General features: G+C 68.5%; 93 protein-coding genes and 6 tRNA genes. 42 read left to right on the forward strand and 57 right to left on the reverse strand.

All coding sequences use genetic code 11. From position 1 onward, the window contains the following. From GXW78_RS19445 to GXW78_RS19460, 4 genes are all read right to left on the reverse strand, one after another. On the reverse strand, positions 1-1022 hold a 1022-nt coding region (locus tag GXW78_RS19445), incomplete at its 3' end, for a molybdopterin-binding protein (protein WP_211870563.1). Next, complete coding sequence (locus GXW78_RS19450; RefSeq protein ID WP_211870564.1) at positions 1019-1759, reverse strand: XdhC family protein; 741 nt, start codon at positions 1757-1759, stop codon at positions 1019-1021. The genes GXW78_RS19445 and GXW78_RS19450, both read right to left, overlap by 4 nt. Beyond that, the gene (locus GXW78_RS19455; protein WP_211870565.1) at positions 1756-2088 is read right to left on the reverse strand and encodes an XdhC family protein; all 333 of its coding nucleotides are present in this window, start codon (positions 2086-2088) and stop codon (positions 1756-1758) included. The genes GXW78_RS19450 and GXW78_RS19455 overlap by 4 nt, the downstream gene beginning before the upstream one ends. Continuing rightward, positions 2085-3326 (reverse strand): vWA domain-containing protein, encoded by a 1242-nt coding sequence (locus GXW78_RS19460; protein ID WP_211870566.1) that lies wholly within the window; start codon positions 3324-3326, stop codon positions 2085-2087. The genes GXW78_RS19455 and GXW78_RS19460 overlap by 4 nt, the downstream gene beginning before the upstream one ends. 205 nt (positions 3327-3531) lie before the next feature. Here GXW78_RS19460 and GXW78_RS19465 point away from each other — a divergent pair, with 205 nt between their 5' ends. Continuing rightward, the gene (locus GXW78_RS19465) at positions 3532-5055 is read left to right on the forward strand and encodes a glucan biosynthesis protein (protein ID WP_211870567.1); all 1524 of its coding nucleotides are present in this window, start codon (positions 3532-3534) and stop codon (positions 5053-5055) included. Then, complete coding sequence (gene mdoH / locus GXW78_RS19470; RefSeq protein WP_211870568.1) at positions 5043-6812, forward strand: glucans biosynthesis glucosyltransferase MdoH; 1770 nt, start codon at positions 5043-5045, stop codon at positions 6810-6812. Before GXW78_RS19465 ends, mdoH begins: the two co-directional genes overlap by 13 nt. Here mdoH and GXW78_RS19475 read toward each other — a convergent pair. Both GXW78_RS19475 and GXW78_RS19480 read right to left on the reverse strand, forming a co-directional pair. Then, positions 6793-7674 carry an AAA family ATPase gene (locus GXW78_RS19475; protein ID WP_211870569.1) on the reverse strand — a complete coding sequence of 294 codons (882 nt, stop codon included), beginning with the start codon at positions 7672-7674 and terminating at the stop codon, positions 6793-6795. The two genes, mdoH and GXW78_RS19475, sit on opposite strands and share 20 nt — an antisense overlap. A 110-nt stretch (positions 7675-7784) precedes the next feature. Continuing rightward, positions 7785-8477, reverse strand: a complete 693-nt coding sequence (locus GXW78_RS19480) for an SRPBCC family protein (protein WP_211870570.1) — start codon at positions 8475-8477, stop codon at positions 7785-7787. Positions 8478-8604: 127 nt separating this feature from the next. Between GXW78_RS19480 and GXW78_RS19485 the strand changes: the two genes are divergently transcribed. From GXW78_RS19485 to GXW78_RS19495, 3 genes are all read left to right on the forward strand, one after another. After that, positions 8605-10005 (forward strand): sodium:proton antiporter, encoded by a 1401-nt coding sequence (locus tag GXW78_RS19485; RefSeq protein WP_211870571.1) that lies wholly within the window; start codon positions 8605-8607, stop codon positions 10003-10005. Positions 10006-10015: 10 nt separating this feature from the next. Then, positions 10016-10936: a methylisocitrate lyase gene (prpB, locus tag GXW78_RS19490; protein ID WP_211870572.1), complete on the forward strand. Its 921-nt coding sequence runs from the start codon at positions 10016-10018 to the stop codon at positions 10934-10936. 157 nt (positions 10937-11093) lie between these two features. Beyond that, the gene (locus GXW78_RS19495) at positions 11094-12185 is read left to right on the forward strand and encodes an OmpA family protein (protein ID WP_211870573.1); all 1092 of its coding nucleotides are present in this window, start codon (positions 11094-11096) and stop codon (positions 12183-12185) included. 316 nt (positions 12186-12501) lie between these two features. Here GXW78_RS19495 and GXW78_RS19500 read toward each other — a convergent pair whose 3' ends face one another. After that, positions 12502-13917, reverse strand: coding sequence for an ATP-binding protein (locus GXW78_RS19500; protein WP_211870574.1), 1416 nt, complete (start codon positions 13915-13917; stop codon positions 12502-12504). Between the two features lie 132 nt (positions 13918-14049). Between GXW78_RS19500 and GXW78_RS19505 the strand changes: the two genes are divergently transcribed. The 12 genes from GXW78_RS19505 (at position 14050) to GXW78_RS19560 (ending at position 27505) form a co-directional block, all read left to right on the forward strand. Beyond that, entirely contained in the window at positions 14050-15165 is a 1116-nt protein-coding gene (locus GXW78_RS19505; protein ID WP_211870575.1) for an acetoin utilization protein AcuC, read from the forward strand. Continuing rightward, a complete protein-coding gene (locus GXW78_RS19510; protein ID WP_211870576.1) occupies positions 15162-15653 on the forward strand; it encodes a DUF192 domain-containing protein in 492 nt (163 codons plus the stop codon). The genes GXW78_RS19505 and GXW78_RS19510 overlap by 4 nt, the downstream gene beginning before the upstream one ends. Positions 15654-15994: 341 nt before the next feature. Next, positions 15995-17941: a Hint domain-containing protein gene (locus tag GXW78_RS19515; protein ID WP_211870577.1), complete on the forward strand. Its 1947-nt coding sequence runs from the start codon at positions 15995-15997 to the stop codon at positions 17939-17941. Between the two features lie 1082 nt (positions 17942-19023). Further along, positions 19024-21036: a Hint domain-containing protein gene (locus tag GXW78_RS19520; RefSeq protein WP_211870578.1), complete on the forward strand. Its 2013-nt coding sequence runs from the start codon at positions 19024-19026 to the stop codon at positions 21034-21036. 75 nt (positions 21037-21111) lie between these two features. Next, a tRNA-Pro gene (locus GXW78_RS19525) sits at positions 21112-21185 on the forward strand. Between the two features lie 21 nt (positions 21186-21206). Further along, positions 21207-21530: an ETC complex I subunit gene (locus GXW78_RS19530; RefSeq protein ID WP_211870579.1), complete on the forward strand. Its 324-nt coding sequence runs from the start codon at positions 21207-21209 to the stop codon at positions 21528-21530. 61 nt (positions 21531-21591) lie between these two features. Beyond that, a tRNA-Arg gene (locus tag GXW78_RS19535) sits at positions 21592-21668 on the forward strand. Positions 21669-22018: 350 nt separating this feature from the next. Then, the gene (locus GXW78_RS19540; RefSeq protein ID WP_211870580.1) at positions 22019-22549 is read left to right on the forward strand and encodes a dihydrofolate reductase family protein; all 531 of its coding nucleotides are present in this window, start codon (positions 22019-22021) and stop codon (positions 22547-22549) included. Between the two features lie 77 nt (positions 22550-22626). Continuing rightward, the gene (locus GXW78_RS19545; RefSeq protein WP_211870581.1) at positions 22627-23244 is read left to right on the forward strand and encodes a Hint domain-containing protein; all 618 of its coding nucleotides are present in this window, start codon (positions 22627-22629) and stop codon (positions 23242-23244) included. A gap of 50 nt (positions 23245-23294) precedes the next feature. Next, complete coding sequence (locus GXW78_RS19550) at positions 23295-24467, forward strand: acetyl-CoA acetyltransferase (protein ID WP_211870582.1); 1173 nt, start codon at positions 23295-23297, stop codon at positions 24465-24467. 116 nt (positions 24468-24583) lie between these two features. Then, a complete protein-coding gene (locus GXW78_RS19555) occupies positions 24584-25723 on the forward strand; it encodes a Hint domain-containing protein (RefSeq protein ID WP_211870583.1) in 1140 nt (379 codons plus the stop codon). 108 nt (positions 25724-25831) lie between these two features. Next, positions 25832-27505 (forward strand): putative bifunctional diguanylate cyclase/phosphodiesterase, encoded by a 1674-nt coding sequence (locus GXW78_RS19560; RefSeq protein WP_211870584.1) that lies wholly within the window; start codon positions 25832-25834, stop codon positions 27503-27505. A gap of 4 nt (positions 27506-27509) precedes the next feature. Here GXW78_RS19560 and GXW78_RS19565 read toward each other — a convergent pair whose 3' ends face one another. From GXW78_RS19565 to GXW78_RS19575, 3 genes are all read right to left on the reverse strand, one after another. Beyond that, positions 27510-28220 carry an HD-GYP domain-containing protein gene (locus GXW78_RS19565; RefSeq protein WP_211870585.1) on the reverse strand — a complete coding sequence of 237 codons (711 nt, stop codon included), beginning with the start codon at positions 28218-28220 and terminating at the stop codon, positions 27510-27512. Between the two features lie 64 nt (positions 28221-28284). Next, the gene (locus GXW78_RS19570) at positions 28285-29442 is read right to left on the reverse strand and encodes a bifunctional 2-C-methyl-D-erythritol 4-phosphate cytidylyltransferase/2-C-methyl-D-erythritol 2,4-cyclodiphosphate synthase (protein WP_211870586.1); all 1158 of its coding nucleotides are present in this window, start codon (positions 29440-29442) and stop codon (positions 28285-28287) included. A 38-nt stretch (positions 29443-29480) separates the two neighbouring features. Next, positions 29481-29870, reverse strand: a complete 390-nt coding sequence (locus GXW78_RS19575; RefSeq protein WP_211870587.1) for a DoxX family protein — start codon at positions 29868-29870, stop codon at positions 29481-29483. A 150-nt stretch (positions 29871-30020) separates the two neighbouring features. Here GXW78_RS19575 and dusB point away from each other — a divergent pair, with 150 nt between their 5' ends. The 14 genes from dusB to GXW78_RS19645 all read left to right on the forward strand — a co-directional run bounded on the left by dusB (position 30021) and on the right by GXW78_RS19645 (position 44173). Beyond that, complete coding sequence (gene dusB / locus GXW78_RS19580; RefSeq protein WP_211870588.1) at positions 30021-31082, forward strand: tRNA dihydrouridine synthase DusB; 1062 nt, start codon at positions 30021-30023, stop codon at positions 31080-31082. After that, on the forward strand, positions 31079-32215 hold the full coding sequence (locus tag GXW78_RS19585) for a two-component system sensor histidine kinase NtrB (protein WP_211870589.1): 1137 nt from the start codon (positions 31079-31081) through the stop codon (positions 32213-32215). The genes dusB and GXW78_RS19585 overlap by 4 nt, the downstream gene beginning before the upstream one ends. Continuing rightward, on the forward strand, positions 32212-33657 hold the full coding sequence (ntrC, locus tag GXW78_RS19590) for a nitrogen regulation protein NR(I) (protein ID WP_211870590.1): 1446 nt from the start codon (positions 32212-32214) through the stop codon (positions 33655-33657). The genes GXW78_RS19585 and ntrC overlap by 4 nt, the downstream gene beginning before the upstream one ends. An 18-nt stretch (positions 33658-33675) precedes the next feature. Then, positions 33676-36021 carry a sensor histidine kinase NtrY-like gene (locus GXW78_RS19595; RefSeq protein WP_211870591.1) on the forward strand — a complete coding sequence of 782 codons (2346 nt, stop codon included), beginning with the start codon at positions 33676-33678 and terminating at the stop codon, positions 36019-36021. Further along, positions 36011-37429: a nitrogen assimilation response regulator NtrX gene (ntrX, locus tag GXW78_RS19600; protein WP_211870592.1), complete on the forward strand. Its 1419-nt coding sequence runs from the start codon at positions 36011-36013 to the stop codon at positions 37427-37429. The genes GXW78_RS19595 and ntrX overlap by 11 nt, the downstream gene beginning before the upstream one ends. 11 nt (positions 37430-37440) lie before the next feature. Beyond that, positions 37441-38313, forward strand: a complete 873-nt coding sequence (locus GXW78_RS19605) for a D-amino-acid transaminase (protein WP_211870593.1) — start codon at positions 37441-37443, stop codon at positions 38311-38313. Then, a complete protein-coding gene (locus GXW78_RS19610; RefSeq protein ID WP_211870594.1) occupies positions 38310-38726 on the forward strand; it encodes an ester cyclase in 417 nt (138 codons plus the stop codon). Before GXW78_RS19605 ends, GXW78_RS19610 begins: the two co-directional genes overlap by 4 nt. Continuing rightward, positions 38723-39373 carry an HAD family hydrolase gene (locus tag GXW78_RS19615; protein ID WP_211870595.1) on the forward strand — a complete coding sequence of 217 codons (651 nt, stop codon included), beginning with the start codon at positions 38723-38725 and terminating at the stop codon, positions 39371-39373. The genes GXW78_RS19610 and GXW78_RS19615 overlap by 4 nt, the downstream gene beginning before the upstream one ends. Positions 39374-39464: 91 nt before the next feature. After that, on the forward strand, positions 39465-39803 hold the full coding sequence (gene hfq / locus GXW78_RS19620) for an RNA chaperone Hfq (RefSeq protein WP_211870596.1): 339 nt from the start codon (positions 39465-39467) through the stop codon (positions 39801-39803). Then, positions 39775-41106, forward strand: a complete 1332-nt coding sequence (gene hflX / locus GXW78_RS19625) for a GTPase HflX (protein ID WP_338147794.1) — start codon at positions 39775-39777, stop codon at positions 41104-41106. The genes hfq and hflX overlap by 29 nt, the downstream gene beginning before the upstream one ends. Further along, complete coding sequence (locus GXW78_RS19630; protein WP_211870597.1) at positions 41103-41930, forward strand: inositol monophosphatase family protein; 828 nt, start codon at positions 41103-41105, stop codon at positions 41928-41930. Before hflX ends, GXW78_RS19630 begins: the two co-directional genes overlap by 4 nt. Beyond that, positions 41927-42463, forward strand: a complete 537-nt coding sequence (gene greB, locus GXW78_RS19635) for a transcription elongation factor GreB (protein WP_338147795.1) — start codon at positions 41927-41929, stop codon at positions 42461-42463. Before GXW78_RS19630 ends, greB begins: the two co-directional genes overlap by 4 nt. Positions 42464-42533: 70 nt before the next feature. Then, positions 42534-43100: a ribosome-inactivating family protein gene (locus tag GXW78_RS19640; RefSeq protein WP_211870598.1), complete on the forward strand. Its 567-nt coding sequence runs from the start codon at positions 42534-42536 to the stop codon at positions 43098-43100. A 122-nt stretch (positions 43101-43222) separates the two neighbouring features. Continuing rightward, on the forward strand, positions 43223-44173 hold the full coding sequence (locus GXW78_RS19645; protein ID WP_211870599.1) for a pirin family protein: 951 nt from the start codon (positions 43223-43225) through the stop codon (positions 44171-44173). A 3-nt stretch (positions 44174-44176) separates the two neighbouring features. Here the strand turns inward: GXW78_RS19645 and GXW78_RS19650 are convergent, their stop codons facing one another. Both GXW78_RS19650 and mazG read right to left on the reverse strand, forming a co-directional pair. Further along, complete coding sequence (locus GXW78_RS19650; RefSeq protein WP_211870600.1) at positions 44177-44992, reverse strand: hypothetical protein; 816 nt, start codon at positions 44990-44992, stop codon at positions 44177-44179. Positions 44993-45124: 132 nt separating this feature from the next. Continuing rightward, a complete protein-coding gene (gene mazG / locus GXW78_RS19655) occupies positions 45125-45937 on the reverse strand; it encodes a nucleoside triphosphate pyrophosphohydrolase (RefSeq protein ID WP_211870601.1) in 813 nt (270 codons plus the stop codon). Between the two features lie 192 nt (positions 45938-46129). Here mazG and GXW78_RS19660 point away from each other — a divergent pair, with 192 nt between their 5' ends. Together GXW78_RS19660 and GXW78_RS19665 are read left to right on the forward strand one after the other, a co-directional pair. Further along, the gene (locus GXW78_RS19660) at positions 46130-47530 is read left to right on the forward strand and encodes an amidase (RefSeq protein WP_211870602.1); all 1401 of its coding nucleotides are present in this window, start codon (positions 46130-46132) and stop codon (positions 47528-47530) included. A gap of 81 nt (positions 47531-47611) precedes the next feature. Further along, positions 47612-49168, forward strand: a complete 1557-nt coding sequence (locus tag GXW78_RS19665; RefSeq protein ID WP_211870603.1) for an ABC transporter substrate-binding protein — start codon at positions 47612-47614, stop codon at positions 49166-49168. A gap of 252 nt (positions 49169-49420) precedes the next feature. Here the strand turns inward: GXW78_RS19665 and dnaE are convergent, their stop codons facing one another. The 39 genes from dnaE to GXW78_RS19860 all read right to left on the reverse strand — a co-directional run bounded on the left by dnaE (position 49421) and on the right by GXW78_RS19860 (position 91804). Further along, on the reverse strand, positions 49421-52879 hold the full coding sequence (dnaE, locus tag GXW78_RS19670) for a DNA polymerase III subunit alpha (protein ID WP_211870604.1): 3459 nt from the start codon (positions 52877-52879) through the stop codon (positions 49421-49423). Between the two features lie 64 nt (positions 52880-52943). Next, positions 52944-53729 (reverse strand): class I SAM-dependent methyltransferase, encoded by a 786-nt coding sequence (locus GXW78_RS19675; protein WP_211870605.1) that lies wholly within the window; start codon positions 53727-53729, stop codon positions 52944-52946. A 67-nt stretch (positions 53730-53796) separates the two neighbouring features. Continuing rightward, positions 53797-54480: an ABC transporter ATP-binding protein gene (locus GXW78_RS19680; RefSeq protein WP_211870606.1), complete on the reverse strand. Its 684-nt coding sequence runs from the start codon at positions 54478-54480 to the stop codon at positions 53797-53799. Further along, positions 54473-55723 carry a lipoprotein-releasing ABC transporter permease subunit gene (locus GXW78_RS19685; RefSeq protein ID WP_211870650.1) on the reverse strand — a complete coding sequence of 417 codons (1251 nt, stop codon included), beginning with the start codon at positions 55721-55723 and terminating at the stop codon, positions 54473-54475. The genes GXW78_RS19680 and GXW78_RS19685 overlap by 8 nt, the downstream gene beginning before the upstream one ends. A gap of 7 nt (positions 55724-55730) precedes the next feature. After that, complete coding sequence (locus tag GXW78_RS19690; protein WP_211870607.1) at positions 55731-56987, reverse strand: lipoprotein-releasing ABC transporter permease subunit; 1257 nt, start codon at positions 56985-56987, stop codon at positions 55731-55733. Between the two features lie 8 nt (positions 56988-56995). Next, on the reverse strand, positions 56996-58312 hold the full coding sequence (proS, locus tag GXW78_RS19695; RefSeq protein ID WP_211870608.1) for a proline--tRNA ligase: 1317 nt from the start codon (positions 58310-58312) through the stop codon (positions 56996-56998). Positions 58313-58739: 427 nt separating this feature from the next. After that, positions 58740-59003 (reverse strand): DUF1467 family protein, encoded by a 264-nt coding sequence (locus tag GXW78_RS19700; RefSeq protein ID WP_211870609.1) that lies wholly within the window; start codon positions 59001-59003, stop codon positions 58740-58742. A gap of 168 nt (positions 59004-59171) precedes the next feature. Continuing rightward, on the reverse strand, positions 59172-60818 hold the full coding sequence (locus GXW78_RS19705) for a ribonuclease J (protein ID WP_211870610.1): 1647 nt from the start codon (positions 60816-60818) through the stop codon (positions 59172-59174). A gap of 5 nt (positions 60819-60823) precedes the next feature. Further along, positions 60824-61642 (reverse strand): type III pantothenate kinase, encoded by an 819-nt coding sequence (locus tag GXW78_RS19710; protein ID WP_211870611.1) that lies wholly within the window; start codon positions 61640-61642, stop codon positions 60824-60826. 3 nt (positions 61643-61645) lie between these two features. Continuing rightward, entirely contained in the window at positions 61646-62377 is a 732-nt protein-coding gene (locus tag GXW78_RS19715; RefSeq protein ID WP_211870612.1) for a biotin--[acetyl-CoA-carboxylase] ligase, read from the reverse strand. Continuing rightward, positions 62374-63795 (reverse strand): NADH-quinone oxidoreductase subunit NuoN, encoded by a 1422-nt coding sequence (gene nuoN / locus GXW78_RS19720; protein ID WP_211870613.1) that lies wholly within the window; start codon positions 63793-63795, stop codon positions 62374-62376. The genes GXW78_RS19715 and nuoN overlap by 4 nt, the downstream gene beginning before the upstream one ends. 4 nt (positions 63796-63799) lie before the next feature. After that, positions 63800-65311, reverse strand: coding sequence for an NADH-quinone oxidoreductase subunit M (locus GXW78_RS19725; protein ID WP_211870614.1), 1512 nt, complete (start codon positions 65309-65311; stop codon positions 63800-63802). Next, a complete protein-coding gene (nuoL, locus tag GXW78_RS19730) occupies positions 65308-67224 on the reverse strand; it encodes an NADH-quinone oxidoreductase subunit L (RefSeq protein WP_211870615.1) in 1917 nt (638 codons plus the stop codon). The genes GXW78_RS19725 and nuoL overlap by 4 nt, the downstream gene beginning before the upstream one ends. A gap of 4 nt (positions 67225-67228) precedes the next feature. Next, on the reverse strand, positions 67229-67537 hold the full coding sequence (gene nuoK / locus GXW78_RS19735; RefSeq protein ID WP_211870616.1) for an NADH-quinone oxidoreductase subunit NuoK: 309 nt from the start codon (positions 67535-67537) through the stop codon (positions 67229-67231). Then, entirely contained in the window at positions 67537-68220 is a 684-nt protein-coding gene (locus GXW78_RS19740) for an NADH-quinone oxidoreductase subunit J (RefSeq protein ID WP_211870617.1), read from the reverse strand. Before GXW78_RS19740 ends, nuoK begins: the two co-directional genes overlap by 1 nt. A 7-nt stretch (positions 68221-68227) precedes the next feature. Next, a complete protein-coding gene (nuoI, locus tag GXW78_RS19745; protein ID WP_211870618.1) occupies positions 68228-68716 on the reverse strand; it encodes an NADH-quinone oxidoreductase subunit NuoI in 489 nt (162 codons plus the stop codon). 13 nt (positions 68717-68729) lie between these two features. Then, complete coding sequence (nuoH, locus tag GXW78_RS19750; protein WP_211870619.1) at positions 68730-69743, reverse strand: NADH-quinone oxidoreductase subunit NuoH; 1014 nt, start codon at positions 69741-69743, stop codon at positions 68730-68732. 4 nt (positions 69744-69747) lie between these two features. Then, positions 69748-71781 carry an NADH-quinone oxidoreductase subunit NuoG gene (nuoG, locus tag GXW78_RS19755; protein WP_211870620.1) on the reverse strand — a complete coding sequence of 678 codons (2034 nt, stop codon included), beginning with the start codon at positions 71779-71781 and terminating at the stop codon, positions 69748-69750. Between the two features lie 5 nt (positions 71782-71786). Continuing rightward, positions 71787-73082: an NADH-quinone oxidoreductase subunit NuoF gene (nuoF, locus tag GXW78_RS19760; protein WP_211870621.1), complete on the reverse strand. Its 1296-nt coding sequence runs from the start codon at positions 73080-73082 to the stop codon at positions 71787-71789. 2 nt (positions 73083-73084) lie between these two features. Next, entirely contained in the window at positions 73085-73717 is a 633-nt protein-coding gene (gene nuoE / locus GXW78_RS19765) for a complex I 24 kDa subunit family protein (RefSeq protein WP_211870622.1), read from the reverse strand. Then, the gene (locus GXW78_RS19770; RefSeq protein WP_211870623.1) at positions 73714-74946 is read right to left on the reverse strand and encodes an NADH-quinone oxidoreductase subunit D; all 1233 of its coding nucleotides are present in this window, start codon (positions 74944-74946) and stop codon (positions 73714-73716) included. The genes nuoE and GXW78_RS19770 overlap by 4 nt, the downstream gene beginning before the upstream one ends. Continuing rightward, positions 74943-75611: an NADH-quinone oxidoreductase subunit C gene (locus GXW78_RS19775; RefSeq protein WP_408904201.1), complete on the reverse strand. Its 669-nt coding sequence runs from the start codon at positions 75609-75611 to the stop codon at positions 74943-74945. The genes GXW78_RS19770 and GXW78_RS19775 overlap by 4 nt, the downstream gene beginning before the upstream one ends. Then, positions 75604-76167 (reverse strand): NuoB/complex I 20 kDa subunit family protein, encoded by a 564-nt coding sequence (locus GXW78_RS19780; RefSeq protein ID WP_211870625.1) that lies wholly within the window; start codon positions 76165-76167, stop codon positions 75604-75606. Before GXW78_RS19780 ends, GXW78_RS19775 begins: the two co-directional genes overlap by 8 nt. Before the next feature lie 7 nt (positions 76168-76174). Next, complete coding sequence (locus GXW78_RS19785) at positions 76175-76543, reverse strand: NADH-quinone oxidoreductase subunit A (RefSeq protein WP_211870626.1); 369 nt, start codon at positions 76541-76543, stop codon at positions 76175-76177. 220 nt (positions 76544-76763) lie between these two features. After that, a tRNA-Asp gene (locus tag GXW78_RS19790) sits at positions 76764-76840 on the reverse strand. 163 nt (positions 76841-77003) lie between these two features. Then, a tRNA-Val gene (locus tag GXW78_RS19795) sits at positions 77004-77076 on the reverse strand. A gap of 76 nt (positions 77077-77152) precedes the next feature. Beyond that, on the reverse strand, positions 77153-77428 hold the full coding sequence (locus tag GXW78_RS19800) for an HU family DNA-binding protein (RefSeq protein WP_211870651.1): 276 nt from the start codon (positions 77426-77428) through the stop codon (positions 77153-77155). A 240-nt stretch (positions 77429-77668) separates the two neighbouring features. Further along, positions 77669-80074, reverse strand: a complete 2406-nt coding sequence (gene lon / locus GXW78_RS19805) for an endopeptidase La (RefSeq protein ID WP_211870627.1) — start codon at positions 80072-80074, stop codon at positions 77669-77671. A gap of 143 nt (positions 80075-80217) precedes the next feature. Further along, the gene (gene clpX, locus GXW78_RS19810; RefSeq protein ID WP_211870628.1) at positions 80218-81474 is read right to left on the reverse strand and encodes an ATP-dependent Clp protease ATP-binding subunit ClpX; all 1257 of its coding nucleotides are present in this window, start codon (positions 81472-81474) and stop codon (positions 80218-80220) included. A gap of 100 nt (positions 81475-81574) precedes the next feature. After that, positions 81575-82222: an ATP-dependent Clp endopeptidase proteolytic subunit ClpP gene (gene clpP / locus GXW78_RS19815; protein ID WP_211870629.1), complete on the reverse strand. Its 648-nt coding sequence runs from the start codon at positions 82220-82222 to the stop codon at positions 81575-81577. A gap of 94 nt (positions 82223-82316) precedes the next feature. Beyond that, positions 82317-83105 carry an MBL fold metallo-hydrolase gene (locus GXW78_RS19820; RefSeq protein WP_211870652.1) on the reverse strand — a complete coding sequence of 263 codons (789 nt, stop codon included), beginning with the start codon at positions 83103-83105 and terminating at the stop codon, positions 82317-82319. 26 nt (positions 83106-83131) lie between these two features. Beyond that, the gene (locus GXW78_RS19825) at positions 83132-84277 is read right to left on the reverse strand and encodes a hypothetical protein (RefSeq protein WP_211870630.1); all 1146 of its coding nucleotides are present in this window, start codon (positions 84275-84277) and stop codon (positions 83132-83134) included. Positions 84278-84308: 31 nt separating this feature from the next. Continuing rightward, positions 84309-85082 (reverse strand): TatD family hydrolase, encoded by a 774-nt coding sequence (locus GXW78_RS19830; RefSeq protein ID WP_211870631.1) that lies wholly within the window; start codon positions 85080-85082, stop codon positions 84309-84311. 4 nt (positions 85083-85086) lie between these two features. After that, on the reverse strand, positions 85087-86658 hold the full coding sequence (metG, locus tag GXW78_RS19835; RefSeq protein WP_211870632.1) for a methionine--tRNA ligase: 1572 nt from the start codon (positions 86656-86658) through the stop codon (positions 85087-85089). A gap of 29 nt (positions 86659-86687) precedes the next feature. Continuing rightward, positions 86688-87686 (reverse strand): DNA polymerase III subunit delta', encoded by a 999-nt coding sequence (locus GXW78_RS19840; protein WP_211870633.1) that lies wholly within the window; start codon positions 87684-87686, stop codon positions 86688-86690. Positions 87687-87978: 292 nt separating this feature from the next. Beyond that, positions 87979-88605 (reverse strand): dTMP kinase, encoded by a 627-nt coding sequence (tmk, locus tag GXW78_RS19845; RefSeq protein WP_211870634.1) that lies wholly within the window; start codon positions 88603-88605, stop codon positions 87979-87981. 47 nt (positions 88606-88652) lie between these two features. Next, a complete protein-coding gene (locus tag GXW78_RS19850; protein ID WP_211870635.1) occupies positions 88653-89873 on the reverse strand; it encodes a D-alanyl-D-alanine carboxypeptidase family protein in 1221 nt (406 codons plus the stop codon). A 30-nt stretch (positions 89874-89903) separates the two neighbouring features. After that, positions 89904-90773, reverse strand: a complete 870-nt coding sequence (locus tag GXW78_RS19855) for a septal ring lytic transglycosylase RlpA family protein (RefSeq protein WP_338147796.1) — start codon at positions 90771-90773, stop codon at positions 89904-89906. Next, positions 90770-91804, reverse strand: a complete 1035-nt coding sequence (locus GXW78_RS19860) for a lytic murein transglycosylase (protein ID WP_246522431.1) — start codon at positions 91802-91804, stop codon at positions 90770-90772. Before GXW78_RS19860 ends, GXW78_RS19855 begins: the two co-directional genes overlap by 4 nt. Positions 91805-91912: 108 nt before the next feature. Here GXW78_RS19860 and GXW78_RS19865 point away from each other — a divergent pair, with 108 nt between their 5' ends. Further along, positions 91913-93313 carry an MmgE/PrpD family protein gene (locus GXW78_RS19865; RefSeq protein WP_211870636.1) on the forward strand — a complete coding sequence of 467 codons (1401 nt, stop codon included), beginning with the start codon at positions 91913-91915 and terminating at the stop codon, positions 93311-93313. A gap of 46 nt (positions 93314-93359) precedes the next feature. On the opposite strand, the gene GXW78_RS19870 is transcribed toward GXW78_RS19865, so the two are convergent. Further along, positions 93360-93446: transfer RNA gene (locus GXW78_RS19870), tRNA-Ser, on the reverse strand. Positions 93447-93619: 173 nt separating this feature from the next. Between GXW78_RS19870 and GXW78_RS19875 the strand changes: the two genes are divergently transcribed. The 3 genes from GXW78_RS19875 to GXW78_RS19885 all read left to right on the forward strand — a co-directional run bounded on the left by GXW78_RS19875 (position 93620) and on the right by GXW78_RS19885 (position 95347). Then, positions 93620-94459 (forward strand): GGDEF domain-containing protein, encoded by an 840-nt coding sequence (locus GXW78_RS19875; RefSeq protein ID WP_211870637.1) that lies wholly within the window; start codon positions 93620-93622, stop codon positions 94457-94459. Positions 94460-94544: 85 nt separating this feature from the next. Next, on the forward strand, positions 94545-95204 hold the full coding sequence (locus GXW78_RS19880; RefSeq protein WP_211870638.1) for a DsbA family oxidoreductase: 660 nt from the start codon (positions 94545-94547) through the stop codon (positions 95202-95204). A 67-nt stretch (positions 95205-95271) separates the two neighbouring features. Next, positions 95272-95347 (forward strand) — tRNA-Val (locus GXW78_RS19885). Positions 95348-95788: 441 nt separating this feature from the next. Here GXW78_RS19885 and GXW78_RS19890 read toward each other — a convergent pair. From GXW78_RS19890 to GXW78_RS19900, 3 genes are all read right to left on the reverse strand, one after another. Then, positions 95789-96589, reverse strand: a complete 801-nt coding sequence (locus tag GXW78_RS19890; RefSeq protein ID WP_211870639.1) for a hypothetical protein — start codon at positions 96587-96589, stop codon at positions 95789-95791. Between the two features lie 68 nt (positions 96590-96657). Then, the gene (mfd, locus tag GXW78_RS19895; RefSeq protein WP_211870640.1) at positions 96658-100149 is read right to left on the reverse strand and encodes a transcription-repair coupling factor; all 3492 of its coding nucleotides are present in this window, start codon (positions 100147-100149) and stop codon (positions 96658-96660) included. Further along, positions 100104-100403 (reverse strand): succinate dehydrogenase assembly factor 2, encoded by a 300-nt coding sequence (locus tag GXW78_RS19900; RefSeq protein WP_211870641.1) that lies wholly within the window; start codon positions 100401-100403, stop codon positions 100104-100106. The genes mfd and GXW78_RS19900 overlap by 46 nt, the downstream gene beginning before the upstream one ends. 27 nt (positions 100404-100430) lie before the next feature. Between GXW78_RS19900 and recG the strand changes: the two genes are divergently transcribed. Beyond that, positions 100431-102551 (forward strand): ATP-dependent DNA helicase RecG, encoded by a 2121-nt coding sequence (gene recG, locus GXW78_RS19905; protein ID WP_211870642.1) that lies wholly within the window; start codon positions 100431-100433, stop codon positions 102549-102551. Between the two features lie 52 nt (positions 102552-102603). Here recG and GXW78_RS19910 read toward each other — a convergent pair whose 3' ends face one another. Further along, on the reverse strand, positions 102604-103515 hold the full coding sequence (locus GXW78_RS19910; protein ID WP_211870643.1) for an ABC transporter ATP-binding protein: 912 nt from the start codon (positions 103513-103515) through the stop codon (positions 102604-102606). After that, a complete protein-coding gene (locus GXW78_RS19915) occupies positions 103512-104549 on the reverse strand; it encodes an ABC transporter ATP-binding protein (protein WP_211870644.1) in 1038 nt (345 codons plus the stop codon). The genes GXW78_RS19910 and GXW78_RS19915 overlap by 4 nt, the downstream gene beginning before the upstream one ends. A gap of 157 nt (positions 104550-104706) precedes the next feature. Here GXW78_RS19915 and GXW78_RS19920 point away from each other — a divergent pair, with 157 nt between their 5' ends. From GXW78_RS19920 to GXW78_RS19935, 4 genes are all read left to right on the forward strand, one after another. Next, positions 104707-105435, forward strand: coding sequence for an ABC transporter ATP-binding protein (locus GXW78_RS19920; protein WP_211870645.1), 729 nt, complete (start codon positions 104707-104709; stop codon positions 105433-105435). Next, positions 105435-106163, forward strand: coding sequence for an ABC transporter permease subunit (locus tag GXW78_RS19925; protein ID WP_338147797.1), 729 nt, complete (start codon positions 105435-105437; stop codon positions 106161-106163). Before GXW78_RS19920 ends, GXW78_RS19925 begins: the two co-directional genes overlap by 1 nt. Positions 106164-106168: 5 nt before the next feature. Then, positions 106169-108100, forward strand: coding sequence for a GldG family protein (locus GXW78_RS19930; protein WP_211870646.1), 1932 nt, complete (start codon positions 106169-106171; stop codon positions 108098-108100). 12 nt (positions 108101-108112) lie between these two features. Then, the coding region (locus GXW78_RS19935; RefSeq protein ID WP_211870647.1) for a DUF4340 domain-containing protein at positions 108113-109145 on the forward strand (1033 nt) is incomplete at its 3' end.

Consider the following 109145-nt stretch of genomic DNA (forward strand, 5'->3'; position numbering starts at 1 on the left):
GGGGTGCGTGCCGCCTGCTCGCGCGGCAGCGGCCGCACGTCGATCTCCTTCAGCAGGCCACCGACGCCCATCGCCATCACGTCGCGCCCTGTCACGGCCAGGCCCGCGAACAGCCGCTGCAGCACCCAGTCGAAGCCGTTCAGCTTCGGGCTGCGCGCGCAGCCCGGCAGCACCATGGCGGGAATGTCGCCAATGCGGCCGAGGCACAGCAGGTTTCCCGGATCGACCGGCATGCCGAAATGGTCGATCACCCCGCCCGCGCGAACGATGGCGGCGGGGCCGACATCGCGTCGGTCCACCACGGCGGACGCCCCCGCGATCAGCAGCATCTCCGCCCCGGCACGGCGCAGCCGGCCGAGCGCTTCGGCGACCGGTCCTTCATCATGGCGGGCGCGTTCCACCGGCAGCAGGCTGCCGCACAGTGCCTCGACGCGGGAAGCGGTCGCCTCCACCGCGCCTTCCATGACGCTTTCCTTGTCCTTGATGCCCGGAATCTCGGTCAGGACCAGCCCGACCTTCAGCGGCCGAAAGGGGTGGATGGCGAAAGGGGAGCCGTTGCGGCGCGCTAGCGCCTCGGTCACCGCCAGCACCGGGCCGGGCACGGCGAAGGGGATGATCTTGATGGTCGCCACCATCTCCTTCGCCGACACCACGGTGTGGTTCGGCAAGGTGGCGATGGTCACGCTCTCATCCACCGTGTTGATGGTGTCGATGCGCTTCGCATCCAGCACCAGCAGCCCCGCCGTCTCGGCGAGGAGGTTCACGCGCCCCGTCACGGCGCGGGACTTCGCGACATGGGTCGCCAGCACCGCCTGGGCGATGCGGTCTGCCGCCTCGTCCTCCGGCACGTCGCCGGCCTCGAGCCGGGCGGTGATCACCTCCCGCTTCCCGCCAGCGCGGATGCTGGCGATCGCGTCGTCGTCCAGCACCGTGCCCTTCTTCAGCACCTTGCCGTTGAGGCGCAGCGAATGAGCCAGGACGGCGCCCTTGGCCTCGTCCAGCGGAGTCGGGCCGAAGATCATGCGCCAACGCCAATGCTGACCCGGGGCTCCGCGGGGGCGGGCAGGGGGCGTGGCTCGCCGAGGGCCGCGCCGCGCCGGGCGGCAACGATTTCCGCCATGACGGACAGCGCGATCTCGGGCGCCGTTACCGCCTCGATGTCGAGACCGACGGGGGCATGGATGCGCGCCAACGCTTCCGTGCCGTGGCCGAGCTCCGTCAGCCGCGCGACACGCTTCGCATGCGTCCGCCGGCTGCCGAGCGCACCGATGTAGAACGCGTCCGACCTCAGCGCGGCATCGAGCGCCGGATCGTCGAGCTTCGGATCATGCGTCAGCGTGACGACGGCCGTTCGCCCATCAGGCTTCAGCACCGCCATGGCGTCGTCCGGCCAGTCGGTGTTGAGCGTTACGCCAGGCAGCCGTTCCTCGGTCGCGAAGGCGCGGCGCGGATCGACCACGATCATCTGGAACCCGAGCGGGGCGGCCATCGGCGCCATCGCCTGCGCGATGTGCACGGCGCCAACCACGATGATGCGCAGTGGCGGATTGTGCGGGTGGACGAACCACGGCTCGCCCCCGATCGTCAGGGTGCCGGCCTTCTCGGAACCCAGCGCGGCACGCGCCGCCTCGGCCAGCGCGTCCGACACGGCGTCGAGCGGCCACAGATGCTCCGCGCCATCGGTCAACCGCGTCAGCAGCACGACGGGCCGCTGGGCGGCGCGTTCCTCCTGCAAGCGGGCGAGCGTCGCCGCCTTCACGTCAGCGGCTCCACGAACACCTTCACCTTGCCGCCGCAGGACAGGCCGACTTCCCAGGCGCGCTCATCCGAGACGCCGAAGTCGAGAAGCTGCGGCGAGCCCGAGGCCATCGCCTGCTTCGCAGCATCCGCCACGGCGCCCTCGATGCAGCCGCCGGAGACGGAGCCCATCAGCTTGCCTGACGCCGTGACCGCGAGGCGCGAGCCCGGCGGTCGAGGGCTGCTGCCCCAGGTCTCGACCACGGTGGCGATCGCCACCTGTTCGCCCGCCGCGCGCCATGCGGCTGCGGTGGCCAGGATGTCTTCGGAATTGGTGAGGTCGGTCGTCATGCCGCCATCCTCCTCCCGCGCTGCGCGGCGGGTTGCCGGTCGGATAGCGTGGCAACCAGGTCGCGCAGGCTGTTCAGGTTGTGGACCGGGCGGAAGTCGTCCACATGCGGAAGCATCGCCCGGATACCCTGCGATTTGGGCTGGAATCCCGCGAAGCGCAACAGCGGGTTCAGCCAGATCAGCCGGCGGCAGGATCCGCGCAGGCGCGCGGTCGCCTCGGCCAGCCCCTGCGCGCCTTCGCGGTCCAGCCCGTCGGTGATCAGCAGCACCACCGCCCCCTGGCCCAGCACGCGCCGCCCCCAGAGCCGGTTGAACAGCGCGAGGCTCTCACCGATCCGCGTGCCGCCTGACCAGTCCGGGACGATGTGGGAGATCATCTCGAAGGCGATCTCCGGGTCGCGATGCTTGAGCTGCCGCGTGACATTGGTCAGCCGCGTGCCGAACAGGAAGGTATGGACGCGGTCGCGGTCATTCGCGACTGCGTGCAGGAAATGCAGCATGATCTGCGCGTAGCGCGCCATGCTGCCGCTGATGTCGCAGAGCACGACGAGCGGTGGCGGGCGCGTCACGCGGCGGCGGCGGGCGAGGTCGAGGATTTCGCCGCCCGTGCGAAGCGACTGCCGGACGGTCGCGCGGAGGTCCGCCGTGGGGCCGAAGGGGTCCGGCCGGAAGCGGCGCGTGCGCTGCTCATCCAGCGGCAGGGTCAGGCGCCGGATCTCCTGCTTCGCGGCAGCGATCTCGGCCGCTGACATCGCCTCGAAATCCATCGACTGAAGGCGCTCGCGCTCGCTGACCGTGAAGGTCATGTCCTGCTGCGGCGGTGGTTCCTCGGGTGCCTTCGGCTTCGGCCGGTTCTCCTGAATCGCCTCGGCGAGGCGGCGGGAGGCCGGCGGCGGCTTCTCGTCCTTCGGCTTGTTGGCGTCCATCAGCGCCATGGCGGCGGCATGGGCAGCGGCTTCCGGATCGCGCCAGAACAGGGCGAAGGCCTGGTCGAAGATCTCGAAATGCTCGCGCTTGTGGACCATCACGCTGCGCAACGCGGCATGAACCTGGCGACGATCCGCGAGGTCGATCTCCGTCAGCGCGCCGAGCCCCGCGATCGCTTCCCCGGGGCCGAGCGGCAGGCCGGTGCGACGCAGCAGCCGCGTGAAGGCGAGCAGGTTGTCTGCGAGATGCCCGGCCGGCGTACTCAGGCCGCGCGGTGCGATGATGCGGGTCGGGTCGCGGTCGAGAACCATCCGGCGGCGCGGCTTTCGTGGATTTGAGGACGATAGCCGCTTTCCGCGTGCCTCCCAAGCTTCCGCCTCCGCGCGGTTTACGCTGCGGTGCGGAAACCCGCCCGACGTCCCGGCGTTGCGCAGATGGCAGCTTCACATCTCAGGAGGTCACGTTGTCGATACGACAGGCTGCGCCGCGTCGCGGTTTCGCGCCGGGGGTGCAGCGATGATCCTCCGTCGCCGCCACCTCGCTCTACTCGGGGTCGGGGCGGTCGCCGCCCCCGCCCAGCGCGGCTCCAGCTCCGCCAGCCCCGCCGCGCCGGAACGGAGTGCCTTCGACCCGCAGACGGTGACCGCGATCGCGCGCGACCGCGCGACGCGACCGCACCGCGCCCAGCGCGCCGACCTGCCGCGGAGCATCGCCGACCTCGACTACGACGCCTATCGCGGCATCCGCTTTCGGCCGGACCAGGCATTGTGGACGGATTCCGGGCTTGGCTTCCGCATCCAGCCGCATCACCTCGGCTTCCTGTTCAAGGATCGCGTGGACCTGTTCGAGGTCGCGGACGGCGCAGCGACGCCGATGCGCTACCAGGCAAGCCAGTTCACCTTCGACGGGCCCGCCCCACCCGCTGATGTCGGGGACATCGGCTTCGCCGGTTTCCGCATCACCCATCCGCTGAATCGCCCGGACCATTTCGACGAGCTTTGCAGCTTCCTCGGCGCCAGCTACTTTCGCGCGCTCGGGCGCGGGCATGTCTACGGCATCTCGGCGCGCGGCCTCGCTATCCGCACCGCGCATCCGCAGGGCGAGGAATTTCCGGCCTTCACCGCCTTCTGGATCGAGCGCCCGACGGACGCGGCGGCGCGCAGCATGACTGTGCATGCGCTACTGGAATCGCGAAGCCTGACCGGCGCCTATCGCTTCGTGATCGCCCCCGGGGACCCGACGGTGATGGATGTCGAGGCCGAGCTGTTCCCCCGCACCGCCGTCGAGGGCGTCGGCATCGCGCCGGGCACCAGCATGTTCCTGTTCAATCCCGGCCACCGCGGCGACATCAGCGACTTCCGCCCCGCCGTGCATGATTCCGACGGGCTGTTGATGCGCACCGGCGGCGACCGGCAGATCTGGCGTGCGCTCGCGAATCCGCGCCGCCTGCAGGTCAGTGGCTTCCAGGACAACGCGCCGCGCGGCTTCGGGCTGATGCAGCGTAGCCGTGCCTTCACGGATTTCCAGGATCTCGAAGCCCATTACCAGCGCCGGCCCGGCCTGTGGGTGGAGCCGCTGGAGGATTGGGGCGCCGGCGAGGTGCAGCTCGTCGAGATCCCGACGCGCAGCGAGATCCACGACAACATCGTCGCCGCCTGGGTGCCCCGCGACGGTTTGAAGGCCGGGGAGCCGCGGAAGATCCGCTATCGCCTGCACTGGGTTTCCGAGCCGCAACTGCCCGGGGAACTGCTCCGCTTCGCCGCGACGCGAAGCGGGTCGGCCGGGCGGGATGGCGTGATCCGCTTCGTGCTCGACACCACAAAGCTCGCGACCCGGCTGGACGGGCTGCCGCAGGCTCGGGTCGACGCGAGCGCGGGGCGGATCGCCAATCCGGTCGTCCAGGAAAACCCGGAGACCGGCGGGCTCAGGCTGTCCTTCGAGCTGGAGGCGGGCAGCGCGCGACTGGCTGAACTCAGCGCGACCCTGGCCGGCCCGGACGCGCACACATCCGAGACCTGGACCCATCGATGGACGGGCTGACGCGCCCACCATCGCCGCTGCTGCCGCCGGAGGCACCCCTGGCGATGCCGGTGCGGCCGCTCGCGGTCCTGCCTGACGAGATCCGCCCGAAGCCGACCTCGCCTCCCGGCACACGCCGCCGCCGCGCCGCCGTGCTCACCGTGACGGCCGCGGTGACGCTCGGCGCCACGGCCGAGATGTGGGAGGTGCTGGGCTTGGCGCGCTGGACGGCGTCGGGCGTCATCATGACGGCACTGTTCGCGGTGCTGCTGATGCCCATCGCGCTGTCCTTCGCGACATCGCTGTTCGGCTTCGGCATGCTGCTGCGCCGCCCCCCCGTGATGCCTGCGGCGGCGCCCGGGGCCACGCGGACCGCTCTGCTGATGCCGGTCCGGCACGAGGAGGTGTCGGGCGTCGCCGCGCTGATCCGCGCCATGCGGGACGATCTGCGTGCACATCGCGCGGATGCCGAGTTCGACATCTTCGTTCTCAGCGATAGCACCGACGAAGCGTTCGCCGAGGCCGAGCGCGAAGCCGTACTGCGCCTTCGCGAGACCCCCGGCTGCCGGGTGTTCTACCGCCAGCGGACGGAGAATGGCGGGCGCAAGGCCGGCAACATCGCCGAATGGGTCCGCCGCTTCGGTGCCGGCTACGAAAGCTTCCTCATCCTGGACGCCGACAGCCTGATGAGTGCGGAGACGTTGCGCCGGCTCGTCGCCGCGATGCACGCCGACCCGCAGGCAGGTCTGCTCCAGACCGTTCCGGTGCTGCAGGACGGCCCAACCCTGTTCGCGCGCCTCCAGGCCTTCGCCAGCCGCGTCTACGGGCCGATCCTCGCGGCGGGGGCCGCGGCCTGGCACGGCGCGGACGGCAACTATTGGGGCCACAACGCGCTGATCCGCACCCAGGCCTTCGCAGAGACCTGCGGCCTGCCGCCCCTGCCGGGTCGCAAGCCCTTCGGCGGCGACATCATGAGCCACGACTTCGTCGAAGCGGCGCTGCTCCGCCGTGCCGGGTGGGGCGTGCACATGCTGCCGCGCCTCGCCGGCAGCTTCGAGGGCGGGCCACCGACCCTGCCGGAACTCGATGCCCGTGACCGGCGCTGGTGCCAGGGCAACCTGCAGCACGCGGCCGTCATCGCCACGCCGGCCTTCCATCCGCTCAGCCGGCTGCACCTCGCGATCGGCATCGGCTCCTATCTCAGTGCGGCGCTTTGGATGGTGTTCCTTGTCCTTGGCATCGCGGTCTCCTTGCAGGCACGCTTTCTGCGGCCGGAGTACTTCCCGCAGACGCATGTGCTGTTCCCGCAATGGCCGGTCGTCGATGCGCAGCGCGCGGTCTGGGTCTTCACCGCCACGATCCTGTTGCTGATGACGCCGAAGCTGCTCGGCCTGCTGGCCTTCGCGCTGTCGGACGACCGGCCGCGCGAGGCACGTGGCTGGGCTGGCTTCCTGGGCTGGGCGGGCGCGGAAATCGTTGTCTCCGCCCTGATTTCCCCGGCCACGATGGTCCGGCAGGCGGGACATGTGGTCGCCGTGCTGGCCGGGCGCGATTCCGGCTGGAAGGCGCAGAGTCGCGACGATGCGTCGCTGCCGTTCGGCGAGGCTTGGCGGTTCGCGCGCACCGGCGTCGTGCTCGGCCTGCTGATGCTGGCGGCGGCGCTGGCCGTAGATCCGGGGCTTGCCGCCTGGATGTCCCCGGTGATCGCCGGGCTGCTGCTTTCGCCGCTGCTGATCTGGTGGACCGCGCAGCCGCTGGTCAGGCAGGAAGCTCGCTGATCAGTCGCGCGGCGTCCGCTCCCTTCAGCTTGGCGATGTCGTCCTGGTATTTCAGCAGCACGCCGAGCGTCTCGTCGACCGCGCCGGGTTCCAGTTCCTTCGCATCCAATGCCGCGAGGGCCTGCGCCCAATCGATCGTCTCCGCGACGCCCGGCAGCTTGAAGTAGTCGCCCTCCCGGACCTTCTGCACGAAGGCGACGATCTGTGCCGAGAGCTTCTCCGGCAGGCCAGGGGCACGGACGCGCAGGATGGCGCGTTCGCGCGCCGCGTCCGGGTAGTCCACCCAATGGTAGAGGCAGCGGCGGCGCACCGCGTCATGCACCTCCCGCGTCCGGTTCGACGTGATGATGACGACCGGAGGCGTTTCGGCCCGCACCGTCCCAAGCTCGGGGATGCTGATCTGGAAGTCGGCCAGGATCTCCAGCAGGAATGCCTCGAATGGCTCGTCCGCGCGGTCAAGCTCGTCAATCAGCAGGACGGCAGGCTCGCCCTCCAGCGCCTGGAGGAGGGGGCGGGATTGCAGGAAGCGGCGATCGTAGATTCCGCGTTCCAGCGCCTCGCGGTCCGTCTCGCCGGCAGCCTCCGCCAGGCGGATCGCCATGAGCTGCCGCGCGTGGTTCCACTCATAGGCCGCGGCTGAAAGATCGAGCCCGTCATAGCATTGCAGCCGCACCAGGTGCCGCGGCAGCATCGCCGCAAGCACCTTGGCGATCTCGGTCTTGCCGGTGCCGGGCTCGCCCTCGAGGAAGAGCGGCCGGCCCATGCGCAGCGCGAGATGCACCGTGGTCGCCAGCGCCCGGTCGGCGATGTAGCCGCCGGAAGCCAGCAGCGCCTGCGTCTCTTCGACGCTTGCCGGCAGCATCCGATTGAGACCTTCGCGCCGCGTGGCGCTGCGGTCATCGGACGCTTGGGTAGGAAGCGGCCGATTCAGACCTTCGCGCCCTGCGGCGCTGCGGTCATCGGACGCTTGGGTCACAGGAACATCAGCGCCAGGATGACGAGCCAGACCGCCCCGCCGGCCCAGGCCAGCAGGGGAATGCCGAAAGGCGCCTCGGGAAGCAGGTCGAAGATCGAGATCCCGGCCGGCGCGGTCGGTGCCGGATGAGTCGATCCGATCACCGGCGCGGCTTCCCGCGGTGCGGCGAAGGAGGCCGCGGCGGCCCGCGCCTCGGCCGGCGCGGCGGCGACCACGGCCTCAGGCTCCGCTTCCACTGCCGCCGCGGGCGGGGCGACGGCCGCGGCGAAGCGGTCGAAGAACTGGTCGGACATCTGCTTGGCCGTGCTGTCGATCAGCCGGGCGCCGAGCTGCGCCATCTTGCCGCCCACCTGCGCCTTCACCGTGTACTTCAACAGCGTCTCGTCCGGCCCGATCTCCTCGAGCGCGACATCGGCGCCGCCCTTGGCGAAGCCCATGGCGCCGCCATTGCCTTCACCGGTGATGGTGTAGGACGCAGGCGGGTTGATGTTCTCGAGCTTCACCTTGCCGCCGAACTTCGCGGCCATCGGCCCGATCTTCAGGGACACCTTCGCCTCGAAGGCATCCTCGGCCGTGCGGGTAACGGATTCGCAGCCGGGGATCGAGGCCCGCAGCATCTCGGGGTCGTTCAGCGCGTCCCACACCCGCTGACGCGGGGCGGAGATGCGGCGCTCGCCGCTCATGTCCATGGGCTGGTCTCCTGCATGGCGGCCAACCTAGGGCCGGGGGCGGGGCCGGAAAAGGGGGGCGTGCCCCTTGTTGTCCCGGCCGGCGTCCGGCAAGGACGGGGTCGGGATCGAGGGGGATCGTGCGGGAATGCTTCGTAGGACCGCCTGCGGCACAATGCCGTTGCTGCTTCTCACGGCCGGCCCCGCGGCGGCGGCCGCGCCGGGGGCGGACCTCTCGCTCGCCTGGGGCATCCCATTCGTGGGGATGCTGGCATCGATCGCATTGATGCCGCTGCTGGCGGGGCGGATCTGGCACCACCACTACGGCAAGATCGCCGCCGGCTGGGCGGTGATGCTGGTGATCCCCTTCGCAATCGTCTTCGGGCCGGGCCGCGCGGCGGAGGAAGTCTGGCACATCGTCCTGCAGGAATATGTGCCGTTCATCGCCCTGCTGCTCGCGCTCTATGTCACCGGGGGTGGCGTGCTGCTGAAGGGCACGCTGGTCGGCACGCCGCTGACCAATGTCGCGCTGCTCGCCTTCGGCACCGCCATCGCCTCGGTCATGGGCACGACCGGCGCCTCCATGCTGCTGATCCGCCCGGTGCTGCGCGCCAATGCCTTCCGCCGGCGCAAGGTCCATACCTTTGTCTTCTTCATCTTCCTGGTCAGCAACATCGGGGGCTCGCTGACGCCGCTGGGCGACCCGCCGCTCTACCTCGGCTTTCTCAAGGGCGTGTCGTTCTTCTGGACGACGACGCATCTCTCCGCCGAATTCCTGTTCTGCGCCGCGGTGCTGCTGGCGATCTACTACGTGCTGGATTCCATCGCCTGGGCGAAGGAAAAGGCGGACGCCCCGGCGGCCGGCGTTCGCGAGCCGCTTCGCATCGAGGGCACGATCAATCTCGCGCTGGTCGGCGTCGTGGTTCTGATGGTGCTGGTCCAGGGGGCCTGGCAGCCGGGCGAGGTGCTGCTGTTCGGCCAATCCATCGGTATCGAACGGCTGGTCGGGATCGCCGTGTTCCTCGCCATCACCGCTGCCTCGATCCGCCTCACGCCGGCGGCGCTGCGTGAGGCGAATGGCTTCGCCTGGGGCGCGATCCTCGAAGTGGCGAAGCTGTTCGCCGCCATCTTCGTGACGATGGCGCCGGTGCTCGCCATCCTCCGCGCCGGGATGGACGGCGCCGCCGCACCCCTCGTCGCGCTGACGTCGGATGCTGCCGGGGAGCCCGTTCCATGGGTGTATTTCTGGCTGACCGGCGCGCTGTCCTCCTTCCTCGACAACGCGCCGACCTACCTCGTCTTCTTCAACCTGGCGGGCGGCGACCCGTCGGTGCTGATGACGCGGGATGCATTGACCCTTGCCGCTATCTCCTGTGGCGCCGTGTTCATGGGGGCGAATTCCTACATCGGCAATGCGCCGAACTTCATGGTGAAGGCCATCGTCGAGGAGTCCGGTGAGCGCATGCCCTCCTTCTTCGGCTACTGCGCCTGGGCCGTGGTCTTCCTGATTCCGCTGTTTATCCTGGTCACCCTGATCTTCTTCCGCTGAGGAGCACCCGATGCCCTACGTGATCGCTGACGACATCCCCGACGAGCCCGCTGGCATCCGGTTCCGCAAGCTGCTCGACCGGCCGGAGATCCTGCAGATGCCGGGCGCGCATCTCGGCATCGCCGCGCTGCTGGCGAAGAAGCAGGGCTTTCCGGCGCTCTACATGTCAGGCGCGGCCATGTCCGCAACGATGGGCCTGCCCGATCTCGGCATGATCACGGTAGACGATGTCGCCTGGCATATCCGCCAGGTGGCGCGGGCCTCCGCTCTGCCGGTGCTGGTCGATGGCGACACCGGCTATGGAGAGGCGCTGAACGTCATGCACATGGTCCGCACCTTCGAGGAAGCCGGCGCGGCGGCCGTGCACCTCGAGGACCAGCTGCTGCCGAAGAAGTGCGGGCATCTGAACGACAAGAAGCTCGCCGCCGCCGAGGACATGGCGGCAAAGGTCGCCGCCGCCCGCAAGGCGCGCAAGCACCTGTATATCATCGCCCGCACCGATGCCGCGGCGAGCGAGAGCATCGACGGCGCCGTCGCCCGCGCGAAGCTGTATCTGGAAGCAGGCGCGGACGCGATCTTCCCCGAGGCGCTGACGACGAAGGAGATGTTCGTCGAATTCGCGAAGCGCATGCCCGGCGTGAAGCTGCTTGCGAACATGACCGAGTTCGGCCGCACGCCGTTCTTCACCGCTGCCGAGTTCCAGGCGATGGGCTATGCGATGGTGATCTGGCCGGTCAGCCATCTGCGCGTCGCGGCGCGCGGCATGGAGGAACTGTACGCCGCCATCACCCGCGACGGCGGCACGCAGAAGATGGTCGATCGCATGCAGACGCGGGCGCAGCTCTACGAAACCATCCACTATCAGGAATACGAGGCGCTCGACGCGACACTGATCCGAACGATCGTGCCCGAGGGCATGCCGCAGAGCTAACGCTCGCTGAATCTTCACATTCATGACATTCGCCCTCAATTCCATGAGATGTGATGAAACTCCTTTTGCCTATGTGACCTATGCGAAGGACTGGATCAGGCGCGGATGAAGCCCGCCTGAACCGGTTCACCATTGGTTTCCGGCGAAAGGATCGTTCATGAGGGCCCTACTCCTAGCGACCGCGGCGTGGCTTGGCGCCGCGGGAGCTGCCGCCGCGCAGCCGCTAAGCGGTGTCTACATCGGCGGTGGCGCGATGCTGAACTTCCTGCAGGACAGCGACGTCACGCTCGGCGCCGGCCTGGCAGGCAGCGCGGCGACGCTCGGCATGGGGAACAGCGGCACCGTCAAATACAATCTTGGCTATGGCGGCGCGCTCGCCGTCGGCTACGGCTTCGGCAACGGCCTGCGTGCCGAGCTCGAAGGCAGCTATCGCTACAATGAGGTGGACAGCATCTCGGGCTTCGGCGGAGGCGGCAGCTTCGGCCAGATCCGCGGCAGCCAGCGCACCTACGGCATGATGGCGAATGTGTTGTACGAGTTCGACGTCAGTCCGCGCTTCCGCCCCTATCTCGGCGCCGGCGTGGGCTGGATGTGGACGGAATGGCATGCGGTGCGCGGCACCAACTCCATTGCGCGCATCGGCTCGGACGATACGGACAGCAGCTTCGCCTACCAGCTGATCGCCGGCTTCGCCGTGCCGATCAGCCAGCGCTGGGCGCTGACGCTGGACTACCGCTTCCTTCAGGTGGTCGATCCGGAACTGGACGGCCTCGCGGCCCGCGTCGCCGCGCCGAACGGCGTTTCCCGCGGCAGCATGAGCACCGACAGCTTCAACCACTCGGTGATGTTCGGTGTCCGCTACGCCTTCGGTGGAGCCGCCCCGGCCGCCGCGGCGCCGCCGGCCGTCGCTCCGGCGCCGGCGCGCACCTTCCTGGTGTTCTTTGACTGGAACCGGGCGGACCTGAACGACCGGGCGCGGCAGATCATCTCGGAAGCGGCGCAGGCGCGCTCGCAGCAGCAGGTCACGCGCATCGAGGTGAACGGCTACACCGATACCTCGGGCTCGGCGCAGTACAACCAGGGCCTGTCGGTGCGGCGCGCGAATGCCGTGGCGTCGGAACTGGTGCGGCTGGGCGTGCCGCGGCAGGAGATCGTGGCCCAGGGCTTCGGCGAGACGAACCTGCTGGTGGCAACGCCGGACAATACGCGGGAGCCGCAGAACCGGCGCGTGGAGATCATCCTGCGCTAAGTGGAGGCGGTGTCCGGCAGCGGAGATCGGAGGGGCGCCGCCCCTCCGAACCACCCCGCCAGGATGCTGGGCATCCTGGACCGCAATCCGTTGGTGCCGGGCAGGCGGGATCGGTGTCCCCTGCAGACGGGGTTCGTGCGCAAGTGCGGGTCTCGGTACCGTTTCCCGTCCAGGTGCGCCCCGCGCCAAGTGGAGGTTTGCAAAGGCCCTTCGGCCTTTGCGAGGGTGGCTTGGAGGGGCAACGCCCTTCCAATGACGACAGCGAAAGCGTTGGGGCGACCAGTAAGCCCGTTCCACCCGTGGGGCGCCTGCGTCGTTATCGGTCCACCAGCAGGTTGCTCAGCGCGAACCGGATCGCCGGTTCGTCTGCAATCGGCGGTCGGCCGACGAAGGCCGCCAGATCGGCGATCTGCTGCGGGATCTCGCTGGCCTGATAGAAGGCGAGCGGCGTTCCGTGCTTCATGATCAGCTCGATGGTCAGCACGATCGCTTCCTCGGGGTACTCGATCCCGTGCTCCTCCGCGCGAGCCTGCAGGAGCAGCGCGAAATCCGCAGTGCTCGGCCCATGGACGTGGATCTTGTAGGGCAGGCGGCGCAGGAAGGCGCCATCCATCAGGTCCCGCGGCGAGAGGTTGGTCGAGAACACAAGCAGTTGGTCGAAGGGGATCTGGAAGGACTGCCCGGTGTGCAGCTTCAGGAAGTCGACGCGTCGGTCCATCGGCACGACCCAGCGGTTCAGCAGCGCGTCGGGGCGCACCAGCTGGCGGCCGAAATCGTCGATCAGCAGCACGCCGTTCATCGCCTTGACGTGCAGCGGCGCCTCATAGAAGCGAGACGTCTCCTCGAATTTCAGATCGAGCATGTCGAGGCTGAGTTCGCCGCCCGCCGCGACGAAGGGCCGCCGGCAGGGCACCCACCGCGGATCGAACTCGTCAGCGAACAGGCTCGCCGCCGTGGCCCGCCCGCCGCCGGTGCCAAGGCGCCGATGCACTGACGGGTCGAAGACCTTCACGATCTGGCCGGCGACCTCGAAGCAATGCGGCACGAGCACCATGGCGCCGAAGGTGCGCACCATGCGCTCGGCGATCGAGGTCTTGCCGTTGCCCGGCGCGCCGTAGAGCAGGATGGACCGCCCCGCATTCACGGCGATGCCCACCTTGGCGAGCAGTTCCTGCTCGACGACCAGGGGCTGCATCGCCTGGCCTACCATCGTGCGTGTCACGGTTTCGCTGCGGATCGTCTGGCGCAGCACGCGCCGCGAGTATTCGTCCAGCGAGACGGGCAGGGGGCCGATATAGGCGTTGTTCGCGAAGGCATCGACGGCCATGGAGCGGCCGCGCGGGGTCAGGTCCACGCGCAACTCGCCGGCCACGATGCCTGGCTTCAGCTCGACGATGCCCTGCGCGCGGGCGAGTTCGATCAGCACCGTGGCGAGCCGGCGCGAGATGGCGAGCGTCTCGGCGATCGCGGCCGTCGTGCCCTGGCCGGTGGTGCTGAGGAACTTCACCAGCATGTCGAACACGATGCGGCTGTCGATGCCGAGCTGGGCGATGGTGTCGGGCGGCGCCGGCAGGCCGTCCTGCAGGTCGGCGACCGTGCTGGCGTTCAGCAGGCCCATCTCGACCAGCACCTCGCCGAGCGGCCGGCCGGATTTCGACTGCATTTCCAGCGCGTCGTTGACGTCATGGCGGGACAGCAGGTCCAGGGCGACGAGAAGGTCACTGAAGCGCAACGCCTGCCTCCGATGGGTGCCACAGCCGAATCACGGGGATGTGTGCAGGCTATCCGGCGCGCAGCGCGCGGTCCATTGCGACGGCAGGGCCTTGCGCCGCGTTCGCGCCGGACGCATCCCTGCGGCGACGCCATGACCCCGATCCTGATCGGTTCCGAGATCTACCGGCGGTCCAGCTACGGGACCAAGCATCCCTTGGCCATTCCGCGCGTCTCGGTCGCACTCGACCTGATTCGCGCGCTGGGCTGGCTGCCGGCGTCGCATTATCGCGACAGCCCGATGGCCAGTGCGGCCGAACTCGCGCGCTTCCACGACCCGGCGTACCTCGATGCGCTGCGGCGCGCGGAGGAGACCCAGCAGGCCAGCCCCGAGGAGCGCGAGCGCTTTCGCCTGGGCGCCGACGGCAATCCGATCTACCGGGAGATGTTCCGCCGGCCGGCGACCAGCGTCGGCGGCACGCTGCTGGCCGCGCGACTGACGGCGCAGGGCGGCGTGGCCCATGTGCTCGGCGGCGGGCTTCATCACGGAAGGCCGGACAGGGCGAGCGGATTCTGTTTCCTGAACGATGCCGTGCTCGGCCTGCTCGCCTGGCTCGACCAGGGGCTGACGCGCATTCTCTACCTCGACATCGATGCGCATCACGGCGACGGCGTGCAGGACGCCTTCCACGACGACCCGCGCGTCTTCACCCTGTCGGTCCATGAGGACGGGCGCTGGCCCTTCACCGGAGCAGTCGGCGACCGGGCAGGGGGGCATGCGCGCAATATCCCCGTGCCACCCGGCTTCAACGACAGCGAGATGCTCTGGGTCCTGCACGAAGCGCTGCTGCCCACCATCCGGCGGCTCCGGCCGGAAGCGATCATGATGCAATGCGGGGCCGATGCGCTGGAGGAAGACCCGCTGGCGCGGCTGTGCCTGTCCAACAATGCACACCGGGCGGTGGTCGATGCGCTGCTGGGTCTTGCGCCGCGGCTGATCGTGCTGGGCGGTGGCGGCTACAATCCCTGGTCCGTCGCTCGCTGCTGGGCCGGGGTGTGGGGGCGATTGAACGGCCATGCCATTCCGGACGCGCTGCCACCTGGTGCCGAGGCGGTGCTTCGGGGCCTGACCTTCGCCCGCGCTGCCGGCCGCAACCCTCCGGAAGCCTGGTTCACCACCCTCGCCGATCCGCCACGGCCCGGCGTGGTCCGCGCAGTAGTGCGCCGCGCCGCCGCAGAGGCCATGCTGGACTTTCCCGTTGCACCATGAGGTTCCCGATGCTGTTCCGCCGCTCCCTGCTGGCCGCCTTCGCCATAGGCCCCGCCGCCGCTCTCGCCCAGCCGGGGGTCGACCAGCCGCAGCCGCGCCTGCCGACGGAACCGCTCGTCATCCTCACCCGTGATGGCCGCCGGCTGACCTTCACCGTCGAGATGGCAATTCAGCCCGACCAGCAGATGATCGGCCTGATGTTCCGCCCCGAGGTGAAGCCCGACGAAGGCATGCTGTTCGACTGGGGCACTCCGCGCGAGAGCAGCATGTGGATGCGCAACACCATCGCGTCGCTCGACATGGTGTTCATCGCGGCGGATGGGCGCATTCACCGGATCGCGGAACGGACGGTACCGGGGTCGCTGGCGACGGTGTCCTCGAACGGGCCGGTGCGCGCGACGCTGGAACTGGCGGCGGGGGTGACGGAGCGCATGAACATCCGGGCGGGGGACAGGGTCCTGCATCCACTGTTCGGAACTGCACCATAGGCGTTCGGTGGCGACGCGGCTGGCGCTTTCGTCAGCTCCAACTCGGCAGTGGGGGCGCCAAGGCGCCTCTCTTAATTCGGGAATATGCGATGATGTTACACGCATAACTAGATCGATAAAATGATGTTCAATTTTTGGTTGATATCGGAATAATTCAAGGAAGCGCAGCAGCTTACGTGGCATCTCGTGTCTTTTCACATATATGTGCTCCGATCGGTTTTCGACTTGGAGTTGTTGATTTCGCCTAATTAAGCTCGCCTGACGATAGAGTCAGATCGTGCGTGCAGCCTTCACGGGTATGTGCGTATGCGCCCACTCCAACGCCCTGGCGGAGCAGAATCATGAGCGGATCGGCAACGACGGAAACTGACGGTGTCTTCTTCGACACGGACCAGCTCGCAACGATCGCACTCCTCGAAACCGACCTCTTGAACGCGGGTACATCGCAAAACGAGACCTACCTCGGCGACGCCTCGAGTCTGGCCTACGTCAACGTCGCCGGCATCCTCGCCGTCGTCACCGCGGGGAACGATACGGATCAGCTAAACGATACGGCCTCCGGCGGTGCCGGCGATGACCAGATGCACGGCATGGGCGGCGACGACGTTCTGGATGGTGGGGACGGCAACGATATCCTGTATGGCGGCCTCGGCCCCATCGATGCAGGTGCGCTCATTGAGGTGCAACTCACGGGCCTCACCACGGGTGGCCCGTCGGGCAATGACAGCCTGCTCGGCGGCGCCGGTGACGACACGATCTTCGGCCAGGATGGTTCCGATACAGTCCTCGGCGGTGCGGGTGCCGACAACATGCAGGGGGGCGATGGCACCGACTGGCTGAGCTACGCCGGCGGCACGGAGGGCATTTCCGTCTCCCTCGCAGAAACGTCCGGGTCGGGCGGCGATGCCGCGGGGGACGTATACGCGGGCTTTGAGAATCTCATCGGCAGCGAGGGCGACGACTTCCTCGGCGGTACCGCTGGGGCGAACACGATCGATGGCGGCGCCGGCGACGATACGATTGCCGGTGGCGCTGGGGCCGACGCCATGAACGGGGGCGACGGGGGTGGCGACTGGCTTGACTATTCGGAATCCTCTGCGGGCGTGACGGTCGACCTGGCCGGCGGCACAGGCGCGGGCGGTGATGCCGAGGGCGACATATTCATCGACGTCGAGAATGTGCTGGGCAGCGCTGCCGATGACTCGCTGATCGGCGGCGAGGGCGACAATGTCATCGATGGCGGCGCCGGGAACGACACGATTGTCGGCAGCCCCGGCGAGGACACGCTGTTGGGCGGCGAGGGCATTGACCTCGTCGACTACTCCGGCGGGTCGGGCCCGGTCTCGATCAACCTTGATTCCGGCACCGCCGCGGACGGGTTTGGAGCGACCGACAGCATCTCCGGCATCGAGCAATTCGTGACCGGGGATTCGGACGACACCGTCATCGCCGGCGCAGGCGACCACGATTTCGACCTTGGCGGTGGCAACAACTACTACGCCTGGGCGCCGGGCGACGGCAACGACACGGTCCGCCTCGGTGATGGCGCCGATACGCTCGATCTGCAGGGATGGGACAGTGAGGAGAATCCCTGGTCCACAATCGACGGCGGCGATGGATCAACCATCTTCAACAACGGCAGTGGCGGCAGCGTGCAGGTCTACGGCTTCAACGCCGCGGACGATTTCATCGCCTGCTTCGCCGAAGGTACGATGATCGCGACAGACCGCGGTGAGGTGCCGGTCGAATCGCTTCGCGCCGGCGATCTGGTGCTGACCATGCACGCGACGCCACGTCTGATGCCGCTGGGCTGGGTCGGGGTCAGCCAGTTGAATCTTGCGCATCAGCGCAACAAGGCGGCGGCGGCGCCGATCCTGGTCCGTGCCGGCGCGCTGATGGATGGCGTGCCCAGCCGCGACCTTCGCCTCAGCCCTGAGCACGCACTGTTCCTGGATGGCATGCTGGTCCCGGCGCGGATGCTTGTGAACGGCGAGACGATCGTCCAGGAGGCATGGCGCCGGCAAGTGACGTACTATCACCTTGAGATCGAAGGCCATGGGCTGCTGGTGTCGGATGGCGCACTCTCCGAAAGCTATGTCGACGACGGCAATCGTGGGCTGTTCGACAACGGGACGATGGCCGCCCTGTCGGTCGACTTCGAGGCGTATCGCGCGAACGGTCGCTATGCGGTGCAGGCCTGTGCACCGGTCGCTGCGGAAGGCCCTGTACTGAGAGCGATCCGTCAGCGCCTGACGGAGCGGGCTGGGCGGGCCGCGCAGGTGGCCTGACAGCATCGCAGGCGGCCCGGCAATTTCAGCAGGCTGCGCCGCGGCGCAGCCTGGTCGCCGTACGTCGCTTTTGGGGGCAAGGATCGCCGGTCGACCTCGGTCACCGTGGTTTCCACGCGTTCGTTGTCTTCGTCGATCGTGCGGCGAGCGCATGACCGGGATCCATGTCGTCGCCGACGCGCCGGGGTTCCCCATCCGGGTCCGCCGCTGGCGGGCAGAGGCTCGACTTCTGTCTCCGTCATCCTGGAGCGCGCGGCAGTGTATCGGCTGGCAAGGTCCGTGATGCCGATCGCATCCCCGATCTGATCGACGCGCGGCGACCGCCTTAGCATCTCGCCAGGCGCTACCGGTGCTGGAAGCCCTGCTTCAGCCTTCCCTACGCAAAGATAAAAACACGGCCGTCTCGCTGGCGCTCGCAGGAGCAACCCTTCGACGACGTCCGTGCCAGGGCCAGCCCGCTTCATTGCCCCGCGGCGTCCCGCTATGAGTCCGCGATCCAGAAACCGCTAAATAAATAATCTTTAATGTGCGCAATTTGGCTTCGACGGTGCCGACGGCTGTGCCGCGCCGCACGGCCCACCCTGCGACCACACAATACAACCTATGCGGGAATTTCGCCGCTCACAACGTTAGGTGTTTAGTCTTCGAGCCGAAGGTTGCATCACCCGCATATGTGCGACATAAATTTTCTGAAATCTGCATTATCCGATTTTCATCCTACTTTTCTTGCCTTTTCACATACGCGTGCAAGGACAAGATTCCATTTGGATTCGTTGATCTTCATTAACTAGTGTCGCTCAACGGCAGAGTCATCCGGCGGCTTTACAACCATTGCGCGCATTGGAGAGCGATCTGCCGTCCCTCTCTTTGCGGAGCAAGATGATGAGCGGATCGGCCACCACCCTCACTGATGGCACTTTTTTTGACACTAACCAGCAGCCACGATCGCATTAATTAACACGAACTTGGTTAATGTCGGCGCTTCGGACAATGAGACTTATCTAGGGGATGCGTCTAGCCTCACTTACATCAACGCTGCGGGCCTTCTTGCGGTCGTTACTGCGGCACCGGACAACGACCAGTTGAACGACACCGCCTTTGGCGGGGCCGGCAACGATCAGATGCACGGCATGGGCGGCAATGACGTCCTGGATGGCGGCGACGGCAACGACGTTCTGTATGGCGGCCTCGGTCCCATAGATGCGGGCGCGCTTATTCAGGTGCAGCTCACAGGCATCACGAATGGCCCCTCCGGCAATGACAGCCTGCTTGGTGGCGCCGGCAACGATACGATTTTCGGTCAGGACGGCGACGACACGTTGCTGGGCGGCAGCGGCGCCGACAGCATGATCGGTGGTGCGGGCAGCGACTGGGCGAGTTACGCGGGCGGCACCGGCGACGTCTCGGTCTCACTCGCGACGGGAACCGGCTCAGGTGGCGATGCTGCCGGCGACAATCTCACTGACGTCGAGAATCTCATCGGCGGCAGCGGGAACGACTACCTGGCCGGCAGCACCGGTGCGAACACCATCCTCGGCGGCGCGGGCAACGACACGATTGCAGGCGGCGCCGGCGCTGACAGCATGAATGGCGGGACGGGGACCAGTGACTGGCTGGATTACTCGCAGTCACCCGCCGTCATCGTGGATCTCGCGGGCGGTACGGGCAGCGGGGGACATGCTGCCGGTGATCAGTTCACCGGCTTTGAGAACGTTCTGGGCGGCGCCGGTGCGGACTCGGTGGTTGGGAACGGCAGCAACAATCAGATCGTGGGCGGTTCCGGCAACGATACGCTCGCGGGTGGCGGTGGCGACGATACGATCGACGGCGGCACTGGCGCTGACGTCATGGATGGCGGTGCGGGCACTGGCGACTGGCTGGACTACTCGCAATCGGCCGGCGGCGTGACCGCCGATCTCGGTGCAGGGACCGGCGCGGGCGGCGCGGCCGCGGGCGACCAGTTCACGGCCTTTGAGAACCTGTTGGGGGGGAGCAGCGGCGACTCGCTCGTTGGTAGCGACGCAGCCAACGTCATCAACGGCGGCGGTGGCAATGACACGATCGTCGGGAGCCTCGGCAACGACACGCTGGTCGGCGGGGGCGGCGTCCTCGATCGCCTCGACTACAGTGGCTCCTCTTCGCCGATATCGATCGACGTCGGCGCCGGCAGCGTGTCGAAGGGTGAGGACGGCACCGACAGCATTTCCGGCTTCAGCCAGTTCGTGACCGGGGGCGGCGACGACACCGTCATCGCGGGCGCCGGCAATCAGGACTTCGACCTGGGCGGCGGCAACAACTACTTCGAATGGACGCCAGGCGACGGCGACGACACGGTTCGCCTCGGTGGCGACGCCGATACGCTCGACCTCCAGGGCTGGAACGGCAGTGACGACGACCCCTGGTCGACCGTAGGCGGCGCCGAAGGATCGGTTGTCTTCAACAACAGCGGCGGCGGCAGCGTCCAGGTCTACGGGTATGATCCCGAGAACGACTTCATCGCCTGCTTCGCCGAAGGCACGATGATCGCGACCGACCGTGGCGAGGTATCGGTCGAATCGCTTCGCGCCGGCGACCTGGTCCTGACGATGCACGGTACGCCGCGGCTGGTGCCGCTGCGCTGGGTGGGTGTCAGCCGGCTGAACCTGGCGCATCAGCGCAACCGGGCGACGGCGGCGCCGATCCTGGTCCGCGCCGGCGCGCTGATGGATGGCGTGCCGAGCCGCGACCTCCGCCTCAGCCCCGAGCATGCCCTGTTCATCGATGGCATGCTGGTCCCGGCGCGGATGCTCGTGAATGGTGAAACGATCGTCCAGGAGATCTGGTGCCGAGAGGTGGCCTATTATCACCTCGAGATCGAGGGCCACGGCCTGCTGGTCTCGGATGGCGCACTCTCCGAGAGCTATGTTGACGACGGCAATCGCGCGCTGTTCGACAACGGGACTGTCGTCGCTCTCTCGGTCGACTTCGAGGCCCATCGCGCGAACGGCCGTTATGCGATGCAGGCCTGCGCGCCGATTGCGACGGAAGGGCCTGCGCTGCGGGCGATCCGCCAGCGCCTGGCGCAGCGGGCGGGCGAGGCCGCGCAGGTGGCCTGAACATGCCTGGGGGGCGGCACCGGCGCGACAGCGGTGCTTGCCCCCGCCCGGCACCTTCCATAGGGTGCGCCGCGACGGGGCGTAGCGCAGTCTGGTAGCGCACTTGGTTTGGGACCAAGGGGTCGCTGGTTCGAATCCAGTCGCCCCGATTCGACGCGGGATTTCAGAGCATGTCGCAGCACAAGGGCCTGGCCCGCATCTTCCAGCCGCCGAAGTCGGCGATGCAGTCGGGCCGCGGTAAGACTCACGAATGGGTGCTGGAATACGCGCCTTCCGAGGCCAAGGTCCTCGATCCGCTGATGGGGTGGGTTGGCTCGGGCGATACCCGGCGGACGATCCATCTGCGCTTCGATAGCCGCGAACAGGCGCTTGCCTACGCCGAGGCGCAGGGCATCGCCTATGAGGTCGAGACCCCGGCACCGGCGGCCACGATCAGACCCAAGGTCTATGCTGATAATTTCCGCTTTGGACGGCAGGAGAACTGGTCGCATTGACCGGGGCCGCGCGCGATTGCGCGATTTCGCCCCGCCGCGATCTGCTTTAGGTAGCCCACGGGCGCCCTTAGCTCAGTTGGATAGAGCATCGACCTTCTAAGTCGAATGTCGGGGGTTCGAATCCCTCAGGGCGCGCCAATTCCGCCGTTGATACCTGTGCGCGGGAATCCCGCGGACACATAGCGTTGGCAGCGACTTCCATTGCAGCATGCTCCGACCGCATCATGCGATGCAGGTTGCTTCTCGCCGGGAACTGACGCCGCTGTCCGTTCACGTCCTGATGGATCCGTTGGGGCGAGCGGGGCCGGCAATGCACGGACGACGAGCAGGCTCCGCCGTTCCGGACCCTCGAGAACGACAGAGTCCCGAAACAGAGCTTTATCCGTCCATCGACCGATTGCGATATAAAATCAGTCGATTTGGCCTATAACTGGTTGCACAAGACAATCAGATCGCGCGGCCTCTGCCGCGTGGGGAGGGGACGCGGTATGGCGAAGCTCGTATTCGGAATGAACCAGTCACTGGACGGATACGTCGACCACATGGCGTTCGCGCCAGGCCCCGCGCTCTTCCGCCATTTCGTCGGAGAAGCCCAGGCGCAGGCGGGCAGCGTGTATGGCCGCCAGATGTATGAGGTCATGCGGTACTGGGACGACGATCACCCCGAATGGGATGCAGACCACCGCGCCTTCGCGGCGGCGTGGCGGAAGCAGCCGAAATGGGTCGTCTCGCGCTCGATGACGTCGGTCGGACCCAACGCCGAGCTTATCGCGGATGATCTTGAAACCGCGATCCGCGAGCTGAAGGCCGGACGCGAGGGGGAGATCGAAGTTGCGGGCCCGGTCCTGGCGCACAGCCTGACCGAGTTCGGCCTGATCGATGAGTATCGAATCTACCTGCACCCCGTCGTCGTTGGCCGCGGCAAACCATATTTCGCCGGGCCCCGCCCGCCGCTCCGCCTGATGGCCAGCGATCGGATTGACGGAAGCGTGCTCCGGCTGACCTACGTGCCAGCTTGAACGAATGCCTCCGGTTGACCGCCCCTGCCATCCCGAACGACCCTGGGCCGAACCGGTTGACCGGATGAGGACCGCCCGTGACTGATGCATTGCCCGATTGCGGCCTGCCGATCGGCACCCCCGTGCTGACGCCGACCGGGCACGTTCCTGTCGAGCAACTCACCCCCGGTGCCGTGGTGCTCGCGATCTCCGGCGCGGCTGCGCCCTTTCAACAGGTGATGACGGTGCAGCGGCGCCGCTGGGCAGGGCCGCTGGTGCGCGTGCTGGCGGACGCGCTGGAGGATGGCACGCCGCAGGAGGATCTCCTCCTGCCGCCCGCTCACGCCATGCTGCTCGACGGCGCGCTCGTGGCCGCAGGCGATCTGGTCGATCGCCACGGCATCCGGCTGCTGCCGGCCTCGGAGCCGATCGACCTGGTGCAGATCATGCTGGCCGGCCATGACGTCGTGCTTGCGCGCGGGGCGGCGGTCGAAACCATGCGGCCGCACCCCGACGCGCCGGATTGCGCACCGCGGCGGCCGCCGGATGGCACGCTGCGCGCGCTGCTGTCCTGGCGCGCCGAGCGGCTGGGCTGGGCAGTGCCGGAGCCCATGGAACCGATGCCCGAAGTCGGCACGTTGCGCGATCGGCTCGATGCTTCGCCGCTGGCAGCGGCGCTACCGCCGCGGCCGCTCGCCGGTTCCGATACCCCGTGAACGCGTCCGCCGGTATAGGCTGACGCCAACCATCAACGGAGGAATACGCCATGACCGAAGCCTGCATCGTCGGCTGGGCGCACAGTCCCTTCGGCAGGATCGAGGACGCGCCGGATCTCGAAACGCTGATTGCCCGCGTCGCCCGCGCCGCCATCGAGGACGCCGGTATCGCACCGGATGAGATCGACGCCGGCTTCGTCGGCGTGTTCGGGGAAGGCTTCACGCCGCAGGGCTTCCCCGCGTCCCTGCTGCTGCAATCCGTCCCCGAGCTGCGCTTCCGGCCGATCACCCGGTTCGAGAACGCCTGCGCCACTGGCTCGGCGGCGATCCACGGCGCGCGGGACTTCCTCGCCGCCGGCCGCGGCCGCTTCGCCCTGGTGGTGGGGGCGGAGAAGATGACCAGCACGCCCGGGCCAAAGGTCGGCGACATCCTTCTCACCGCCTCCTACCGCAAGACGGAGCAGGATATTGAGGGCGGCTTCGCGGGCGTCTTCGGCCGCATCGCCGATGCCTATTTCCAGCGGCATGGAGACCAGTCGGACGCGCTCGCCGCCATCGCGGCGAAGAACCACCGCAACGGCGTGGACAACCCCTGGGCGCAGATGCGCAAGGACCTCGGCTACGAGTTCTGCCGCACCGAGAGCGAGAAGAACCCTTATGTGGCCCGACCGCTGAAGCGCACCGACTGCTCCCTGGTGTCGGACGGCGCGGCGGCGCTGGTGCTGACGGACGAGGAGACTGCGCGGTCGATGGCCAAGGCCGTTCGCTTCCGTGCCGCTGTCCAGGTGAACGACTACCTGCCGATCGCCGCGCGCGACATCACCCGCTTCGAGGGCGCGCGGGAAGCCTGGGCGCGCGCCTATGACCAGGCCGGTATCGGCTTGGCCGATCTCTCCTTCGTCGAGACGCACGACTGCTTCACCATCGCCGAGCTGATCGAGTACGAGGCAATGGGCCTGACCCCGGAAGGGCAGGGGTCTCGCGCCGTCCTCGAGGGCTGGACGCGGGCGGACGGCCGGCTACCGGTCAATCGATCGGGCGGGCTGAAGGCGAAGGGCCATCCGATCGGCGCGACCGGCGTGTCCATGCATGTGCTGGCGGCGATGCAACTCACCGGGCAGGCGGGCGCGATGCAACTGCCGCGGGCCGAACTCGGCGGCGTCTTCAACATGGGCGGTGCGGCGGTGGCCAACTACGTCTCGGTTCTGGAGCGCGTTGGATAGCGCCGTCGCACACGGCGTCGTGAATGAAGCGTGAAACTAGGGAGCGAATATTGCGGTGCCGTAAATCGCGCGATAGTTGATTTCGGGAAAGCCAATTCCCGAACAAGGATCGCGCGATGTCCGAAACCGGCACTTGGTCCGTCCCCAGTGTATCCCCGGACCCCACGGATGGGCCGAGTTCGCTCGGTGATTCCTATGTCGGCACGGAGGCCCAGGATTCCTGGTCGAATGACGGCGGGGATCTCCTCAATGTCGTCAATGGGCGCGACGGCGACGACACGCTGCATGGCCACGGTGGGGACGACATCCTCATGGGGGCCGAAGGTGATGATTGGCTCCACGGCGGCGAGGGCAACGATGACCTCAGCGGCGGCGCGGGCAACGACGTGCTGCACGGCGGGGCCGGCGACGACATGCTCAACGGCATCCCCGGGGACGACACGGTCTACGGTGGCGACGAGGACGGTCTGGGGAGCGACACCGTCGCATTCCAAGGCAATGCCTCGGATTACCGGTGGGAGTGGGTGGAGGAATTCGGCGGCTGGCGGGTCAGCGACACCAGGTCCGTGGAGGAGACGGGCTATGACGGCGTGGACTATGTGTTCGGCGACGTCGAATGGGCCGCGTACGGCAATTCGGGCGAGATCCTGCAAACACCCTGCTATGCCGCCGGCACCCGCATCCTGACCGATCGCGGCGAGGTGCCGGTCGAGGAATTGCGCGCCGGCGACATGGTCGTGACCCTCGGCATGGCTGGCGCTTGGCTACGCCCGGTGCGCTGGATCGGCCGCCGCCAGGTGGACACGCGCCGCCACCCGGACCCCGCCGCCGTGCTGCCTGTCCGCATCGGCGCCGGTGCGCTGCAGGCTGGCGTGCCCTGCCGCGAGCTCGTCGTCTCGCCCGACCACGCGCTCTACCTCGACGGGGCCCTCGTGAAGGCGGACCGTCTGATCGATGGGGAGGCGATCCGGCAGGAGGCGCCGGCCGGCGGGCGCGTCACCTATTTCCATGTGGAGCTCGACCGGCATGACGTCATCATCGCCAACGGAGCGCCCGCTGAATCCTGGCTCGATTGCGGCAACCGCAGCCAGTTCGAGAATGCGGGGCCGGTGGTGGCGCTGCACGCGTCCTTCGGCGCCGCACCGGCCGTGCGTGGCTGCGCGCCACGGATCGAAGGCGGGCCGGCGCTCGATCGCCTCCGTGCCGCCCTGGCGATGCGGCGCGCGGCGCCGATGCCGGAACGCCGCCGCGGCTGAAGGCCATGCCGGCCGATGGCATCCATCTTTCCTTTACCGATGTCGGCTTAGCTGCGCGGACGGTGGGGTGGCGGGCCGCCCCATCGCGGCAGGGACGGGCGGGCCAGCATGGACGGGATGACGGATGCCGAGGCCGACAGGGCCCCGAGGACGCCTTCGCCCGTCGCCGGTACGGATGACGGCCTGCTGAGCTTCGATGCCGACTTGCATGTCGGCCTGGTGAATGGGCGCGCGGTCGCGCTGTTCGGCCTCTCCCGCGCGGCACGGCAGGCGCGTGGCCTGCATGAGATGCTGGAAGCAAGCCCGCGCCTCGACCGTGATGCGGTGGCCGGGCTGCTGGCCGCCTGCCTCGCGGCCACCCTGCCGGACGGGGAGGAGGTGGCTGACCTGCTGCTGCCGGGCGCGCCGGGGCTGCGCTTCGCGATCCGCCGCGCCTCCGGCGGATCCTGGACGGTGGCAGTATCGGAGGACCGGCGGCTGTCGGCGGATGCGGCCGGCTTCGATGCGCTGACCGGCCTCGCCGACCGCGCGATGTTCGAGGCACGGCTCGGCGCGGCGCTGGACCGTCCGCCACGCCGGCGCAGCGGCAGCGCCGTTCTGCTCTGCGCCATCGAAGGCGTCCGCGCCGTCAACCAGGTGCTCGGCCACGCGATCGGCGAGGATCTGCTGCGCGCCGCGGCGCGGCGCCTGCAGGCGGCGGTGCGCGACGCGGACCTCGTCGCCCGGCTGGCGGGGGAAGAATTCGCCATCCTGCAAAGCGAGGTCGATGCGCCGGATCGCGCGGCGGTGCTCGGCGCGCGGCTCGCCGAGTTGCTCGCACGACCCTATCTCGTCGCCGGCGAAGTCATCTCCGTGGTGCCGCGCATCGGCATTGCCATCGCCCCGGCGGACGGGGCCACCGGCGGCGAGCTGCTACGCCGTGCGGCCATGGCGCTGAGCGAGACATCCAGCGAAGGGCAGGGCGGCGTTCGCCGCTTCAAGCCCGAGATGGACCGCCGCTGGCAGGAGACGCGCGCCCTCGAAGCCGCGCTGCGCGCCGCCGCCGCTGAGAACCGCTTCGAACTCCACTACCAGCCGCAGGTCGTGCTGCCGGAGGGCCGGCTGACCGGCTTCGAGGCGCTGATCCGCTGGCGGCATCCGGAACGCGGCCTGCTGTCGCCGGCTGCCTTCCTGCCGGTTGCGGAGCGGCTCGGCCTGATGCGGCGGATCGGCACCTGGGTGCTGCATGAGGCCTGCCGCGCCGCGGCTGCCTGGCCGGCGCCGCTTTGCGTCGCCGTCAACATCGCTCCGGCGCAGCTCGAGGATGGCGGCCTGCCGGAGGAAGTGGCCGAGGCCCTGCGCCGGTCCGGCCTGCCCCCCGGTCGGCTGGAACTGGAAGTGACGGAGGGCGTGCTGCTCGCCAATGCGGATGCCGCGCTGCGACAGTTGCTGGAGTTGCGGCAGAGCGGGGTGCGCATCGCCATGGACGATTTCGGCACTGGTCACTCATCGCTGACGCAGCTCCGCGCGTTTCGCTTCGACCGGCTGAAGATCGACCGGTCCTTCGTGCAGGACCTCCCGGCCGGGGAGGATGCGACGGCGATCGTGCGCGCCGTTGCCGGGCTTGGTCGCAGCCTGGGCATCTCGGTGACCGCCGAGGGGGTGGAGACCGCGGAACAACTCGCCCGGCTCCGTGCCGAAGGGTGCGATGCCGCGCAGGGATACCTGTTCGGCCGCCCGATGCCGGGCGCCATGGTGCCGGAAGCGACGGCGCGGCTGCTGGCGCCGGCCGCTTCCGCATGACTCGCTACCGCGGCACCGCCTCGATATCCGCTTCCCGTCGGCGCAGCGCATCCAGCACGCGAGGGTCGAACTGGCCCGGCTGGATGCGGCTGTCGCCACCCAGCAGCGCTGAGAGCGCCTGGCCGTGATCCTGCGCATCCTTGTAGGGACGGTCGGAGCGCAGCGCGTCGTAAACATCCGCGACCGCGACCAGCCGGGCGGCGAGGGGGATCTCCTCGCCTGCCAGGCCGAGGGGGTAGCCGCTGCCGTCCCATCGCTCATGGTGCATCAGGGCGATGACAGCGGCGAGGCGCATCCAGCGTACGGTCGCGTGGGCAAGGATGTTCGCGCCGAGAACGGTGTGCTGTTCCATCAGCCGCCGCTCGTCGGAATCGAGGACGTGGCGGTGGCCGAGCACGCCCTCCGGCAGCGCCATCTTACCGATGTCGTGCAGCGCGGCGGCGCGGGCCAGCAGCTCCCGCAGCGCCTCCTCCAAGCCGAATTCCTCGGCGAGGATCGCGGCAATCTGGCCTACGCGCTTCGGGTGGTCCGGCCCCTCGGGATCGGCGAGCGACGCCCGCGCGATCAGTCCTTCGAGTGCTGCGTCATGGCCTTCGGCGAGGCAGGGAATGCGTGCGGCAAGCCCCCCGCCCGGCCACCCAGCCGGGCAGTCCAGGTCGCCTGCGCGCAGGGGTGAGATCAGTCGCTCCATCTTCGTCGCCATCGACGCCATCATGGCGCCGGGCGACGATATACCCGCGAACTGTCTCGCAATAGAGAAAACATCGAAAAATCTCAACTTATGCCGATGGATCAATCGGCGTCAGTACAACCGCTGCGGCCTGCGCCGCGATGCCTTCGCCGCGCCCGGCGAACCCCAGGCGCTCGGTTGTGGTGGCTTTCACGGAGACCGTGCCTTCCGTCACGCCGAGCAATGCTGCGAGGCGCGCGCGCATTGCCGCGGCATGCGGTGCGATCTTCGGTCGTTCGCAGATGATCGTCACATCGGCGTTGGCGAGCATGCCGCCCCGCCCGACGATCCGGCCCGCCGCATGGCGGAGAAAGCGCGCGCTGTCGGCGTCCTTCCATTGCGCCTCGGACGGCGGAAACCAGCGGCCGATGTCGCCCTCCGCCAGGGCTCCGTAAATCGCGTCGCACAGCGCGTGGATGCCGACATCGGCGTCCGAATGGCCGGACAGGCCGAGCGGCGAGGGGATGGTGACACCGCACAGTACCAGCGGCCGGCCGGGCACCAGCCGGTGCACATCGAAGCCGGTGCCCATGCGCGGGATCAGACGGGCGGCGAGGTGAGCTTCCACGCGGGCGAGGTCCTCCGGCCAGGTGATTTTGATGTTGGCCTCGTCGCCAGGCACCAGGGCGACGGGCAGGCCGGCGGCTTCCAGCAGGGCGGCGTCGTCCGTCGCGCTGTCATCGCCGTCGCGGTGGGCTGCGATCAGCGCATCGAAGCGAAAGCCCTGCGGCGTCTGGGCGCGGAACAGCCCGTCGCGCGGCACGGTTGCCAGGACGCGGCCGTCCTCGGCCCGCTTCAGCGTGTCCGACACAGGCTGCGCCGGGATGGCCCCCGGCGCCGCAGCCAGCGCAGTGCGCAGTGCGCCGACCGTTCCGGACGGGATGACCGCCCGCGCGGCGTCATGGACCAGGATGAGATCGGGGGGATCGACGGCGAGCGCCTCCAGCCCCGCGCGGACGCTTGCCGCGCGGGTAGCGCCACCGGCGACCGGCGGCAGGCAGGGCAGGCCATCGAGCAGGGCGGCGACCCGTGCCTCCTCGCCGGCAGCGACGACGGGCAGGATGCGGCGCACGAGGCCCTCGCGGAGAAGGGCCTCGGCCGCGTGGCGCAGCACGGGACGCCCGAGCAGCGGCAAATACTGCTTCGGGATGGCGCTGCCGAAGCGGGTTCCCGCGCCGGCGGCCATCAACAGGGCATCCATGGTCATTGGCGGCTCCGGCCCCGGTAAGGGGGCCGGCGGATAGACTATTTCCTGACCTTGTCCAGGGCGAAGGCGCCGCCGCCGGCGAAGACCAGATAGAGGAAGATGAAGCAGTACAGGATCGCCGCATCACCGCCGTTCAGGACCGGGAACGGGCTGCGCGGCGCGTGGGCGATCCAGTAGGCGGCGGCCATCAGGCCCGACAGCACGAAGGCGGTCGGGCGGACGAACAGGCCGACGGCCAGCAGCGCACCGCCGACGATCTCGAGCACGCCAGCGGTCCAGGCCAGGGAGAGCATCGCCGGCCCCGCGCCGCCGCCCGGGCGGTCAGGGAAGCCGAACAGTTTCTGGGTGCCGTGTTCGAAGAAGATCACGGCCGCGACGATGCGCAGCAGGCCGAGCGCGTAAGGAGCCCAGCGGTCGAGTGATGGCATGCGGAAAGGTTCCCGTGCGAATCGGTGTGCGCCGCAACATGACGGGGCGCCGCGTGATCTTCAATGGATCACTTCTCCTGCACCATAGAGCGGCGTTGCGCCAGCGGTGCTGTTGCTGCGCAGGCGAGAGACGCGTATTCTGCCCAAATCATGAGCAACCATTGCGCGAGCGGCCTGGCGCCGATCCGTCTCGGCGACGCTGTCATCGAGACGCCGGTCATCCTGGCCCCGATGTCGGGTGTCACGGACCTGCCCTTTAGGCGCCTGGCGCGCGCGTTGGGCGCGCCGATGGTGGTCAGCGAGATGATCGCCTCCCAGGCCATGATCCGCACCAATCGTCAGACGCTGAAGATGGCGGAAGTGGACGGCTTCGGCGGTCCCGCTTCGGTGCAGCTCGCCGGCTGCGAGGCGGAGGCGATGGCCGAGGCGGCGCGCCTCGTCGTCGATCGTGGCGCCGCCGTGGTCGACATCAATTTCGGCTGCCCGGTGAAGAAGGTCGCGGTGGGCCAGTCCGCCGGGTCGGCGCTGATGCGCGACGAGATCGCCGCCGCGCGCATCCTGGAAGCCACCGTGAAGGCTGTGTCGGTGCCGGTGACGCTGAAGATGCGTATGGGTTGGGACCACAACAGCCTGAACGCGCCGCGCCTTGCCCGCATTGCCGAGGAATCCGGAATCCGCATGGTTACGGTGCACGGCCGCACCCGACAGATGTTCTACACCGGCACCGCCGACTGGGACTTCATCCGTGGGGTGAAGGAAGCGGTTTCCATCCCCGTCATCGCCAATGGCGACATCCTCACCATCGAGGATGCGGAGGAGGCGCTCCGGCGGTCGGGCGCTGACGGCGTGATGATCGGCCGCGGCTGCTACGGCCGCCCGTGGCTGCCAGCCGTCGTCGCGAAGCGCCTGCGCGGAGAGGCGGCGGAAGAACCGGACCTGGCCGAGCAGAAGCGCATCCTCCTCGACCACTATCGCGACATGCTGGAACATCACGGAGACAGTCCGGGCGTCCGCCTCGCGCGCAAGCATGTCGCCTGGTACTCGAAGGGTCTGCCGGGTTCGGCCGAGTTCCGCGTGGCGGTGAACCGGTGCGAGACGGCGGATGCCGTGCTCGACCTCGTCCACGCCTTCTACGACCCGCTGATCGAGTGCGGTGTCGAGGCGGTGCGGGACGCCTTCCGCGAGGCCGGCGACGAGCGCATCGCGGCATGAAGGCCGGCCTGCTGCGCCGCGCCGTACGCCCGGCTGCCTGGAAGGGGCGGGCCCTGCCGGAATCCGCGGCGATCCTCAGCGCGTTGCCCATGGCGGTGGTCGTCCTCGATGCCGAGAACCGCTTCGTCAGCGCCAATGCGGCGGCGGAGCAGTTCTTCCAGGCCTCCATCGGCTCGCTCGCGCAGATGCGCCTGTCGGACCTGCTGCCCGAGGACGGGCGGATCTTCGCGCTGATCGCGCAGGTGCGGCATTCCGACGGACGCATCTCGGATCACGACCTGCTGCTGGAAAGCCCGCGCATGGCGCGCCGCGGCGTCACCGTCCATGCGGCGCCCCTGCCGGAGATGCCCGGTGCGGTGGTGCTGATGCTCGAGGACGGCTCAACCGCGCAGATGCTGGACCGGCAACTCAATTTCCGTGGCGCGGCGCGGGGTGCCTCCGCCATGGCCGCGATGCTCGCGCATGAGGTGAAGAACCCGCTTTCGGGCATCCGCGGCGCCGCGCAGCTTCTGGAACAGAATGCGAGCGAGGCGGATCGAGAGCTCTGCCTGCTGATCCAGGACGAGGCCGATCGCATCCGCGGGCTGGTCGACCGCTTCGACATGTTCTCCGACCGGCCGACCGAGCTTGCACCGGTGAACATCCATCGGGTGCTGGACCATGTCCGGCGCATCGCGACGACCGGCTTCGCCTCGCATATCCGCATTACCGAGGACTACGATCCCTCCCTTCCGCCCGTATGGGGCAACCGGGATCTGCTTGTTCAAATTCTACTCAATCTGGTCAAGAACGCGGCAGAGGCGGTCGATCCGACCCAGGGGGAAATCGCCCTGTCCACCGCCTACCAGCACGGCGTGCGCATCGCCGTGCCCGGTTCTACCGACCGCGTGCACCTGCCACTGCAGGTGAGCGTCCGCGACAATGGCCCGGGAATCGCGGAGGAAGTCCGCGGCACGCTTTTTGAACCCTTCGTTTCCACGAAGCGGGGGGGACAGGGGCTCGGCCTCGCGCTCGCGGCGAAACTCGTGGCGGACCAGGGCGGGCTGATCGAATGCGACAGCCGCCCGGGCCGCACGGTGTTCCGTCTTTCCATGCCTGCGCCCCCGCCGGGAAGCCTCGGGACTACTCAATGACTGAACCTCGGACCATCCTGATTGCCGATGACGACCGCGCCATCCGAACGGTGCTGAGCCAGGCGCTCGCCCGCTCCGGTTATCAGGTGCGGGCGACATCCTCGGCCGCCACGCTGTGGCGCTGGGTGGAGGATGGGGAAGGCGACCTTGTCATCACCGACGTGGTGATGCCGGACGAGAACGGGCTCGACCTCGTGCCGCGCATCAGGCGCGTGCGACCGGAGCTGCGCGTGGTCGTGATGTCGGCTCAGTCGACCTTCGCCACGGCCATGAAGGCGACCCAGCGTGGCGCCTTCGAATACCTGCCGAAGCCTTTCGACCTGAAGGAGTTGCTCGCGGTCGTCGAACGCGCGCTCGCCGCCCCGGCCGAACCGGCGGCGGCGGACGACAATGAGCAGCAGGGCGAGAAGCTGCCCCTGGTTGGCCGCTCGGCGGCGATGCAGGAGATCTATCGGACCGTAGCGCGTCTGACCGCGACCGACCTGACCGTGATGATCACGGGCGAGTCCGGCACGGGCAAGGAACTCGTGGCCCGCGCCCTGCACGATTACGGCAAGCGCCGCTCAGGCCCCTTCGTCGCGATCAACATGGCGGCGATCCCGCGCGAGCTGATCGAGGCCGAGCTGTTCGGCCATGAGCGCGGCGCCTTCACCGGCGCGCTGAACCGCGGCATCGGCCGCTTCGAGCAGGCCGCCGGCGGCACGCTGTTCCTCGACGAGATCGGCGACATGCCGCCCGAGGCCCAGACCCGCCTGCTGCGCGTGCTGCAGGAAGGCGAGTTCACCACCGTCGGCGGCCGCCAGCCGATCAAGGCCAATGTCCGCATCGTCGCGGCGACGCATCGCGACCTGCGCCAACTCATCCGCCAGGGGCTGTTCCGCGAGGACCTGTTCTATCGCCTGAACGTCGTGCCCATCCGCCTGCCGCCGCTGCGCGAGCGGATCGAGGACATCCCGCTGCTGGCGCGCCACTTCCTGGACCGCGCCCGTGCGTCGGGCCTGCCGGGCAAGCAGCTCTCCTCGGAGGCGCTCGAGGGCCTGAAGGCCCATGCCTGGCCGGGCAATGCGCGCGAGCTCGAGAACCTGATGCGGCGCCTCGCGGCGCTCTATCCCCAGGAAGTGATCGGTGGCGATGCGGTCGGGGCGGAGCTCGCGGAAGCGGTGCAGCCCGCCGGACCCGACGGCCAGTCCCAGCCGGCCACGCTGGAACAGGCGGTCGAACGCCATCTCCAGGGCTTCATGGCCGCGCACAAGGACGGCATGCCGGTGCGCGACCTGTATGAGCGCGTGCTGGCTGAGGTCGAACGGCCGCTTCTGAGACTCGCCCTCGGTGCTACAAGGGGCAACCAGATCAAGGCGGCAGCCATGCTCGGCCTCAATCGCAACACGCTGCGCAAGAAGATCCGCGAGCTTGAACTGCCCGTGGTGCGTGGCCTGTCCTGACCATGCGAAGGCCCTGATATGACGGGCCTGTTCCGGCGCCGCGGCGGGGCGCGGCCGGCGTCCCGTGCGCTGCCTGCGGCGGTAGGGACCGCGCCCGTCGCGCCGTCCTGGGGAAGCCGCGCGGCGCAGCTTCTGCAGGGCGGCAACGTGACGATCGGGCTTGCCGTGGTCGCGCTGATGCTCGGCCTCGCCACCTTCATGCTGCTGTCGGGCGGCACGCCGCTGGGGCCGACCAGCCCTGGCAGCGTGGTCGGCATCATCCTCGCGAATCTCACCGTTCTGCTGCTGCTCGCCGCATCCCTGTCGGCGCGGCTCGTGCGGATGTGGGTGGAACGGCGCCGCGGCTCGGCGGGTTCGCGGCTGCATGTACGCCTGGTGCTGCTGTTCGGCGTCGTGGCGGTGGTGCCGGCAATCTTCGTGGCCGGCTTCTCCGCGGTGTTCTTCAACCTCGGCATCCAGTCCTGGTTCTCCGACCGGGTGCGCAACACGCTCGAAGCCTCCCTCGTCGCCTCGCGCGCCTATCTGGAGGAACACCGCAACACGATCCGCGCCGACATCCTCGCGATCGCGAACGACCTGAACCGCGCCGCGCCGCAACTGCTGCCGGACAACGGAATCGCCTTCGCGCGGCTGCTCGCCACCCATACGGCGATACGCGGCGTGACCGACGCGCTGGTGGTCGAGCCGACGCTCGGGCAGGTCATCGCCTCCGCCGGGCTGGCCACGGGCTCGGTGATCGGTGCGCCGCCTTCCTGGGCGATCGAACAGGCGCGCACCGGGGAAGTGGTGGTGTTCCCGGGCGAGGGCGGGGAAGGGCGCGTCCGCGCCCTGGTCACCCTCAACTTCCCCCCCGTGCCGAACGTGCCGCCCGGGCTGATGCTGCTGATCAGCCGCCCGGTCGATCCCGGTGTGCTGGAGCACATGCGCACGACCGAACTGGCCTTCCAGGAATATGACCGGCTGGATCGCAACCAGGGCGATCTGCAGATCACCTTCGCGCTTATCTTCGGCATCGCGACGCTGCTGGTGCTGCTCGGGGCCGTGCTGCTCGGCCTGCTGATCGCCAACCGGATCGCGTGGCCGATTGCCCGGCTGATCACCGCCGCCGAGCGGGTTCGGGCCGGCGACCTGTCCACCCGCGTGCAGGAAGGGGATGCGGATGACGAGGTCGCCTCGCTCTCCCGCGCGTTCAACCGCATGACCAACCAGCTTGGGGCGCAGCGGGGGGAGCTGATGGAGGCGTATCGCCAGATCGACGAGCGGCGCCGCTTCACGGAAACGGTCCTGTCTGGGGTCTCGGCCGGCGTCGTCGGCCTCGATGCGGAGGGGAGGGTGAACCTGCCGAACCGCTCGGCCTCGGCGCTGCTCGGCGTGGATCTCGACGCGGCGATCGGTCTGCCGCTGGCCGGCGTCGCGCCCGAATTCGCTCCGTTGATCGAGGCGGTGCGTGCCCAGCCCGACCGCCCGCAGACCGCCGAGATCCGTTCGGGTCCGCCGGCGGCCCGGCGCACGCTGATCGTCCGCCTGGGCGCCGAGACACAGGGCGGGCGCGTGGACGGCTTCGTGCTCACCTTCGATGACGTGACGGAACTCGTCTCGGCACAGCGCAAGGCCGCCTGGGCGGACGTCGCCCGGCGCATCGCGCATGAGATCAAGAATCCGTTGACGCCGATCCAGCTCTCGGCCGAGCGGCTGAAGCGCCGCTACCTCAAGCAGATCAGCGACGATCCGGACACCTTCCGCCAATGCACCGACACGATCGTGCGACAGGTCGGCGACATTGGCCGGATGGTCGATGAATTTTCCGCCTTCGCGCGCATGCCGCAGCCGGTGATCAAACCCGAGGACGCCAACCAGTTGCTGCGCGAGGCGCTGGTCCTGCAGCGCGATGCGCATCCCGAGATCGCCTATGAGACCCGCTATGCGGAGCCCGCCCCCGTCATCGCCTGCGACCGCCGGCTGATCGGGCAGGCATTGACCAACCTGCTGCAGAATGCCGCCGACGCCGTCGCGATGCGCGTCGAGGACGGCGCCCGCCATATCGCGGCGCGGGTCGAAGCGACTCCGTTGGAGGTCCGCTTCGTCGTCGAGGATGACGGAGTCGGGCTGCCGAAGGAGGAGGAGCGGGACCGCCTCGCCGAGCCCTATGTCACGCACAAACCTAAAGGAACCGGACTTGGCCTTGCCATCGTGAAGAAGATCATGGAGGACCATGGCGGCAGGCTGGCCCTGGAGGATCGTGACGACGGGCCAGGCGCGCGGGTTGCCCTGATCCTGCCACTCAGGGCCGCTGCGGTGGGACCCGACTCGGGGGCGGAGTCGACCCGGGCCGCCGAGGGAGCGAAGGTCGCGCATGGCGCATGAGATCCTGATCGTCGACGACGAGCCGGACATCCGGGCCCTCATCGAGGGCATCCTGTCGGATGAGGGCTACGAGACGCGGCAGGCGCACAATTCCGACACGGCGATCGCCGCCTTCCGGCAGCGCCGCCCGTCGCTCGTCATCCTGGACATCTGGCTGCAGAACTCGCGGCTGGACGGGCTCGGCATCCTCGAGGCCCTGCACGTCGAGGAACCGCAGGTTCCGGTCGTGATGATCTCGGGCCACGGTACGATCGAGACCGCCGTGCAGGCGATCCAGCAGGGTGCCTACGACTTCATCGAGAAGCCGTTCAAGTCGGACCGGCTGCTGCTCATCGTCGCGCGCGCGCTAGAAGCCGCACGGCTCCAGCGCGAGAACAGCGAGCTGCGCCTGCGCGTGGGGCCGGAGACCGAGCTCGTCGGTGGCTCCGGCCCGCTCGGCCAGTTGCGCAGTGCCATCGAGAAGGTGGCGCCCACCGGATCGCGCGTGCTCATCACCGGCCCGGCCGGCGCCGGCAAGGAAGTCGCGGCGCGCATGATCCATGGGCGGTCGCGCCGCGCCGATGGCCCCTTCCTCGTGCTGAACTGCGCCACGCTGAACCCCGGCCGCTTCGAGGAGGAGCTGTTTGGCGTCGAGGCCGGCTCCGATCCACTCGCCCAGCCGCGCCGCGCCGGGGTGCTGGAACGCGCCCATGGCGGCACGCTGCTGCTGGACGAGGTGGCGGACATGCCGCTCGAGACCCAGGGCAAGATCGTCCGCGCGCTGCAGGAACAGGGCTTCGAGCGGATAGGCGGCGGCACCCGGGTGAAGGTGGATGTGCGGGTGCTGGCCACGACCAACCGCGACCTCGCCGCCGAGATCGCGGCGGGACGCTTCCGCGAGGACCTGTTCTATCGCCTTGCCGTCGTGCCGCTGCGCGTGCCGGCGCTGCGCGACCGGCGGGAAGACGTGCCGATGCTCGCCCGCCACTTCATGGCGCGGTCCACCGAAACAACCGGCATGCCGCCGCGCGAGCTGTCGGAGGACGCGTTGGCCGCCATGCAGGCCTATGACTGGCCGGGCAATGTGCGGGAGCTGCGCAACCTGATCGACTGGCTGCTGATCATGGCGCCGGGCGAGGCCAAGGAAGCGATCCGTCCCGACATGCTGCCGCCGCAGGTGGGTGCCGCCGCGCCGGCGGTGCTGAAGCTCGACCGCAGCAGCGAGATCATGACCCTGCCGCTGCGTGAGGCGCGCGAGCTGTTCGAGCGCCAGTACCTCGAGGCCCAGTTGCTGCGCTTCGGCGGCAACATCAGCCGCACCGCGAACTTCGTCGGCATGGAGCGCAGCGCGCTGCACCGGAAGCTGAAATTCCTCGGTGTCCAGGCCGAGGACCGCGCCGGCCCCTCGGGCACCGCCGGCACCGCCTGAAGGACTTCCGCATGTCCCGCATCGCCTATGTGAACGGGCGCTACCGCCCGCAATCCGACGCCAGCGTGAACATCGAGGATCGCGGCTACCAGTTCGGGGACGGCGTCTACGAGGTGGTGCACCTCTACGGTGGGCGCTTCATCGACGAGGATCGTCACCTCGGGCGGCTGGAACGTTCGCTCCGCGAGATGCGCCTGCCCATGCCGATGGCGCGCGATGCGCTGAGGCTCGTGCTGCGGGAGGTCGCGCGCCGCAACCGCGTGACCGAGGGGCTGCTCTACATGCAAGTCACGCGCGGCGTCGCACGGCGCGACCATGCCTTCCCGAACGTGCCGGTACCGCCGGCCCTGGTCGTGACGGTGAAGCGTATCCCGCCCTATCCGGCGAGCATCGACCGTTGGGGCGGATCCGCGATCACGCAGCCCGACCTGCGCTGGGCACGCTGCGACATCAAGACGATCAACCTGCTGCCCAACTGCTTCGCGCGCCAAGCGGCGCGGGAGCAGGGCGCCATCGAGGCCATCCTGTTCGACCCGGCGACCGGCATGGTGACCGAGGGTGCCGCAACCTCCTTCTGGATCGTCGATGAGCAGGGCGTCATCCGTGCCCCCGCGCTCGATCATTCCATCCTGCCAGGCTGCACTCGCGCGGCCCTGCTGGCCGAACTCGCCGAGGCCGGAATCGTCGTCGAGCAGCGTGCCTTCAGCCTCGAGGAGATGCGCCGCGCGCGGGAGGCCTTCCTCACCTCCGCGACCTCCTTCGTGAAGCCGATCGTGGCGATCGACGGTGCGCCGGTCGGCGACGGAACCCCCGGACCAGTGACACGCCGTCTGTTCGACATCTTCGCCCGCCATGTGCAGGGCGCGTTGAGGAACGCGGCATGACCGCGGAAGAGCAGGCCAACGCCGCCACGGTGCGCGCCTTCTATGCGGAGCTGTGGGAGCAGGCGGACATGTCCCGCCTGCCGGGCCTGCTGCATGAGGACGTGTCCTTCGAGGGCACCTTCGGCCAGGTGATGCACGGGCAGGAGGCGTTCGCCGCCTATGTCCGCAGCGTGCGGCTCGCCTTCTCCGACTATCGCTGCGACCTGCGGGACCTGCTCGCCCAGGATGCGCGCGTTGCCGTGCGCGTCGGCTTCTCCGGTCGCCACGACGCCGGCACCTTCCTCGACTTCCCGCCGAGCGGGCGCGACCTCGCTTGGCAGGGCGTCGGCTTCTTCACGCTGGAGGACACCCGGATCCGCCACCTCTGGGTGATCGGCGACATGCTCGGGCTGCTCGGGCAGCTCAAGGCGTGACGCGCCCGGCCGCCCTGCTGTGGGACTGGGACAACACGCTGGTCGATGGCTGGGCGGCGATCCAGGAAGGTCTCAACACCACCTTCCGCGCCTTCGCGATGCCGGAATGGGATCGCACGACGGTGCTTGCGCGCGTGCGGGGCTCCCTGCGCGATACCTTCCCCGGCATGTTCGGCGCCGAATGGGAACGCGCGCGGGACATCTTCTACGATCGCGTGAAGTCCTGCCATCTCGACGTGCTGACGCCGATGGCCGGTGCCGCGGCCGCCATCGCGGCGGCGGTGCCCCTGGCGCCGCAGGGTGTCGTTTCCAACAAGCAGGGCCCGCTGCTCCGCGCCGAAGCCGCGCATCTCGGCTGGACCACACAGTTCGGCGCGCTGGTCGGCGCTGGCGATGCCACGGCGGACAAACCCGATCCGGCGCCGATGCTGATGGCGCTCAACGCCATGCGAATCGGGCCGTCACCCGACATCTGGTACATCGGCGACACCGTGCTCGACATGCAGGCGGCGCGGCGGGCGGGATTCGTCGCCGTGCTGCTGGGTGATGCGTCCCATGACGGCGGCGTCGCGGCCGCCGCGCCCGATCTGCACTTCATGAATGGTGATGCGCTCGCGCGGCACCTGCTTGCCCTTGCCAAGGGCTGACGCTGCGGCGACAAGGGCGGGGCCGGCGGCCGGAAATGGTTTTCGCCGGTCCGCCCCTGGTCGGTGACCAGCAAAAAGAAGGACCGGTCAGATGGCCGCCGAGAAGTCCCAGAACGTGCAGGACGTGTTCCTGAACCACGTTCGCAAATCCAAGACCCCCGTGACGATCTTCCTGGTCAATGGCGTGAAGCTGCAGGGAATCATCACCTGGTTCGACAATTTCTCGGTGCTGCTGCGCCGGGATGGTCATACCCAGCTGGTCTACAAGCACGCGATCAGCACCGTAATGCCGGGCGCCCCGATCATGCTGTTCGATGCGACCGCCCAGGGCGCGGCAGCCGGTGCGGCAGCCCCCGCCGGCGCGGCGCCGCCATCGGAGACGCGCATGACCCTGACTCGTAGTGAGGTACCCCCTGACGGCGGCAACTGACGAGACCGGCGGCCAGCCTACCCGTGCCGCCGTCATCCTGCCCTTCGAGAAGCCGAGCCGCGTCGCCATCGGCGATGCGGGCGGCCAGCGGGCTGCCGAAGCCCGGCTCGCGGAAGCGGTCGGCCTCGCGGCGTCGATCGGCGTCGCGATCGTCCATTCCGCGGTGCATCCGCTGCGTGAGCGCCGGCCTTCGACCCTGATGGGCGAGGGCCAGGTCGAGATCATCGGCCGTGCGCTGAAGGAGCAGGAGGTCGGCGTCGTCGTCGTCGATGCGTCGCTGACGCCCGTGCAGCAGCGCAACCTCGAACGCGCCTGGGGCTGCAAGGTCATCGACCGCACCGGGCTGATCCTCGAGATCTTCGGCGAGCGTGCCGCGACCAAGGAAGGCACGCTGCAGGTCGAGCTCGCGCATCTGGAATATCAGCGCACGCGGCTGGTGCGGTCCTGGACCCACCTGGAACGGCAGCGCGGCGGCTTCGGCTTCCTCGGCGGTCCCGGCGAATCGCAGATCGAGATCGACCGCCGGCTGATCGGCGACCGCATCGTGAAGCTGAAGAAGGAACTGGAGCAGGTGCGCCGCACCCGCGGCCTGCACCGCAGCGCCCGGGCGCGCGTGCCGTACCCGGTCGTCGCCCTGGTCGGCTACACCAACGCCGGCAAGTCGACGCTGTTCAACCAGCTCACCGGCGCCGGAGTATACGCGCAGGACCAGCTTTTCGCGACGCTGGACCCGACGATGCGGGCGATCCGACTGCCATCGGGGCGCACAGCGATCCTGTCGGATACGGTCGGCTTCATCTCCGACCTGCCGACGCAGCTCGTCGAAGCGTTCCGCGCGACGCTCGAGGAAGTCGCCGCGGCCGACATCATTCTTCATGTCCGCGACATCGCGCACCCGGATAGCGCGGCGCAGCGCGCCGACGTGCTCGGCGTGATGGCGGAGATGGCCGAAGGCCCGAATGCCAGCCTGGAAGCCGGCTGGGAGGGGCGCATCATCGAGGTGCTGAACAAGGCCGACCTGCTTGGGGGCGTCGATTCCGTCGCGCGCCGCGTGCCGGGCGCGGTCTCGGTTTCCGCGCTGACCGGAGAAGGCCTGGAGGAACTGCGCCGCGCCATCGATACGCGCCTGTCCGCCGGCATGGAGACGATCGAAGTGACGCTGCCCGGTTCCGACGGGGCGGGGCTCGCCTGGCTGTACCAGCATGGCGAGGTGCTGGCCCGGGAGGATGACGACGACGGTGTGCGGCTGACGGTGCGCCTTTCCCCCGCCGACCGTGCCCGCTTCGATGGGCGGGGCGCATGATCGGGGCAGCGCGCGCGGCCGAGGTCGCCACCCTGCTGCGGGAGGCATCGCGCCGCGAGATCCTGCCGCGCTTCCGCCGGTTGGCGCAGGGGGCGGTGCGCGCCAAGTCGGGGCCGCTCGACCTCGTCACCGATGCCGACGAGGCGGCAGAACGGATGATCGAGGCCGGACTCGCCCGATTGTTTCCTGGCTGCGCGGTGGTGGGGGAGGAAGCCGCCGCCGCTGACCCCACGATCATGGACCGGCTCGCCGATGCCGACCTCGCCTTCGTGGTCGATCCGGTGGACGGCACGGCGAATTTCGCCGCCGGCCTGCCGGTCTTCGCCTGCATGGCGGCCGCGGTTGCGAAGGGGGAGGTGATCGGCGCCTGGATCCATGATCCGCTCGGCGACGACACCGCCATCGCGCTGCGCGGGCAGGGGGCCTGGATCGCCGATCCCGACGGGCGGCCCACGGCCGACTTGCGCGTCGCGGCCCCGGTGCCGCTGGAGCAGATGGTCGGCGCGATTTCCTGGACCTTCCTGCCGCCTCCGCTGCGTGCGCAGGTGACGGCACGCTTCCCCCTGTTCGCCGGCGTCGTCGGCTATCGCTGCGCCGCGCATGAATACCGCTGGGCAGCGGGCGGCCATGGGCACGTGCTGTTCTACAATCGGCTGATGCCCTGGGACCATCTGCCCGGCTGGCTGCTGCACCGGGAGGCCGGTGGCCATGCCGCCCGTTTCGACGGCAGCCCGTACCTGCCCACGCATCGCGATGGCGGGCTGATCTGCGCGCCGGACCGCGACAGCTGGGAGGCCGTTCGGCACGCGCTGCTCGACCCGTGAGCGAGGATGACGAGGAAGGGGAGGACGGGCCGCCCGGCCTGCCGCCCGGCACACCATTCTACATGACGCCCGCCGGCGCGGCGGCCCTGCGCGAGGAGGTGCGGGCGCTGTGGGAGGATGAACGCCCGAAAGTGGTCGAGATCGTCTCCTGGGCAGCCTCCCTTGGCGACCGGTCGGAGAATGCGGACTACCAGTACGGCAAGCGCCGGCTGCGCCAGATCGACGGCCGCGTGCGCTTCCTGCGCCGGCGGCTGGATCGCGTGCAGGTGGTGGACCCGGCGGCGCAGGCGAAGCGCGACCAGGTCTTCTTCGGGGCCACCGTGACCTATGCGCGGATGTCCGACGATGCAGAGGTGACCATCCGCATCGTCGGGGTGGATGAGGCGGACGCCGACCGCGGGGATGTGTCCTGGGTGGCGCCGGTGGCGCGTGCGCTGCTTGGCGCCCGCGTGGGCGATCTGCGGAAGCTTCGCATTCCTGCGGGGAGCGAGGAGATCGAGGTGGTGGCGATCACCTACCCGACCGCGTCATGAAACCCACCCTTAGCGCGATTGTCATGTAGGGTCATTCCATCGTCAGGTTCAGATTGCTGCTTTCCCCACCTTGGACATCCAGGAGAGCAGGATGAGCTTCGACACGTGCTACCCGCTTCAGCTCGCCGGCATTCGTACCGCCGTCACCGGAAGGCAGGCGCCCACGCCCACCCCGTGGCGGCTGCCGAACCAGCAGGCCGCGCAATCGGTGCCTCTGGACAGCCTTGACGTCCAGGATTTGGCGGCGATCGATCTGATCTTCCGCCCAAGCGACCTCTACCTCCTGGGCTTCACCAACGCGTCGCGGCAGACCTTTGCCTTCGAAAACCAGAAGGACAACGTGCGCGGGGCGACGAGCCTCGGCTTTCCCGACGCATACAAGGACATGGGGATCGACCGCGACAGCTGGCTCACCGTGACGCTCGACGAGGTCGAGAAGGCGCTGTGGGAGATCGCCTACTGTGCCGGCCCGCCGGGGCGGGAGACGATGGGCAAGCTGGTCGTCGGCTTCTGCGAGGCGTCGCGCTTCCGCGACGTCGAGCGCTTCGTCACCGCGGGGTCGCGCTTCGATTGCAAGCTGCTCAAATGGGATTCCGCGGCCCGCGCGCCAGCGGACAAGCTGCTCCAGCCCGCCTGACCCTGACGCCCGATAACCGCGTGTGATGGTGGCCATCAGCCGTTGCCCCTGGCGCAGCGGTCCCGCGCGCGCGACATCGGCCGGGCGGGGTTATCCCCGCCCCGAACGGGAAAGGACAGAGCATGAGCACCCTCGACGAAGCCGACCCGGTCTGCCCGCCGCCGCCGCCGGGGCTCGAGACCGTCATCATTCCGCGCGCCCACGACATCGGTGGCTTCGAGGTGCGTCGTGCCCTGCCGGCGCGGGAACGACAGATGGTCGGCCCCTTCATCTTCTTCGACCAGATGGGGCCGGGGGAGTTCCTCACCGGCAAGGGGTTGGACGTGCGGCCGCACCCGCATATCGGCCTGTCCACCGTCACCTACCTGTTCGAGGGCGAGATCCTGCATCGCGACAGCCTTGGCAGTGCCCAGCCGATCCGGCCCGGAGCGCTGAACTGGATGACCGCCGGGCGCGGCATCGTCCATTCCGAGCGCACGGACCAGGCGCTGCGCGACCGGCCACGCCGGATGTTCGGCATCCAGTCCTGGGTCGCCCTGCCGAAATCCGCCGAGGACACGGCGCCCGCCTTCGCCCATCACGACGCCGGCGCGCTGCCGCTGGTGGACGATGCCGGACTGACGCTGCGCCTGATCGCAGGGGAGGGGTGGGGGCTGAAGGCGCCCGTCGCCGTCTCCTCACCGCTGTTCTACGCGGACGCCACGCTGCTGCCCGGCGCCCGGCTGCCGCTGCCGGACCAACATGAGGAGCGGGGTGCCTATGTCGTGGCAGGCTCGGTCGACGTCGCCGGCGTCACCTTCGAAGCCGAACGCATGCTGGTGTTCCGCGCCGGGGATGCGCTGGCGCTGACGGCCGGCCCGCAGGGCGCGCGGCTGCTGATGCTGGGCGGCGCAGCGATGGACGGGCCGCGCTACCTCTTCTGGAACTTCGTTGCCTCATCGCGCGAGCGGCTGGAGCAGGCGAAGGCGGATTGGAAGGGAGGCCGCTTCCCGACCGTGCCGGGCGACGACAAGGAGTTCATCCCGCTGCCCGAAGCGCGGGTAGCCGTGCGCGCTGAGACGCGGCCCAGCTGACCCTCAGCGCCAGCCCAACCCGAAGACCGCCGTCCGATCCGGCCCATCCGGCGCGCAGCGCCCGCCGAGATAAGGTGCGCCCGGCGCATTGGCCGCACGCACCGCGGCGGCGAAGGGGCTGCAGGCCAACCGAGCGGCGAGCTGCCGCTCCGTCTCCGGCAGGCCCGGCGCGTCCGGCGGCCAGGCCTGCCGCAGGAGGCGCTGCGCCTCGGCGGCGTGGCCGCTGTAGATGAGACAGGCGGCGAGGCGGGCAGCCTCGACGCCGGGATGCCGCCCGTTGCGCGTCGTCCAGTCGCCCGCGCGCAGCGCGGCGATCGCGGCATCGAGATCCGGATAGGTCGCGACGCGCTGTTCCGGCGGCGGCCGGTCCTCCGACACCGTCATGTCGGCGCAGGCTGTGCCGAGAGCGGCGGCCACCGGTCGGCGCATCGCCACGCCATCGGGTTCCAGAGCCCGACCGGTCCAGCGGAAGGGGATCGTCGGGTGAAGGTCGGCGGCGAGGCTGATCGGCGCCTCCCAGAAGTCAAAGCCGGCATCTGCGATGCTGATCGGTGGCCCGGCAGGCGGCGCCAATCGGATGATGTCGGGCTCCCGCTTGCCGAGGGGTAGGGAGGCGACGTGGGCCAAACCCGTTGGGCCCTGCCGGAACAGGTGCAGCGTCCAGCAACAATACGCACCGCCGCTCCAGCCGGTGATGCCGATGGCGGTCGCACCTTCGCCGATCGGGACGGGGGCGCCGTCGCGGAAGAGGGCGAAACGCTGGGCGGTTCCCTGCCAGAGCGTGCGGCCATCGCGGGTCAGGCGAAGCGCCTCGCCCATGCCTTGCGGGGCGGCAACGACCCGGCCTGCAATGCCGGCATCAAGGAGGGTCCGGCGAGGTTGAGCGGTAGCCTCATTCCATGAGAAAATACATAAAAATAATATAATAAGAGATGTTGTTTTCATAGTACCTCACCTTCCGCTGCGCTCATGGTGCTTCGCTGCCCGCCACAGCTCCTCCATCCGATCGAGCGTGGAATCGGCCGGGCTTTTTCCTTCAAAAAGAAGCTTCTGCTCTATGAATCCGAAGCGTCGTTCGAACTTCCGATTGGCGCCGCGCAAGCAATCTTCCGGGTCCAGGTCGAGCTTCCGGGCCAGATTGGCCAACACGAAAAGCAGGTCGCCAACCTCATCCTTTATTGCTTCATGATCAGCCGCTTGCTGTTCGTTCGAGAGTTCCGCTCGTAATTCCGCCGCCTCTTCCTCGAGCTTGTCGAGCACCGAAGCGGCGTCAGGCCAGTCGAAGCCTACCCGCCCGGCGCGGCGGGTCAGCTTCGCGGCGCGGGTCAGCGCCGGCAGTCTGGCCGGGATGCCGGCAAGCGTTCCGGTCTCCGCCCGGGCGGCACGCTCGGCAGCCTTCTGGACCTCCCACGCACCGACCTGACCTTCGGCCGTGCGCGCCGCTGCTTCACCGAACACATGAGGATGGCGTCGTATCATCTTGTCAGAAATTGCTTTCGCCACGTCGTGGAAGGCGAACCAACCGCGCTCCTCGGCCATGCGCGCGTGGTAGACCACCTGGAAAAGAAGATCGCCGAGTTCGTCCATCAGTACCGCCGGCTCGCCCTTGGCGATGGCGTCCTCGACCTCATAGGCCTCCTCGATCGTGTAGGGAGCGATGGAGGCGAAGTCCTGCACCTGGTCCCAGGGGCAGCCGGTCTCCGGATGGCGCAGCCGGGCCATGATCTCGATCAGCTCGGCGATGGCGGCGGGGGCGTCGGTCATGTCGGGTCCGTGCAGGTTCGGTGCCGTCGTCCCGCGCCGGCCGCGACCTGGCAAGCCCCGCCGGTTGCGCGCTGCGCCGTGCTTTCCGAAACTGCGCCTTCGCTTCCCAGGAATCCGACCGCCCATGGCCAAGGTCCGCGCCGCCGGCGCCCAAGATCGCTCCCGCATTCGCGCTGCATGGGGGCAGCCGGCATGACCGACCTCGCCACCCTGTCCGCCACCCAGCAGGCGCAGCTCGTTCGTGACCGTCGGGCCTCGCCCGTCGAGGTTACGAAGGCCGTGCTCGACCGCATCGCCGCGTGGGATTCCCGCCTCAACGCCTTCGTCGTGCTGGACGCGGACCGGGCGATGGATGCGGCCCGTGCTGCCGAGGTCGCGGTCATGGCCGGCCGGCCACTCGGCCCACTGCATGGCGTGCCGGTCACCATCAAGGACGTGCAGGCGGTCGAGGGACTGCCGACCCGCCGCGGTTCCCCGCTGACGGCGGACACCCCCGCCACCGCCGATGCGCCGCTGGTCGCGCGGCTGCGCGGGGCCGGGGCCATCATCCTCGGCAAGACCACCTCGACCGAGAATGGCTGGACCGCCGTCAGCAGCGGCCCGCTGACCGGCCATACGCACAATCCCTGGATGCACGGGCGGACGGCGGGCGGGTCGTCCTCCGGTGCGGCGGCGCTGGCGGGGGCGGGCTGCGGGGCGTTGCATCTCGGTACGGACGGGGCGGGGTCGATCCGCCTGCCGGCGCATTTCTGCGGCGCGGTCGGGCACAAGCCGACCTATGGGCTGGTGCCCTATGCGCCGGTGCCGAACAACAACTCGGTGTCGCATGCCGGGCCGATCGCCCGCAGCGCGGGGGACGCGGCGCTGATGCTGCAGGTCATGGGCGGTCTGCATCCGGCCGACCACACCACGCTGCCCATGGATTTCCGGGTCAGCGACATCTGGGCGCCCGATCTCAAGGGCCTGCGCATCGCTTACAGCCCGGACCTAGGCCATGCCCGCGTCGATCCGGAGATCGCGGCGAGCGTCCGGGCCTCGCTCAGCCTGCTGGAGGACCTCGGCGCTCATGTCGAGGAGGTGACGCCGCCCTGGGGACCACGGGGGCCCGAGCTCGAACGCCTCGTCTGGGCCGTGGCGATGTACCCGTTCGTCGAGACCGACCCGGCCCGCCGCGCCGCCATGGACCCCGGGCTCGTCGCGTGCCTGGACGCCTTCGCGGGGCTGACGGTGAAGCAGATGATCGACACGGCGGCCCGGCGCATCGCCTATGCCGCCGAGGTGAACACCTGGTTCGCCGACGGCGCATGGGACGCTCTGGTGACGCCCGCCGCCTCGGTGGCGGCCTTCGAGGTCGGGCGCCAGCGCCCTGCCCATTGGCCGGACCACGCATGGGACTGGTTGGTCTGGGCGGAGTTTTCCTACCCCTTCGACCTGTCCCACGGGCCGGCCGTGTCGGTGCCGTGCGGTCGCACCGCGGAGGGGCTGCCGATCGGCCTGCAGATCGCGGGGCCGCGCTGTTCTGACGCGATGATGCTGCGCATTGCCGATGCGTTCCTGCGGGCCCGACCGTTCAGCCCGGCCCACGCCAGCTGACACGGCGCAGTGCCCGGCGGCCGCCTTGACATGCCGTGATGGTCCGTCAGCTTGGGCGTGGAGTCTTGCCCGGGGGTCGCAATGAGGAAGTTCCTGCTCGCCGCAACGTTCTGCGTGGCCGCCGCATCGGGCAATGCGCAGACCCTGACCATCGCGGCGCAATCCGTGCCGACTGCGATGGATCCGCATTTCCATCGTGCGAACAGCAACAATGCGTTGCTGCGTCAGGTGTTCGACCCGATGGTCGATTTCGATTCGCAGGGGCAGATCGTCGCCCGCCTCGCTGAGTCCTGGCGGATCGTTGACGACCGAACCTGGGAGTTCCGCCTCCGCGAGGGCGTGCGCTTCCACGACGGCACGCCGCTGCGGGCCGACGATGTCGCCTTTTCCTTCGAACGCCTGCCGCTGGTGCCGAACAGCCCGGGGTCCTTCGCTTCCGCGGTGCGGACCGTGTCGGGCGTCACGATCGTGGACGACCGGACGCTTCGCATCACGACCAGCGAGCCGTCGCCCTTCCTGGATGCGGAGCTGACGGCGGTGATGATCCTGTCGCGGCGGCTGCACGAGAATGCCAGCACGGCCGATTTCAACACCGGGCGTGCCATGATCGGCACCGGCGCCTATCGCCACGTCGCCTATGTCAACGGCGAGCGCATGGAGGTGGAGCGCAACCCGACCTTCTGGGGCGGGACCCCGCCGTGGGCGCGCGTGCAGATCCGCTTCGTGACGAGCGCCGGCGGCCGCGTGGCGGCGCTGCTGTCAGGCGATGTGGACTTGATCGACGGCGTGCCGACGCAGGACATCGCGCGCCTGTCGGCCGACCGGCGGGTCGAGATCTTCAGCACGGATGCCAACGGAACCGCCTATCTGTTCCCGGACACGGTCCGTGACCGGGCTCCCCAAATCACCGACAACCAGGGCCGGCCGTTGGACCGCAACCCGCTGCGCGATGAGCGGGTGCGGCAGGCGCTGTCCCTCGCGATCAACCGCCCGGCCATCGTCGAACGGCTGCTGGCCGGGGAGGGGACGCCGGCCGAGCAGTTCGCGCCGCCCATCGCCGTCGGGCGCATCCCGAACCGCCCGCCGATCCCGAATGATATCGCGCGGGCGCGGGCGCTGCTGGCCGAAGCGGGATACCCGCAGGGTTTTCGGATGACGATCCACGGGCCGAATGGCTGGTTCCCGGGCGATGCTGAAGTGCTCCAGGCGGTCGCCCAGGGCTTCACCCGGGTCGGCGTGACGACGACGGTCGAGGTACTGCCGACCGCGACCTTCTTCTCTCGCGCCACGAACCGCGACTTCGCGATGTTCATGACGACCTACGCTTCGAACCTCGCGGCGATCACGCTCCAGCAGGTGGTGGCGACGCGCAACAGCGAGACGCGGATGGGGCCGTTCAACCGGCAGCATTACTCGAACCCGGCGATGGACCGGGTGCTGGAGGAAGCCCTGCGGACCATGGACCGGACGCGGCGGGATGCTCTGACGGCCGAGGCGATGTCCATCGCGATGGATGATGGCGCGGTGATCCCGATCTTCTACCTGAAGGCGACCTGGGCGGGGGTGCGGGGCCGCGTGCGGTACGAGGCTTCGCCGAACTGGTACACGAACGCGCTGCAGGCGACGCCGGCGAATTGAGCCGGCTGACGGCGGGACGGTTGAGTACGCCGTCCTGCCGGGTGCAGCCGCTGGCGTAGGCCGATGTTGATCGGCCGCCGGCTTGGCGGTCAGCCGCGACCGCATCGCAAGCTGTTGGCCGCAAAGGGACGTGCCGGATCCAAGGACAGAATTACCGCATAAGGTATATTATGGAAAAATCGGACCCGCCATTGCAGCAGCGATGGTTAAGCTCGTCCGCTCGTCGGTACGCTAGACTACCGGCTGCCGAGGTCAGATCTCCTCGACGCTCGACACTCCCGGCACGACTTTCATCGCCTGCATCACCCGTGGGCCGATGTTGAACCCGCCCGGCAGCGCCATCTCCACTTCCTGGCCTGGGCCCGTTCGCGGCACCAACACCACGCGACCCTTGCCGCGGCCCTCGCGGTTCAGCAGCGCCTGGATCGGCGCGACGCCCACAATGTCGTCCAGCCACAGCCTGACGCCACCGCCGGCGCCGCTCGCAGCCTTGTCCAGCGGCTCGACATCATTCGCCGTCAGGCGCAGCGCTTCGCCCTCCATCCGGGCCTCGGCCGTCACCAGCACGGCCTGACCCTCCGCCAGCAGCTCCCGAGACCGATTCAGCACCTCGGAGAAGCACGTCACCTCGAACGACCCCTGAGCGTCCGACAGCCGAACCCAGGCCATGCGGCTGCCGGTCTTGGTCGTACGTTCCTTGGCGTTCACCACCGTCCCGGCCAGTTTGAGCCGCGCCGCGCCCGACCGCGCCCGATCCGCGATCAACGCCGAGGGCGTCACGCCCAGCCGCTGCAACGCCTTGCGATAGGTATCCAGCGGATGCGCCGACAGATGGAAGCCGACCGCCTCGGCCTCGTGAGACAGTCGTTCCAGCAGCGGCCAATCCGGTACTTCCGGGAGCCGTAGGGGTTCATTTCGTTGCGCATCCGCCCCGAACAGCCCGATCTGGCCCGAGCCGCGTTCCTCGGCATCCGCCTGGGCGCGCCGCAGGATCGTCTCGGCGCCGGCCATGACCTTGGCGCGATTGCGTTCCAGCCCCTCGAACGCCCCGGCCCGCGCCAGATTCTCCAACTGCATCTTGTTCAGCAGCTTCGGGTCGACGCGTGCGGCGAACTCCGCCAGCGAGGTGAAGGCTTGATCGCCGCGCGCCTTCACCAGATCCTTCATCGCCGTCTCGCCGACGCGCTTCACCGCCGCCAGCGCGAAGCGGATCTGCTCCTTGCCCTCGGTCGAGATCTCCACGCGGAACTCGGCGCCCGACCGGTTGATGTCCGGCGGCAGGACCGGAATGCCGAGCCGCGCACATTCCTGCATGTGCCCGGCCAGCTTGTCGGTGTTCGACAAATCGAGCGTCATCGACGCCGCCAGGAACGGCACCGTGTGGTTCGCCTTGAGCCAGGCGGTCTGGTAGCTGACCAGCGCGTAGGCCGCGGCGTGCGACTTGTTGAAGCCATAGTCGGCGAAGCGTTCCATCAGGTCGAAGATCTCGGCCGCTTTCGCCGGCTCGATGCCGCGCTTCTCCGCGCCCTCGCAGAAGATGGCGCGCTGCTTCACCATCTCCTCGCGAATCTTCTTGCCCATGGCGCGGCGCAGTAGGTCCGCGCCGCCCAGCGAATACCCCGCCAGGTCCTGCGCGATCTGCATCACCTGCTCCTGATAGACCATGATGCCGTAGGTCTCTTCCAGGATGTGCATGATCGCCGGATGCGGCGGCTCCCACGCCTCGCCGAGCTTGCGCGCGCAATAGGCCGGGATGTTTGCCATCGGCCCCGGCCGGTACAGCGCCACGGCCGCGACCAGGTCCTCGAAGCGGGACGCACGCATCTGCCGCAGGCAGTCACGCATCCCCTGCCCTTCGAACTGGAACACCCCGGCGGCGTCGCCCTTGGCGAGCATCGCGTAGGTCTTCTCGTCATCCAGCGGGATGGCCGCGATGTCGACGTGCTTGCCCTGCGATTCCAGGATGCCGAGCGCGCGCTCGATCACCGTCAGCGTCTTCAGCCCCAGGAAGTCGAACTTCACCAGCGAGGCCGCTTCCGCGTACTTCATCGAATACTGCGTCACCAGCATCGGCGACCGCGGATCGCGATATAGCGGCACGGTATCCAGCAGAAGCCGCCGCCCGATCACCACGCCGGCCGCGTGGGTCGAGGCATTGCGGTACAGCCCCTCGACTTGCCCGGCGATCTCCAGCAGGCGATGCACCTGCTCGTCGCCGTCCCGCAATTCCTGCAATCGCGGCTCGCCCTCGATTGCCTGGGACAGCGTCACCGGCTTGGCCGGGTTGAACGGGATCAGGGAGGCGATCTTGTCCACCTGGCCGTAGGGCATGCCGAGCACGCGCCCCACGTCGCGCACCGCCGCCTTGGCCTGCAGCTTGCCGAAGGTGATGATCTGCGCGACGCGGTCCGCACCGTATTCGCGCACCACGTACTGGATCACCTCGTCACGCCGGTCCTGGCAGAAATCGATGTCGAAATCGGGCATCGACACGCGCTCGGGGTTCAGGAAGCGCTCGAACAGCAGGCCGAAGCGCAGCGGATCGAGATCGGTGATCATCAGCGCCCAGGCGGCGACCGAGCCAGCGCCCGACCCGCGCCCCGGCCCGACCGGGATCGGCGGCGTCTGCGCCTTCGCCCATTGAATGAAGTCCGCGACGATCAGGAAGTAGCCGGGAAAGCCCATCTTCTCGATGACGGACAGCTCGTAATCCAGCCGCTCGCGATAGACCTGCCGCTTCGCCTCGTCCGGCACGGGGTCCAACGCGTCCAGCCGCTTCTCTAGGCCTTCCACGGCCATGGACCTCACGGTCTCCGCCTCGGTCATGCCCGGCTTCACTTTCGGGCAGACCGGCAGCTCCGGCTTCTTGCTTTCCGCCATCACCGCGCACATCCGGGCGATGGCGAGCGTGTTGTCGCAGGCATCCGGCAGGTCGGCGAACAGCGCGCGCATGTCGGCGGCGGGCTTGAACCAATGCTCGGGCGTCACGCGGCGGCGCTCGCGCTCGGCCATGGTGCGGCCCTCGGCGATGCAGAGCAGTGCGTCATGCGCCTCATACATCCCGCGCGCGGCGAAATAGACGTCGTTGGCCGCGACGATCGGCAACCGCGCCTGCTTGGCGAGCGCCAGCAATCCGGCCTCGACCGGCCCCTCATGCGGCAAGCCATGGCGGTGCAGTTCGACCGCAAGCCGGTCGGGGAAGGCCTCCCGCAGCGCATGCAGGATGCGCCCGGCGGCATCCCGCCGCCCCTCACCCAGCAACCGCGCGACCGGCCCGAGCGTGCCGCCGGTCAGCAGGAAGATGCCCTCGGCATGCTCGCGCAGCAGGTCCAGCGTCACCGCCGCCCGGCCCGAGGGATCGTCCCGCAGATAGCCCTTCGACGACAGCTTCTGCAGGTTCTCGAGCCCCGCCGCATCCATCGCCAGCGCGACCAGCGGATCAGGATTCTGCCGCGCGATGTCCGGCCGGTCCGGATCGGCCTCGGCCCGCGTCAGGAACAACTGGCAGCCCATGATCGGCTGCACGCCCTTCTTCGCGCAGTATTCAGCGAATTCCAGTGCGCCAAACATGTTGGCGCTGTCGGTCAGTGCCACCGCCGGCATGCCGTTCGCCGCGGCCAGCGCCGCCAGCTTGTCGGGCCGGATTGCCCCCTCGCTCAGCGAATAGGCCGAATGGACGTGCAGATGGATGAAGGAGGTCGGGTCAGTCATTTCCGGACTCGCGGGGCACCCGGCAGGATACCCCGCGCGACCGGTCCGCGGAACGCCGGCGGAATCATGCCTTCACGCCCTTCACCGCATTCGCCGTCGCGCTCGCGGTGATGCCGCCATCCGCATCCAGTGGCAGCCGCGCGCGGACCCGTTCCTTGATCGCGTTGCGCTGCGATTCCGGCGCCGAGGCCAGCGCAGCCCCTGTCGTCGGGCCGCGCTGGCTGACCGCCCAATAGGCATCGAAATCCGCGAAGCGCCGCGTCACCGTGATGCTGCGCGTGTCCACCTCCCGCAGCCCGGCGGCCGACCACAGCGCCGGCATGACGTCGCGCCGGGACGCCTCGGCCGAGGGCGGCAGGGGCACCGTCACGCCCATCGCCTTGGCCTCCTCATGCACCGCCGCAACCGGGAACCCGCCGCCAGCCAGATCCCAGGCATAGGCGGCGACGATGCCGCCCGGGCGGACCACGCGCACCATCTCGGCGACGCCGCGCGCCGGTTCAGGTACGAAGAACAGCACCAGCGCCATGATCGCGGCATCGAACTCGGCATCGGCAAAGGGGAGTTCCATCGCGCTGCCCTGCCGGAACCGCGCAGGCCGGCCGGCGAGCCGGTCACGCGCATAGGCCAACTGCGCCGGGGAAGGATCGATCCCCTCCACCATCGTCGGCGCGCAGCGATCGATCAGCATCTCGGTCGAGGCGCCGTTGCCGCAGCCGATATCGGCCCACCGGAGCCCTGGCGGCGGTGCCAGCCAGTCGAGGAACACCTCCCCCGCCAGGCGGCTCCAGACGCCCATGAATTCCTCATAGGCCGCGCCATCGTTGAAGACGATCGGAGCATCGGCCATGCCGGTATCCTCCCGAGGGCTACCGGCATCAGATGGGGCGGCCCGCGCCCTGGTCAATGCGACGCCGTTATGAGGCGGCGACCACGCGGCCTTCATCCAGCGTGACGATCCGGTCCATCCGCCGCGCGAGCTCGGGGTTATGGGTCGCGACCAGCGCGGCGACCCCCTGCCCCCTCACCTGCTCCAGCAACTCGCCGAACACCCGGTCCGACGTGCCGACATCGAGGTTCCCGGTCGGCTCATCCGCCAGCAGGATGCGGGGTCGGTTCGCCAGCGCACGGGCGATCGCGACGCGCTGCTGCTCGCCGCCCGAGAGCTTGCCAGGCGGATGGTCCTCGCGTCCGGTCAACCCGAAGGCCGCAAGCAACTCCCTCGCCCGCGCATTGGCCGCCTTGCGAGACACGCCGGCCGCCATCTGCGGCAGGGCGATGTTCTCCTCCGCCGTGAACTCCGGCAGGAGGTGGTGGAACTGGTAGACGAAGCCGATCGTCGTGCGGCGGATCGCGGTGCGCGCATCGTCGGAGAGCGAGCCGGCGGCGCGGCCCTCGACGAAGACCTCCCCGGCATCCGGCTTCTCCAGCAGGCCCGCGAGATGCAGCAGCGTCGACTTGCCGGTGCCCGACGGCGCGACCAGCGCGACGATCTCGCCGGCGGCGAGGGTGAGTTCCGCCCCGCGCAGCACCGGCAGCACGCCGCTGCCCGATTTGTAGCGCCGTTCGACGGCGGCGAGGCGCAGCGGGACATCATTCATGGCGCAGCGCCTCCACCGGATCGAGCCGCGCCGCGCGCCAGCTCGGGAAGATCGTCGCCACCAGCGACAGAAGGAAGCCGAGGCCGACGACCTGGATCACCTCCAGCGGGTCGACCACCGCCGGGATGCGGGTCAGGAAGTAGATCTCGGGGTCGAAGATGACGGTGCCGGTGGCACTCATCAGCCCCTGCCGGATGGTCTCCAGATTGGCGCAGACGAGCAGCCCGAGCCCGAGCCCCAGCACCGTGCCGACGCCGCCTACCGCTGCCCCGCACAGCAGGAATATGCGCAGCACCGCGCCCTGCCGCGCGCCCATGGTCCGCAGGATGGCGATGTCCTTCCCCTTGTCCTTCACCAGCATGATCAGGGAGGAGATGATGTTGAACGCCGCCACCACGATGATAAGCGTCAGGATCAGGAACATCACGTTCCGCTGCACCTGGACGATCTGGAAGAAGCCGCTGTTCGCCGTCTGCCAGTCGAGGATGCTGAGCGGCCGGCCGGCGAATTCCTGCCGGATCACCCGCGCTACGGGGCCGGCGGCGTCCGGGTTGGTCAGATGCACCTCGATCTGGCTGACGAAGCCGCGACGCTGGAAGAACACCTGTGCGGCCTCGAGCGGCATGAAGACGAAGGCGGCATCGTATTCCTGCATGCCGACCTCGAAGATCGCGACCACGCGATAGGCGCGCAATCGCGGCACGGTGCCGAACACCGTGGTGCGCCCCTCCGGCGAGATGACAGTGACGCGGTCCCCCACCCCGACATCGAGGCGCCGCGCCAACACCGTGCCGATCGCGATGGCGTCGTCCCCGGTGAACTCCGCGAGGCTGCCGGCCCGGATGTTGTCCGCGACGATCGGGCGCTGGCGGAGCTCGTCGGGAGCGACACCGCGCGCAAGGCCCCCGGCCGAAGCACCCGCATCCGTCGTCAGCAGCACCTGGCCTTCCAGCGTCGGCGTCGCCTGCGTGACCTGCGGCATGGTGCGGATGCGGGCGGCGATGGGCTCATAGTCGCGCAACAGCCCTTCCGCCGCCGAGATGCCGAGATTGCCGTTCAGCCCCAGGATTCGGGTCAGCAGTTCCTGGCGGAAGCCGCCCATCACCGACAGCACGACGATCAGCGTCGCGACGCCGAGCGCGATGCCGGCCAGCGAGAATCCTGCGATCAGGGACACCGCACGCTCACCCTTGCGCGCGCGGAGGTAGCGGGCCGCAACCATGCGTTCGAAGGCGCCGAACATGCCGGGCTCAGCCATGCCGCAGCGCCTCGGCCGGGTCGATCCGCGCGGCGCGCCAGCTTGGCCACAGCGTCGCCAGCAGCGACAGGCCAAAGCCCATGGCCACGATCGTCGCCACTTCGCCCTGATCCACGACCGAGGGAAGCTGCATCAGGAAGCTCAGCTCGGCGGCGCCGAACAGCCCCGTTTCCTGCAGCCAGGCGAGGCCCCGCCGCAGTGCCGGGAAGTTGGTCGCGGCGCCGAGCCCGAGCCCGAAGCCGAGCAGGGTCCCGCCGCAGCCGATCGTCGCCCCGCACAGGATGAAGATGCGCAGCACCGCGCCGCGGCCCGCCCCCATGGTGCGCAGGATGGCGATGTCCCGCCCCTTGTCCTTCACCAGCATGGTCAGGGAGGAGATGATGTTGAACGCTGCCACCAGCACGATCAGCGTCAGGATCAGGAACATCACCTTCCGTTCCACGACCACCGCCGCATAGATGCTGCTGTTGGCCGCCTGCCAGTCTGCGATGCGCAGCGGCTGGCCGGCGAAGGCGCTGCGCACGGCGTTGGTGACAGCGCCGATGCGTGCGGGATCATCGACCAGGATCTCGACCTGGCTCACCGCCTCGCCCAGCCCGAACAGGGATTGCGCGGTGGCGAGCGGTACGAAGATCGTCCGCCCGTCATATTCCGGCATGGCGAGGTCGAAGGTGGCCACCACCGTCATCGCGCGTTGCACGGGTGCCGCCGTGAAATTACCGCCGCGGGCCTGCGGCAGAAGCAGCGTGATGGTGTCGCCCGGCTGCACCCGCATCCGCGCGGCGAGCCGCCATCCCATCACGACGCTGTCCTCCGGCCCGAAGGCGTCCAGGCTGCCGAGCCGCAGCGCGCGCTGCATCGAGGGCCGGTCGCGCAGCGCTTCCGGCGGCAGGCCGCGCAGCTGCGCCGCCGAGGCCCCGCCGGCGGGCGTGGTCAGCAGCACCTGCCCTTCCACCGCCGGCGCTGCCTGTTCGATGCCGCCGATCCCGCGCAGCCGGTCGAGGATCGCCTGATAGCCTTCCAGCGCCCGGCCACGTTCCGGCTGAATGGTCAGGTGACCATTCAGCCCGATGATCCGGTTCATCAGATCCTGCCGGAAGCCGTTCATCACCGAAGTCACGATGATCAGCGTCGCGACGCCGAGCGTGATGCCCACCAGCGAGAACAGCGCCGTCACCGAGACGAAGCGTTCCCCCTTGCGCGCCCGTAGGTAGCGGAAGGCGACGGCGCGCTCGAAGGCCCCGAACATGCGCCGGCTCAGCCGCCGCGGATCTTCGCGATCGCGTCCTCGGGCGAAACCTCCGCACGCTCGCCGGTGGCGCGGCGCTTGAGTTCGACCTTGCCGGCGGCCGCACCACGCGGGCCGACGATGGCCTGCCAGGGGAAGCCCATCAGATCGGCATCGGCGAATTTCTCGCCGGCCCGCGCGTTGCGATCGTCATAGACGGCCTGGTCGCCGAGGGCCGCATAAAGGCTCTCGCACATCGCATCCGTTCCCGCGTCACCGACGCGCAGGTTGAGGACGGCCGCCGCCCACGGCGCGACGGAATCCGGCCATTTGATGCCCGCCTCGTCGTGGTTCGCCTCGATCAGCGCGCCGACCAGGCGGGAGACGCCGATGCCGTAGGACCCCATCTCCGGCGTCACCGTCGTCCCGTCCGGCCCGGCCAACGTCAGCCCCAGCGGTGCCGCATACTTGGTGCCGAAGAAGAAGATGTGGCCGACCTCGATGCCACGCCCTTCGCGGCGGCGCTCGGCCGGGACCTGGTCCCAGGCCGCCGTGTCGTGCATCTCGTCGGTGGCGGCGTAGTTGGTCGTCACGCGTTCGAAGAACGCCTTCAGCCCGCCCACATCGTCGGTCGAGACATCGGCCTTCGCCCAGTCCGTGCTCTCATAGGCCGCGTCGTAGAACACGCCGCTCTCGCCGGTCTCGGCGAGAATGATGAACTCGTGGCTCAGATCGCCGCCAATCGGCCCCGTATCGGCGCGCATCGGCACCGCGGTCAGACCCATGCGCTGGAAGGTCCGGAGGTAGGCCAGGAACATCTGGCGGTAGGAATGCTCGGCCCCGGCCTTGTCGAGGTCGAAGGAATAGGCGTCCTTCATCAGGAATTCGCGCCCGCGCATCACGCCGAAGCGGGGCCGCACCTCATCCCGGAACTTCCATTGGATGTGATAGAGGTTGCGCGGCAGGTCGCGATACGACTTCGCGTAGGTCTTGAAGATGTCGGTGACCACTTCCTCGTTGGTCGGGCCGAACAGCATCTCCCGCTCATGCCGGTCGGTGATGCGCAGCATCTCCTTGCCGTAATCCTCATAGCGGCCGGATGCGCGCCAGAGCTCGGCCGACTGGATGGTCGGCATCAGGATCTCCTGCGCGCCGGCGCGGTCCTGCTCCTCCCGTACGATCTGCTCGACATTGCGCAGCACGCGCAGGCCCGCCGGCAGCCAGGCATAGATGCCTGCGGCGGTCTGCCGGACCAGGCCGGCGCGCAGCATCAGGCGGTGGGAAGCGATCTGCGCCTCGGCGGGCGTTTCTTTCAGTGTCGGCAGGAAGGCGCGGGAGAGGCGCACGGTCAGTCCTTTGCGGCGTTCGTCGGCGGAACCTACTGGCCCCGACGCCGAGCCGGAAGGCCCCCGCCGCATGCTCCGCCGCGATGCATGCGAACTCACAAAGCGTTTAAGAATGCTGCAACTGCGAAGCGCGGCGCGACAGAAAAATACGTGAAAGCGACGCCGGGTTGCGGTTTATGCTTGCGGGCGGATTTCGTGACGCCCTAGAAAAAGAAAGGGCCGCGCCCCGAAGGTCGCGGCCCAAGTTTAGGGAGGAAACGCCAGTCACACGGCAGGAAGAGAACCAATCTCTTCCTGAGAAGAAGAATGGCCCCACACGGCCCTGGCGACAACGAAGAATACCGCAGCGCAGGATGAAAAAAGCGGCGTTGAACCGCATCCTGCGTAAAAGCGGAGCAGACCGGCGAGCAGACTGCTTCATCAGTGATCAGGGCCCAGGCATCGACCACGGGCCGGAGCGGAAGGACAGCCACTCGCTCTCCACGACCGCCCAGATCCCCAGCCAGACGATTCCGGACACCACCGTCGTTGCGATCAACTTGCGCAGCAAATGCGGCGCGGTGGGCGCACCGCGCCAGCCGCCCGCCGCCGGATCGCCCTCGACATCAGGGCGCACGCCGATGGGCAGGATGGCGAACAGCACCGTCCACCAAGCCAGCAGATAGACGACGGTGCCGGTGAACCAGGTCATGCTGGGCAGTTCCTTACATCCGTCATGAGTGACCCGGCAGGAGCTTCGTCCCCCTCCGGATCTGTCACCCTCCAAAGGCCAAACAGCCCTTGGAAACCACTACATGGTGCCGGGCGCCGCAGCCCGCCCTTGGTTGATGCGGCGCTCATGCCCGGCGTGCGTCTGCCATCACACCCGCAGCAAGTGCACCTCGACCATCGGTCGCTTCCGCAGCCGCTTGCCGACGGCCTTGCGCAGCACCGAACGCGCGGCCTCACGCAGCTGATCGTCCTCCCGCTTCAACGCCGCCGGCAGGTCGGCCAGGGCCCGTCGGAACTCCGCGGCGACGATCGCCGGCTCGGCATCGCCGGGCTCGAACAGGCCGGGTGCGGAAATCTGCGGCTCGCCGAGCACGCGCCCCTGCGCGTCGACGGCAAGTGAGGCCACCACCATGCCGTTGAACATCATCCGACGGCGGGCAGCGATCAGCGCACCGTCGATCGGCAGCAGTCGGTCGCCATCCACGGCGAGTCGCCCGGTCGGCACGCCTTCGACCACCTCCGGGCGGTTGCCCGACAGGCGCAGCACGTCCCCGTCCTCGATCAGGAAGGGCGTCGCGCCGCCATCGCGCGCAAGGGCGCCATGCTCCTGCATGTGCCGCCACTCGCCATGCACCGGCACGGCATAGCGCGGCTTCACCAGCGCATAGAGCCGCTTCAATTCGTCTCGCGCCGGATGGCCGGAGACGTGGACCATGTGGTCCTCATCGGTCATCACCTTGCAGCCGCGCCGCGCCAACCCGTCCTGCACGCGCTGGATCGCCTGCTCATTCCCCGGAATGCGACGGGAGGAGAAGATGACGGTATCCCCCTCCCCCAGCGCGATGTCGGGATGCGTGTCCTCGGCGATCTTCGCCATGGCCGAACGCGGCTCACCCTGGCTGCCCGTGCAGATCAGCAGCAGTTCCTCATCCGGGATGTAGCCGGCATCCTCCTGCGGCACGAAGGGCGGGATGGACTTCAGGTACCCGCAATCGCGCGCCGCGGTCTCGATATTGCGCAGCGACCGGCCGAACAGCGCGACCTGCCGCCCCGCCGCCTTGCCCGCGAGCGCGATCGATTCCAGCCGCGCGACGTTCGAGGCGAAGCCCGTTACCGCCACGCGGCCGCTCATGCCGCGGATCAGCGCGGCCAGGTTCCGCCGCACCTCGGATTCGCTGCCCGAATGCCCCTCCACCATGGCGTTGGTCGAATCGCAGACCATGGCGAGCACGCCTTCCTCGCCGAGCTTCGCGAAGGCGTCCTCATCCGTGCGCGGCCCGATCAGCGGATCTGGGTCGAGCTTCCAGTCGCCGGTGTGCAGCACCGTGCCGTGCCGGGTGCGTAGGACCAGCGCCTGCGCTTCCGGAATGGAATGCGTCACCGGCAGGAATTCGCAGTCGAAGGGGCCCAGCCGGAAGCGCGTACGCGGCAGTGTCACCTCGAGAGGCACCTCCTGCAGCATCCCGGCCTCGGTCAGCTTGCGCGTGAGCACGGCCGCAGCGAAGGGCGTCGCGAAGATCCTGCAGCGGAACTGCCGCCACAGATGCACGACCGCGCCGATGTGGTCCTCATGCGCGTGGGTGATGACCAGTCCCAGCAGCCGGTCGCGCCGCTCCGCGAGCCAGGCGGGGTCCGGCACCATCACATCCACTTCGGGGTTGTCGTGGCCGGCAAAGCCCAGGCCGCAATCGACGGCCAGCAGCGCGTCGTCGCAGCGATAGACATTGAGATTCATGCCAATCTCGCCGGTTCCGCCCAGCGGAAGAAAGGCGAGGTCGCCGGTTGCGGCGTTCATCGTGTTCAGTCGGAATCCGATCGGAGGGGGTCGCGCAGGGCGCTGTGGTGGAAGACGGGAACCGGGTTGCGGTCCGCAAGCAGGCGCAGACCCTCAAGCGTGATGTCGGGGTCGGTCTTCTCGATGACAAGGGTGCCTTCGGCAAACAGCGGTGCGAGGCCGCCGGTCGCGATCACCTTGAGCGGGCGGCCGTATTCCGCCTTGATCCGCGCCACCAGCCCCTCGATCAGCCCGACATAGCCCCAATAGATGCCGGACTGCATCGCCGGCACGGTCGACCGCCCGATCACCGATTGCGGCCGGCCGATGCCGATGCGCGGCAGCCGGGCGGCGGCCTTGTGCAGCGCCTCGATCGACAGGTTGATGCCGGGGCAGATGACACCACCCAGATAGGCGCCGTCCTCATCCACCACGTCGAAGGTGGTCGCCGTGCCGAAGTCGATGACCATCAGCGGCCCGCGGTAATGATGATGCGCGGCGAGCGAGTTCAACAGACGGTCCGCGCCGACTTCATTCGGCTGATCGACGCGGATGTCGAAGCCCCAGTTCAACGGCGCGCGGGCGATCAGCGGTTCCGTGTCGAACCAGTCGCGGCAGAGCCGGCGAAGGTTGTACAGCGCCGCCGGCACGACGGTGCCGATCACGCAGCGGGTGATGTCGTTGGCGTTCACCCCGGCATGCTGGAACAGCGCGAGCAGCCATACCGCGTACTCGTCGGATGTACGATCGGCGCGGGTCGCGATGCGCCAGCGCCCGCGCCATTCCTTCCCGTCATGGACGGCGAAGACGACATTCGTATTGCCGGCGTCGATGGCGAGAAGCATGTCTCAGGCGACCTCTCCCGAGGCGAGCGACTGCACGCGCCCGCCAGTGTCGATCAGCAGGCTGCCATCATCGGCGAGGCCCGCGAAGCGGCCGGCTATCTCGGCGCCCCGGCGGCGGATGGCAAGATGGGCGCCGGGTGCCGGTCCGCGGGCCAGCCACGCCGCCCGGATTGGCGCGAAGCCCTCGGCCTGGCGCTGCCGTCGCCGGTGGTCGATCGCTTCGAGCAGCGAGACGGCGAATTCCTCCGGCACCGGCGGCACGATGCCCATGGCCGCGAGCGAAGCCGTGGCGCGCCCCGGCACTTCCGGCGCCCGAGCGAGGTTCACGCCGATGCCGATGCAGACCCAGCCGAGCCCCCCTGCCCCGTCGGCGCCGGTTTCGGCCAGGATGCCGGCCGCCTTGGCGCCCCCGAGCATCAGGTCGTTCGGCCATTTCAGGGATAGCAGGTTCGGGTCCGGCAGCAGCGGCAGCAGCGCATCCGCAAGCGCCACCGCCGCGACGAACCCCCATTGCGGCGCCAGCCGGAGCGGTTCCGTCGGTCGCAGCAGCACGGACAGGTGCAGGTTGCCCGAAGGCCCTTCCCAGACCCGCCCCTGCGTGCCGCGCCCCGCCGTCTGCTGGCGGGCGAGCACCGCGAGGCCCTCCGGCTCACCCGTCTCGGCAAGCCGGATCACCAGGTCCGAGGTGCTCGGCAGCGCCTCATGAACCTGGAGCCGGAACGCCGCCGGCGTCACCCCAGGATCGAGGCGACGGCTGCCTGCGCCGCAGCCACCAGCGGCGCCGGGTAGAGGAAGAACAACGTGGTGAACAACCCGGACGCCGCCATCACGAAGGAGGTCGCGGCCGGCCGGGCATCGAGCGCACCGGTCGATTCGTCGAAGAACATTACCTTCACGATGCGCAGGTAGTAGAAGGCCGACACGACCGAGGACAGCACGCCGACGATGGCGAGCGTCCACAGCCCCGCATCGATCGCCGCCTTGAAGACGAACATCTTGCCGAAGAAGCCGGCGAGCGGCGGGATGCCGGCCATCGAGAACATGAAGATCGCCATCCACACCGCCATGGACAGGTCGGTCTTCGCCACGCCCGCGAGGTCGGACACCGTCTCGACCGCCCTGCCCTGCCGCCGCATCGACACCAGCACCGCGAAGGCGCCGAGGTTCATCAGCAGGTAGATCGCCATGTAGATGAGCAGGCCGCGCATCCCGGCCTCGGATGCCGCGGCGAGGCCGACCAGCGCGTAGCCGACATGGCCGATGGAGGAATAGGCCATCAGCCGCTTGATGTTTTCCTGGCCGATGGCGGCGAAGGCGCCGAGCACCATCGACAGCAGCGAGATCACCACGATCACCTGCTGCCACTGCCCGGCGAGGTCGCCGAACGGCCCGCCCAGCACGCGGGCGAACAGCACGATGGCGGCGACCTTGGGTGCCGCGGCGAAGAAGGCCGTGACCGGCGTCGGCGCACCTTCATAGACGTCCGGCGTCCACATGTGGAACGGCACCGCCGAGACCTTGAAGGCCAGGCCCGTGATGACGAAGACCATGCCGACGATCACGCCGGGGCTGGCCTTGGCCGGGTCGGACAGCGCATCCGCGATGCGGTCGAAATTCGTGGTGCCCGCGAAGCCGTAGACTAGCGAGGAGCCGTAGAGCAGCAGCCCCGAGGCCAGCGCGCCGAGCACGAAATACTTGAGGCCCGCTTCAGCCGACCGCTCGCTGTCGCGGTTGAAGGCGGCTACGACATACAGGCTCAGCGACAGCAACTCGAGCCCGATATAGAGCGCCATCAGGTCGTTCGCCGAGACCATGATGAGCATGCCGAGCGTCGCGAACAGCAGCAGCACGGGGTACTCGAAGCGATCGAGCTTGTCGTGCCTGTTGTAGTCGAGCGACAGCGCGACGCCCGCCGCGGCACCCAGCAGGATCAGGACCTTCGCGAAGCGCGCGAAGGCGTCGGAGACGACGAGCCCATTGAAGCCGCTGCCTTCCGGCGCGCCGAGCACCAGCACGGCGGTCAGCAGGAAGGCGCCGATCACCGCCATCGCGCAGGCGAAGTAGCTGTTCCGCTTCGGCAGTACGCCGACGCCGAGGATAGTCAGGCCGCAAAGGCCGAGGACGAGCTCGGGAAGAGCCAGGGTCCAGTTCATCGGATCACATCCCCGCCAGGCGAGCGGCGCCGAGAGCGGCCTCATGCCGCTGCACCAGCGCGGTCACCGAGGCTTCGAAGAAGGAAAGGAAGCTGTGCGGGTAAACGCCCATCCAGAGGGCGAGCACCACGAGCGGTGCGAAGACCAGGTGCTCCCGCGGCGACATGTCCATCAGGCTGAACAGGTCCTGCTTCGTCACCTTGCCGAAGGCAACGCGCCGGTAGAGGTAGAGCATGTAGGCCGCGCCCAGGATCATGCCGAGCGCGGCACCGAGCGCGACCGTCGGGTTCACCTTCCAGGCGGCGACGATCACCAGCAATTCGCCCGGGAAGCCGGCAAGGCCCGGCAGCGCGACCGACGCCATGGTGAACAGCATGAAGATCAGCGCATAGGCCGGCATGATCTTCGCGACCCCGCCATAGCGCGCGATCTCGAGCGAATGGACGCGGTCGTAGAGGATGCCGACGCAGAGGAACAGCGCGCCCGAGACGATGCCGTGCGACAGCATCTGGAACAGCGCGCCCGACAGCCCCTGAACGGTGAAGGTGAAGATGCCGAGCGTGACGATGCCCATATGCGCGACCGACGAGTACGCGATGAGCTTCTTCATGTTCTCCTGCGCCAGCGCCACCAGCGAGGTGTAGACGACGGCGACGATCGACAGGACGTAGATGAAGGGTGCGAAGTCGGCCGAGGCCTGCGGCAGCATCGGTATCGAAAAGCGCAGGAAGCCGTAGGCGCCCATCTTCAGCAGCACGCCCGCCAGGATCACCGAGCCCGCTGTCGGCGCCTCGACGTGGGCGTCGGGCAGCCAGGTGTGGAACGGCCACATCGGCACCTTCACCGCGAAGGAGGCGAAGAAGGCGAGGAAGATCCAGGTCTGCAGCGAAGCCGGGATGGCGTGCTCGAACAGCGTCGGGATGTCGGTCGTGCCGGCGCGATACCACAGCAGCAGGATCGCCAGCAGCATCAGCACCGAGCCGAGCAGCGTGTAGAGGAAGAACTTGAAGGAGGCATAGACGCGCCGGCTGTGCCCCCACACGCCGATGATCAGGAACATCGGGATCAGCACGCCTTCGAAGAAGACGTAGAAGACGATGAAGTCGAGGGCGGCGAACATGCCGACCATCATCGTCTCGAGCACCAGGAAGGCGACCATGTATTCCCGCACCCGCATCTGGATCGCATCCCAGGAGGCGAGGATGCAGATCGGCGTCAGCAGGGTGGAGAGCAGGATGAACAGCACCGAGATGCCGTCCACGCCGACATGGTAGGTGATGCCGAACTCGGACAGCCAATCGAGCTGCTCCACGAACTGGAAGCCGGCATCGGCCTTGTCGAACTTGAACCACAGGATCAGCGACAGCGCGAAGACGATCAGGCTGGTCCACAGCGCCGTCCAGCGGGCGTTCTCGGCGACGACCTTGTCCTCCCCCCGCAGGGTCAGGATGAAGGCCGCGCCCACCAGCGGCAGGAAGGTGAGCAGCGTCAGCAGCGGGAAGCCGGCGGCGTTCATCGGGCGGCTCCGAAGACGAGCAGTGTGACGAAGACCGCGAGCCCCGCGATCATCACGAAGGCATAGTTGGCGACGCGCCCGGTCTGGATACGCACCGCACCCTGCGACGCCTCGACCGCCAGGGTGGCGGCACCGTTCGGCACGCCGTCAATGACACCGGCATCGACCTTCTGCCACAACATCCGTGCAAGGGCGCGCGTCGGGCGGACGAAGATCGCATCGTACAGCTCGTCGAAGTACCACTTGTTCAGCAGGAACAGGTAGATCGCGTGGAAGGTCGAGGCGAGCTTCCCGGGGATCGACGGGACGAACATGTACATGATGTAGGCGAGCAGGATGCCCGTCAGGCCCACGGCCGTGGGTGCGAGCGGGACCCAGGACGGCACCTCATGCACGTCGTGCATGATGTGGTTATGCGGCGCGTTCACGATGGCGCCGTTCCAGAACTCGGCCCAGTCGTGACCGACGAAGTACGGGTAGAAGACCGCACCGGCGAAGACGGCGCCGAGGCCCAGCACCACCAGCGGCAGCAACATCACCGGCGGGCTCTCATGGACATGTTCCATGGTGTGGTGATCCGCGCGCGGTTCGCCATGGAAGGTCACGATGATCAGGCGCCAGGAATAGAAGGCGGTCAGCAGCGCGGCCGCCATGCCGCAGAACCAGGCGTACTTGGCCGTCCAGCCATGACCGGCGAAGGCGGCCTCGATCATGAAATCCTTCGAGTAATAACCGGCGAAGAGCGGCACGCCGGCGAGTGCGAGCGAGCCGATCCAGAACAGCGCATAGGTCATCGGGATCTTCTTCCAGATCCCGCCCATGCGGCGGATGTCCTGCTCGTCCGACATCGCATGGATGACGGAGCCTGCGCCCAGGAACAGCAGCGCCTTGAAGAAGGCGTGGGTGAACAGGTGGAAGATCGCGCCCTGGTAGGCGCCGACGCCCACCGCGAAGAACATGTAGCCGAGCTGCGAGCAGGTCGAATACGCGATCACCCGCTTGATGTCGTTCTGCACGCAGCCGATCGTCGCGGCGAACAGCGCGGTGGACGCGCCGACCACCGTGATGATCGCGAGCGCCACCGGCGCGTATTCCAGCACCGGCGACATGCGCGCCATCAGGAACACGCCCGCGGTCACCATCGTCGCCGCGTGGATCAGCGCGGAGACCGGCGTCGGGCCTTCCATCGCATCCGGCAGCCAGGTGTGCAGGCCAAGCTGCGCCGACTTGCCGCAGGCGCCCAGGAACAGCAGCACGCCGATGACCTCATAGGCCGGATAGCCGGCGAAGGTCGCCTCGCGATGCTGCTCGATCGAGCCGAAGATCGTGCTGAACTCGACCGACCCGAAGGTCCAGAAGGTCAGCGCCAGGCCCAGCATGAAGAACAGGTCGCCGACGCGGTTCACGATGAACGCCTTCATCGCCGCGTTGCAGGCGCTGTCCTTCTCATACCAGAAGCCGATCAGCAGGTAGGAGGCGAGGCCCACGCCCTCCCAGCCGAAGAACAGCTGCACCAGGTTGTCCGCCGTCACCAGCATCAGCATCATGAAGGTGAACAGCGACAGATAGGCGAAGAAGCGCGCCTTGCTCGGGTCGTGCGACATGTAGCCGACGCTGTAGATGTGGATCAGCGTGGAGATGAACGTGACCATCCCCACCATCACCGCCGACAGCGTGTCGTAGCGCAGCGCCCACGACACCTCGAAGGTGCCGACATCGACGAAGGTCAGCAGCTCGACCGTCTGCGGCGAATGGCCGAGGGCGACCTGGAAGAACAGCGTCACGCCGCAGATCGCGGCCAGCACCATGCAGGTGATGGTGACGAACTGGGCGGCCTTGTCGCCGATCCAGCGTCCGAAGAGGCCCGCGATGATGGCACCCAGCAGCGGGAAGAAGACGGCGCCGACGAACATGGCCTCAGCCCTTCAGGGTCGAGATATCCTCGACCTCGATCGTACCGCGGTTGCGGAAGTAGATGACCACGATGGCAAGGCCGATCGCCGCCTCGGCCGCGGCCACCGTCAGGATGAACATGGTGAAGACCTGGCCCGTGAGGTCGCCCAGCGCCGCCGAGAAGGCGACGAGATTGATGTTCACCGCGAGCAGGATCAGCTCGACCGACATCAGGATGATGATGACGTTCTTCCGGTTCAGGAAGATGCCGAAGACGCCAAGCACCAGCAGAATGGCCGAGACAACCAGGAAATGCGCGAGAGAGACGGCCATCAGTGATGCCCCCCATGGCCGTGATGTTCGACTTCCTTGGGCTTGGCTTCCTCGGGCGCCGGCGGCCGGACGATGCCGATCTCCTTGAGCCCCGCACCGAGCGGCACGCTGCGCAGAGACACCGTGCCCGCGCGCGCGATCTGCTCCGCGACGTTCTGCCGTCGCGTGCCCGGCCGGTCGCGCAGCGTCAGCACGATGGCGCCGATCATCGCGACCAGCAGGATCAGCCCGCAGGCCTGGAACAGGTAGATGTAGTCCGTATAGAGAATCCGCCCCAGCGCCTCGGCATTGGTCACATCCGTGGGCGTCGGGTTCAGCCGCAGCGTCGCCGCCTCGGGCGCGAAGCGCCAGGCGGTCAGCACCATGAACAGCTCGATCAGCAGGATGCCGCCGATGATGGCGCCGAACGGCGCGTATCGCTGGAAGCCTTCCCGCAGCTGCGTGAAGTCGATGTCCAGCATCATCACGACGAACAGGAACAGCACCGCGACCGCGCCGACATAGACGATGACCAGGATCATCGCCAGGAACTCGGCCCCGGTCAGCAGGAACAGGCCCGCCGCGTTGAAGAAGGCGAGGATGAGGAACAGCACCGAATGGACCGGGTTGCGGCTCGTCACCACCATGACGGCCGAACCGATCAGCACGGCGGCGAAGGCGTAGAAGGCAAGGACTGCGATCATGGCGCGCTCACCGGTACGGGGCGTCGAGCCGCAGGCGCTCGGCCAGCATCGGCTCCCAGCGGTCGCCGTTATCGAGCAGCTTCTCCTTGGTGTAGATCAGCTCCTCATGCGTCTCGGCGGCGAATTCCATGTTCGGGCCCTCGACGATGGCATCGACCGGGCAGGCTTCCTCGCACAGCCCGCAATAGATGCACTTCGTCATGTCGATGTCGTAGCGCGTGGTCCGGCGGGATCCGTCCTCGCGCGGCTCGGCCTCGATGGTGATGGCCTGCGCGGGGCACACGGCCTCGCACAGCTTGCAGGCGATGCAGCGTTCCTCGCCGTTGGGGTACCGGCGCAGCGCGTGCTCCCCCTTGAAGCGCGGGCTCAAGGGGCCGCGCTCATACGGGTAGTTCAGCGTCGCCTTGCGGCTGAAGAAGTACTTGAGCGTCAGCGCCATCCCCGAGACGAGCTCGGTGAGCAGAAGGCTGCGCGCGACGCGGTCGAGAGAAGCCATGGTCAGGACCCCATCAAGCCGGCAGCCAGCCGGTCAGCTTGAGCACGGCGGCCGTCAGCACCAGCCACACCAGGCTGAACGGCAGGAACACCTTCCACCCCAGGCGCATCAGCTGGTCGTAGCGGAAGCGCGGGAAGGTCGCGCGCACCCAGATGAAGGTGAAAAGGCACAGGCAGATCTTCAGGATGAACCAGATCGGCCCGGGCACCCAGTTGAACGGCGCGACGTCGATCGGCGGCAGCCACCCACCCAGGAACAGGATGGTCGTCAGCGCCGACATCAGGATCATGTTCGCGTATTCGCCGAGGAAGAACAGCGCGAAGGACATCGAGCTGTATTCGACGAAGAAGCCCGCGACGAGCTCGGATTCACCTTCCGGCAGGTCGAACGGCGCGCGGTTGGTTTCCGCGAGCGTCGAGATGAAGAAGATGATGAACATCGGGAACAGCGGGATGGCGAACCACACCGTCTGCTGCGCCCGCACGATCTCGGTCAGGTTCAGCGACCCGACGCAAAGCAACACGGTCACGATCACGAAGCCCATGCTGACTTCGTAGGACACCATCTGCGCCGCGGACCGCAGCGCGCCGAGGAAGGCGTATTTCGAGTTCGACGCCCAGCCAGCGATGATGACGCCATAGACGCCGAGCGAGCTGATCGCGAACAGATACAGGATGCCGACATTGATGTCGGCGATCGCCCAGCCATCGTTCACCGGAATGACGGCCCAGGCGATCATGGCCAGCGTGAAGGTCAGCATCGGCGCCATGATGAACAGGACCCGGTTCGCGCCCGTGGGCACGATGGTTTCCTTCATCAGCATCTTCAGCGCGTCGGCGAAGGGCTGCAGCAGGCCGAAGGGGCCGACCACGTTCGGCCCTTTGCGCATCTGCATCGCCGCCATCACTTTGCGCTCGGCATAGGTGAGGTAGGCGACCCCGATCAGCAGCGGCACCAGCAGGACCAGCGCCTTGCCGACGGTCAGGGCCAGGATGCCGACCGGATGGTTGAAGAAGAAGTCGACCATCGCGTCACTCCGCCGCCAGGGCCGGCGCCGGCCCGTAGATCGCGGCACATTGCGCCATCACATCCGAGGCCCGGCTGACGACATCCGCCTGGTGATAGACCGGCAGCGGCAGCACGAAGGCGCCGCCCGTCGCGGCACCCGCCGCCGGTCCGGCCATGTCCGCGCAGCCGCCGCGCGCGACCTCACCCACGCGGCCGAACACTGGGCTGACGGAGGCCAGCCGCGCGCGGATCGCGTGCAGATCGTTGTAGGGCAGCGTCTTGTCCACGCCCTCGCTGAAGGCACGGATGATGCGCCAGTCTTCCTTCGCCTCGCCTGGTGGGAAGATCGCGAGGCGCCCGCGCTGCGCGCGCCCCTCGGTGTTCACCCAGGTCGCGTCCTTCTCGGTATAGGCGGCACCCGGCAGGATCACATCGGCCCGGCCCGCCATCGCGTCACCATGGTGGCCCTGGTAGATCACGAAGGTGCCCGCTGCGATCCGCGCCGGGTCGAACCCGTCCGCGTTCAGCAGCCACAGCGCATCGACGCCACCGGCGACCATCGCCGCGGCATCCTTGCCCCCCTGCCCCGGCACGAAGCCGAGCTCGAGGCCGCCGACCTGCCCGCCGAACAGATGCAGCAGGTTGAAGCCGTGCCAGTCTTCCTTCAGCGCGCCAACGTCGTTCGCCAGTGCCCAGGCCGCAGCCAGCACCGCCGCACCATCGGCTCGCTGCAGCGCGCCGCGGCCGAGGATGATCATCGGCTTCTCGGCCGCCTTCAGCGTCTCGGCGAAGCCCTGGATGGCGTCCGGCCCATCGCCGACATAGGTCGCCGGATAGGTCAGGTCGACGCCGCGCGGGCCGACGAAGCCCACCCTGAACTTGCCGAGCGACCAGCGCTTGCGGATGCGGGCGTTCAACACCGGTGCCTCGCGCCGCACGTCGCTGCCGATGATCAGCACCGCATCGGCCTCGTCGATGCCGGCGATCGTCGTGTTGAAGCGGTAGAAGTCCGGACGGCTGGTGTCGATCGCCGCAAAGTCGTCGCGGCAGTCGATGTTGGCCGAACCATAGGCCGCCATCAGATCCTTCAGCGCCAGCGTGCTCTCGGCATCCGCCAGCCCGCCGGCGATGGCGCCGATCCGGTCGCCGGGCAGCGAGGACAGCTTCGTCGCAATGGCCGCGAAGGCCTCCGGCCACGTCGCCGGCGCCAGCTTGCCGTCCTTCTTCACCCAGGGGCGATCCAGCCGGCGCCGCTTCAGCCCGTCGAAGGAGAAGCGACCGCGATCGGCCATCCACTCCTCGTTCACCGCCTCATTCACGCGCGGGATGATGCGTAGCACCTCGGGTCCGCGGGCATCGACGCGGATGTTGCACCCGACCGCGTCCAGCACGTCGATGCTGTCCGTCTTGCTCAGTTCCCACGGCCGCGACACGAAGGCATAGGGCCGCGAGGTCAGCGCGCCGACCGGGCAGATATCGATCAGGTTGCCCGACAGCTCGGAAGTCAGGGCCTTCTCGACATAGGTGCCGATCTCGAGGTTCTCGCCCCGGTTCGTGCCACCCATCTCCGGCGTGCCTGCCACCTCCGCCGAGAAGCGGACGCAGCGCGTGCACTGGATGCAGCGCGTCATCACCGTCTTGATGAGCGGACCGATATCCTTGTCCTTCACCGCCCGCTTGGCTTCCTTGTAGCGGGAGCCGTCGGAGCCGAAGGCATAGGCCTGATCCTGCAGGTCGCACTCGCCACCCTGATCACAGATCGGGCAATCCAGCGGGTGGTTGATCAGCAGGAATTCCATGACGTTGCGCCGGGCCTGGCGGACCACGGCGCTGTCAGTGAAGACCTTCATGCCGTCATTCACCGGATAGGCGCAGGAAGCGACCGGCTTCGGCGCCTTCTCCACCTCGACCAGGCACATGCGGCAATTGCCGGCGACCGACAGGCGGTCGTGATAGCAGAAGCGCGGGATCTCCTTGCCCGCAGCCTCGCAGGCCTGCAGCACCGACGACCCGTTGGGGACGTCAACCTCGATCCCGTCGACCGTGACCTTCGCCATCGCGATTACTCCGCGGCCATCGGAAGGCTGCGCGCCTTATACTGCCGAATGCGATCTTCCATCATCGGCCGGAAGTGCCGGATCAGCCCCTGCACCGGCCACACGCCACCGTCAGCCAGCGCACATATCGTATGGCCTTCGATGCGTCGCGTGACGTTCTCAAGGAGGTCGATCTCCTCGATCTCCGCATTGCCCTCGACCATCCGGTTCATCAGCCGCGCCTGCCAACCCATGCCCTCGCGGCACGGCGTGCACTGCCCGCAGCTCTCATGCTTGTAGAAGGCCGCGAGCCGCGCGATCGCCTTGATCAGGTCGGTCGACTTGTCCATCACGATAACGGCGGCGGTGCCGAGGCCGGATTTGTGCTCGCGGAGCGCGTCGAAATCCATCAGCACGTCGTCGCAGATCGCCTTCGGCAGCAGCGGCGTCGACGATCCGCCCGGGATCACGCAGAGCAGGTTGTCCCACCCGCCGCGGACGCCGCCGGCATGCCGCTCGATGAGTTCCCGCATCGGGATGCTCATCTCTTCCTCGACATTGCAGGGCTTGTTCACATGGCCCTGGATGCAGAACAGCTTGGTGCCGGAATTCTTCGGCCGCCCGAAGCTGCTAAACCAGGTCGCGCCGCGCCGCAGGATCTCCGGCACCACCGCGATGGTCTCGACGTTGTTCACCGTGGTCGGGCAGCCATAGAGCCCGACGGCCGCCGGGAACGGCGGCTTCAGCCGCGGCATCCCCTTCTTGCCTTCCAGGCTCTCGATCAGCGCCGTCTCTTCGCCGCAGATATAGGCGCCGGCGCCGCGATGCAGATACAGGTCGAAATCCCAGCCCGACCCCGCCGCGTTTTTGCCGAGCAATCCGGCCTCATAGGCCTCGTCGATGGCGGCCTGGAGCGTGACGCCCTCGTTGTAGAACTCGCCGCGGATGTAGATGTAGCCCGCATGCGCGCCCATGCCGAAGCCGGCCAGCAGGCAGCCTTCGATCAGCGTGTGCGGATCGTGGCGCGCGATGTCGCGGTCCTTGCAGGTGCCGGGCTCCGATTCGTCGCAATTGACGACGAGATAGGAAGGGCGGCCATCCGACTGCTTCGGCATGAAGGACCACTTCATGCCAGTCGGGAAACCCGCCCCGCCCCGGCCGCGCAGGCCCGAATTCTTCATCTCCTCGATGACCCAGTCGCGGCCCTTGGCGATGATGCCCGCTGTGCCGTCCCAATTGCCGCGCTTTCGCGCCGCCTCCAGCCCCCACGACTGCGCGCCGTAGAGATTGGTGAAGATGCGATCCTTGTCGGCCAGCGCCATCGCTATTCTCCCGCCCCCGGCACGTCCGTCAGCACCAGCGGCCCGCCTTCCGGCGCGCTGTTCAACCGCCCGATGCTGCTGCCCGGCGCCGGCCGCTCGCCGCGCCGCAGCGCCTCGAGCAGCTTGACCGTCCGGTCGTAATCCAGGTCTTCGTAGAAATCGTCGTCCACCTGCAGGATGGGGGCGTTCACGCAGGCGCCGAGGCATTCCACCTCGGTCATGGTGAACATCCCGTCCTCGCTGGTCTCGCCGTAATGCTTCACACCGGCATGGTCCTGGCAGGCGCGCAGCACCTCATCGGACCCGCGCAGCCAGCACGGCGTCGTGCCGCACACCTGCAGGTGATACTTGCCCACCGGCTTGGTGTTGAACATGAAGTAAAAGGTCGCGACCTCATAGACGCGGATCGGCGGCATCTCCAGCCGCTCGGCCACCGCATCCATGCCGACCCGCGGCACCCAGCCGCTGTCGGTCTGCCGCTTCATCTGCTTCTGCACGACATACAGCAGCGGGATCACCGCCGAGGCCTGCTTGCCTTCCGGATACCGCTTCAGGATCGTCGCGATCTGCGCCTCGCTCTCCGCATCGAAGGCGAAGCTCACGGGCTCCTCGTGGTGGTGGTGGTGCTTGCTCACCGGTCGATCTCCCCGAACACCACGTCGAGCGAGCCGATGATCGCCACGGCGTCGGCCAGCATGTGCCCCTTGGACAGCAGCTCCATCGCCTGGAGATGCGCGTAGCCCGGCGAGCGGATCTTGCAGCGGTACGGCTTGTTGCTGCCATCCGCGACCAGATAGACGCCGAACTCGCCTTTCGGCGCTTCCGTCACCGTGTAAGTCGCGCCCGCGGGGACGTGATAGCCCTCGGTGTAGAGCTTGAAGTGATGGATCAGCGCTTCCATCGAGCGCTTCATCTCGCCGCGCTTCGGCGGCGTGATCTTGTGGTCCTGAGTCTTGATCGGCCCCGGCTTCATCTGCGCGAGGCACTGATGGATGATCTTCAGGCTTTCCTTCATCTCGAGCACGCGCACGAGATAGCGGTCGTAGCAATCGCCACGCGTGCCGACCGGCACGTCGAACTCCATCCGGTCATACACGTCATAGGGCTGCGACTTCCGCAGATCCCACGCGCAGCCCGACGCCCGCAGACAGGGCCCGGAGAAGCCCCACTCGATCGCCTGCTCCGGCGAGATAATGCCGATATCGACCGTGCGCTGCTTGAAGATACGGTTCTCGGTGACGAGCCGCTCCATGTCGCGGATGAAGTCGGGGAACTTGTTCGCCCAGTCGGCGATGTTCTTCTCCATCCCCGGCGGCAAATCCTTCGCCACTCCGCCCGGACGGAAGTAGTTGGCGTGGTAGTGGCTGCCCGACACCTGCTCGTAGAATTCCAGCAGCGTCTCGCGCTGCTCGAAGCCCCAGAGCGCGGGCGTGATGCCGCCGCAATCCATGACGTAAGTCGTGATGTTCAGCAGGTGGTTCAGCAGGCGCGAGACTTCGGCGAACAGCACGCGGATGTACTGCGCGCGCTCCGGCACCTCGATGCCCAGCAGCCGTTCCGTCGCCAGCGCGAAGGAATGCTCCATGCTCATCGGCGCGACGTAGTCCAGCCGGTCGAAATACGGCAGCGCCTGGATGTAGGTCTTGTGCTCGATCAGCTTCTCGGTGCCGCGATGCAGCAGGCCGACATGCGGGTCGGCACGCTCGACCACCTCGCCCTTCATCTCCAGCACCAGGCGCAGCACGCCGTGCGCCGCGGGATGCTGCGGGCCGAAATTGATGGTGTGGCTGTCGCCGCCTTCCAGCGTACGCGTCACCGTCTCGGGCGGCAGCTCGCCGATCTGCGGCAGGGGCTGGGCGCTCATGCTGCCGGTCCCTCCAGGCGGTTCTGGTGAACCTTCTCGTCCCCGGGCAGCGTCGTCATCGCCTCCCACGGGCTCATGTAGTCGAAGTCACGGAATTCCTGAGTGAGCTGCACCGGCGCGTAGGCGACGCGCTTCAGTTCCTCGTCGTAGCGCAGCTCGACATAGCCGGTCATCGGGAAGTCCTTGCGCAGCGGATGCCCCTCGAAGCCGTAATCGGTCAGGATGCGGCGCAGATCCGACTGGCCCGCGAAGACCACGCCGTGCATGTCCCACACCTCGCGCTCGAACCAGGTGACCCCGGGCCAGATGCCGACGACGGAGGCCACCGGCGTCGCCTCGTCGGTCGTGACCACGACGCGGACGCGATGGTTATGCGTCAGGCTGAGCAGGTTGTAGACGACCTCGAAGCGCTCGGCATTCTCCGGCCAGTCCACGGCGCAGATGTCCATGCACTGCTCGAAGGCGAAGCGCGGATCGTCGTGCAGCAGCGTCATCACTGGGATCAGCGCATCCCGCTGCACGCGCAGCACCAGCTCCGCGCCGGCGCGTTCCAGCGTCACATCCGTCACCGCGCCCTGCGCGGCATCCGCCATCGCGGTGCCCAGCACGCGCAGCGGGTTCTCGGGTGCCGGTGTCTCGGCCGGCGCGATCTCGTTCTCAGCCACGGAGGATGGTTCCCGTCCGGCGGATCTTCTTCTGCAGCTGCAGGATGCCGTAGACCAGCGCCTCCGCCGTCGGCGGGCAGCCCGGCACGTAGACATCGACCGGCACGATGCGGTCGCAGCCGCGCACCACGCTGTAGGAATAGTGGTAGTACCCGCCGCCATTCGCGCAGGACCCCATCGAGATCACCCAGCGCGGCTCCGACATCTGGTCGTAAACCTTGCGCAGCGCGGGGGCCATCTTGTTGGTCAGCGTGCCGGCCACGATCATCACGTCCGACTGCCGCGGCGACCCGCGCGGGATCACGCCGAATCGGTCGAGGTCATAGCGCGCCATGTAGGCGTGGATCATCGGCACCGCGCAGCACGCCAGGCCGAAGGTCATCGGCCACAGCGAACCGGTGCGCGCCCAGTTCACGACCTTGTCGATATTGGCGACGACGAAGCCCTTCTCGGTGATCTCCTCGTTCACCCGGCCGATCACCGCATTCTGCGCCGGGCCCGGCGGCAGGGCCTGGCTGTTCCAGGCGACGTCGCTGCTGTTGCTGCTGCTGTTCATGGGCGCGTTACTCCCAGTCCAGGGCGCCCTTGCGCCATTCGTAGAGGAACCCAACCGTCAAGACGAAGAGGAAGCCCATCATCGAGCCGAAGCCGAGCCAGCCGATGTCGCCCAGCGCGATCGCCCAGGGGAACAGGAAGGCCACTTCCAGGTCAAAGATGATGAACAGGATGGCCACCAGGTAGAACCGGACGTCGAAGCGGTGCCGCGTATCCTCGAACGGTGCGAAGCCGCATTCGTAGGTCGAGAGCTTCTCCGCATAGGGCTTCTGCCGCGCCGCAAGATAGGCGCCGCCCACCATGGCGGCGGCGATGCCGCCCGCGATCCCCAGGAAGACGAGGATCGGGAAGTAATCGGCCAGCGCCAGCTGGGTCATGGGAACCTCAGTGCATGCGCCCGAACCGGGCATGAGTCGTGCCGCGCTTCGGCATCATGCCGCAGCGCAGCGCGGCCGCACATTACCCCCGCAGCCGCGGCTTCGCCATAGGGTGAAAGACAATGAAATCAAGTGCGAACGGTTCGCAACTGGCTCTCAACGGGCCAAAACGAAAGCGGCGTCCAGGTGACCCTGGACGCCGCTTTTCGATGACTGTCGATGGCGCGAGTGACGGGGCTCGAACCCGCGACCTCCGGCGTGACAGGCCGGCGCTCTAACCAACTGAGCTACACCCGCGTGGCCTCGACAGGAGGCGGGGGATACGGGCAGCGGCGATGATAGTCAAGCAGGCGTGTGCCGCGATTCTGCAATGGGATGGAGAATACTGGGGATGGTTCGGAAGCGATGCATCGCGAGCTGCGTTTGGATCGTCTCCGCGCCCGCCAGGGCGCGGAGACAATGGGCGCTGACGGGATCGAACCGCCGACATCCTGCGTGTAAAGCAGGCGCTCTACCAGCTGAGCTAAGCGCCCCTACCCTTCCTCATAACACGAAAGGCCGGTCCTTGCAGACCGGCCTCGCGTGCAACACTGCCGGGACCGGCAGAAATCAGTTCACGGCGTCCTTCAGGCCCTTGCCGGCCTTAAAGCGCACGGTGGTGCTGGCCGGGATCTTGATCTCCTCGCCGGTGCGCGGGTTGCGACCCTTTCCGGCCTTGCGCTTGGAGGTCGAGAAAGTCCCGAAGCCCACGAGGCGAACCTCGCCACCCTTCTTGGCAAGCGCCTTCTCGATCGCGGAGAACACCGCGTCCACGACATCGCCAGTCTTCGCCTTCGGCAGATCGGTCGCCTCGGCGACGGCGCTGATGAGGTCCTGCTTGTTCACTGGGTATCCCCTCCGTTGGTGCGGATGACGGGCCGGCGAGTCGGCCGGCCATGTCGGGGCGGAGACTAGGAGCGCAGCTTTCCTACCGTCAACGAGGAGCACCGGATTCGCGGCGGAAAACCGCCATTTGCGGCGCTTCATGCGGCAAGGATGCAACGGAGGACTGACATTTTCACGAAAACCCCCGGCGAATCGTAGCTTCGCCGGGGGTTCCGCAGGCTTAACGGAGGTGCGACTCGGTCAGTGCGGCAGCACGGTCCCGACCGTAGCGCCCTCCCCGGCACGTGGCGCCGGCGTCTCTTCCGGCTCCTGCCAGGAGATCGCCTCGGGCTTCTTCACGAGCGCCCGCCCGATCACCTCATCCACATGCGACACGGCGATGATCTCCAGCGCCCGCTTCACATTGTCCGGGATCTCGGCCAGGTCCTTCTCGTTCTCCTTCGGGATGAAGACCGTCTTGATGCCCGCGCGCAGCGCGGCCAGCAGCTTCTCCTTCAGCCCGCCGATCGGCAGGACTCGGCCGCGCAGCGTGATCTCACCGGTCATGGCGATATCGCGCCGCACCGGGATGCCGGTCAGCACCGAGACCATCGAGGTCGCCATGGCGATACCCGCGGAGGGCCCATCCTTCGGCGTCGCCCCTTCCGGGACGTGCACATGGATGTCCCGCTTTTCGAACATCGTCGGCTTCAGGCCGAAGCTGGTCGAACGCGACCGCACATAGGACATCGCGGCCGAGACGCTCTCCTGCATCACGTCGCCGAGCTTGCCGGTGGTCTTCACCGTGCCCTTGCCCGGCAGCATGACGGATTCGATCGTCAGGATCTCGCCGCCCACCTCGGTCCAGGCCAGGCCCGTCACCACGCCGACCATGTCCTCGGCCTCGGCCTCGCCGTAGCGGAACTTCCGCACCCCGGCGAACTTCTCGAGGTTCTTCGGCGTGATCGCGACCTTCTTGGCCTGCTTGGAGACGATCTCCTTCACTGCCTTGCGCGCGAGCCCCGCGATCTCACGCTCAAGGCTGCGGACACCGGCCTCACGCGTGTAGTAGCGGATCAGGTCGCGGATCGCCGTGTCTGTCACCGACCATTCGCCGTCCTTCAGGCCATTCGCCTCGGCCACCTTCTTCATCAGGTGGCGCTTGGCGATCTCGACCTTCTCATCCTCCGTGTAGCCGGGGATGCGGATGATCTCCATGCGGTCAAGCAGCGGCTGCGGCATGCGCAGGCTGTTGGCGGTCGTCACGAACATCACGTCCGACAGGTCGTAGTCCACTTCCAGGTAGTGATCGGCGAAGGTGCTGTTCTGCTCGGGGTCCAGCACCTCCAGCAGGGCGGAGGACGGGTCGCCGCGCCAATCGGCGCCGAGCTTGTCGATCTCATCGAGCAGGAACAGCGGGTTGCTGGTCTTGGCCTTCTTCATGCCCTGGACGACCTTGCCCGGCATGGAACCGATATAGGTCCGGCGATGGCCGCGCACCTCGGCCTCGTCCCGCACGCCGCCGAGCGACATGCGCACGAAGTTTCGCCCGGTCGCCTTGGCGATGGACTTGCCGAGCGAGGTCTTGCCCACACCCGGCGGGCCCACCAGGCACAGGATCGGCCCGCGGATCTTGGGTGAGCGCGACTGCACCGCGAGATACTCGATGATCCGCTCCTTCACCTTCTCCAGGCCGAAGTGATCGGCATCGAGCACCTTCTCCGCCTCGACGATGTCGTTGCGAACCTTGGAACGCTTTTTCCAGGGGATCGACAGCATCCAGTCGAGGTAGTTGCGCACCACCGTGGCCTCGGCGCTCATCGGCGACATCGTGCGCAGCTTCTTCAGCTCCGCCATCGCCTTCTCGCGCGCCTCCTTCGACAGCTTGGTCGCCTTGATCTTGGCCTCGAGCTCGGCGGTCTCGTCCTTGCCGTCCTCGCCCTCCCCCAGTTCCTTCTGGATCGCCTTCAGCTGCTCGTTCAGGTAGTACTCGCGCTGCGTCTTCTCCATCTGCCGCTTCACGCGGTTGCGGATGCGCTTCTCCACCTGCAGCACGCCGATCTCGCCCTCCATATGGGCGAAGACGCGCTCCAGCCGCGCCGTCACGGCCGGCGTTTCCAGCAGCTCCTGCTTCTCGGGGATCTTCAGGCCGAGATGCGAGGCGACCGTGTCCGCGAGCTTCGGCGGCTCCTCGATCTGATTGATCGAGACCAGCACCTCGGGAGCGATCTTCTTGTTCAGCTTGATGTACTGCTCGAACTGCGAGACGACCGTGCGCGCCAGCGCCTCCGCCTCGCGCGGCTCGCCGGTGGTTTCCTCGACCGGCTCGGCGAAGGCCTCGAAGTACGTCTCGGTCTCCTTGAATGCGCTGATCTTCGCGCGGCGCCCGCCCTCGACCAGCACCTTCACGGTGCCGTCGGGCAGCTTCAGTAGCTGCAGCACGGTGGAGACGGTGCCGACGGTGTACAGGTCGTCGGCGCCCGGGTCGTCCTGCGCAGCGTTCTTCTGCGCGACGAGCAGGATCTGCTTGTCGTCCTTCATCACCGCCTCAAGTGCGCGAACCGACTTCTCGCGGCCGACGAAGAGGGGGACGATCATGTGCGGGAACACCACGATGTCCCGCAGGGGGAGCACCGGAAGCAATTCGCCGCGGATGGTATCCGTCATGTGACCTCACTAGGGACAGTCGGCACCCGGCCCGCCCAAAGGCGGCACGGGCGGGGCGCCACGGCTTCATCAGGGGATGTTGGGCCCCCAGGGCGCCCGCTCAAGATCTTGACAGGGCGCCGCGCGGGGCGCCCTGCAGGGCTTCAGGCGGAAGTCTGCTCCGCCGGCCTTTCGCCATAGATAAACAATGGCTGGGCGCGACCTTCCGCGACCTCTCGATTCACCACCACTTCCTCGACCGCCTCAAGCCCAGGCAGGTCGAACATTGTGGTGAGCAGGATGGCCTCCATGATCGAGCGCAGTCCGCGCGCGCCGGTCTTGCGCTGGATCGCGCGCGTCGCGACGGCCTTCAGCGCATCCTCGGTGAAGCTGAGCTTCGCGCCTTCCATCTCGAACAGCCGGCCATACTGCTTCACCAGCGCGTTCTTCGGCTTGGTCAGGATCTCGATCAGCGCCTTCTCGTCCAGGTCGTCGAGCGTCGCGACGACCGGCAGGCGGCCGATGAATTCCGGGATCAGGCCGAACTTCAGCAGATCCTCGGGCTCGACTTCGCGGAGGATCTGGCCGGTGCGACGTTCATCCGGGTCGCGCACATCGGCTCCGAAGCCGATGCCCGAGCCCTTGCCGCGAGCGCCGATGATCTTCTCCAGGCCCGCGAAGGCACCGCCGCAGATGAACAGGATGTTGGAGGTATCCACCTGCAGGAATTCCTGCTGGGGATGCTTCCGCCCGCCCTGCGGCGGCACGGAGGCGACCGTCCCTTCCATGATCTTCAGCAGCGCCTGCTGGACGCCCTCGCCCGACACGTCGCGCGTGATGGACGGATTGTCCGACTTGCGGCTGATCTTGTCGACCTCGTCGATGTAGACGATCCCGCGTTGCGCGCGCTCCACATTGTAGTCCGCGGCCTGCAGCAGCTTGAGGATGATGTTCTCGACATCCTCGCCGACATAGCCGGCCTCGGTCAGCGTCGTCGCATCCGCCATGGTGAACGGCACGTCGAGGATACGGGCGAGCGTCTGCGCCAGCAGCGTCTTGCCCGAGCCCGTCGGCCCCACCAGCATGATGTTCGACTTGGCGATCTCGATGTCGGGGTTCTTCCCGCCATGGGCGAGCCGCTTGTAGTGATTGTGAACCGCGACCGAGAGCACCTTCTTCGCATGGTCCTGCCCGATCACGTAGTCGTCGAGGACCTTGCAGATCTCCTTCGGCGTCGGCACGCCGTCGCGCGACTTCACGAGGGTCGTCTTGTGCTCCTCGCGAATGATGTCCATGCACAGCTCGACGCATTCGTCGCAGATGAACACTGTCGGCCCGGCGATGAGCTTGCGGACCTCATGCTGCGACTTGCCGCAGAACGAGCAGTAGAGTGTGTTCTTGGAATCGCCGGACTTGCTCATGCGGTCTCCGTGTTCCCCGCAAGTACGGGGAACTGCAACAGGAATGTAGCCCCCGGGCGCCCGGGGGGAAAGCGAAACACGGCCCGGGCGGCCGCGGGCCTCACGCCTTCGTAATCTCCGAGGCCGGCACCGGGCGCTCCTCGACCACATGGTCGATCAGCCCGAAATCCCGCGCTTCTTCGGCCGACATGTAGGTGTCGCGCTCCAACTTACGCTCGATCGCCTCGATCGGCTGGCCGGTGTGCTTCACGTAGATCTCGTTCAGACGCTGCCGCAGCTTCAGGATCTCGCGGGCCTGGATCTCGATGTCCGTTGCCTGGCCCTGCGCCCCGCCGGAAGGCTGGTGCACCATGATGCGGCTGTTCGGCAGGCCATACCGCTTGCCCTTGGCCCCTGCCGTCAGCAGCAGGGAGCCCATCGAGGCCGCCTGTCCGATGCAGACCGTGCTGACCGGCGCGCGGATGTACTGCATGGTGTCGTACATCGCGAGGCCGGCGGAAACCACGCCACCCGGAGAATTGATATAGAAAGCGATGTCCTTCCCCGGGTTCTCACTTTCAAGGAAGAGCAGCTGGGCACAAATCAGGGAAGAAACCTGATCGAAAACCGGCCCGGTCAGGAAGATGATGCGTTCCTTGAGCAGTCGCGAATAAATGTCGAAGGCGCGCTCGCCGCGAGCTGTCTGCTCGATGACCATCGGAACAAGAGAATTGTTGTAGACTTCGACCGGGTCACGATCCCGAATCATGGTGATGTCCTTTCGTCCCGGCGGCGCCGAATCAGCCGGCCGTGTTCGTGGCGAATGTGGGGCATACCCCGGCCCCGTGAAAGCCCCGCCTGTTTCAGGCCAGGGTCAGAACCATGCCGTCATGCCCCGGCTCGACCCCGTGCGGCAGATTGGCGATCAACCAGCCATAGTCGAGGTCGGGGCCCATATGCGTGAGCACCGTGCGGCGCGGCCGCAGGATCTGCACCCATTCCAGCACCTGCGCCAGATTGGCATGCACTGTATGAGGGCGGCGCTGGAAGCATCCCACCACCCAGGTATCCAGCCCATGAAGCAGCGCTAGGCTTCGCTCCGGCAGTCGCACGAGGTCGGTGGAATAGGCAAAATCCCCGATCCGCAACCCCAGCGTGTCCATCACCGCATGATCCTGCAGGAAGGTCTGCACCTGGTGCCCGGCCATCTCCAGCGCGTCGCCGGCCCGCAGCCGCGCCGGCTCGACCGCCGGGCGGAAGAACACGGGCCCGGTCGAGGGCAGGAAGGCATAGTCGAAACGCTGCTTCAGGATGGCGAGGGTCCGCTCAGTGCCGAACGCCTCCAGCGGGCGTCCGGCCAGGCGGTTCAGAATCCTGATCTCATCCAGGCCCATGACATGGTCCGCGTGGTCATGCGTGTAAAGGACCGCATCGATCGCCGGTACGCCGCAGGCGAGGAGCTGGGACCGTAGGTCCGGTCCCGTATCCACCAACAGCCGCCCGGCCCCCGGCCCCTCGATCAGGATGGACGACCGGGTCCGCCTGTTCCGCGGATCGGCGGAGTTGCATGCGCCCCACCACCCCTTCCCGTCCTCGCCGCCGATCTGTGGCACCCCGGCCGACCCGCCGCAGCCCAGAAGCGTGACCGTCAGGCGCGGGACGCCGGCCGCAGGCGCGCTCACCGCCGCCCTGCCGCGCCGGCAATGGCGGTGCGCACCGCCGCGTCCTCCGTCGCCAGACGTTCCGGCAACCCGGTGCGGAACCAGGCCATGTTATGGGCCACCACCGGACGCAATTCGGCGACCAAGGCCCGAAGCGCGGCCTCGGGCAGCAACATCAGCCGGTCGAACTCCGCGAGCACGGTCCGCATCCGTTGCGTCGGGTCGGGGATGGCGTCGTACTCCTCGTGCAACAGCGGCTCGAAAGTTCGGAAGCCGTAGCGCCGCAGCAGGGCGAGGGTGCCGGGAAGGCCGGCAACGAGCATGGGGTGACCGGCCATGAGCGGCTTCAGGCTCTTCTCGGTGAACCGGCACACGCCGGCGGTATCGAAATCGGTCTCGGTCACGAAGGAGAAGGCGGTCGTTTCGTACCACCCTGTCTCCCACCCGAAGACATGCCCTTGCCGCTGTGTCTCCGGCAAGGTCAAGGGCAGGCGGGGCGCGAGGCTGCGGAACGCCGCCATCTCCTGCGGGAAGCGCCTCTCCCAGCGTGGCGGCAGCACGGGTTCCGACACCGGTTGCAACGCGCTGACGAGTCCTCTGCCGAGGGCACCTGTTGCGTGAAGATATCCCAGCAAGACAACGCGATGCGGCGTTATTCTCCTGTTGAGGCATAGGAAGCGCGCATCGTCGGTGCCCGTCCACCCCGGGGGCGAGGGCGGGGACCTCCTGGCCCGCGCGGCCAGTACGCGCAGATGCGCATGCATGACATGCACGGCAAATCCGGTGCGGCCGCTTTCCGTGCACCAGGCCGCATAGGGCGCGGCAAAATCCACATTCTGGGTCAGGTACACACAGCGTCCGGCACCGACCCCGGCGGCCTCGACCCGTCCGTGCAGGTCGCGGGCGATATCGAGATGGAAGGGCCGCCCTTCCCGCGTGCTGTCGAACAGCAGCGCCGCGCCGCGATCCAGGGCGTCCCGCACCGCCGGCATAGCCAGGGCGTCTGCCAGGTTGGCGCCGACAGACCGGCTGAAATCGGCATTGACGACGATGACCTCCGCCCCGCCCGCCGCCACCTGGCGATATGCATCGCCAAGGTCGACGCCCTCCGGCGGAAAGGCCCGCTTGGGCGAGAGCGAGTGAACGCGGATGGCGTCGCTCATCGCGCGCGCCCCGATAGCCCAGGGCCGGCGTTCAACGCGCCTTCGCGAACAGGCGCATGAAGTTCGCCGTCGTCAGCGTCTCCAATGCGGCGGTGTCCATCTGCCGCACCTCCGCCAGCACCTTCGCGGTATGCGCCACCATCGCAGGCTCGCAGCGCTTGCCCCGGAAGGGCACTGGCGCGAGGTAGGGCGAATCCGTCTCCACCAGCAGCCGGTCGGCCGGGAGATCCCGGGCGATGTCGCGAATCTCCTGGCTCCTCGGGAAGGTCAGGATACCTGAAAACGAAATGTATCCTCCCATTTCAACCGATTCTTCAGCCAGTTGCCGCCCGCTGCTGAAGCAATGCAGGAGAAAATCGAAATCGCCGCCCGTCTCCCGCTCCTCCCGCAGGATCGCCAGGATGTCGTCATCCGCGTCCCGCGCATGGATCGCCAGCGGCAGCCCGGCCAGCCGCGCCGCGCGGATGTGCCGACGAAAGTTCTCCGCCTGCGCGTCCCGCGGCGCCTTGTCATAGAAATAGTCGAGCCCGCTTTCCCCAATGCCGATTACGCGCGGATGATCCGCCTCCGCCGCGATGGCTTCGGCTGTCGGCAGGTCGCCTTCCCCGGCATTGTGCGGATGGATGCCGACCGTGCCCCAGACCTCTGGGAACCGCTCCGTCAACGCCTTCACGGCCGCCGCCTGCGACATCCGCGTGCCGATCGTGACCATCCGGTCGACCCCCGCCTCCTTCGCGCGGGCCACGATGTCGTCGATCTCGGCCTCGCTGAAGTAGTCCAGGTGGCAATGGCTATCGATCAGCATGGCGTCAGGCCGGCAGCTCGATCTTGCGGAACAGCGGCGCCGGCGGCGGCAACGCAATTCCGCCCGGCAGCGACGTCGCCAGCGAGCCGATCTCCCGCGCCTCCCTCGACACGCCCAACTGGTCCAGCAGCGCGGACATCGTCTCCGGCATGAAGGGCTGCAGCAGCGTCGCGTAGCAGCGCAGCGCCGTGTACAAATGCCGCAGCACGACGGCCATCCGCACCGGATCGGTCTTCTTCAGCGCCCAGGGCGCCTCGACCGTAATGTAACCATTGGCCTCCCGTACCGAGGCCATCACCGCCTCCAGCGCCAGATGGAATTCCTGCCGGTCCAGCCTCTCTCGCACCTGCCCGGGCAGCGCCTCCACCCCCGCGACTAGGGCACCGCCCACGGCCGGGTCTCCGGCCTGCGGCAGCTTCCCTTCGCAGTTCCGCTGGATCAACGACAGCGTCCGGTTCGCCAGGTTCCCCAGCGCATCCGCCAGCTCGCCATTCAGGCGGTTCACCAGAGATTTGCGGGCGAAATCTCCGTCCTGCCCGAAGGGAACCTCCCGCAACAGGAAGTACCGGACAGCGTCGAGCCCAAACTCCTCGACCAGCGCCACCGGGTCGATGACATTGCCCAGCGACTTGCTGATCTTCTGGCCTTCATTGGTCCACCAGCCATGCGCGAAGACGCGCTTCGCGGTCGGCAACCCGGCCGCCAGCAGCATCGCCGGCCAGTAGATCGTGTGGAACCTGACGATATCCTTGCCGACGAAATGCACATCCGCCGGCCAGAACTTCCAGCGCGGCGCCGCCTCATCCGGATACCCTGCGGCGGTGATGTAGTTGGTCAGCGCGTCGACCCACACATACATCACGTGCTTCTCGTCCCCCGGAACCTTCACCCCCCAGGTGAAGGACGTCCGGGACACCGAAAGATCGAGCTTCTGCGCGCCTTCGCCAAAGTCCTTGAGGCCCTGCTCGACGAAGGCCTTGACCTCGTTGCGGCGGCTTTCCGGCTGGATGTCGATGCGCTCGGGGTGCCCTTCGGGCAGGTCGTAGCGGCGCAGCAGTTCCGGTAGCCACTTGCCGAGGCGGAAGAAGTAGGACGGCTCCTTCACCCACTCCACCGGCGCGCCGGTCGGGGCGTACTTCACCCCATCCCGTTCGGTGAGCTCATCCGGTCCATAGAATGCTTCATCCCGAACGGCGTACCAGCCCTCATAATCACCGAGGTAGATCTCGCCACGTTCGGCCAGAACCTTCCACAGCGCCACGCAGGCCGCCTTGTGCCGCGGCTCCGTGGTCCGGATGAAGTCGTCGTTGGAAAAGCCCATCGTCACGGTCAGGTCGCGGAAGGCCTGGCTGACGCGGTCCGTGAAGGCCTGCGGGTCCTCCCCCGCATCCTTCGCCGCCTTCTCCACCTTCTGCCCGTGCTCGTCCGTGCCGGTCAGGAAGAACACCTCATGCCCGTCCAGCCGCTTGAAGCGGGCCAGCACGTCGGTCGCGAGGGACGTGTAGGCATGCCCGATATGGGGCTTGTCATTGACGTAGTAGATCGGCGTGGTGAGGTAAGTCAGTGGCTTGGCCATGGAAACCCATTCCGTGGCGGCGCTCCGTGTCAGGGATGCGCGAGCCAGGAAAGGCCCGTGAGCACGGCCTGCTTGCGGTCGAGATTCAACCGCTCGGTATCGTCCGCGAGAGTGCCGAGCCTATCCCACAGCCCCGCCCAGACGGCAAGCGGATGGCGGGCGATCCAGGCCGGCGCTGCCTGCCCCCGCGCCGCATCGCGCAGGGCAGCCGCAATGGCTCCGCGTAGCAGCGCGAAGAAGATGCCGAACGCCCCGCCCGTACGGTCCATTGCCAGTCGGTCCGCAAGCGCATGGTCCCGTAGCTCACCCGTCGCCAGCGCCGCGAGGCTCGACTCAACCGCGTCCTGCAAGGCGAGCCCACCAGCCGCCATCAGCGCCATCGCGCGCCCCGGCGACCCCGCCGCCAAGGCTGCCAGCCGCTGCCGCTCCCCCGCTTCCGCATCCGGCAGCATGCGCTTCAGCACAGCCTCCATCTCACGGTCCGACAGCGGGTTGAGGTCGAGCCGCCGGCAGCGGCTGCGGATCGTCGGCAGCAGCTTCTGCGGCGCGGAACAGACGAGCAGCAGGACCGTCTTGGGCGGTGGCTCCTCCAGCGTCTTCAGCAGGGTGTTCTGCACGTCGGGACGGTCGGCGCGCTCCGCCTCGTCCAGCACCACCACACGCCAGCCGCCCTCGGCCGCCGTCTGGGTCAGAAAACGCACCGCCGCCTTCGCATCCTCCACGCGCAGGACGCGCTTCACGCCCTTGTCGCCGGTACTCGGCTCCAGGGTGAAGCAGTCGGCGTGAGTGTCCACCGCGATCCGACGGAAGACCGGGCTCGCCGGATCCGTCTGCAGCGGCGGCGTCGTGTCGGGCATGCCGGCCAGGAGCCACCGCGTGAACCGCCAGGCGAGCGTCGCCTTCCCGATGCCGGGCGCGCCGCAGATCAGCCAGGCATGGTGGAGCCGGCCGGAACGGGCGGCATCCTGCATCGTGCGCGCGGCGTCGTCGTGGCCGATGAGGTCGGGATTGGCACGAGGGTCGGTCATGGAGAGGGGCCCTGCCCCTCTCCAAACCTCACCCCGCCAGAGGCCGAAAGGCCTCTGGACACCTCGATCTGGTGCGATGCGCAGCGGTCGGTTGAAGCGGGAATTATACTCCGGGCGCTGCGGGGGGCGAGAATCCCCGGCGCCGGGCACAGCGCGCCCGCATCTCCGGTGAAGGCCCCGCCGTGCCCGGCACCAGGTATTGGTTTCCAAAGGCCCTTCGGCCTTTGGCGGGGAGAGGTTTGGAGAGGGGCGGCGCCCCTCTCCGATCGCGGTCCCCGTTCAAGGACTCCGCTCAAAGCAGCACGCCAAAGCGACCGCGCAGCACCTGCGCTATCGCTCCGAACACGTCCTCTGCACCGGCCGAGGCGTCCACCACCGCGCAGCGTTCCGGTTCGGTCGCTGCGATCGCCAGGAAGCCATCCCGCACGCGCCGGTGGAAGTCGATGCTCATACGCTCGTAGCGGTCCGCCCCGCTGCGCGCCGCGGCGCGGGCCATCCCGGCCTCCGGCGCCATGTCCAGCAGCAGCGTCACGTCCGGCGCGAAGTCGCCCAGCGCGACATCCAGCAGCCGTGCCCAGACGGACCGGTCGAGCCCCTGCGCGCCCTGGTAGGCGAGCGTCGAATCGGCAAAGCGATCGCAGACCACCCATCCGCCGGCCGCCAGGAAGGGCCGGATCGTCTTCGCGACATGCTCCCGCCGCGCGGCGAAATGCAGCATGGCTTCGGCGACCGGGTCCCATGGTCCGTGGCCCAGCAACAGGTTACGGATGCGCTCGGCCCCCGGCGTGCCGCCCGGTTCGCGGGTGCGCAGCACGGGCCGCCCGGACGCCGCCAGCGCCGCGGACAGCCGCCGCGCCTGCGTCGACTTCCCGGCCCCCTCGCCGCCCTCGAGAGTGATGAAACGCCCCGGCTCAAGCATCGCCGGCCGGGTGTGACGCGGCCGGCGGGCCGCGTCAAACCTCCCTGTCAGCCGCGCGACCCGAACACCATCTGCGTGACCACCGCCGGAATGCGGGAGATGAGGCCGAGCTTCTCGACATCCGCCCCGGCCAGCAGCGGAATGCGCAGTTCCGGCACGCCCTGCCCGCTCACCTGCATTTCCCCAATCCGCTGCCCGCGCGCGACCGGCGCGGTCAGCGGCGCATCGTACTGCAGCCGCACCTGCAAGCGGGACCGCCACTGCCGCGGCAGTGTCAGCACCAGGTCGCGCCCGCCCACCATCGGTACCTTCGCCCGCTCGCCGAGATAAACCGGCACTTCCTCGATCGTATCCTGGGCGCGGAACAGCACCACCGCCTCGAATTCGCGGAAGGCCCATTCCATCAGGCGCTCGCTCTCCTCGGCGCGGGCACGCATGGTGGGCAGGCCGTTCACGACCATGATCACCCGCCGGTCCCCGCGCTTCGCGCTGCCGGTCAGGCCATAACCCGCGTCCTCGGTATGCCCGGTCTTGAGCCCGTCGGCGCCGGCGACGCGCGACAGCAGCGGATTTCGGTTCTCTTGGGATATATTATTATATCGGAATGACCGCACGTTATAGTACGGATAATACTCTGGAAAATCGGTGATGATGCGTCGCGCCAAGGTCGCGAGGTCGCGCGCCGTCATGCGGTGCTCCGGATCGGGCCATCCGGTCGAATTGCGGAACAGGCTGTTCTGCAGGCCGATGCGCCGTCCCGTCTCGGTCAGCAGCTCGGCGAACTGAGTCTCACTGCCGCTGATCCCTTCGGCCAGCACGATGCAGGCATCGTTGCCCGACTGCACGATCACGCCGTGGATGAGGTCCTCGACGCTGATCTGCGAGCCCAGCTCGACAAACATCTTGGACCCGCCCATGCGCCAGGCCTTCTCGCTGACCGGGAGCGTCTGGTTGAGCTGGAGCTGCCCCGCCTTCAGCTTCTCGAAGACGACATACATCGTCATCAGTTTCGACATGGAGGACGGCGGCATGGGCTCGTCGGCGTTTTTCTCGAGCAGGGTCGCGCCGGTCGCGAAATCGACCATGATCGCCTGCCGCGCGAGCACGTCGATCGGCCCGAGCGGTGTATCGGCGGGCGACCCCGCCGGTCGCACCGGTGCTGCCCCGCGGCGCGGCGCGGATCCGCGCTGCGCGAGCGCCGGCGTGGCAAGGCCAGGGCCGATCAGCCCGGCGAGGGCCCCACCGAGAAGCGTACGTCGATCGGTCATGCGCGGAATCCCTGCCGCTGGGGCGTCATGTCAGTCCACCAGGATACGCGCACCCGATACCCCGGCGGCCAGAGTCCGCTCAAGCGCCGCGTCGGCCTCCGAAACAGTCTGAAACGGGCCGCTGCGCACGCGGAAGCTCTGGTCGCGTCGCGGGCCGAAGGCCTCGATCCGCGCGCCCGGGATACGGGCGGCGAGGCGCTGAGCCGCATCGGCGCGAGACAACACGCCGGCCTCGACATAGATCCGCCCTGGCCGCGGCGTGCCGCGCGTCACCGTCTCCGGCAGCACGACCTCCCGCGGCGCGACCCGGGGCGCCTCGGCGGCGGCGGCGGTCACCGGAATCGCGGCCGCTGCGGGCCCGGCCGACCGCGCGCCGGGCGGCGGTGCGAGGCTCTCGGATGCGACCGCCACGCGCGGCGCCGTCGTAATCGCGATGGCCTCCGGCGGCCGGCCCAGCACAGCCTCGCCCAGCGCACGGCTGCGCTCGCCATCGACCGCGATGCTGACCTGCGCCGCCCCGCCCGGCGGAATGCCGAGAAGGTCAGCCGCCCGATCGGACAGGCCGATGACCCGGCCCGGATTGACTGGCCCGCGATCGTTCACCCGCAGCGTCAGAGAGGCGCCGTTCTCAAGATTCGTCACCGTCACCACGGCCGGCAGTTGCAGCGTCCGATGCGCCGCGAGCGCACGTGACCCGCTCCAGGCCTCCCCGTTCGCCGTTGGCGTGTTCCATCCCCCCGGGCCCGGCTGCCGCGTCGCGAGCCCGGTCTCGACGAGGCCGAAATCCTCGCGCGGATAGGACCACACGCCGCCCATGCGGTACGGCTCACCCACCACGTAGCGCGCCGGCGGCGAACTGCACGCCGCGAGCAGCACGGGCAGGAGGAGGAGCGCCCTCACCCCACCCGATCCGACAGCAGCCCAACGGCAAGCCCGTAGTTCACCGGTGAGTTGTAGCGCCGGATCACCCGCAGGTTGTGATGGCCGAGGAAGACCTGCCCGTTGCCGCGATTGGGCAGCACGATGTGCGCCTCGGGCCCGTCCGGCAGCGGGCGGCCGGCCTCGGTGCGGAAGCCCATGCGGGTCCAGTCGCGCATCGGGCGCCGCGTCTCCGTATCCGCCCCAGCCGAGGCAAACCCTGGAGGCGGTGTCACGGCCAGGCCCCAAGGCTCACCATCGCGCCACCCGTTGCGCTGGAAGTAGTTGGCGATGGACGCGAGGGCGTCGGCCTTGTCGTCCCAGATGTCGCGCCGCCCATCGCCGTCGAAATCCACGGCGAAACGGTCGAAGTTGCTCGGCATGAACTGGGGCTGGCCCATCGCGCCGGCCCAGGAGCCCAACATCCGGTCATTGCGGACATGACCCTCCTGCAGGATCTTCAGCGCCGCGAACAACTCGTTGCGGAAGTACGAAGCGCGACGCCCTTCCCAGGCGAGCGTCGATAGCGCCTCGACGATCCGGAAGCCGCCGGTGTTCCCGCCGAAATTCGTCTCGACACCCCAGATCGCGACGATGACCCGGGGGGAGACACGGAAGCGCGCCTCGATACGCTGCAGCAGGGCGGCGTTCTCGGCGTAGTTGCGCCGCCCGTTCTGCACGCGCGTCGGCGAGACCATGATGCGGTCGCGATAATCTTCCCATTGCAGCCCGCCTTCGGCCTGCCGGCGGTCGAGGTCGATGACGCGCTGGTTCGGCTGCACCGCGGCGAAGGCTGCATCGAGCGTTGCCTGCGACAGGCCGCGGCGGCGGCCCTCGGCCTTCACCCCCTCGACGAAGCGGTCGAACGGCATCACGCCGGGCGGCGCGGCGGCCGGCGCCTGGACGGGCGTGGGTGCCGGCAGCGGGGCGGTTACGGTTGGCGTGGCGGTGGGCGGCGAGGCCGCACAGCCGGCGAGCGGGGCGGCGGCGAGGAGGAAGCGGCGGCTGATCATGGCGGAGGAGGTGCCATGCGCCCCGCCCCGACGCAAACACCCGTTGCACGCCTTGGCCGCGCCGGGCGGGATGCTACAATCGCCGAGGAAATCCGGAGGAATGACGTCATGGCTGCCGTGACCCGCGAACTCGCCGCCTTCACCGCGGCGATCCGCTACGAAACGCTGCCGGCCGAGGTGCAGGAGCGGACCCGCTTCCTGCTGCTCGACCTCGTCGGCAACATGCTGCGCGGCCGTCACGATGCCGAGAGCACGGCGCCGCTGCTCGCCACGGTGCGCTCGCTGGGTCTCGCCGCGGGCTCGGCGGCGGTATTCGGCGACTCGGCGCGGTACACCCCGGCGGGTGCGGCGCTGGTCAACGGCACCACAGCGCATTCTCTCGACTTCGACGACACCCACGCCGCCGGAACTCTGCATCCGGGCGCCCCGGTGATCCCGGCCGCCCTCGCCGCCGCCGAGATGGTGGGCGCCGATGGCAAGACGGTGCTGGCCGCCGTCGTTGCGGGCTACGAGGTCACCTGCCGCCTCGCGCTGTCCCTGCCGGGTGGCGACCACTACGACCGCGGCTACCACCCGACCGCGACCTGCGGCGCCTTCGGAGCGGCCGCGGCGGCGGCGCGGGTGTTCGGCCTCTCGGCCAACCAGATCGAGGACGCTTTCGGCATCGCGCTGTCGCAGGCCGCAGGCTCGCTGCAGTTCCTGGCGAACGGCGCCTGGACCAAGCGCTTCCAGGTCGGCTGGTCGGCACTTAACGGCCTGACCGCAGCATCGCTTGCGCGCGAAGGCTTCCGCGGCGCCGGGGAAGCGCTCGAAGGCCGCGCCGGCTTCCTGCGCGCCTATGCCCCGAATCCCGTGCCGGAGCGCGCGCTCCAGGGCCTCGGTTCTGAGTGGGAGCTGATGGAGACGGCGGTGAAGCCGTACCCGTCCTGCCGCTATGGCCACGCCAATGTCGACGCGGCGCTGGCGCTGCGCGCCGAGCTCGGCCTCAAGACCGAGGAGATCGAGAGCGTGACCATGGGCCTGCCCAACAAGGGCATGCTGCTGGTCGGCGCGCCGACGCAGTACAAGCAGAACCCGCAGAACATCGTCGACGGGCAGTTCTCCGGTCCCTTCGTGGTCGCCTGCGCCCTCGCCCGCGGCCATTTCGGGTGGGACAGCTACGCTTGGCTCCAGGACGCCGACCTGCGCGGCCTGATGAAGAAGATCCTGCCCGTCGAGGATGCCGAGGTGGAAGCCGAGTTCCCCGACTACATGTCCGGCAAGCTGACGGTGCAGGCGCGCGGCCAGACCTTCGTGAAGAAGGTGCAGGTGCCGAAGGGCGAGCCGGCCAACTTCCTGACCGAGGCGGAGCTGCGCGCCAAGTTCCACGGCCTGGCCGACGCGGTGCTGGGCGCGGACCGTGCGAAGCAGCTCGCGGATGCCGTGATCAACCTCGACAAGGCGGCGGACGTGCATGGGATGCTGCGTCTCGGCGCCCCGATGATGGCGGCGCGGCTGGCCGGAGAATAATGCCGGAGGGCGGCGCCGTGCGCGCCGCCCGCCACGCGGCCGGCTCAGGATGAGGTGGGATTCGAACCCACGATACGCTTGCACGTATGGCGGTTTTCAAGACCGCTGCCTTCGACCGCTCGGCCACTCATCCCCGCCGCCAACCCTTACTTCATCGTGATGCGGCGGCAAAGCCTCGCGCTGGCGGGCCGTTCTCCATAGCCTGTCGGCAGAGACCGCATCCGCCCGTTGGCGGAACCAGCACCGGGACGCCGAGGCCATGCGTTTGATCATGTTTCGACAGCATCGCACCCGGGTTCCGGCCGCATGAAGGCGCTGCTGTGGGACCTCGCCTGTGGCGCCGCGCTGCTGCTGTCGATCGTCGCGCTGGTCGTCGCGGGGCGGGCCGCCGTGGCGTGGCGGCACGAACGGTCGCGCATCATCGGCATCCTGGTGGCCGCGGGGGCGTTGCTGGCAGGCATGGTCACCGCGGGCGCCGACATCCTCACCGACCAACCGGCTAAACTGATCGACTGGCTGCGCCTGCCTGGCGCGATAGCCTTGCCGGTCTTCGTCCTAGCCCTGCTCCGGTCCCTGCAGCGCCGCGACGCGCTGGCGCGGAACACGGCGCGCGACGCACCATTCGACCGCATCACCGGCCTTGCCGGCCGCCCCCTGCTGCAGCGCCAGCTGGTGCCCGCCCTCGCCCGCTGCCGAAGGGAGGGCTCGCCCGCCATCCTGCTGGTGATCGGCATCGACGGCCTGGCGGCGCTACGCGCGCAGCGCGGCCCGGGGCCCGCGACGGAGCTGCTGCGCGGCCTGGCCACGATCCTGGGCGATGCCACGCGCGCGGGCGACCTGGCCGGCCACGTCGAGGCCGATGTGCTCGCCGTACTTCTGACCGACGCCACCGGCGAGGCGGCCGAGAGCATTGCCGAGCGCCTGCGAGGCCTGGCCGCCGAGCACCTGGTGAATCCCGCGATGGATGGCCGGCGCATCACGGTCAGCGTCGGCATTGCCGAGGTGGGCGATGGCACGGAAACCGCGGCGCTCGAGGAAGCCATGTCGACGGCCACCGGCGCATACCGCGAAGCCCTGGCCGCCGGTGGCGACGGCATGCGCCTGGCGGCCGCCCCGCCGGCTCGCTCCGTTGCCTTCTCGGCCTGACGACGCAAGCTGAGAAGCGATACGCCTGAAGGGCTTGCCCTGCGCCACAGTTTCACGGCGCCGGCCGGTGCACTAGGATGCAGGCGTGAACCTTCTCGTCCCTCCCCGCGCGCGGCTGCAGGTCGAGGTCGTCTTCGACCTCGTCTGCCCGTGGTGCTACCTCGGGACGCGGCGTCTGCGGCGCGCGCTGCGGGCGAGGCCGGACGTGCTGGTGGACATCCTCTGGCGCCCCTTCCTGCTGAACCCGGACATCCCCTCGGCCGGGCTGCCGCGGCAGGAATTCCTCACCCGCAAGTTCGGCGGCGAGGAACGCGCCCGACGGCTCTACGCCACCATCGCGGAACTCGGCCAGGCGGAGGGCGTGCCCTTCCGCTTCGACCGCATCCGCCGCATGCCTTCCAGCCTCGACGCGCACCGGATGGTCCGCTTCGCGACGCGCGAGGGCCTCGGCGACGCGATGGTTGACGTCCTGTTCCACGGCCACTTCGCCGAGGGCGCCGATATCAGCCATGGCGAAACGCTGTCGCAGCTCGGCGCGCGAATCGGGCTCGACCCGCTGGCGGTGCGGCGCTTTCTGGATTCGGGCGCCGATACCGATCAGGTGCATGCGGAGAATCTCCGTGCGCACCGGCTCGGCATCAACGGCGTGCCGTGCTTCGTCATCGCCGGTCAGCACGCCATCGCCGGTGCCCAGGAACCCGAGGTTCTGGAGCGCTTGCTGGACGTCGCGCTGGTGGAGGCCTGATCGAATCCGATGGGGGCCTTGCGCGGTCCGCCGACCGCGTCTAAGAGGGCGACCCCGCCGCAACGGGGGGCGCATAGCTCAGTGGTATGAGCGCCTGCTTGACACGCAGGAGGTCCGTGGTTCGATCCCACGTGCGCCCACCATTCCCGTGATTGTGGCGTGGCCGAGATCCTGACTCTTCCTGATATTCTTCAGACGCCAGCCGGCCCGCATCTACGGGCCGTGGCTTCGCGCCATGCACTGTCGCGCCGATGGCGGCTGACAATCCGCGCGCGGTCGCGCCGTGCGCGTCAGGGTGTCGTGCCTCCTCCTTCAGTCACCGCCGGCAAGGCGACCGCGTGCATCGGCCATCGGACTGAGCAAGGCGCAGCGGCGCGATCTGAGGCATCAGCAGGCGGCAGGTGCTGCCGGCCTGCACAAACAAGGAAACGGCGGTCCGATGGCCTGCATCGGGCCGGCTGCGCACGGCGCGTGCCGCGCCCAGATCGTCCGCCAGCGCCAAGGCAGGCGGCCGGGTGGCCGCCGCCCACTGTTTGAGGGCTGACCAAAGGCAACTGCGGCTTCCGACCGCGGCGACGTCGCGATCAGAAGCGGTAGCGGAAGCCCACGGCGAAGGTGTTCGCACCTTCATACACGCCGTTGTACGTGCCGAAGATGCCGCTGCGGTGCATGTAGCGCAGCGCCACCTCGTATTGCGGATAGTCCGGCAGAGCGAAGGTAATTTCCGGCGAGAAGAAGTTCAGCCACGCCGACTGGTTCTCCTCCGGCCGGGCATCCGTGCCGCGCTCCACCCGCGGCAGCCGCGTCACGAAGTCCGGTCCCATCGACAGGCCGACCGTCGTGTAGACGTAGTTCGTCCACGGAAATCCGTCGTAGCGGAGATAGGCGACAGCCCAGAACTCACCACCCTCGGTATCTCCGAAGCGATAGGCGCCGCCTGCCTCGAGGTCGAGCATGAAGAAGCGCCAGAAGCGCGCCACGCGGTACTGCACCGCGCCACCGACCAGCGTGTCGTCGCCCCAGGATCCGCTCCAGGGCTGGACGATCAACTCGCGCAGATAGCCGTCCGCGACGGAGGAGCCGAGGAACAGCGTCGCCGACCAGGGCCGTGCGTCGGCCAGCGCGCGCGCGCGGTCGGCCGGGGAAAGGTGGGTTAGGTCCATCACCGGGCGCTGGGCCGTCGCGGCAGGCGGCGGCGTGACAGGCCCCGGCACGGGCGCGGGCTCCGACACCGGCGCAGCGACAGGCGCTGGCGCCGCACTCGGCGGCAACGCCTGCTGTCGGGTGGTCACGGAGCGATCGGGCGGCGGTCCCCCGGCGACCAGCAGGAAGGCGGCCACCGCCAGGGAGGCCAGGCGGGCCGGCCGGGAAAACTCAGCGATCATGCAGGGAGCACCTTGCTCGGAACGATACTCGATTACGGCCGGGCTGCGCGGCTGGCAACTGTCACGGGTCACGCGGCCCGGGCGCGACGCACCAGCCTGGCCAGGGAAAGCAGCAGGTCCCGCGCCGCTTTCACCCGCTGCGGCAGGTCCATTTCCCGCAGCAGCGCGAGCTTGTGATCCGGCCGCAGCTTCACTTGCCCCTTCTGCGCCGTCACCCAGCCGACCAGCCCCGCCGGATCGGCGAAGCGGTTGCCGCGGAAGGACAGCACGACCCCTTTCGGCCCGGCATCGAGCTTCTCGACCCCCGCCTCCCGGCATAGCCGCTTGATGGTGACGACCTGAAGCAGGTTCTCGACCTCGGGTGGCACGGGACCGAAGCGGTCGGCGAGTTCCGCCCCCATCGCGTCATTCTCGGCATCGGAGGCGAGCGACCCGATCCGGCGATAGAGACCGAGCCGAACCGGCAGGTCCGTCACATAGGTCTCGGGGATCAGGACCGGCAGCCCGAGATTGATCTGCGGCGTCCAGTCGCGCTCGGATTCCGCGCCATCCCTGCCCTGCCCCGCCTTGATGTCGGCGACGGCTTCCTCGAGCATCTGCTGGTACAGCTCGATACCGACCTCGCGGATCTGGCCCGATTGCTCCTCCCCGAGGAGGTTGCCCGCACCGCGGATGTCGAGATCGTGCGACGCCAAGGTGAAGCCGGCGCCGAGATTGTCGAGCGTCTGCATCACCTCGAGCCGCTTCTCGGCCGCCGCCGACAGCCGGTGCGACTGCGGCCAGGTGAGATAGGCATAGCCGCGCAGCTTCCCGCGCCCGACGCGCCCACGAAGCTGATAAAGCTGCGCCAGGCCGAACATGTCGGCGCGATGGATCAGCAGCGTGTTCACCGCCGGCATGTCGAGCCCGCTTTCGACGATGTTCGTCGCCAGCAGCACGTCGTGCTTGCCGTCGCCGAACTCGGTCATGATGCGTTCGAGCTCGGTTGGGCTGATGCGGCCATGCGCCTGCACGACGCGCGCCTCGGGCACCATCTCGGCAAGGCGGTCGGCGACCTTCGCCATGTCCTCGATGCGCGGGACAACGCAAAAGACCTGGCCGCCGCGGAAACGCTCGCGCTGGATCGCCTCCCGCAGCACCACGGGGTCCCAGGGCATGATGAAGGTGCGGACCGCCAGCCGATCGACCGGCGGCGTGGCGATCACGCTCATCTCGCGTACGCCGGTCAGCGCCAGTTGCAGCGTGCGCGGGATCGGCGTGGCGGTCAGCGTCAGAACATGCACATCGGTCTTGAGCGCCTTAAGCGCTTCCTTGTGTTTGACGCCGAAATGCTGCTCCTCATCGACGATGACGAGGCCAAGGTTGTCGAACTCGATGCCCTTGGCGAGCAGCGCATGGGTGCCGACGACGATGTTGATCGTCCCGTCCTTGAGGCCCGCGCGAACCTCGGCTGCCTCCTTCGCGGTCACCATGCGGGAGAGCTGTGCGACGCGCACCGGGAAGCCCTGGAAGCGCGCAGTGAAGGTGCGGGCGTGCTGGCGGGCGAGCAGTGTCGTCGGCACCACCACGGCGACCTGCGAGCCTGACATGGCGCTGACGAAGGCCGCGCGCAGCGCGACCTCGGTCTTGCCGAAGCCGACATCGCCGCAGATGAGCCGATCCATCGGCCGGCCGGCGGACAGGTCCTCCAGCACGTCGGCGATCGCGCGGGATTGGTCCTCGGTCTCGACAAAAGGGAAGCGGGCGCAGAATTCGTCCCACAATCCCTCCGGCGGCGTGGCCAGTGTGCCGTCCTTCATCCGCCGCACCGCGGCGGTGCGGATCAGCTCCCCTGCCATGTCGCGGATCCGCGACTTGGCCTTGGCCTTGCGGTTCTGCCAGGAGACCCCGCCGAGCTTGTCGAGCGCGACGCCCGCCGTCTCCGTGCCGAAGCGCGACAGGATCTCGATGTTCTCGACCGGCACGAACAGCCGGTCGCCGCCGTCATAGGTCAGGCGGAGGCAGTCATGCGGGGCGCTGTTGACCTCAATGGCCTCCAGGCCTTCGTATCGGCCGATGCCGTGGTCCTGGTGGACGACGAGGTCGCCCTCCGCGATCTCGGTGGCATCGGCGATGAACTGGTCGGCGCGGCGACGGCGGCGCGGTGGGCGAGCAATGCGCTCGCCGAGCACGTCCTGCTCCGCCGTGACGGCGATCCCCTCCGCGACGAAACCGCGGTCGAGACCCATGACGACAAGCCCGACGACGCCCTCCGGCAGCGCGCGCGCGGCCTTCCAATCCTCGGCAGTCGCGGCGGCGATGCGGTTCTCGCGCAGCAGGTTCGCAAGGCGCTCGCGCGATCCCTTCGACCAGGCGGCGAGCAGCGGGCGCCGCTTCGCCTTCAACTGCGCAGCGGCCAGCCCGGCATAGGCGGTGAAAACGTTCTCCCCGGCTGTGCGCGCCTCGGTCAGCAGCGGGCCGGGGCGGCCGCCGGCCTCGATCCCCTTCGCACCCTCCGCCCCGCCGGCGAAGGGGCTGAATTGCAGGACCGGCGCGCCGGACAGCATGTCGTTCCAGCCCCCGCGGTCGAGATGCAGGGTCTGCGGCGGGGCCGGGCGGTAAGGCACTTCCCCCTCCGAGACGCGCACGGGCACGCGGCGGGCCTCGTAGTGGTCGGTGACCATCTCAAAGCGCGCCGAAGCGACGTCCTCCGCCTGGTGGTCCAGGCTGACGCTGGCGCCGGGCGCGTAGTCGAGCAGCGTCGCCATGTCCTCATGGAACAGGCCCGCCCAATGCTCCATCCCCGGATGCTTCCGTCCCGCGCTGACCGAGACGTAGAGCGGGTCTTCCGTCGCAGCCGCCCCGAACAGGTCGCGGTAGGCGGTGCGGAACCGGGCGCGGGAGGCTTCGTCGAGGGACACCTCGCCGACCGGGCGCAGGCGCAGTTCGGGCACGACCTTGCCGCTGCGCTGCGTCGCGGTGTCGAAGCGGCGGAGATCCTCGATCTCGTCGCCGAAGAAATCGAGCCGCACCGGGTCGGGCTGGCCGGCGGGATACAGGTCCACGATGCCGCCGCGCACAGCGTACTCGCCATGTTCCATCACCGTGCCGGTGCGATGATAGCCATTCGCTTCGAGGAACTCGGTCAGCGCTTCCGGCGCCACGCGCCCGCCCTTCGCGAGCGTCATGGTCGCGCCTTCGAAGGTCACGGGCGGCGGCACCTTCTGTGCAGCGGCGTTGACGGTGGTCAGCAGGATGCGCGGGCGGCTGGGCGTCTCCAGCAGCCGCGTCAGGGTCGCGACGCGCTCCGCGACGATCTCCGGGTTGGGGGAGACGCGGTCATAGGGCAGGCAATCCCAGGCCGGGAAGCGCAGCACCTCGACCTCGGGGGCGAAGAAGGCGATGGCATCGGCCATGCGCGCCATGCGGGAATCGTCGCGACAGATGTGGATCACCGGCGCATCGGTCTCGGCGCGGCGGCGGCACAGCAGAAGGGCGTCGAAGCCCTCGGGGGCGCCATGGACGGTGACGGCCCTCACCGTTCGGCCCCCGGCGGCACGCCCGCGCCTGTCCGGCCGCATTCCTCGGCCATGCGGCGCAGCATGGGGCTGTCGGCCTCGGGCGGGATGCTCCGGCGACCCGAGAGCCAATCGGCCAGGTCCACGTCCCAGTGTTCGAGCACCGCCTCGATCTCATCCAGCTCGGCCTCGGTGAAGCCTGCGACATGGCGCGCGACGAAGCCGCCGATCATGAGATCGGCTTCCTTGGTGCCACGGTGCAGCGCCCGATAAACGAGGCGGCGGCGGCGGGGATCGAGGTCCTGGGGTTCGGGCATGGGCTCCGCCCTGGCATATAGAGGCCGATGGGAATCGTGTCAGCCCGCCCAGACCAGACCGGACCGCAGGGCGTCGATGCGCTGGCGCCGCTGATGGCGCCTATCGTCGATCTCAAAGGCGTGAAGGAAAATGAGGCGCGGCTCATCGCCAAGGCTGCTGGCGGGCCGCGCGTGCTCGATCTGCTGCTCCACCTGCCTGAGCGTTACGTCACGCGCCGCCGCATCGGGCGCCCGTCCCAGGCGCTGCCGGATGCCGAGGTGCTGATCCCCGTGGTGATCGGGTCGCACAAGGCGGGGCGATCCGCGCAGGGGCGCCCCTATGTCCGCGTCCGCTGCGAGGCCGATGGCGAGTCGCTGACCGCCTTCCTGATGAACTGGCAGAAGGCATGGGCGGAGAAGGCGCTGCCCGTCGGTGCCACGCGCTGGTTCGCCGGCACGCTGAAGGAGGAGGCCGAGGACTGGGTGATCATGAACCCGCAGGTCTCGGCGCGGGACGACGGCATTCCGCTGATCCAGCCGGTCTGGCCGCTGACAGGCGCCCTGACGCTGCCGGTCGTGACGCGCGCGATGACCGCCGCGCTGGCGACGCTGCCCGACATGGAAGAATGGCAGGACGGCCCGCTGCTGCGGCGGGAGGGCTGGCCCGGCTTCGCCCCTGCCCTGCACGCACTCCAGGCCCCGGCCGAGGAACCCGGCCCGACGCCGCACCGCCGCCTGGCCTATGATGAGTTGCTGTCGGGGCAGATCGCGCTCGGCCTCGTGCGGCGGCGGTCACGGGAACGGCCGGGCCGCGCGCTCGGCGGCGGCGACGGGCTGCGCCAGCGGGCGCTGGCCGCCTTCGGCTACCCGCCGACCGACGCCCAGCGACAGGCCTTCGCGGAGATCGATGCCGACCTGACCGCCCCGCGCCGGATGATGCGGCTGCTGCAGGGCGATGTCGGCTCGGGCAAGACGCTCGTCGCCGTCATGGCGATGCTGCGTGCCGCCGAGGCCGGCGCGCAGGCCGCGCTGATGGCGCCGACGGAACTGCTCGCGCGACAGCATCTGCGGACCTTCCTGCCGCTCTGCCTCGCGGCGGGCGTCGAGGTCGCGCTGCTGACCGGCGCGGTGAAGGGCAAGGAACGCAAGCGGGTGCTGAACGGCCTGGCTGATGGAACGATCCCGCTCGTGCTCGGCACCCATGCGCTGTTTCAGGAAGGCGTCGTGTTCAGGGATCTCGCTCTGGCCGTGGTCGACGAACAGCACCGTTTCGGCGTCGCGCAGCGCCTCATGCTCGCCGAGAAGGGCGATGCCGTGGACATGCTGGTCATGACCGCGACCCCGATCCCGCGCACCCTACTGCTGACGCAATGGGGCGAAATGGCCGTCAGCCGGCTCGCCGGCAAACCGCCCGGCCGGCAGCCCATAGCGACGCGCGTCGTCAGCCAGGACCGCCTGCCGGAGATCGTCGACCGGCTCGGCGACGCGATCGCGCGCGGCGAGCGCGCATACTGGGTCGTGCGCGCGATCACCGGTTCGGAACGCGACGATTCGGTCGCGGCCGAGGACCGCTTCGCGGAGCTCTCGGCGCGCTTCCCAGGTCAGGTCGGCCTCGCCCACGGCATCCAGGACATTGCGGTGCGCGAGGCGGCGCTTGGCGCCTTCGCCGCCGGCGAGACGAAGATCCTGGTGGCCACGACCGTCATCGAGGTCGGCGTGGATGTCCCCGAGGCCACCATCATGCTGATCGAGCAGGCGGAGCGATTCGGCCTCGCCGCCCTGCACCAGCTGCGCGGCCGTGTCGGCCGGGGGTCGAAGCCGTCATCCTGCCTGCTGGTGCACTCGCCCGGTCTGACGGAGGGGGAGAAGCGTCGCCTGCTGGTGCTGCGTGACACCGAAGACGGCTTCGTCATCGCCGAGGAGGATCTCCGCGCGCGCGGCGGTGGCGACGCGCTCGGCGCGCGGCAGGCCGGGCTGCCCGGGGCCCGGTTGCTCGATCCTAAGGAGGACCGGGAGGAGTATGAGCGGCTGGTCGACATCGCTCATCGCGATGCCGAGCTTCTGCTGCAGAAGGACCCGGCGCTGTCGCTGCCACGGGGACTGGCGGCACGGTCGCTGCTACCGCTGTTCGGGCATGATCTGTCGATGGCGCCGCTGGATGCCGGGTGACGGAGATTGGAGAGGGTCTTGCCCCTCTCCAAGCTTCACGTCCGCGGCCGCGTCATGCCTGGTCCAGCACCCAATGCCCCGGCGACACTTCCTGCAGCCTCGCATCCGCCGGCGGCGTCACCGCCTCGTAGAAGATGCGCTGCCGGGCCTGCTCACGGTCCGGGTCCGGGATCGGCATCGCCGATATCAGAGCCTGCGTGTAGGGATGCCGTGCATCGGCGAACAGTTGCTCCGTGGCCGCCGTCTCCACGATGCGTCCGCGCAGCATCACCGCCACCCGGTGGCAGAGGTGCCGCACCATGGCGAGGTCGTGGGCGATGAAGAGGTAGGCGACGCCCATCTCCTCCTGCAGGTCCATGAACAGGTTCACGATCTGCGCCTGGATCGATACGTCGAGGGCGGTGATCGGTTCGTCGGCCACGATCAGCCGCGGCTCCACGGCGATGGCGCGGGCGATGCCGATGCGCTGGCGCTGGCCGCCGGAGAATTCGTGCGGGAAGCGGGTAGCGAAGCGCGGATTGAGGCCGACGCGCTGGAACAGGTCGGCGACCTTCTCCTGCCTCGCCTTCTTGTCCTTGATGATGCCGTGCGCCTCGAGCGGCTCGGCAACCGCATCGCCCACCCGCATGCGGGGGTTCAGGGAGGAGTACGGATCCTGGAAGACCACCTGCATGCGCCGCCGCATGGTCCGAAGCTGACCGCGGCGAAGCGAGGTGATCTCCTGGCCCTCGAAGTGGATCCGGCCCGCGGTCGCATCGTCCAGCCTCAGCACCAGCCGGCCGGTCGTGCTCTTGCCGGACCCCGATTCGCCGACGAGGCCGAGGGTCTCACCCGCTCCGACGGTGAAGGAGACGCCATCAACGGCCCGCACCCGATGCTCCTCGCGTCCGAAGAAGCCCTTGGTGATGAAGTGGCGGGTGAGGTTCTCGACCTCGAGGACCGGGCGGCCCGCTAGGGCGTTCATGCCGCACCTCCGGCCACCGCGGCCTCGGCGCGCAGCGGGCGCAGATCGTACCAGGCGGCAACCAGGTGGCCCGGCGCGGCGTCCGCCGCCTGGACCAGCGGTGGCACCTCCAAGTGGCAGCGTTCGGTCGCGAATCGGTTCCTCGGCGCGAAGGGATCGCCCTTGGGCGGGTCGGTCATGTCTGGCGGATAGCCGGGGATCTGCACGAGGCGCCTGCCCTTCTCGCCGAATTTCGCCGGGGGGTCGTCATGGTCCGGCAAGGAATGCAGCAGGCCCCAGGTGTAGGCGCTGCGGGTGTCGTGGAAGACGGCGCGCGCCGGGCCACGCTCCTGGACGCGGCCGCCGTACATGACCTGCACATTGTCCGCGATGCCGGCGACGACACCCATGTCGTGCGTGATCCAGATCATCGCCATGCCGAGTTGCTTGCGCAGCCGCCGCATCAGATCGAGCACCTGCGCCTGCACCGTCACGTCGAGTGCCGTCGTCGGCTCGTCCGCGATCAGCAGTTTCGGTTCGCAGGCGATGCCGATCGCGATCATCGCGCGCTGCCGCATGCCGCCGGAGAACTGGTGCGGATACTGCTTCACCCGCCGCTGCGGCTCAGGAATGCCGACGAAGTCCAGCAACTCCGCCGCGCGCGCCCACGCCGCCTTCTTTGACAGGCCAAGGTGCCTCCGCAGGCTCTCGACGATCTGGAAGCCCACGGTCAGCACGGGGTTCAGCGACGACATCGGGTCCTGGAAGATCATGCCGATCTTGCCGCCCCGCAGGTCGCGCATCTCCTTCTCGGACATGGTCAGCAGGTCGCGGCCCTCGAACAGCGCCTGCCCGGCGGCGATGCGTCCGGGGGGCTTCGGGATCAGCCCCATCATGGCAAGCACGTGGACGCTCTTGCCGCTGCCGCTCTCCCCCACCACGGCGAGGGTCTCGCCCGCTTCGAGGCTGTAGGTCACGCCGGTGACCGCCTGGACGGTGCCGTCCCGCGTGTCGAACCGGACGGTGAGGTCACGGACGTCCAGAAGGGGTGCCATGAAGATTCCCTGGTCGCGTATATATTGCGAATGATTCTTAATAGCAGTCTTGCTGCATCGCAAGACATTGGCGGCCCACCGCATGCCGGGGGTTGCATCCCCTCGCGACCGGTCTAAACCGCGCCTCTGCTCCCTCCAGCATCGTGACAGGGGAACCATGACGGCCTTGATCGAGATCGAGCGCTTCACCAAGCGCTTCGGCGCCTTCACGGCCGTGGACGACGTGTCGTTCTCGGTCGATCGCGGGGAGGTCGTCGGCTTCCTCGGGCCGAATGGCGCCGGCAAGTCCACCACGATGAAGATGCTGGCCGGCTTCGTGACGCCCACGGCCGGTACCGCGCGGATCTGCGGGAAGGACGTGGTAGACGACCCCGTGGCGGCCAAGCGCAGCCTGGGCTACCTGCCCGAGGGCGCGCCGACCTATCCCGAAATGACGGTGACGGGCTTCCTGCACTTCGTCGCCCGCATCCGCGGCTATCGCGGCATCGAGGCCGGCGAGCGGGTCGAGGACGCGATGGAGCTGACGCAGCTCGAAAGCGTGCAGCTCCAGCCGATCGAGACGCTGTCGAAGGGCTTCAAGCGTCGCGTCGGCCTCGCGCAATCCCTGCTGCACGACCCGCCCGTGCTGGTGCTGGACGAACCCACCGACGGCCTCGACCCCAATCAGAAGCACGAGGTGCGCGAGCTGATCCGCCGCATGGCGCCGCAGAAGGCGATCCTGATCTCCACCCACATCCTGGAGGAGGTGGAGGCGGTATGCTCGCGGGCGATCATCATCGCCGGCGGCCGCGTGCTGGCGGACGGCACGCCGGCCTCCCTCACCGCGCCGGGCGAATCGCTCGAACAGGTGTTCCGCACCATGACCATGCCGAAGGCAGCCGCCTGATGGGCGCGCTGATCGTCGCCCGCCGCGAGCTCGCGGGATACTTCGCGACCCCCGTCGCCTACGTCTTCATCGTCATCTTCCTGATGATGGCCGGCGCGCTGACCTTCACCCTCGGCGGCTTCTTCGCGCGCGGCCAGGCGGATCTCGGCCCGTTCTTCACCTTCGTGCCCTGGCTGTTCCTGTTCCTGGTGCCCGCGCTGACGATGCGGCTGTGGGCGGAAGAACGCCGGCTCGGCACCATCGAATTGCTGCTGACCCTGCCGCTGCCGCAATGGCAGGCGGTGGTCGGCAAGTTCCTCGCCGCCTGGGCGTTCTGCATCATCGCGCTGCTGCTGACCTTTCCGCTGGTGCTGACGGTCAACTACCTTGGCGAGCCGGATAACGGCGTGATCGCCGCCGGCTACCTCGGCTGCCTGATGGTCGCCGGCGCCTTCCTCGCGGTTGGTGCGGCGATGTCCGCCACCACGAAGAACCAAGTCGTCGCATTCGTCCTCGCCGTCGCGGTCTGCTTCCTCTTTGCCGTTGCCGGCAGCCCGATCGTGACGGAGTTCCTCTCGCAGCGCCTGCCCGTGCTGGCCGAGATCGCGCGCGCCGTGTCGATCACCGAGCGCTTCAACAGCCTGACGCGCGGCGTCATCGCCCTGCGCGACCTGGTGTTCTTCGCGTCCTTTATGGGCTTCTTCCTGTTCGTGAACGCCGTGGTCATCGACCACCGCAAGGCGGATTGACCGAGATGACCGGCACCTCTCCTCCCCGCCCGGGCAGCCGGCGGATCTGGTCTTCGGCGCTTGGCCTGGTCGCGGCGGCCGTGCTCGCCATCGGCGTGAACATGCTGGTGGACCGGCTGGCGCCGCGCGCGCGCATCGACCTGACGCAGCAGCGGCTCTACACCTTGTCGGACGGCACCGTCTCCGTGCTGCGCGGTCTGCAGGACCCGATCACGCTGCGGCTGTTCTACTCGCGCCGCCTCGGCGCCGCCGTGCCCGCCTACGGTTCCTATGCCGAGCGCGTGCGCGCCATGCTCGAGGAATACGTCGCCATCTCCGGCGGGAAGATCCGGCTGGAAGTGTTCGACCCCGAGCCCTTCTCCGAAACCGAGGACCGCGCCCTCGCCCTCGGCATGCAGGGCGTTCCGGTCGACCAGTCCGGCGAGCAGATCTATTTCGGCATCGCCGGCAGCAACCTGCTGGACGATGAGCGCTCGATCGCCTTCTTCCAGCCGGAGCGCGAGCGCTTCCTGGAATTCGACGTGACGCGGATGGTTTATGAGCTGTCCAATCCGCGACGGCCGGTGGTCGGCGTGATGTCCAGCCTGCCGATGAACGGCGACCCGCGCGCGATGATGATGATGCGCGGCGGCCCCGCACCCCAGCCCTTCGCCGTGATGCAGACGCTGCGCCAGTTCTACACGGTGCAGGACGTGCCGCTCGACACGCAGCGCATCCCGGACGAGGTCCAGGTGCTGATGGTCGTGCATCCGCAAAACCTGTCGGATGCGACGCAATACGCGATCGACCAGTTCGTCATGCGCGGCGGCAAGCTGATGGTCTTCGTGGATCCGCTCTCCGAGGGGCAGGCCGGCCGCCCCGGCCCCGGCGGCCGCCCGCCGACCGACACCTCCTCGCAGCTCAACCGCCTGCTGAACGCCTGGGGTATCGATGCACCGAACGAGGCGGTGGTGCTGGACCTGCGCGGCGCCTGGCGCGTGCGCGCAAACCCGAACGACCGCGTGCAGGCGGTGGATTACCTCGCCTGGTTCAACCTGCAGGGTGACTCGATCAACAACGAGGAAGTCGCGACGGCGCAGCTCAACCAGGTCACGGTCGCGGCGGCCGGGCATCTGCGCCAGCGCGACGGCTCCGGCATCGAGTTCACCCCGCTGCTGACCAGCAGCGAGCGCAGCATGTTGGCCAATGTCGAACGCGTGCGGGACAATCCTGACCCGGCGCGCATCCTCGCGGAGTTCCGGTCCGAGAACCTCCGCCGTACGATCGCGGCGCGGGTGCGCGGCCAGCTCAACTCTGCCTTCCCCGACGGCCCGCCCCCGCCGCCGGAAGGCACTGAACGCCCGGCCGACTTCCCGGCCCATCGCGCGACCAGCAACGGCCCGGCGAACTTCGTCGTCTTCGCCGATGCGGACGTGCTGGAGGACCGCTTCTGGGTCCGCACCCAGGACTTCTTCGGCCAGCAGGTGGCGACGCCCTTCAGCGACAACGGCTCGCTGGTCGCGAACATCGTCGACACCTTCGCGGGCGGCGACGCGCTGATCTCGCTGCGGTCGCGCGGCGAATCGATGCGCCCCTTCACGGTGGTGGACGACATCCGCCGCGATGCCGATGCCCGTTTCCGCCAGACGGAGCGCGAGCTGACCGAACGCCTCCAGCAGACCGAGCGCCGGCTGCGCGAGCTGCGTCAGGGCCAGGGCGCGCAGGCCGGCGCGGTGATAACGCCCGAGCAGCGCGCCGAGATCGACGCGGCGCGCGCGCAGATCCTTCAGACGCGACAGCAGCTTCGGGTCGTGCAGCTTGAGTTGCGGCGCGACATCGAGGGGATGGAGACCTGGATACGGGTGATCAACATCGCCGCGGTGCCGCTGCTGCTGGCGGCCTTCGCCATAGGCCTCGGCGTGATGCGCGCACGTCGGCGCAGCGCTGCACGGGCGTAAGGGGGCATCGCCATGCAACGCCGTACCCTTCTGCTGCTGAGCGGCGCGGCCGTCGTCGCCGTCGGCGGCGCGCTGCTGCTGAACCCGAACGAGACGCCGGCGCCCAGCCCGGCCGGCGCCGCCCTCGCCTTCCCCGGCCTGGCCCAACGGCTGCAAGCCGCCGCGAAGATCGTCGCGACCCGTCATGACGGCACGCTGGAGGTGGAACGCCGCGGCGATACCTGGGTGCTGCCCGCCAAGGGCGGCTACCCGGTTCGGCAGGACAAGGTGCGCGAACTGCTCACCGGCCTGACCGAGCTGCGCCTGACCGAGCCGCGCACCGCCAATCCGGACATGCTGGATCGCCTCGGGCTGGATGATCCGTCGCGCGTCGGATCGACGGCCACGCTGCTCCGCGTGCTTGATGCGCAGGGCCAGCCGATCGCGGAGCTGGTGATCGGCCGCCGCCGCGTCCGCACCCAGGGCAACGTGCCGGAAAGCGCCTTCGTCCGCCGCCCGAACGAGAACCAGGCCTGGCTCGCCGAAGGCCGAATCCCGGTCGATTCCGACCCGCAGCTGTGGCTCGACCGCGACATCGCGAACCTGCCGCGCGAGCGCGTCCAGCGCGTCGCCATCAACCGCACCGGCCAGCCGCCGCTGGTGCTCACCCGCGGCGAAGGCCCGGACGGCAAGCTGCAGGTCACCGAGCCCGCCGATCCGCCGCCGACCGAGGAGACCAGCCTCGACGAAGTCGGCCGCGCCTTCGAATTCCTGACCTTTCTCGAGGTGAAGCCCGAGGCGGAGGCCCCCGGCGAGGCGCTCGGCGACAGCCGCTTCGAACTCACCGACAACCTCGCCATCGTCGTCCGCCCCCGCAAGGAGGGCGAGCAGATCTGGATCACCCTCGCCGCGGAGGGCGATGACGAGGCGACGCGCTTCAACGCGCGCTGGCGCGGCTGGGCCTATCAGGTCGGTGCGTGGAAGGAAAAGGCGTTCATCCCGCTGCTCTCCGACTTGCAGCGGCAGCCTGAGCCCGAGGCGCCGGCCGAGGACGCGCCGGAGGCCC

The sequence above is a fragment of the Neoroseomonas terrae genome (assembly GCF_018129025.1).
Classification (GTDB): domain Bacteria; phylum Pseudomonadota; class Alphaproteobacteria; order Acetobacterales; family Acetobacteraceae; genus Neoroseomonas; species Neoroseomonas terrae.

Excerpts from the sequence above, each read along its gene's own strand:
- dnaE (WP_211870604.1), bottom strand. The coding sequence starts at position 52,879 with ATGACTGACCCGACCTCCTTCATCCATCTGCACGTCCATTCGGCCTAT.
- GXW78_RS19910 (WP_211870643.1), bottom strand. The coding sequence starts at position 103,515 with ATGAACGCCCTAGCGGGCCGCCCGGTCCTCGAGGTCGAGAACCTCACC.
- mdoH (WP_211870568.1), top strand. The coding sequence starts at position 5,043 with ATGGACGGGCTGACGCGCCCACCATCGCCGCTGCTGCCGCCGGAGGCA.
- GXW78_RS19460 (WP_211870566.1), bottom strand. The coding sequence starts at position 3,326 with ATGGTTCTCGACCGCGACCCGACCCGCATCATCGCACCGCGCGGCCTG.
- lon (WP_211870627.1), bottom strand. The coding sequence starts at position 80,074 with ATGACGGATACCATCCGCGGCGAATTGCTTCCGGTGCTCCCCCTGCGG.
- GXW78_RS19725 (WP_211870614.1), bottom strand. The coding sequence starts at position 65,311 with ATGAACGCCGCCGGCTTCCCGCTGCTGACGCTGCTCACCTTCCTGCCG.
- GXW78_RS19510 (WP_211870576.1), top strand. The coding sequence starts at position 15,162 with ATGAGGTTCCCGATGCTGTTCCGCCGCTCCCTGCTGGCCGCCTTCGCC.
- nuoF (WP_211870621.1), bottom strand. The coding sequence starts at position 73,082 with ATGGCGCTGGCCGACAAGGATCGCATCTTCACCAATCTCTACGGCGCG.
- GXW78_RS19530 (WP_211870579.1), top strand. The coding sequence starts at position 21,207 with ATGTCGCAGCACAAGGGCCTGGCCCGCATCTTCCAGCCGCCGAAGTCG.
- GXW78_RS19485 (WP_211870571.1), top strand. The coding sequence starts at position 8,605 with ATGCTTCGTAGGACCGCCTGCGGCACAATGCCGTTGCTGCTTCTCACG.
- nuoI (WP_211870618.1), bottom strand. The coding sequence starts at position 68,716 with ATGGCTTCTCTCGACCGCGTCGCGCGCAGCCTTCTGCTCACCGAGCTC.
- clpX (WP_211870628.1), bottom strand. The coding sequence starts at position 81,474 with ATGAGCAAGTCCGGCGATTCCAAGAACACACTCTACTGCTCGTTCTGC.
- GXW78_RS19480 (WP_211870570.1), bottom strand. The coding sequence starts at position 8,477 with ATGGACATGAGCGGCGAGCGCCGCATCTCCGCCCCGCGTCAGCGGGTG.
- GXW78_RS19605 (WP_211870593.1), top strand. The coding sequence starts at position 37,441 with ATGTCCCGCATCGCCTATGTGAACGGGCGCTACCGCCCGCAATCCGAC.
- GXW78_RS19540 (WP_211870580.1), top strand. The coding sequence starts at position 22,019 with ATGGCGAAGCTCGTATTCGGAATGAACCAGTCACTGGACGGATACGTC.
- GXW78_RS19915 (WP_211870644.1), bottom strand. The coding sequence starts at position 104,549 with ATGGCACCCCTTCTGGACGTCCGTGACCTCACCGTCCGGTTCGACACG.
- GXW78_RS19830 (WP_211870631.1), bottom strand. The coding sequence starts at position 85,082 with ATGCTGATCGATAGCCATTGCCACCTGGACTACTTCAGCGAGGCCGAG.
- GXW78_RS19630 (WP_211870597.1), top strand. The coding sequence starts at position 41,103 with ATGATCGGGGCAGCGCGCGCGGCCGAGGTCGCCACCCTGCTGCGGGAG.
- GXW78_RS19565 (WP_211870585.1), bottom strand. The coding sequence starts at position 28,220 with ATGATGGCGTCGATGGCGACGAAGATGGAGCGACTGATCTCACCCCTG.
- GXW78_RS19900 (WP_211870641.1), bottom strand. The coding sequence starts at position 100,403 with ATGCCCGAACCCCAGGACCTCGATCCCCGCCGCCGCCGCCTCGTTTAT.
- GXW78_RS19770 (WP_211870623.1), bottom strand. The coding sequence starts at position 74,946 with ATGAGCGCCCAGCCCCTGCCGCAGATCGGCGAGCTGCCGCCCGAGACG.
- GXW78_RS19585 (WP_211870589.1), top strand. The coding sequence starts at position 31,079 with ATGAAGGCCGGCCTGCTGCGCCGCGCCGTACGCCCGGCTGCCTGGAAG.
- clpP (WP_211870629.1), bottom strand. The coding sequence starts at position 82,222 with ATGATTCGGGATCGTGACCCGGTCGAAGTCTACAACAATTCTCTTGTT.
- nuoL (WP_211870615.1), bottom strand. The coding sequence starts at position 67,224 with ATGTTCGTCGGCGCCGTCTTCTTCCCGCTGCTGGGTGCCATCATCGCG.
- GXW78_RS19575 (WP_211870587.1), bottom strand. The coding sequence starts at position 29,870 with ATGCCATCACTCGACCGCTGGGCTCCTTACGCGCTCGGCCTGCTGCGC.
- recG (WP_211870642.1), top strand. The coding sequence starts at position 100,431 with ATGGGAATCGTGTCAGCCCGCCCAGACCAGACCGGACCGCAGGGCGTC.
- GXW78_RS19505 (WP_211870575.1), top strand. The coding sequence starts at position 14,050 with ATGACCCCGATCCTGATCGGTTCCGAGATCTACCGGCGGTCCAGCTAC.
- GXW78_RS19890 (WP_211870639.1), bottom strand. The coding sequence starts at position 96,589 with ATGATCGCTGAGTTTTCCCGGCCGGCCCGCCTGGCCTCCCTGGCGGTG.
- GXW78_RS19660 (WP_211870602.1), top strand. The coding sequence starts at position 46,130 with ATGACCGACCTCGCCACCCTGTCCGCCACCCAGCAGGCGCAGCTCGTT.
- GXW78_RS19930 (WP_211870646.1), top strand. The coding sequence starts at position 106,169 with ATGACCGGCACCTCTCCTCCCCGCCCGGGCAGCCGGCGGATCTGGTCT.
- ntrC (WP_211870590.1), top strand. The coding sequence starts at position 32,212 with ATGACTGAACCTCGGACCATCCTGATTGCCGATGACGACCGCGCCATC.
- GXW78_RS19455 (WP_211870565.1), bottom strand. The coding sequence starts at position 2,088 with ATGACGACCGACCTCACCAATTCCGAAGACATCCTGGCCACCGCAGCC.
- GXW78_RS19560 (WP_211870584.1), top strand. The coding sequence starts at position 25,832 with ATGGACGGGATGACGGATGCCGAGGCCGACAGGGCCCCGAGGACGCCT.
- nuoK (WP_211870616.1), bottom strand. The coding sequence starts at position 67,537 with ATGGCCGTCTCTCTCGCGCATTTCCTGGTTGTCTCGGCCATTCTGCTG.
- GXW78_RS19860 (WP_246522431.1), bottom strand. The coding sequence starts at position 91,804 with ATGATCAGCCGCCGCTTCCTCCTCGCCGCCGCCCCGCTCGCCGGCTGT.
- GXW78_RS19610 (WP_211870594.1), top strand. The coding sequence starts at position 38,310 with ATGACCGCGGAAGAGCAGGCCAACGCCGCCACGGTGCGCGCCTTCTAT.
- GXW78_RS19850 (WP_211870635.1), bottom strand. The coding sequence starts at position 89,873 with ATGACCGATCGACGTACGCTTCTCGGTGGGGCCCTCGCCGGGCTGATC.
- nuoH (WP_211870619.1), bottom strand. The coding sequence starts at position 69,743 with ATGGTCGACTTCTTCTTCAACCATCCGGTCGGCATCCTGGCCCTGACC.
- GXW78_RS19515 (WP_211870577.1), top strand. The coding sequence starts at position 15,995 with ATGAGCGGATCGGCAACGACGGAAACTGACGGTGTCTTCTTCGACACG.
- GXW78_RS19740 (WP_211870617.1), bottom strand. The coding sequence starts at position 68,220 with ATGATCGCAGTCCTTGCCTTCTACGCCTTCGCCGCCGTGCTGATCGGT.
- GXW78_RS19475 (WP_211870569.1), bottom strand. The coding sequence starts at position 7,674 with ATGCTGCCGGCAAGCGTCGAAGAGACGCAGGCGCTGCTGGCTTCCGGC.
- mazG (WP_211870601.1), bottom strand. The coding sequence starts at position 45,937 with ATGACCGACGCCCCCGCCGCCATCGCCGAGCTGATCGAGATCATGGCC.
- nuoG (WP_211870620.1), bottom strand. The coding sequence starts at position 71,781 with ATGGCGAAGGTCACGGTCGACGGGATCGAGGTTGACGTCCCCAACGGG.
- dusB (WP_211870588.1), top strand. The coding sequence starts at position 30,021 with ATGAGCAACCATTGCGCGAGCGGCCTGGCGCCGATCCGTCTCGGCGAC.
- tmk (WP_211870634.1), bottom strand. The coding sequence starts at position 88,605 with ATGCTTGAGCCGGGGCGTTTCATCACTCTCGAGGGCGGCGAGGGGGCC.
- GXW78_RS19690 (WP_211870607.1), bottom strand. The coding sequence starts at position 56,987 with ATGTTCGGGGCCTTCGAGCGCGCCGTCGCCTTCCGCTACCTACGGGCG.
- GXW78_RS19785 (WP_211870626.1), bottom strand. The coding sequence starts at position 76,543 with ATGACCCAGCTGGCGCTGGCCGATTACTTCCCGATCCTCGTCTTCCTG.
- GXW78_RS19705 (WP_211870610.1), bottom strand. The coding sequence starts at position 60,818 with ATGAACGCCGCAACCGGCGACCTCGCCTTTCTTCCGCTGGGCGGAACC.
- GXW78_RS19595 (WP_211870591.1), top strand. The coding sequence starts at position 33,676 with ATGACGGGCCTGTTCCGGCGCCGCGGCGGGGCGCGGCCGGCGTCCCGT.
- mfd (WP_211870640.1), bottom strand. The coding sequence starts at position 100,149 with ATGCGGCCGGACAGGCGCGGGCGTGCCGCCGGGGGCCGAACGGTGAGG.
- GXW78_RS19840 (WP_211870633.1), bottom strand. The coding sequence starts at position 87,686 with ATGACCGACCCTCGTGCCAATCCCGACCTCATCGGCCACGACGACGCC.
- GXW78_RS19550 (WP_211870582.1), top strand. The coding sequence starts at position 23,295 with ATGACCGAAGCCTGCATCGTCGGCTGGGCGCACAGTCCCTTCGGCAGG.
- metG (WP_211870632.1), bottom strand. The coding sequence starts at position 86,658 with ATGGCCAAGCCACTGACTTACCTCACCACGCCGATCTACTACGTCAAT.
- GXW78_RS19645 (WP_211870599.1), top strand. The coding sequence starts at position 43,223 with ATGAGCACCCTCGACGAAGCCGACCCGGTCTGCCCGCCGCCGCCGCCG.
- GXW78_RS19925 (WP_338147797.1), top strand. The coding sequence starts at position 105,435 with ATGGGCGCGCTGATCGTCGCCCGCCGCGAGCTCGCGGGATACTTCGCG.
- hfq (WP_211870596.1), top strand. The coding sequence starts at position 39,465 with ATGGCCGCCGAGAAGTCCCAGAACGTGCAGGACGTGTTCCTGAACCAC.
- GXW78_RS19570 (WP_211870586.1), bottom strand. The coding sequence starts at position 29,442 with ATGACCATGGATGCCCTGTTGATGGCCGCCGGCGCGGGAACCCGCTTC.
- prpB (WP_211870572.1), top strand. The coding sequence starts at position 10,016 with ATGCCCTACGTGATCGCTGACGACATCCCCGACGAGCCCGCTGGCATC.
- GXW78_RS19555 (WP_211870583.1), top strand. The coding sequence starts at position 24,584 with ATGTCCGAAACCGGCACTTGGTCCGTCCCCAGTGTATCCCCGGACCCC.
- GXW78_RS19650 (WP_211870600.1), bottom strand. The coding sequence starts at position 44,992 with ATGGGCGAGGCGCTTCGCCTGACCCGCGATGGCCGCACGCTCTGGCAG.
- GXW78_RS19710 (WP_211870611.1), bottom strand. The coding sequence starts at position 61,642 with ATGCTTCTCGCCATCGACGCCGGCAATACGAATGTCGTCTTCGCCGTC.
- GXW78_RS19825 (WP_211870630.1), bottom strand. The coding sequence starts at position 84,277 with ATGAGCGACGCCATCCGCGTTCACTCGCTCTCGCCCAAGCGGGCCTTT.
- GXW78_RS19685 (WP_211870650.1), bottom strand. The coding sequence starts at position 55,723 with ATGTTCGGCGCCTTCGAACGCATGGTTGCGGCCCGCTACCTCCGCGCG.
- ntrX (WP_211870592.1), top strand. The coding sequence starts at position 36,011 with ATGGCGCATGAGATCCTGATCGTCGACGACGAGCCGGACATCCGGGCC.
- GXW78_RS19665 (WP_211870603.1), top strand. The coding sequence starts at position 47,612 with ATGAGGAAGTTCCTGCTCGCCGCAACGTTCTGCGTGGCCGCCGCATCG.
- GXW78_RS19780 (WP_211870625.1), bottom strand. The coding sequence starts at position 76,167 with ATGAACAGCAGCAGCAACAGCAGCGACGTCGCCTGGAACAGCCAGGCC.
- GXW78_RS19865 (WP_211870636.1), top strand. The coding sequence starts at position 91,913 with ATGGCTGCCGTGACCCGCGAACTCGCCGCCTTCACCGCGGCGATCCGC.
- GXW78_RS19875 (WP_211870637.1), top strand. The coding sequence starts at position 93,620 with ATGAAGGCGCTGCTGTGGGACCTCGCCTGTGGCGCCGCGCTGCTGCTG.
- GXW78_RS19675 (WP_211870605.1), bottom strand. The coding sequence starts at position 53,729 with ATGGCCGATGCTCCGATCGTCTTCAACGATGGCGCGGCCTATGAGGAA.
- GXW78_RS19680 (WP_211870606.1), bottom strand. The coding sequence starts at position 54,480 with ATGAATGATGTCCCGCTGCGCCTCGCCGCCGTCGAACGGCGCTACAAA.
- GXW78_RS19495 (WP_211870573.1), top strand. The coding sequence starts at position 11,094 with ATGAGGGCCCTACTCCTAGCGACCGCGGCGTGGCTTGGCGCCGCGGGA.
- GXW78_RS19920 (WP_211870645.1), top strand. The coding sequence starts at position 104,707 with ATGACGGCCTTGATCGAGATCGAGCGCTTCACCAAGCGCTTCGGCGCC.
- nuoN (WP_211870613.1), bottom strand. The coding sequence starts at position 63,795 with ATGAACTGGACCCTGGCTCTTCCCGAGCTCGTCCTCGGCCTTTGCGGC.
- GXW78_RS19700 (WP_211870609.1), bottom strand. The coding sequence starts at position 59,003 with ATGACCTGGTTCACCGGCACCGTCGTCTATCTGCTGGCTTGGTGGACG.
- GXW78_RS19465 (WP_211870567.1), top strand. The coding sequence starts at position 3,532 with ATGATCCTCCGTCGCCGCCACCTCGCTCTACTCGGGGTCGGGGCGGTC.